A 114,949-nucleotide genomic window follows, 5' to 3' on the forward strand; every position below is an offset into this window, starting at 1 on the left:
TTTAATGGAATCATGTCCCAGTTAACTACATCCCCAAATGGCTCATTAATACGAATACCGTCAATAAAAGCAGACAACCCTTGCGGGGTGCCGATTTGAGGCCCCGCAGTGAAGCCACGATATTGGACATCCATCTGGAATGGATTGCCCTGATAGTCGTTGACGTTCACTGACTGCAATTTCGAATTCATCAAATCGGTTAGACTTAAAGCATGCGCCTCTTTAATGTCTTGAGCTGTGAGCGATTGCACGTTGCCAGGGATTTCTTCCTTGGTCAGGCCAGTACCACCTAAGGGGCCAATTTCATAAAACCGTTTTGCGCGGACTTCTACTTTATCGAGTTGAACGTCCTTTTTTGCGTCTTTTGTGGCTTTTTGAATAAAGATGTTATTGCCTTCTACCTTAGGGACAAGACCGCTTTCATTCAACATCCTCCGCAGGGCTTCCGCGCTCGTCATACGGCCACGCACTTCTGGCGCAGTTTTGCCGGAAACGATGTCGTTCGGGAATGAGATATTCATCCCGGTGGCTTTGCTCAGGTCGTGCAAAGAGTTCGCCAAAGGCTGTTTTGGAATATCCACATTCACTGGCACGCTAAAAGTCTCCTCTTGCTGTGTTGGCAATTGGGTGTTCAGTGCTTCTGCCCAAGTGGGTTGTGTTGCCATCACGCTCAATGCAGTGAGCGCTGTGTGTAATCCTCTTTTGTGTATTTTTGTATGTTTAATCACAGATTCTTCTCCTGTCCTATTGACTCATCTGTGAGCGCGACAAAACCCTGACGTTGTTAACTTAACTTTACACAATGGGTTTGGTGATGTTTTTTGAGCGTTAGAAAATCGCTTTAATAAAAGCCGATGAAAAGCCAAATATGGCGAGACTGGGGATCAGGAATTAGCGAGAAGGCTTAATCGTATGCGTATTTGCAAAGACTCATTTGCAGCGAGGAATGGCTGAAGCAACGTGATTGATTACGCCCTTACTCAGCATCCCACATCAAGTGATTAGTGCGTGCTATTGAGCAAAGTATATTGCGGCGTTTCTTGCAGTTTGACCGGGGCAATATTGGGCAGGCCGCGCAGGAAATGGTCGATATCCTGGATATTGATATCTGCAGAAATATTGCGCACCTGCTTGCCCTGTGCTTGCACGGGTTTAACGCGGTAGCGCGAAACGGTGTAGGCGATTTCGTCGATATCGGCGCGGTCAAACACCAGACGGCCTTTCATGAAGGCAAAGGCGTCCGAGGCGGGGCGATTGACCAGTGCCATGGCGTGATTGGGGTAGACCTCGAGCACCTGGCCGTTGGTGATTTCTCTGGCGATGGCGGGCTGGCCTTCAGCGGTTGAGGTGTCCAGTTCAGCTTTAGAGTCGAGATTTGGTTCGACCTTGACCCGGCCATGATCCACGCTGATACGAACCAGTTGTTGCAGCCGGTTGACGGCAAAGCGTGTGCCTAACACAGTGACTTTGGCGGTATCGGTTTCGACGATGAAGGGGCGCTCTGGGTCTTTGGTCACTTCAAAAATGGCTTCACCTTCTTTGAGCAGCACATGGCGCTCGTGGCGGTAGTAAGTGACTTGCATGTCGCTTTTGGCACTTAGAGTGACTTTACTGCCATCATCCAGCGTTTTGGTGACGATTTGACCTACCGGGTTTTGCGCGGCCATTTGCATGACGGGCTGGGCCTGCCAAACCTGGTATTGCTGATGTGAGAAATAACCCATGATACTGATCATGCCTATCATGAGCAGTTGGCCGAGCCGGCGCTGCCGGGTTTTGCGTTTGGCCTCGTTGGCTAAAAACATTCGCTGCTCGGCGGCATCGGCCAAGCTAGAGAGGCTCTCGGCTGAATCCAGTTGCCGCATGGCACGGGCAATGCTGTCGTATTCAGCTGCATGGCGCGGATCATCGGCCAGCCATGCCTCAAACGCTTGCTGCTCGCTACCACGTGCATTTTTCTCCTGCTCACGCAACCGTAAATACCAGCGCGCCGCCATCTCGCTCAAGGTGAGCGATTTGGCATTGAGTGGCTTGGACTGGGCGGGTTTTGACATGGCAGCAGTTGAGGTCAGTACGCCTTTAATGGTTCAGGCTTTGCTGAAAGGCACGGATGTCCAGCATGGCACGAATCAGATGTTTTTCAACCATGCTGGTACTGATATCCAGATGCAAGGCGATTTCGCGTTGCTTCATTTCATCGACGTGATAGAGCCAGAATACCTGGCGGCATTTTTCTGGCAATAAATCCACAATACGTTGCAAATGATGCAGTTTTTGCCGAGTTTCATACAGCTGCTCTGGCGTGCAGTCGAGGATCAGGGCGGTTTCGTCCATCTGCTCCTCATCGACAAAGCGGGTTCGGTATCTGAACTCATCGACCAGCAGATGATTCACGATGCCGTTTAAATAGGCCTGTGGCGACTCTTCACGTGCCGGATGGCTGGAGACGGCAAAAAACACCAGCGCATCATGCAAAATATCTTTGGCCCGCTGCACACAGGCTGTTCGCCGACCAATGCGACGCAACACATCCGTGTAAGCCCATTTTAAATCGATCCCGCACCATGCCAGTGTCTCGCTCATATCCTGCCACCCTACTTTTAGATTTATATTCATAGAGTGCAAAACGCATGCCACATGACACAACCACGTATAAGAGACTGATTCTCAATTATAAAAAAAATGAATAGGGAAAATTTCCTGACATAAAACAGGTTTAAAACAACCATATTTAATAAAAAATGGCTGATAAAAACCAATTTGGTTATGAAACATCCAGCGACCGCTCCGCTGGATCGTGAAGGCTGCAACGCTAACACTTGTTTATCCATCATGAATAGGCATCGAATCATGCTGGCATCACAGCGGGAAGCGCCAAACCACAAAAATATTGGCGGCACGGCCATACCCCAAGTTCACAATAAATTGCAAAAATTAGCGATAAATTGAATCCATGCTCTCCCCCTAGAAGCTCAAAGTTTTCGATAATAGCGCCAACTAACTGGCATCCATCGCCTGAACAATGGATGCGGGTTCGGACATTGCTGCTTTCATCTGAAGTAAAACGCTTAATAAAGAATAAAACAAAGCGATATTTTGATGATCAAGCCGGTTGCCTCTTGCATAAGATAAGCTATTCCTGAAACCTGTACCGATTTTAATGTCACTGCTCCAGAAACCTGATGCTAACTTATTGCGCGCCCGCTACCACAGCCTGGTAAACGACGTGCCCGTGGTCATTTTTACCGCGATTAGCGCATTGACGATCCAAATGGTGGCGTTGCAGGGTGAGATTGATTGGAAATTTGCCATTTTGCCACCCATGTTGCGCTTGGCGATAGGCGTGATTTTGCTGTGGTTCTGGTACAAGCACAGGCATGACCAGCCACCGATCGAGAATATCCGCAAACGCCTGGATACCGCCTCTACATTGCTGATACTGGCAGGCCTGTTTACCTTCTGGCGCAGTTTGTACCTGTTTCCAATCACGGGCAGTTTTTCGCATTATTTCTTAATCGTGCACAACACGCTGTATGGCTTGTGCTTTGCCTTTATCCTGAGCAAATTGGGGGCGGCGGCTTATGCCTACAATGTGTTGCTGATTGGAGCGGCGGTGACCTGCGTGTTTCGCGGCGACATTGAACATCCCTATTTGGTCGCCATGCTGATTCTGGTGTTTGAAGTGGGCATGCTGTTAACCATGCGCGCCAGCAACAAGACCTTTGACCAATGGGTGAATGCAACCTTTGAAACGCAAAGCCTGCTTAAGGAAAATCAGCGGCTGGCACAACAGGATGTGTTAACTGCGCTGCCTAACCGGCGTCAGTTCTTTCTGCAAGCGGCACAACAGCAAGCCGAATCCAGCCTGGGAGAGCATTGTTTTGTTGTTGGCATTCTGGATCTTGACCATTTCAAACCGATCAACGATCAGTACGGTCACCATATTGGCGACCTGGTATTAAGCGAGGTGGGCAAGCGGCTGGCTGCGATTCACACAGCAGACGTGCAGTTTTACCGACTGGGTGGCGATGAGTTCGCATTTCATTTATTGTCTGATTGCGAGCATCTGCGCCTCAAGCAAGTGTGTGCAGAAATCAGCCATGCACTGTCTCAAGCCATGCATATCGACGAACGGGTACTGACGGTGAGCGCGTCTATCGGCGCCTGTTCCACCTGCGACGCCAAACTCTCTGCGCAAACCATGTATGAACACGCAGACCAGGCGCTGTATCAGGTCAAGCGTGCCGGCCGCGGTCACTTGCAGATATACAGCGAGCCCCTGGACCTTAAAAAAATGGCATAACTTAATAGTAAGCCCTGCCCTTTTGTCTCAATGCACTTTCTAATCTTGCTAACGCATCATTATTGACCGATCACCGCCGCATGCGCTGGCGGTGCTAACACTTTTCCCGCCTCAAAATTTGGCTATTTATAACCAAACCAGCACATTTCCGTTTGTTTTCAGCCAAAACCATGTTCATTTTTTAAGCAAATTACATTACCATAAAACTTTACTCAGTCTAAACAGCCCAATGTGTTGAGGTTTATTCTCAGCGAACCCATTTAGTTTCACCCCTGCAACACAGCAACAACAAGAACGGCAATGAATGCCGATAAAAGGAGGTGGTGCAATGAGTACAAATACGCTATTGATTCTGGATGATGATGTCACGCTGACGACCCTGATGACTGCCGTCGCAAAAGATCTGGAATTTGAGGTCAAACACTGTGAAGATGGCAGGCAATTTATCGATGCCATCCTCGCCTGGAAGCCATCGCACCTGGCCATCGATTTGGTCATGCCGAGTATTGATGGCATTGAGATTCTGAAAACGCTGGCGCGTATGGACTGCCAAAGCAGCATTATCCTGACCAGCGGCATCGGTTCAGCGCTACTGCCGCTGGCGCAACTGACCGCCTTGGAACATCAATTGAATATCCGCGGCATTTTGCATCACCCGGTCTTACCGCATCTGCTGCAAAAACTGCTGGCGGACCATCCTTCCGTCGATTTGCATGCCACGGATCATACAGAAGTCGTCAAACCACTCAGCATAGACCACGAGAGCATAGACGAGGCGATCCGCCAGCAGCAATTCGTCGTCTATTATCAACCACAAATTGAGTTATTTACCGGCGAGGTGATAGGCTTTGAGGCCTTGCTACGCTGGCAACACCCACAGCAGGGCATCCAGTTACCCGAATTATTTATTCATGTGGCAGAAGACACTGGGCAAATAGAAGCCCTGACTGAATACGTGGTTGTGACTGGTATCCAGTTTATCCAATCCATCAGTTCAACCCTATGCTTGTCGGTCAACATTTCAGCCAAAAGCCTGCACAATGACCGTTTGATCATGATGCTGGAACAAGTCTGCCAACGGTTTGCCTTCGATCCCGCGCGCATGATTCTGGAATTGACCGAAACTGCCACCATGCTGGATACGCAACAGGCGGAAAGAATCCTGACTCACTTACGTGAACAAGGCTTTAAGCTCAGTATTGATGATTTTGGCACGGGCTATTCTTCGATGTCGCAATTAGCGGCGCTGCCATTTACCGAGCTCAAAATTGACAAATCATTTGTCACTACCATGGAGGCCTCTTCCAAATCACGCAAGGTGATCGCCTCAACGCTCAAACTGGCAGAAAGCCTGGGGCTAGAGACGATTGCCGAAGGCATAGAAAACAGTATGGCCGCCATCGGTTTACGGGAGCTGGGCTGCCGCTTCGGGCAAGGCTATTTTTTTGCCAGACCCATGGATGCGGCCGCCAGCAAAGTCTGGCTCAGCCACTGGAACGGACAACGCTGACCGCAGCAGCTGGCCCCGGCATATGGCCAAGGCATCGCCTGACCCGATGCCGGTCAGGTACGCAGGTAACTGACGATCTCGGGTTCAACCATCGGGCTGGCGTAGTAAAAGCCCTGGATAATCTTGCAACCCATGGAGGATAGCAAGTCGACTTGCTGCTGTGTCTCGGCGCCTTCCACCACGCAATCAACGCCAATGCCATGAGACAGGGCCAGAATGGAACGCACGATCATTTTGCTCTTCGGATTGGTTTCCATATCATGTACAAAGCTGCGATCCACCTTGATCTTGTTGAGCGGCAAACCTTGCACGTGACTCAGGCTGGAGTAACCGGTCCCAAAATCATCCAGCGCCAGGGAAACACCAGTTTGCCGTAACAACTCGATATTGTTTCTGCTCACAATAAAATCCTGAAGCAAGGCAGTCTCAGTCAACTCAAAGGTAATGCGTGTAGCATCGACACCACTGGCGGCGAGCATCGCCACCAGATCCTGCACCACCTTATCACTGATAATATCAAACGCCGACAGATTAAAAGACAAGCCAATCTGGGCAGACCAGGCCTGCACGGCCTGCAAGGCCTGAGAAAACAAAGTCAGCGTCAGACTGGAGATCATGCCTATACTTTCAGCCACCGGGATAAATACACACGGGCTGACCATCCCCAGTGCCGGACTGTTCCAGCGCGCCAGACATTCAAAGGCGATGGTACGACCAGAGGGGATATCCACCATCGGTTGAAAGACCAGGAAAAATTCTTGAACCAGATCCGCAGAACGTAACGCCCGTTCGATTTGCAGGCGGCTTTGCAGCCGTTCAAGATGACGGGCCGAAAACAGCTCGGTATGGCTGCGCCCCGTGTTCTTTGCATGGTAGAGCGCATAATCCGCATACTCATAAAGTTTCTCTGACGTATCATCCACCTCAGGAAACACCGCAATACCGATAGAGGCGCTCAAATTGAATAACATCCCCTCTACGGCTACCGGCTCTTCAATCAGCGCAATCAAAGACTGACCAAGCTGCTTGAGCGCCGCTTCATCGCCAACAAAATGCTTGTGAAAGGCAAATTCGTCGCCGCCCAAGCGGTAGAAGTGAATAGGATGCTGACATCGCGGGTAATGCTTGAGACGCCGACCGATTTCCACCAGCACAAGGTCACCAATGCGGTGCCCATGCGCATCATTCACCTGCTTGAACTTGTCGAGATCAATGATGCCAATCGCAAATTTTTTGCCTTCGTTTTTCAAATGCTCCAGCGATTGCGCTTTAATCGTGGCAAAAAACTGGCGGCGGTTTGGCAGTTCAGTCAGCATGTCCACATTGGCCAGGCGCGCATTTTCGGCGGCCAGATTTTGAGCGTGTAACGAACTGTAGACCAGGGAATCAAAGCTCTTGTTGCGGCGGTACATGGCAATCAACATGCCAATCTCAAAAATCAGGATCATGAATGCAAATGAATGGCTATACTCAATATCGGCATACAGCACGTAAGCAAGCGTGGTGACGATCAGCATCAGATTGTAAAGGTAGGCCGGCCGGCCAAGGCTGACCAGCAGAAACGGAAAACAGATGCCATATAGCGTCATCTGCACGACCAAAAAGTAGCGGCTGTAGCCAGATGAGTCTTGCAGCAGATGCAGGTCGCAAATCACAGTGGTGATGCCCGCCACAAGCAGCAAACTGGCGAAAAACTGCAAGCGTTTGCGAACCACATCGGTGTGCGGTTTTTCCTTGCGGTGAATAAACCAGTAGACAAACACTGCGGCCGAAACCAGCGTGAGCATGGCAGGCACGACAAAAGACCAGACAAAGGGCTCATTACGGTGAAACACCGAGATTTGTGTCAGCATCGCCACCACTGCAGCCACAATCACTACAGGCACATAAGGCAGCAACGAAAAGTATCTGGCGTAAAGGATGTTTTCGTCAAAATGACGGTAATATCGTAGGTCAATCATGGGTAACACATCAAAATCTCAAAATTCGGCCCTGCCGGAACAGCCGCAAACACGCCCTATTTGCAGCAGGTGAGTATATTGGCAAATAGGCCGGGGGTTTTGTTAAATAATGCAAAAATAGAGAGGATCAACCGCGGTTGATCTGGATGCATCCTGCGCGGCAACTGCTTTTGCCATGCTGGACACGACTTGCTATGTTTATTTACCGAAGATTTCGTATCACGAATGTCCGGTTTTTTTGAGAATCAGGCAACAAGCGATGCAACCCTGGCCATCGAAGCCGTTGCAATCAGCCCTGTTCCCTTGATGAATGACCAAACCCGAATTAACGCCTGTCATTATAAAAGCGATGCCCGCAATTACTCATAGCCCAATCGGACTATTCAAGCCAGGTGCACGTAAAATGCAGGCGTAGTGACCACGCATACGTAGTGTAACGGTTGCCGAAAGGCCATTATCCAAGTATCTTTAATCGCATCCCCAGTCAGATTCAAGGTCATGATCAAAAAAGAAAAACCTGCAAAAAGCTCTACTGTCGACGCTTTGTATAGCCAGCTCAAGCAAAAAATTATTTCTTTTGAGCTCTATCCGGGCACGCGCATTACCGAACTGGCGCTGGCAGAGATGTTTGGTGTCAGCCGCACGCCGATCCGGCAGGCGTTGCAACGGCTGGAAATAGAGGGTTTTTTGAGCATACGTCCCAAGCAGGGTTGCTTTATCCGTGAGCTGGATGTGAACGAACTGATGGAGTATTACGAGGCACGCATCGCTCTGGAGTTGCTCATCGTCGAATCTGCGGTCAACGCCATGAGTGACAAGCAAGTGGAGCAGATGATGGCACTGTGGCAGCCGGAGAAGCATGATGCGGAATTACAGATGGGTATAGACCTTGGTGAAAAAGATGAGTCTTTTCATGTCGGGCTGGCGCTAGCCAGTGACAAACCGGTGCTGGCCTCGATTTTAAAAAACATTAACCACCGCATCCGCGTCATTCGTCGCCTGGACCTAAACGCTGACAATCGCAGCCAGCGCACCTATAAAGAGCATTATGAGATACTGCAGCTCATTAAAGAGCGCGACACGACCAAGGCCAAACAAGCCATGAAGCGACATATCCAGCGCAGTCGAGAATTCGCCAAAACCCTGACGCTGACTGCCTTGGCGCGGCAAAAGTTCTTATCCACCCCCTCTGCCTGACCGCCTGAAAGCCACCCAGTACGCGGCACTGGTACGGCACTTGCTTGGGTTTTGTTGTATACAATATTGCATATCAAAAAAACCTCACCAAGGAGTTTGCTTTGTCACACGCCATGCTACAAGACACCGAAATCACACCGGCATTTGTTGCCAGCCAATTGCAATTACAGGGTATCACGCTTGACGAACAGGACCTGCTGCAAACCACGCAACATTACCGCCTGCTATTCAGCCATGCCGAACGCGTCATGAGTTGGCCGCTGGACGAGCACATTGAGCCCGCACCAGAGTTTCGCCCACAAGCAGCGAGCTAAGCGCCATGGATGGAAGTCAGAATGCAATCGAGATTGCCAACGCAATCCGCCTGGGAACCGTCTCAGCCCTGCGCGTGACCGAGGCGGCGCTGGCCGACATTGCGCGCCATGATGGCCGCTACAACAGCTTTACCACCGTAACTGCGGGGCGTGCGTTGCAAGAGGCCGCGGCCGTGGATGCGGCACGTGACCGTGGCGAGCGCTTGCCACCGTTGGCGGGTGTGCCGTATGCGGTGAAAAACCTGTTTGATATTGCCGGGTTGCCTACCCTGGCCGGGGCCAAAATCAACCAAAGTCATGCCCCCGCCAGCACCGATGCGCAGCTGGTGCAGGCCATGCAGCGAGCGGGAGCCATCTTGCTCGGCGCGCTCAATATGGATGAGTATGCCTATGGCTTCACTACTGAAAACCACCATTTTGGCCCCACCCGCAATCCGCATGATCCGACGCGTAGCGCTGGCGGCTCTTCTGGCGGTTCAGCCGCCGCCGTCGCTGCCGGGCTGGTGCCGCTTACGCTAGGCTCAGACACCAATGGCTCAGTACGGGTGCCCTCGTCCATGTGCGGCCTGTTTGGCCTCAAACCGACGTATGGCGCACTCTCATTGGACGGCATGTTTCCGTTTGTGCACAGTTTTGATCATGCCGGGATTTTTGCGCGCTCCGCGCAAGACTTGTCGCTTTGCTTTGACGTGCTGCAAGGCAACCCCAGCGCGGACTCAACGCCACGATTAGTCTCAGACACGCCACGCCTCGCCCGCCTGGGCGGCTATTTTGAGCAAGGCGATGCGCAAGCACAGGCCGCCGTCGCCACCGTGTGCAAGGCCTTGCAGGTGACGCAAGTGGTCGAGTTACCCGAAGTGGCGCGCGCCCGCTCAGCCGCCTATCTGATTACCGCCAGCGAGGGCGGCAACCGCCACCTGACCCGCTTGCGCATACAGGCTGCTGACTTTGACCCGCTGACCCGCCCCAGGCTGGCGGCAGGCACCACGCTACCAGCCGCCTGGTATCTGCAGGCACAACGTTTGCGGCGCTGGTTTTTTGAGCAGGCCATGCAAGTGTTTGCGAGCACGGATGTGCTGATTGCACCGGCCACCCCTTGCTGCGCGCAACCGCTGGGGCAAGAAGACATGGTGATCAACGGCAACCGTATGCCGTTGCGACCCAACATGGGCATGTTTACCCAGCCGATTTCGTTTATTGGCTTGCCTGTCGTCGCGGTGCCTGTGCATTTGCCCGGCCAGCTGCCGATTGCGGTACAACTGATAGGTGCGCCCGGCAAGGAGGCGCAGCTGCTACAACTGGCACACCATTTACAGTCGTTGTCAGTCTGCCAGTCTCCCGTGGTTAGAAACTGATACAGAGGTGACCCATGCTGATTAATCATCCCCCTGTCCTCGCCGAAGTCACAGCGGTATTTGCTGACTACGAACGTGCCCTGGTCAACAATGACGTACAAGCCCTGATCCATTTCTTTTGGCAAAGCCCCCTCGCCGTGCGCTATGGCGCTGCCGAAAACCTGTATGGCTGGGAGCAGATTGTCGCCTTCAGAAAACAACGCACGCCCCCGCCGCCACGCACCCTGTTTAATACGGTCATCACCACCTATGGCCTTGACTATGCCAACGCCAGCACCGAGTTTAGGCGCGACAATGGCACAGGCCGGCAAAGCCAGAGTTGGATACGCACTGAACAAGGCTGGAAAATCGCAGCGGCGCATGTGTCCCTGATGCCAGACTAATGCGCTCGCTTGGTGCGAGCCGCACTCTTTTGGCGAGCGCTGGCTGATTTTCCGCATCCACGCCGAGCAGATTAAAAAAGAATTCCCTTGTTTTAAAAGCCTTTTTTCCAACCAGGCATAGACGCAACTCAGGCATGTGATTTGCTTTGTTGTATACATTGATGCATTTTATAAAGTCCTTTCCGATGATCGCCACCCTGCAAATAGTCACCGTCCCAGCCACGCCCGAAGCTTTTGTCTTTGATCCCGCACGCACCGCGCTCATGCTCATCGATATGCAACGCGACTTCATTGAAGAAGGGGGCTTTGGCCAAAGTCTGGGCAATGATGTGCGTTTGCTCAAAGCGGCAATTGCCCCCTGCCAGGCCGTGTTGGCGGCGGCCAGGGCGCAAGGCATGTTGGTAATCCATACCCGTGAAGGCCACCGACCAGACATGTCAGATGCCTTTCCAGCCAAAGTGGACCGGGGCGCGCCAAAACTGCGCATCGGCGATCAGGGGCCCATGGGGCGTATTCTGATCCGTGGCGAACCGGGGCACGAGATTATCCCGGCGCTCTCACCCATCGCTGGCGAACCCATTATCGACAAGCCAGGCAAAGGCGCCTTTTATGCCACCGACCTCGAACTGCTATTACGCAAGCGCAACATTGAAGCGCTGATTGTCTGTGGCGTGACGACCGAAGTCTGCGTGCATACCACGGTGCGCGAAGCCAATGACCGCGGTTTCCGTTGCCTGATTCCTGGCGATTGTTGCGCCTCATACCACCCCGAGTTTCACGCCGTCAGCCTGCGCATGTTTGCCGCCCAAGGCGCGATTTTTGGCTGGGTCACCGATAGCCAGCCACTGGTCAACGCATTGCAAAAATAATCAGGCATCCCGCCATTTGAGGAGAATCCCCATCATGAAAACCGCTTCAGGCATCAAACTCTGGTCACCGGGCGACTGGAACGCGCTCTTTGGTTTTGGCACCAATATTCTGGTCAATCTGCTGGTGCTCACCGGCCTGCTCAGGTTTGTGCTCAAAATGCCGGATGAGATGGTGTTCGGCCGCATCTTGCCGGCCACCGGGCTCATGCTGTTTCTGAGCACCATGTATTACGCCTGGCTCGCCTATCAACTCGCCAGGCAGACCGGTCGCAACGATGTCTGCGCACTGCCTTCAGGGGTCAGCGTTCCGCACATGTTTGTGGTGGTGTTTGTGATCATGTTGCCCATCTCGCTGGCCAGTGGCGACCCGGTCAAAGGCTGGGAGGCCGGACTGGCCTGGGTATTTATCCAGAGCTTTGTGCTGATGCTGGGCGGCTTTATTGCGCCGGTGATCCGCAAAATCACCCCACGTGCCGCCTTATTGGGCACGCTGGCAGGCGTCTCCGTCGCGTTTATCAGTTTGCGCCCGGCGCTGGAGATGTTCATGACGCCCATGGTAGGCGTGGTCTGCTTCGCCATTATTCTGGCCAGCTGGTTTGGCGGCGTGCGCTATTTCAAAGGCATCCCGGCCGGGCTGGTGGCGATTGCCGCTGGGACGCTCATCGCCTGGGGTTCTCACCTGTTCGGGCTCGATTATGCCCACATGAGCCTGAATAACGTCAGCGCCGCCCTTGCCAACTTTGGCTTTTCCATCCCGCTACCCGCCATCAACCATGTGTTTTCCGGCTTTGAATTTTTAGGTGTGATTCTGGTGACCGCCATCCCGTTTGGCATTTATGACCTGGTTGAGGCAATGGACAACGTTGAGAGCGCCGCCGCCGGGGGCGACAGCTTTCCGACAACAAGGGTGTTGACGGCCGACGGCGTGATCAGCCTGATTGGCTGCCTGATGGGCAACCCATTTATCAATGCGGTCTACATTGGCCATCCCGGCTGGAAGGCCATGGGCGGCCGCATCGGCTACTCAGCGGCGACCGGCATCATCGTTTTGCTGCTTTCCTGGCTGGGCATCATCGCCCTCATGGCCTCCTTGATTCCAGTGGTCGCCATTTCGCCTATCTTGCTCTATATCGGCATGCTGATTGGCGCACAAGCGTTTCAAGAAACGCCCAAGAGCCACGCACCTGCCATTATTCTGGCCTTTTTGCCACATGTTGCGGCCTGGGGAAAATTGCAAATTGACAACGTCCTCGCCGTCGCTGGCACCAATGCCGCCACCTTGGGGCTGGATAAACTCGGCCAGGTGGGCGTGCTTTACCACGGGCTGGAGGTGCTGGGTGGTGGCGCCATTTTAGGCGGCTTGATGCTGGGTGCGATTGCCGCCCTGGTCATAGACCGCAAACTGACAAAAGCTGCTGGCTTTGCACTTGCAGCGGCGCTGTTTACTTTTTTCGGACTCATGCATGGCGAGGCGATCGGCATTGGCCAATCGCTGCCGATTGCCGCCAGTTACCTGGTGGTCGCGATCATGCTGTGGCTAAGCAGTAAATATGCGCGCATTGAGGCCTTGCCCACCGGCCTCAGCAGCCAGCACTAACCCCGTGCCAGCCACCCTGACCCACACCGGAGCCCTGCCCCACATGAATTTGAACATTTCGCATCTGAGCGCCGCTTATCGCGCTGGCAGCCTGAAACCCAGCCAGTTGGTCCGGCAGCTGGCAGAAAAAATCCATGCCGAGGATACGCACCATGTCTGGATTAACCGGGTCAGCCTGGAAGAGATGCTGATCTACGCCTGCCAACTGGAGGCGATGGACCCGACCAGCCTGCCTTTGTACGGCATCCCGTTTGCCATCAAAGACAATATCGACCTGGCCGGATATCCGACCACGGCCGCTTGCCCGGACTTTGCCTACACGGCCGACCAACATGCCACGGTGGTCAGAAAACTGATTGCCGCGGGCGCGATCCCGGTCGGCAAAACCAATCTGGATCAATTTGCCACCGGCCTGGTCGGCGTACGCTCGCCGTATGGCGCCTGCAAAAACAGCATTGATCCTGACTACATTTCCGGCGGCTCCAGTTCGGGTTCTGCCGTGGCAGTTGCGCTGGGCATGGCCAGTTTTAGCCTGGGCACAGACACGGCAGGTTCTGGACGGATCCCGGCCGCGTTTAACAATCTGGTTGGCATCAAACCGACCTGCGGCCTGCTTAGCACGCATGGGGTGGTGCCGGCCTGCCGTTCACTCGATTGCGTCTCTATTTTTGCCGGTACCGCCGAAGAGGCACACGCCGTGTTGCAAGTCGCGCAAGGAGAAGACCACGAGGATGCCTATTCACGGCGGGCACCCGCGCAGGCAGTGCATTCTTTTCCACCCCGCTTTCGCTTTGGCGTGCCCCGAGCTGAGCAACTGAATTTTTTTGGCAACCCCGAGACGCCCGCGTTATTTGCCCACGCCGTACAAGCACTGACTGCGATAGGCGGGCAAGCCGTCGAAATAGATTTTTCGGTGTTTCTCAACACGGCGCGCTTGCTTTATGAGGGCGCCATCGTCGCCGAGCGCTATGCCGCCATCCGGCCCTTTATTGAATCACACGCAGAGGCCATGCACCCGGTGACGCGTAGCATCATTCAGGGGGCCAGCAAATTCAGTGCGGCCGACGCCTATGCCACGCTATACCAGCTCAAAGCCAACCAGGCGCAGGCCCAGCAATGCTGGGATGAGGTTGACCTGCTGGTCACGCCGACGGCAGGCACGATTTACACCATACAAGAAGTGGAACAGGACCCGATCCAGACCAATAGCAACCTGGGCTATTACACCAACTTTATGAACCTGCTGGATTTGTCTGCTATCGCCCTCCCGGCCGGATTCCAGCACAACGGCCTGCCGTTTGGCATTACGCTCTGCGCCCCGGCTTTTCATGACCTTGCGCTGCTTGAACTGGCGCAACGGCTAGGCCGCTAACCGCGCTAAAAAAATACAAGGAAACCCGCATGTCCATGATAGAAGTTGCCGTCTGCGGCGCGCATATGCAAGGCCTGCCACTCAACCCGCAACTGCTGGCATTGCAAGCCATTTTTGTGCGCGCCACCCATACCTCGGCCGACTACAAACTCTACCACCTGGCCGGCTTTCACCCACCGCGCCCCGGCCTGATCAGAGTCAATACAGGCGGCAGCGCAATCGCCCTGGAGGTTTGGCAGCTGCCGCTGGAGAACTACGGCAAACTGGTTGCCAGCGTCCCGGCCCCGCTGGGCTTTGGCACCCTTACGCTGCAAGATGGCCAACAAGTGGCTGGCTTTTTGTGTGAAGCATACGTCAGTGCAACTGCGACTGATATCTCGGTCTTTGGCGGCTGGCGGGCTTATCTGCAAGCACAAACACTGCAAGCCTACTAAAATATGGGCTAGCGTTTCTGGTCACCAGACCACGCAAGCCTGCAATCAGGACAAATTAACCTTCAAACAGTTTTTGGCCAATATACTCCCCTGGATAAACGCCTGGAGGACAGGCAAACAATCCACTCCCAACATGCGTCGTGAATTGATTGAGCATGTCTATCTGGGCCATTTTTGCAAAGATTTTTGTAAATCCGGTGCTTGGATCGCGTTGATAGCATTGAAAAAGCAACCCTGCGTCAAAGGTGGTCAATTGTCGCCATGGTGGCCACCGTTCAGCAATCTTTGCAATGCCGTTATCGTAATTAAATGCCCGTCTCAGAATTTCCGCACCGCCATTATTCTCTGGGGCTGACATAGCCGCATGCGAATTCTCGGTGATCACAGGATTGCCCTGACGATCAACGCGCGCTAAGTCTAGAGGATCAAACTCATGTTTTTTGCCAAGCGGCGCCCCTGAATCTTTCTTCCTGCCTATCGTTTCCTCCTGAAAAGAGACCTTCATATCGTCCCAATGCTCAAGAGAAATACGGATAGGTCGAATCACCATGTACGAACCACCACGCATCCAAGCGGGGCCTTCTTCTCCGACCCAAACAAATTTATTCATGGCATTGCCATCTTTGGGATCAATATTGATCGTGCCATCTTTAAAACCCATTTGGTTTCTTGGCGTCTGATTTTTAAATTCCCCATTAAACCCCATTTGTGCCCATCGCATCTCTGCGATACCGGTAGCAAGTTTTGCCAATCTACGTACGGCATATTCGACAACCTGAGGATCATCCGCACATGCCTGGATAGACAAATCCCCCCCGGTGCGTTCTGGAATGAGTTGGTCGCCGGTAAACCTTGGCAAGTCTTGTAATGCATCTGGGCAAAATTTAGCCAGACCAAATCGGTCTACCCCTTCCTTTTCAAACAGCGTTCGTCCAAATCCGAATGTCATGGTCAGCCTAGAGGCTGGCAATCCTACCGTGGCCCCGGATTCAACATGGGGTTGATCCAAATCGGCTTGCGGATCAAAACTGGCAGATTTGGCCGTTATTATCGCCGAGTGCTCAGTCCATAACTTCAAGAGTTTGATCAAATCATCTCTTGCTGTAGACACCATATCAAAAGCAATAAAATAGGTGAATTTCTGGATGGGTGTTGCAATGCCAGCTTGATGGACACCATAAAATGGCTCTATCCCAAAGCTAGACAGACGACGCTCGTCCTTGCCAAGTTTTTTTGCCCACGTATTAAGGGGCAGCGCGGCTGTGGCAAGCAGAGAATAGCCAAGAAAACGTCTGCGATTTAAGTACTGATCAGTCATGGAGTTGCTATTCTTAAAGAGTTAATGTCATCTTCTACGTAATACAGCGCTTTACCGTCAGGACTCAGTGCCAGGCCAAATAAATTACCGTTGCCGGGTGGAGACTGTGCCTGATTGGAGTTCATCCAGTGCGCGTAAATTTGCTTTCCCTGGAGCGGGTCAATTTCTACTGATTGCCCATTTTTGCCATTGTTTACGATAAGGTGGCCTTGTTTCGTCATCACCATTGCCAACGGCCAGGATAACAAACCGTCCTTGGTGACTAACCTTCCTTTGCCTGCGCTATCAGTCCTGACACTCGCATTCGAAATGGCCGTAATTTCATTATCCAGTCCATCCGTCACATACAGGGTGTCGTCATCACCCAGGGCCAACCCAGTAGGGCCCAAGAGAAAGTTCGCGATATCGCCTCTTGCTGAAAAGCCATTTGCAATAACGGTTTCTTGCATAATCATCGGCGGTTGCCCTTCTGGAATGTCTAGCTCTAATCGCAGAAGAATTGCTTGATTCACAATGGGAGGATACTTTGTATTCGGATCAATGGTATAAGGCGAAGTCACCCCGAAACCGGCCATGCTCACAAATAAGATGACTTTATTTCCGTGGTCTATGGTAACCATGTTGCCCCATGGCGCATTGATATTCGGCCCACTCCAGGTACCTACATGTTTTCCATGAGCATCGATGACTAAAAGACACCCATCCCCTTTTGTCCGTGTTGTGCCATCCGTGCTGGGAGTACTCCCGACAATCACCCAACCACTTTTTAATACCGTCATTGCGGTCGTCAATCCCACACCACCGGGACAATCAGCAAGCTTTTGCGGCAATTGTGCAAATAGCTTCATTTCCTTGGTGCTTGATCTATAACGCACGATTGTTGTCCCAGTGCCTTGCAGATTGTTGATATTATTAAAGTTATCAACCAGAACATCATCTTTTTCCAAACTGCCGACGGTGGCAGGTACAACCACCACAGCATAAGGATTTAAATCGCCATTATCAGGAATAGTGGGAGCCAGATATCGATGCTTGCTTAAAGTCTCCAACAGTCCTTTAGGCTCCCCTGCCTGTGAATTGAGACTAACAATCGCGAGGATTGCCAACAAAAAGAAACGCATAATCACCTTTGTGAAGAAAAAATTAAATCGAAATATTTGTTCTGATGCCAATCACTAGTTCATCTTTCACTCTTGTACTAGGATGATCTGGCTGAGGGATTCCGCCACCGGGATTAATCACATACTGAATATCAGGTTGTATTTGAATCCAGGGTTTGATTTGATATTGGTAAGTCAACTCGACAAATGTTTCACTCGATCGCACAGGACCAGCCACATTATTTCCATAACTGATGTTATCTCTATCAAGCTGAGTGGCTTGATGACTCACATGCGCATAGCCCAGACCAAGGCCCAGCGTATCATAGGGTCGGTTCCTGAATGGACTGTGGAAAACCGTACCGACGTTTAAACTGTAATCAATCAGGTTACGATCTTTCAGGGGGGTGCCCATTCCGCGGAAAAACCAGTTCACTGTCCGATCAGGATAGCTATCATCACGCCACAATATCTGATCCAGAACACCATAGACGGCGCCATTTCCTTTATGTTCAGCGGCAATGCCATTGCTGGATGGATTGGCAAGTGACATGCCATTGACATCAAATCGCTGGTCAGAAAAACTGGTAGCGTCATACCAAACCCCGAGCCTAAGCTTCCAACCGAGAGGATTGGGATTATCAGGCTCTATCATGGCCCCCAAGGAAGGGTAAGTATATTGCACCTCTGCAATCGCTAAAGGACCATTGCCTAACGGGAATCCCAAACCATGGTTATTCAGCCATTGCGTATGGCTACTATCGCCCGACTTTAATGGCAAGCCATTAAAAATACCGGCATAAATATTAATACTGTTAATGGGACCCGGTCTCGCATACACACGAACGCCCAGTGCAGATAAAGGATATGCAGGCCCCCCATCCGGCATATCAGCAGAGGGAAGCATTGGCCAGCCAAACATGGTATTCACGAAATACAAGGCATTGGTACTGACCATAAACTCCTGATCGAGACTCTGCAGACCAATCTTGATATCCATACGATTTTCATCTAAAAATCTTTGCAGATACCACATCTCCCATAACCGGGTCGCCCGATTGGTTTCAATTCCGCTTGCAGTTTGCAATGTTTGTAAGTTACTAGCACTTAAGTTATTACCATGGATATTTAGAAAACTCATATTAAAGAGTCCGCCATAATGACCAAATGCACGTTGCGTATCCATCTGCATCAACACTTGGGTTAAACCATCATACTTGAACCCTTTGGCAGTCCCCCCTGAGGTATTGCCCAAATACTCGCTCGTTTCCAGAATGGCGAGCGAAATCCCTTTTTGGGAAAGCTTTTTTCTAAATCCCCATAAGTCACCTAACAAATTACCACTTCTATTAATCCCGCTCATAAACCCAAAAAAGCCTGTCGATGGGGTATTCATTTCGTCATCATCACTGGATGGAATGACAATTCTCGGAGGAACGGCATACGCATCCAGTGAAATAAAAATGTTTGCGGATAGAAGAAGAGTGACTAGCAGTCTGGAGACACGTTTAGAGGTAAGCAAACTCATATACAAACCTAAATAAGAATAATTACTATTATCGTTATTTGGTTTGAGATACTCAATAGCGTTTTCCTTACATCAAGCTTTCATCGACATTGAGATTACTGTCGAAAAAGGCAGGCAACTCCATGATTTTATTATTTATATTCTAGTTAACTATTTTGAAAAAAGGCGGCGCATGACCAGCTGTCTCGCTGAGAATCTGAGGTGCAAGATTGAGATGTCAGCCTAAGTTAATATAAAGCAGAGTCTATCCAGGTAATTTGCGCACCGCTTTTTTTTGCAACCTCATCCAGTTGCGCGATCTCCTGTGCGCACCGTTGACACCGAGTAAGCTTGAAGCCCAATCCGGCCTTCAAGATGCGGATTAACTGTGTGGTGGGCTGATGATCAAAGCGCATGGCATGGGCCTTTCATAAGCGCGTGCATAAACATAAGCAGTATCCGTCGTATCGCCAGTTGGCCGCATACGGAGACACCAACGTCAGCAATCCCGCCTAAGCGGGATTGTTGCGGTCAGCATTGCTTAAATGCCTGACTCATTTTTCATGGCAATTGCAGGCAGACTGCGTTTTCTGCTGGGCCGAGTTGCAGGCTTCCATCGCTTTTTTTGCACTTTCTTTGGCTTCTGAAACATTATTTTTATGATAGCTCTCTGATGCATTCAGATGATGTTTGGCGGCCGCTTCATGATCCGTCGCTGCTTGTTGATGTAATCCACTGGCTTGATTGGAAATTGACATGGCGTAAATCCTTTATGTGGTCGATCTGTGTCTGGCCGTTGGACATTCAACAACCAGTCTTTGCAGTCTACCGGGCACGCAAGGGGCTGTTTGTTCGCTAGCCAACACGGTCTTGCTTATTCAGTCGTGACCCCGTCAAAGGGCAGCTTAGAGACATCTGCATACACGCGCAGAGGACAGACGGAGCCCTCTTGATGACTGGGTGGCGAGTAGAGGCTGTGTAGTTTCAAGTCCAGTTTGCCCGTATTGATCAGGTGATGATGGCCCCCGGCTGGCACCATCATCGCATATCCTTGTTCCACTGCTGTGGTGGCGCCATGGATGATGATGTGTCCCACCCCTTTTTTCCACGCGTAAAAACTGGTCTTGCATCTATACTTCAAAGCCGGTTTGAGTGAGACGAGAAGCAACTGGCTACACTGTCCTGTGTATACCACCCGCCTGAAATGTGTATTCATCAAATTGGCTTGTTGAAGATTCTGGATATATCCATGCATCACGGCTTCCTAAGCGCGGCGTTATGCCACAGAGGGTGAGCAAGAGCTCGCCGAACTGGCCCACTTCAGGAGGCAGATCACGAACAGGTGGCCTTTACCAGTTGAAAGACCAGGTCATGCGGTTCAATGGTGTTTGATCTCCTGTACCGACTGGGCAAACGCATTGATTTGCTGATTGGCCTCTTGCTTGTTGATGCCGTAAATTTGCTGCAGTTTTTCTACGAGAATCTCCCGCTTGCCCGCAATGTCATAAATATTGTCCTGGGTCAGGCGCCCCCATTTGTCGAGAATCACCGTTTCCAGCGCCTTCCAGTCCGCTTGTATCTCGCTCCATTCCATACTCGCTCCTTGCTGTTTTTAGGTTGAAATGACCAGGGCATTTTCAATCTCCCGGACCCCTGCAATCTGCCTGCAAATGGCGGAAGCCTTTTCGCTCACGGCCAGGGAGCCCGCATAGCCGGTGAGCCTGACCACGCCAGCCAGCGTTTCCACATGGATCTCTACGCCCATCATAAGCGCTTCCTGGCTGAGGGCATCGTTAATACTTGCCGTAATCTGCGCATCGGAGAGTTGATTGCGCGCACCCGGCATTTCTGACGGCGCAGCATATTCAGGGACATCCAGTGGGGTCTTTGTTGACGAATGACGCTCTTCTGCCGTGGGCGCAGGTGTAGACCCAGGCGGGCTGCAAGCAGCCAGCGTCAGGCAAAGGGCGGCCAGCTGCAGGCTGCCCGGCCAAGCAATTGTGGCTGTCCACGCCAGGCGCAACAAAGCAACCTTCATGAGGAAACCAGCTTCAAGTCACAATAATCTTGCGCTGCCAGATGCATCACCGCGGCGACCATCGCCGTTTCCTGCGAAGAGTAGGTGATGACGCAGAGTTGGATAGGCTTGTTGCCGATCAATCGCCATAGCCATGCATAGATGCGTGCAGGTAACCTGACGACCGGTGTTTGCATAACTTGCGCATCGCCCATCCTGGCCCCGGCAATGGCCCCCACCAGCATGCCAATAATCACCCCAGAAGCCAGCCATCTCATGCTAGAGAGGCCTTCGTCAGCAACACGCAGAGGCTGAGCCAGGAGCATCACGCCCAGCTCTGCCAGGCTGGCTAACAAGATGCCAGCAACGGCCCCAATGCAGGCCATGACCAACACTCGTTGAGCGACCTCACTGCCATCCTCGGCCTGGTCTAGGTCAACGCTGCGGGCAAGCCGTCTGCTGATGGAAATCTGTAATGCGGGGACACCGGCGTTAATCAATGCCGCCCTGACCAAGTGTGCCTGCGAAAGCTGTTCAAAGACGCCGGAAATCTGGTGACGATAGAATGGCATGGGCCGCCTTGATCCACAAAAAAGTGAGAGGAGAGCATCATCGGCGCTTGGCAAATGTGGGTCTGTTCGCTACCGCACCCGCGCATGCCCCTGCGGCCAGGCGGCGTCCTCTCAGGCAAAAAAGGCATCGCGGCGATGCGTGCGCCATCGAACAGAGTCCGTTTTTTGTTTACGTGAAGATGTGCCCAGAGCGATGACCCTCATTGCTCTGTTACCTCACCTTTTAAGGAGCGCACCATGCAATCGAAGATGAAACACGTTTTGATCGGACTCGCATTCACCGGCACGGTTGGACAAGCTTACGCCACCCCACTGCTAGTGAATCTTCCCACGGCAGAGGTGGAGATTGTGGCCTCGGGCTTTGGCGGCACCTTGCTGGATAGTGCCACGACCTTGATTAGCAACGCCAGCTACAATGGCACGGCGCGCACGGCAGTGTATAGCACGGCGACTGGCCTCGACTTTTATTATCAGTTTACCAACAATGCCAGCTCACAAAACGGCATCGACAGACTGACGGCGTTTGACTTCCGTAGCCTGGGCGCTCAGGCCGTCAATGTGTACCAGACTGCTGTCGGTTTTGATCTATTTAGCAACGGCACGGAAGTCTCCAAGTATGCCGACCGGACCATGGCTGGCGTGATTGGCCTGAACTTTTCCCCGGTGAGTATTGCAGATATTCCACCTGGAACCACCAGCTTTATCCAGATCATTCGTACCAGCGCGACCCACTATCAGCCAGGCAATTTCGGGGTTCTGGACGGGATAGGCTCGAATGCAGCCGGCTTTAGCCCGGCCGCTGCCGTCCCCGAGGCGTCGACCTATGGCATGATGTTGCTCGGATTAGGCTTGCTCGGCATGATTGGGATAAGAAAGATGAAAGGCTAATCTCTCGCGATAAGCACTGCAGGCAAGGATGCTGCAAAAACGCCATTCAACCGGCGTTTTTTTGCATGTTAAATCTGGCAATGTACGCTATCGCACAGAGCGACCCCTGGCTGGCGAGCGACCATCATGGTTCAACCGACGAGGGAAGCCCCAGATGAAAACCGACGTGCAATTACAAGAAGATGTGATGAAAGAACTGCAATGGGAGCCTTCGGTCAATGCGGCGAACATCGGCGTGGAAGTGCAGGACGGCATCGTTACCCTGTCAGGCCATGTGGATACCTTTGCTCAGAAATGGGGCGCTGAAAACGCGGCGCAACGGGTCCCTGGCGTCAAGGCGCTGGCCATCGAGATAGCAGTCAAGTTGTCATACGGCGCCGAGCGTCCTGATGCGGATATCGCCCGGTCGGTGAATCATGTGTTGCGCTGGTCCAACGATTTGCATAATAACTCCGTGCAAGTCATGGTCGAGGGTGGCTGGATTACCCTGACCGGCTTTGTGGAATGGCCCTATCAGAAAAAGAATCTCGGCTACGCCATTTGCAATTTGATGGGCGTCACCGGGCTCAGCAATCACTTGAAGATCGAGCCCAGAGTCAAGGTGGAAGCCGTTAAAAATGACATAGAGCAGGTGTTAAAACGCCGAGCCATCGCGAGCGTCAAACATGTCTCGATTAAGGTCAACGGCGCCGAAGTGGTGCTGACTGGCCATGTGGGCAGCTGGCAAGAGCGCGAAGTCATTAACCACTCGGCCTGGAATACGCCAGGGGTTCAGAATGTGATCAATGAGATCAAGGTTGCCTAGTCGCTTTAAGGATGCCATGCCGCAGTCTATGCAACAGTTACTGCTGATCAAGCACAGCAAGCTCGCCTATCAACTGGATTTTGCGGTGTATTTTTTGCTGATAGCCGGCATCACAGCTTACCTGATTGCCTCCCCGGCAAACCTGTCCACGTTTTCGATGCTGCTTTGCATCTTGCTCGGCAGCCTGAGCTGGACGCTGATTGAGTACCTGTTGCATCGCTGGGTGCTGCATCAGTGGCCACCGTTCTCGGCTTGGCATGCCGAGCACCATCGGCAGCCAGATGCATTGATTTGCACGGCCACTGTGGTGAGTCTGGGCACGATTGCCCTCACCGTCTATTTGCCGCTGTACTGGGGTGTCTCGCCGGCAGTCGCCATCTGCTTTACCCTGGGTTTGTTAATCGGCTACCTCGCTTACGCCGTGACCCATCATGCCATTCATCACTGGCCCCATCCAGGCATGCCATGGCTCAAAACCCGGCAAAGGATACATCGGCGGCATCATCGCTTCCCTGAGCACGGTTTTGGCGTGACCACAACCGTTTGGGATCATGTGCTGGGAACAAGCGCCCCGCCCGCAGCCGGCAAACGTATCAGGCCATCCATACGTTAGTCCACGTCGCGCCCTGAACAGGCGCAACCTCCCTCACCCCTCAGGCAGGCAACATGGCAGGGAGCGAGGCGGCATTGGCGGTCATATACGCTCGGGTGAGTGGCTGCCGGGCATGATCAACGGTGCGATGCCCGACCAGTATCTGGTAAATTCCCAAATGACCGTTTTCAAACGAAAGCCGGCTTGCCGTCATATAGGCCAGCCAAATCCGAAAAGTGGCCTCACTCACATATTTGAGCGCCTGGTCGTGCTGGCTGGCCAGTTGTGAAATCCAATGCTGCAAGGTCAGGGCATAATGTCTGCGCATAGACTCCACGTCCAGAATTTCAAATTGCGCCAACTCCATTTGCCGCTGGATATTGCTGACCGTGTCTAACTGACCATCAGGAAACACATAGCGGTTGACAAAGGTATGCCCCAGATTATCCGGCCAGCCCTCAACATCGCTGGTAATGCCATGATTCAGAAATAGCCCGTCCCTGGCCAGCAAACGCTGCACAGTCTGAAAATAGGTGGCCAGATTCTTGATCCCCACATGTTCAAACATGCCGACACTGGCAATTTTGTTGTACTGCGCATGACCGGGGAGATCGCGATAGTCTTGCAGGCGCACCGAAACGCGCCCAGTCAGGCCGTAGATTTCGATCTGTTGCTGCGCATAATCATATTGCTGTTGGCTGAGGGTGATGCCCGTTGCCTTAACGCCATAATGCCTGGCCGCATGCATCACCAGCGCGCCCCAGCCGCAGCCGATGTCCAGCAACTCATCATGGGCGCTTAACTGCAGTTTCCGGCAGATCAACTCCAGCTTGGCGGTTTGCGCACTAGCCAGATCCTGTGCCTCGCTGAGAAAATAGGCGCAGGAATACACCATGGCAGGATCCAGCCACAAGGCATAAAAGCCATTCGAGACATCATAATGAAACTGGATCGACAGCCTGTTTTCATCGCGGCTATGCGTGTGCACCGCTTGTGCAGCAGGTAAGCGACTCAAGGCTAGCGGCCGTAAAGAGACCGGCTTTTTGAGTTGCCGCAGCAGATGATTGAGTAGCGCGCGGCCTTTCAGGCGCCAATGGATGTGCAATCGGCTGAACTGCTCGCGCAAAGCCAGCAAGGCGGCCAGATCGCCTTCAATATCCATCTCGCATTTGAAATATGACTCGGCAAACGTCAGGGGGTCTTTGCGTTTAAGAAACGACTCAAGAATCGCAGGCGTATGAAAAATCAGGGTAAACGGACTGCCATTGACAGGTGCAACCTGTTTGCCCAGGTGTACACGTTGGCCGTCCCATAACTGGATTTGCAAATGGCCATCAAACTGGTCAAAAATGCGCCTTAGCATATTCACCATGGCGGCAGATGGATCTTCAGACCACACCTTAAAGGTGATTAATTTTTTCAAGGTTTTCATCTGCACACTCCACGTACCAAAATCAAAGACAGTCAGTATTTGCTGCCATTGGTGGCATCACGGTCATTCACTTCGGGGTTCTCTGCAGTCGTCCCCAGTGCTTTTTGATTCATCGAGCTATTGTGTGCATCCTTATCCATTTTTTCTAAATTGATCATGCCATTTTTTTGTTTGACCTTGTCAAAACGCTGTTCATGAAACTTCAGGAATTCAGCTTTTGACACCTCGCCATCCTTGTTGTTATCCATGTCTTTGTATTGTGCATGCCCTTCACAGGACTGGGGCATTTTTGACTCTTTCATGGCAGCGAATACGCTTTGACTGGTGGCCAGCAGGAGAAGGGTAATGCAGAACATTAGTTTATTCATGAGGGATCCTTGATGAAGAGAAGACAGAGGCAAGCGCATACTCATGCAGACGTACCGCTTCAATCGAGCCTGAGTGTAGCGCCGACTAAACACCGCCTCTGTGCGTTAGCATACACAGCGCGCTTTGCCATTGCTTATGTACGCTAACGTACATAAGCGTATAGTGAGCTCTTCTATGATGTGCACGCATACTACTCAAAGAGGCCACTATGAACGCCCTGCACACCCCCAAGCAAAATCATTTGCTGGATGCACTACCCGAAGAGGACTACCTGCGCATTGAGGCCATGCTGGAGTATGTCCCCATGCCTTTGGGCCATGCCCTGTATGAGTCTGGCGGGCATTTAAAGCATGTTTACTTTCCCACCACGGCCATCGTCTCGCTGCTCTATGTGTTAGAGAGCGGCGCCTCTGCCGAGATCGCCGTGGTCGGCAATGAAGGCATACTCGGTATTGCCCTGTTCATGGGCGGTGAAACCACGCCAAGCCGAGCCGTCGTACAAAGCGCAGGGTCCGGCTACCGTATGCGTGCCAGCCTGTTAAAGCAGGAATTCAACCGCGCCGGGGTCATGATGCATTTGCTTTTGCGCTACACCCAGGCCTTGATTACCCAAATGGCGCAAACCGCGGTCTGCAATCGGCATCATTCGATTGAACAGCAATTGTGCCGATGGCTATTGCTCAGCCTGGACCGCTTGTCGACCAATGACCTGACGATGACGCAAGAGCTGATTGCCAACATGCTGGGCGTGAGACGCGAGGGGGTGACTGAAGCCGCGGGCAAGCTGCAGCGGGCAGGATTGATTGAGTACGCCAGAGGACACATTCGCGTCCTGGATCGCGCACGGCTGGAAGAAAACGTGTGCGAATGTTATCAGGTCGTCAAAACAGAGTTTGACCGGCTACTCCCGGATATTCACAGGCATCGTCAATAGTCCCCCTATCATGACCTGGGCGCTAAAAAGCCTTACTTCACCCTTTGCGCTGCGTGCGGATTCTCGCCAGTTGATACCACCTTGGCTGGATCACGTGCGCGCCCAGAATGGCCCCACCCAGTCCCATCAATCCCATTCCGGCCAGCATGGTAATCGCAATCACCGTATACCAGTGCGCCTGCATATACCACGTCGGCGAAACCGTCACCCATTGTGGAAAAAACAAGACATAGCCGCCGAGTAGCAAGCCCAGGCCACCGCCATAAAAGGCCCCATGCCAGGCCTCTACCCAAACTTGCGATGTTGCAATGACAGGGGCGGTGTCACCGGCGGAGCGTAAGGTGTGCTGCGCGCCGCCGCTACTGTCTGCAGCATTTAAATACAGCGAGGGCTCGATGTTGGGCGGCGTCGCATCCATGGTAATCAATCCGGGTCTTCTTTTCATGGCAGTCCTTTGAATGGTAGGGTTGTAAAAATCTATCTTATGACACAAGTGCATGATTCTCCTCCGCTGTCATGGCTTGACTGTCTGGCAGCACACAGAGCGCACGCCAAAGATAAAACTAGCACATGTGTGCAAACGAACAGAGGCGCCTCCGCGACACTGCTATGTTGTGGTGATGAAACACCCATCCGTTCGTAATCCACTCCGTAATCAACTGATAGACCCGCTGAATCGCCACTGCCATCATCAATTGCTCAAGCATGGCGAAGTCGTGGAGCTCAGCTCAGGACAACAGTTAAACCAGCCAGGCGAAACGGTCGCTTATGCCTACTTTCCTGCTGGAGGCGTCATCGCCCTGATCATGCAACAGCCGACCGAGAAACCGATTGCGCTCACGCTGGTCGGTGCAGAGGGGATGGTGAGTATTGCCTCGGTGTTGGGGGTGAATATTGTGCCCTATGCCTCACAGGTGCTGATCTCCTGTGAAGCCCTGCGCATCCCCGTGCAACATTTGTATGACCTCAAGCTTAAAAACACCGACTTTTGCAAGGTGCTGGATAGCTATGTGGCGGTTATGCATACCCAGTTTGCCCAAGCCATTGTTTGCCATAGCCTGCACAACGTGCAACAACGCATGGCGAGCCTGTTACTGACTTATAGTGACCGCGTGTCTGCGGCTGACTTTGCCATGACACAAGCCCTGCTGGCCAGCTTGCTGGGGGTCCGTCGCTCGGGGATCAACAAAGCGGCCAGCATGCTACAGCAATTAAGAACACTGCAATACAGTCGCGGCCATATATATATTCTTAACCGGACCGCTTTACTCAAGGTCGCCTGTCCATGTTATGCCAATGACAAACTTGCCTATCTGTCCATGATGAGCAACTAGCCATGATGCGCAGCCAGGCAATAGCGCTGGCCTGTGATGCTTGAAGCGCGGCGCATCACAGGCCAGGTGAATACAATGGGATTCAGCGCTTGACTGCCCAGCCTAACCCAAACCCAATGGCGACAGCGATGCCGGCGATTTGCCAGGGATGCAGGTGTACATACTGGTCTGTCGCCTTGATCGCTGCTTTTGATCCCTCAATCACCCGCGCTTCACTGTCCTGCAAGCTTTGCTTGGCGGTTTCCATAGACTGGCTGACTCGGCGACGAATTTCATCCAGCGCCTCTCCGCCCTGGCTCGCTGTTTCCTGCAATAAAGCCTGCACATCGGCAATGACGGCATGCACATCCTGCGACAATACGCGGGCGGCATCTTCCCCGTTGTTGATGTGAGGGGACTGTTCCAAGCGAATATTCATGTTGTGGATCTCCTGTGATATCAATGCAAGCAGGTCCATCCTGCTCGTCAGTATGGTGCTGGCGCTCAAACCACATGCGCCTGTTGAAGGTGACGCTTATTCAGCCAAGCCGCCCCAGAAGCGTTTTGCTTCCTGGGTCTCGCTGGCTTTGGTGCTTTCAGCTGCCGCCCAGCAAGCCTGTCGTTCTTCACGCAAGATGCCATTACAGGTACTGATCGCCACCGAATAATTGCCGTGAACATGCGCCATGCGTGCGTCGAGGCGACTTTTTGCCGTCGGATGGCTACTGGCTTTGAGCTCGGCAAGGTTGATGGCCCGCTGAGTCTCCGCGGTCACCCTGCAGGTCTCATATGCATGCCAGCGCAAGGTATCGCAGACCTTTAAACTCTCCCGGTATTCAAAAGCCACCGACTGCTGGCGCTTTTTAACTTCACTCGGCGATACGGCCGCCGCGCTGGCGGCGGTAAAAGTAGCCAGACAAACCATGGCTATCGATAAAACAGCATAAACACGCATATGGATTTCCTAAAATAAGCGGCTCACAACAAGACTTTTTTCAAAGTAACTAAGGCTCGGTGCCCGCAGGGCGTTGGCCGCGATTCGGCGCAAGTCCGCTGCCTGGTGCCCAATATAGCGCCATCAGCGCGCCTTGCTCTGTACGCTGGCATACAGAGGAGACCGATCACACGCCCTACACTACGCTGATCGCTCTCACCCCACCGTCCAGAAAGGATGGCAATATGCCTATCGCAAAACCCATGCTCACGATCACCCCGGCCGCCACCGCTGCGGATGCAAACACTGCCGCAATGCGTCCATCCCCTGACGCAGACCAGCCGCCAACAGCAGCCATTAAAAAATATGGGCATACCCATGCAGATATCGATCAACAGATCAGCGATTGGCTAGAAGCACAGCGCCAGCCCAAGCAGCCTTAATTCACCCCGGCGCCGCTGTGATTGCTTTATGATGGAGACTTCGCCGATCATGGGAACGGTTTGCTGAACGCACACGCATGTTGACCCTGAACACCAGTCTCGTCACGCACTTTGCAATCGCCATCGGCATCGGGCTGATCATTGGTGCTGAGCGTGAAAAGCACAGGCAAGGCGCGGCCGAGAAATCGGCACAAGGGATACGTACGTTTACGATGGCGACCCTGCTTGGGGCCGTCACCGCCTTGATTCACTTTTGGCTGTTCGCGCTGGCCATCCTCTGCGTCATGGTGTTTTCAGCGATTGCCTACGCTAGGCAAATCAATGAACATCCGGGCATGACCACAGAAATTGCACTCATGCTGTCTGTGGTGCTCGGCGGCCTTTGCCTCACCGCCCCAGAACTGGCGGCTGCGCTTGCCGTGGTCATCTCCATTTTGCTGGCGACAAAAGAGACCCTGCATGCGTTTGTGTTGGGGATGCTGTCCAAAGAAGAATTAAACGATTTTTTAATTCTGGCAGCGGCGACCGTGGTCATCCTGCCGCTGGTCCCGGACCAGTTTATTGGCCCCTACCATGCCATAAACCCGAGAAATCTCTGGTTGATTGTCATCCTGGTCATGGTGATAGGCGCGCTCAGTCACGTGGTATTAAGGGTGCTTGGATCACGTATCGGACTGCCAGTGATCGGATTGCTGTCTGGCTTCATTTCCAGCATCGCCACCATCACCACCATGGGCGAACGCGCAAAAGAAACACCGTATTTAATGCGCGGCGCCATTGCAGGCGCCCTCTTGTCCAGCCTGGCAACCATTTTACAACTCGTACTCCTGCTGTTTGTCATCAGCCCGAGCACACTGATGGTGCTTGCCTGGCCACTGCTGTTTGGCGCGCTCTCCATCACCGTATATGCGCTCATTATCGGCCTGCGTGCTGGTCATGAACGCAATGTGCCCATCGCCTATACGCCCTATCAAACCTTTAAACCCGGCACCGCCTTCACGCTCGCGGCCGTGATTGCCCTCATGCTCATCCTGGCATCCGCGCTCAAAGACTGGCTGGGCTTAAATGGCCTGTTAGCCGTTTCAGCGATTTCGGGCCTGATAGATGTACACGCGCCGACCATCGCCGTGGCCACGCTGGTCGCCACGGGCAAACTGGCGCACAGTCAGGCCGCGCTCCCTATCCTGCTCGCTTTTTCAGTCAACGCGGCGAGCAAAGTGTTTATGGCATGCATCACCGGGCCCCGGCCATTCTGGCAGGCCGTCAGCCTGGGCGTATTGGCACAGATTATCTTGACCTGGCTGGGATGGTGGTTTTTTATTGCCCATCCATAACTAAAACGCAAGCGCCCAATACAATGGTGTGCCCTTGAATGCGCCATCGCCATCGCAACCTCCCCCGATCATCCAGCCCAGCCGCGCAATTGCCCCTGTGTGGGACAACACACAGAACAACGCTTTTTTGAGTGCAATACTTGCCCTTATTCATGTTGATGGAGTCTCTCATGGCAAGTATTCCTTTATCTGGCGAAGCCGTGCTCACAAACACCCGCCCCCCGCCCTATGACAACATAGACACCTTAGCCAACGCCACCGCAGTTTCCTGGGGAGCGATTCTGGCAGGTGCCGTGGCAGCAGCGACTCTGAGCCTGATGCTGTTTCTGCTAGGCTCAGGCGTGGGCTTTGCTTCGGTCTCGCCCTGGATGCGCAAAGGGATTGATGCTTCAACGTTTGGCCTATCAGCCATTCTCTGGCTCACCGTCACACAACTGCTGGCAGCAATCCTGGGCGGATACCTGGCTGGCCGGCTTCGGGCAAAATGGTTATCTGCACATAAAGATGAAGTGTTTTTCAGGGATACCGCACACGGCTTTCTGGCTTGGGCTGTCGCCACGCTGGTCATCGCCACCCTGCTCACTTCCATCGTCGGGACAGAGGTCAACTCGGGCGTACAGGCCAACGCTCACGTGGCAAACGGTGTGGCAAATCGCGCCGCAAAGATGGGTGCAAGACAGGCCCAAGCTTCACCGACCGAAAGCGCTGACCATGGGCAGATGGCCTATCTGATCGGCTCGCTGTTTAGACCAGACACCCCTCAACCTCAACCCACCCCTGAGGCTGTCGAAGCCGGACAATACAGACCGACAACGCCGCCGCCTATGGCTGAAGCAATCCCCATTTTTAACCACGCGATGCTGGCCGATGTGCTGCCCGCTCAAGACAAAAGCTATCTTGGTTTATTGATTTCACAACAGACCGGCCTAGCCACAGCAGAGGCCGAATCACGGGTGCAGGCGCTGTTTGCCAGCATGCAGACCAGCAAAAAAGCAGCGGCCATCAAGACAAAAGAAACGGCTGAGCAAGCCCGTAAAGCCACGGTCTATATCAGCTTGTGGCTGTTTGCCTCTTTACTCATAGGCGCATTCTCAGCCAGTTTGGCTGCGGCCTGTGGTGGCCGCTACCGGGATGCATAACTCTGTGACTGTTTTGCCCCCCATACTCATTGACTCAGGAAGACATCATGCGCTCATTACTTCTATTCTTTTTAGGCATTCCCATTCCAATCATTATCTTGATTGCCCTATTCGTACATTAAGTCGCCAAACGCATCTTTCTTTGCAGCAAGCCCCCGACCACAGATCAGCATTTTACAGATCACCATTTAAGGACATACACGATGCAAACCAAGCCAGATCAATCCAGCCAGAAAGCGTCTACGTCAAAAGCCATGGAGGCCACTGCCATGCTCAAGGCTGACCATCAACTGATCAGCAAACTGTTCAAGGACTATGAAAAAGCCGAGACCAAAGCCGCCAAGAAAAAAATTGTCAGCCAGATTTGCCTGGAGCTCAGTATCCACGCCCAGATAGAAGAAGAAATCTTTTATCCTGGGGTGAAGGCGGTGCTCAAAGATAAGACCCTGATCCCAGAAGCCATTGTGGAACATGCCACCTTAAAATCGCTGATCGCCCAGGTAGAAGGCGTAGAGCCAGACGGGGAAATGTTTGACGCCAAAATCAAGGTACTGGATGAGTATGTCAGCCACCATGTCAAAGAAGAACAAGACGAGATGTTTCCCGAAGCCAAGGCCTCCAATCTGGACATGGTTGCGCTGGGGGAAAAGATGCATGCAAGAAAACAAGCGTTGCTGGCTGAGCAGGCTTAAACCGGATCACTGCGCTGCGCTGCGTGGCGCATGTGATTGGCCGATACGATTACCTTTCACGACCGGCCTGCCATAAAGACAAGGTATTTCTGAGTGGAGGATCAACCGGCCTGGCCCCATGCGCATCTGCGTATCCGAACAATCCGGTGGGGCAATGCCGATCATCATCCCAGCCAGGATAGTCAACAATGGGATACAGGCATAGCCCATCCACCGGGATGCCCACTTTTTGCGCGCTGCAGACTTCTCGACAGATGTAATCTATCCAGCCTGACCGGTCTTGACCTTCTGCGCCCGTTTCTGCAATCAACAAGGTACGCCCATATCGTAAATAGACTTCGGCAAGCATGTCGAATACCGAGCGGTAAGCAGACGCGTTGGGAGAGATCTTGCCGCCCCCCAAGAACCATTGATTGGTACTGTAATAGTTAAGCCCGACCATATCCAGATATTTGGGATCCCCTCCCAGGCCCGGCCAAGACTCGCCGATCAGCATATCCAGGGCTTCAAATTGAGAGAGGCGATAAGCTTCAGCCTGTGCTTTTTCTCCGGGACAATCTACTCTGGGCAGCACATGAATCAGCGGCTCAGCGGTGATAAACCGCGCGCGCGGGTCAACCTCGCGAATCGCCTCAATCGCCGCAATGGTGGCACGCACTAACTGATGCTTGAGCTCCAGGCCACGGCCCCTTGCAAGCGGGTTAAAAAATGCGACCTCGCCCCCCGCCCAAGACCAGAAGGAGATTTCATTGATGGGGCAGTAGATGGGGAACTGATCTGTCTCCCGCATGACAATACGGGCCACCTCTGCCGCAAACTTGGCAAAACGCTGCACAAATTCCGGTTGCCAGATATTCAATCCATCTGGAATGCCATAGTGACAGAGATCCCAAATCACTTGTACCTGAGCGCGGTGTGCAGCTTGGACCATAGGCAAAAAACTGGTCCAGTCATAGCAGCCGGATGACGCTTCGATCAAATGCCAGCGGAGTCCATCGCGTACTGACGGCAGGCCATGCACCTTCAATGCACGATAATCTGCATATGCCCATTGGTCGTGTCTGGTTGACTGAATGAGGTCTAGCCTGCGCCCATCCGCCCTGCGATGGCTTGAGCATTCAAAACCTGCCATAAAAAAACTATTGAAATTTTTAGAGGGCAGCAATGCAATGCCCTGCTATTCGTACACAGTGTCAAGGACTGCGCTAGCCTGCTCTGACGCTAACAACCGCTGATAGGTGGCCAGGGCCTGCCCGACCACCTGATCCATATTGTAGTACTTGTAAGTGGCCAGACGACCGACAAACGTGACATCGGGCGTGGCGTCTGCCAGCGCCTGGTATTGCTTGTATAACTCGGCATTTTGCGGCCGCGGGATGGGGTAATAAGGATCGCCCTCCGCTTGCGGAATCTCATACGTTAATGCTGTTTTATGATGGATTTGGCCAGTGAGGTATTTGTATTCCGTAATCCGCGTATGCTCAATAGCTTCATCCGGGTAGTTGACCACTGCGACAGACTGGAACTGTGGCTGATCCAGTGTGACATGGCGAAACTTCAGGGAGCGATAAGGTAACTTACCAAAACAATAATCAAAATATTCATCAATCGGTCCGGTAAAAATCAAATGTCCGAATTTGACTCGGCCTCTTACCTCCCGGTAGTCCACATTTAGCAGCACCTTGATATTGGCATGCGCAAGGATGTTGTTGAACATGCTGGTATATCCGTGCAAGGGCATCTGTTGATGCGCATCAAGAAAATATCGGTCGTCATGATTGGTTCTTGTCGGCACCCGCGACGTCACAGACTTATCCAGCTCAGAAGGATCCAGTCCCCATTGTTTTTTGGTATATCCGCGGAAAAACTTTTCATACAAGGCCCTTCCGATCTGATTCACGACCACATCTTCTGAGGTTTTAATCTCAGCAACGTGCTCCGCCTGCTCGGCCAGAAAGGCCTCAGCCTGCGCATCATTCAGGTCCAGATGGTAGAGTTTATTAATCGTGGTTAAATTAATGGGGATAGGCAGCAGTTGACCATCTACATCGGCCAAGACCCTATGCTCATAGGGAAGCCACTCGGTGAATCGGGATAAATAATCCAGGATCCGTTGAGAGTTAGTATGAAAAATATGCGGGCCATACTGATGAATCAGAATGCCTTCTTGATTGTAATAATCAAAAGCATTGCCAGCGATGTGCGGCCGCCGATCAATAATCAGGACCCGTTTATTCAGGTCAGCCGCCAGTCTTTCCGCCAATACACTACCGGCAAAGCCAGCGCCGACAATCAGATAATCGAACTCAAATTGGGCCATGGCCTATACACTCAGTGGGATCACGGCGGAGTCATGTACCACCCGCGAGACCGCAGTCATCGCTGCATTCGGCTGTAGTTTTTGTTCCATCAGCGTATTCATTTTTTGCCATGTTTTATCCCAGGACATGCCATACAATATCTGGTCTGCTTTGGCTGAGACGACTGAGGGCGTTTGCATCATTTTAAGCGCCGTTTCAATCGCAGCAACAAAGGTTTTGCTATCCTCGGCTATCAATACCAGCTCGCTTTTTACATACATTCTGACCACATCCCGGATCGCCGTGGACACAACCGGACGGCCACCCGCCAAATACTCAGGCGTCTTGGTCGGGCTGATATACTGCGTTGACCGATTGATGGCAAAAGGCATAAAAGCCACATCCCAACCGCTCAAGTACATCGGCAAGGCATCATATGTTTTGGGGCCCAGATAGTGGATATTGGGCAACCTGGGGAGGCTTTGCGGATCGATCTTCAACACCGGCCCAACCATGATCATCTGCCAGTCAGGACGGGCAGTCGCAATCGCCCGAATGAGATCAAGGTCTATGCGCTCATCAATCACGCCGTAAAAACCAATTTTCGGCCCGGGGAGATTGATCTGATCAGGCGGTTGCGGGTTTGCTTGCCTGGCCACGCCAAAATGGGCGATGTCCACACTACTCGGAATCGGATACACATGCGGGTGCTGTCTGGATTTAGACTCATACAGGCTATATCCGCCGGTAAAAACGATATCGACTTTCTTGAACAGCGCACGTTCATAATCTATTAATTGCGGCGGCGCTGCTGCAAACGCTGACAATTCGTCCATGCAATCATAGATGACCATGGATGCATTGATATGGCTGGTATAAGCCAGGCTCATCGGTGTGTAATACCACAGAATAGGATTGGCATCCGCGATCATTAAATACCGGTCAAGCAAGCCTCTCAGCAACGCGGTGCCTTTGGGCTTGCCGATATGCTGGGCGGGCAAATGTGGAATAAGCAGCCGAACGCCCTCCGGGGTAAGAATCACTTCCAGCCAGGTCGTTTTGCCTTCACTCGGAACGGGTTCCTCAAAAAACAATACCTGAAAGTTTTTTGCAAAGCGGCTCATTAAATGCTGTGGTCGCTGGTAAACAAAATTCCAGCGCAAGTGAGATAAACATAGTAATGTCGGCTTGTCTGGATCAGGTAAAGTGAGCATGGACTGTCTGCCTTTTTCCAAAGGAAACTTGTAGCTCGTAGTTTGAGAAGGCAGACGACTCATGGACCGCTCCTTGGTAATGTTGAGTGTTAGGATTCTGTTTACAGCTTAATCATGAAACCCGTTGAAGGGCATCAGCTGTTTCATCATTCACTCGTAGGAAAATCTGAGGGAGATAGCGGCCTGCGTTTAAGGCCAGATAACAATCAGAAGCGCTGTGGTATCGCGCTCCGATTGCCATCAAGCGCCTCTTTAAAAAACACAGAGGCCGATAGACAACACTGCGCCCAACAGAGATGACTCCGCTAGGCTAGGTAATACATCGAACTGTTAAGGCTTTTGGTTGCCGCTCTTGGACGCGTGATTTTTATTGTCCTTAGATGCAGAACCTGAATGGTTGTCCTGGTTTTTACTACTCGGATTGGCTGGCTTCTCATGCTGCTCACCTGCGCTGCGCGTTGGTGAGTCCTTTTTGCTACTTTTGTTTGTATCCATGATCAATACTCCTTAGGCTCCCAGACACACTGCACACTGCTTAGAACAGTCAAGGAAGATTTAAAATCAGTTGAAGCAATGTGCGTTGAGCTTAAGGTCAATCCCCACCTGAAAATATCCGTACTTCTCTGATTGGCTTGTGAGACTTTCATCCAGCATGAATAGGCGATACAACACGATTTGAGACTTCAGAATGGGGCGCTGAGCGATGGAGCTCGCAATAAACCGGGTTGACATACTGCGCGAGGAGATAATGCCTCTGTAGTCATCAACCACTATTCACACAACACTCAAGGCGCGCTCGATGCGCACACTTAAGCCAGGCATGTGTTATTCGATATACTGATTTTTGTCGGTACTTTGGCAGACGCTATTACGCCATTCTTTTGACAAGTGGCGTCGATTGCCAGGATAGTGATCTTCAAGGCCACTGATCTCCAGAATACGATCTACGAGAAAGATTCTAAATGCCTGATGTAACTCACACCACGCGGCAATGGACCACCGCGAATCGACGAACCCTAAAATAAGCGGCCAGATCACATACGCCAAAGTGTCACCCGTTTTGTTGATATAGGCCACTTTGAGTTTTTTTTGCTCGCGCATGGCATAACGCACTACGCCTGAATCAAAATCTACGACAAATGGTCTTTCGCCGACATAAAGCATGTCATCCTCCATGAATAGTTTCATGTCCGCAGGAATGACTGCTCCAATCTTTGCCAGTGCATTTTGAGCCCCAAGCGCGAGCGCTTGATCTGTTTGTTGACTCACCCATTGCGCGCCTGCGACCAAAGCTTGCAATTCGTCTTCATTGAATGTCATCGGTGGCAGCAAAAATCCAGGCTTTAACATGTACCCTACGCCTGCTGCGCCATCAATTTTGGCACCCATGGCCTGCAACGTTGCAATATCACGGCGAATCGTTCTCAACGAGACATTGGTTTCTTGCGCCAGCATTGCGCCGGAAACACTCCCGCGATGTCGACGCAACACTTGCATCAGTTCGTTGAGGCGATGGCTACGAGACATTGTTACTCCATGGCAATAACACCTTTGCCCCCTATTTTGAGTCCACCCTCAATTTCACTCATCAGATTTGCACCATCAATGAGCGATACGATTCTGCCAATCGGTAATTGGAGCTTTCCGAGTGCCGCCGCTTTTGCGACCTTGCCCAAAGTATACTCGCTCGGACTGCCTACCAGCACCTGATAGTTTTTAGAGAAAATCGCCCGCAGGAATTTCATTGGTTTCGGGTCAAGATCAAGAAATACACCATTTTTCTTGAGTAGCTTCATCCCTGTGCTTGCGGAAATGGTTGTTGAGGTATCGTAGACAATATCGAACTTTTGCGTCAGGGCATGCAAATCCACTTTTCGATAGTCGTAGACATGGGCTAATCCCATTTTTTGCATTTTTTCCATGTCTTCACGGCGGCAGCTGCCAGAGACGATGGCCCCCAGCATCTGCGCGATCTGAATCGTTGCTATCCCAACAGCCCCGGCACAACCGTTCACAAATACATGTTGACCAGCCCTCAGGCGGGATTTTTCTACCAACCCTCTCCACGCCATAATGCCAGGCGTCGCCAAACAGGCTGCATCCTCAAACGAGACTGTATCCGGTTTGTGTGTCACAAAGGACTCATTGGTGACTAGCATCTCGCCGAACGCGCCGGCCTGTTTCAGTCTTGCCATGCCAAACACATGGTCGCCTGGAGCAAAGCGTGTCACCCCTCTACCAGTTGAAATCACCGTCCCCGAGAAGTCCAAACCCATTGCCCGTGGGAAGGTGTTTCCGGTCAGGATTTTCATCGTGCCATTGCGTAACTTCCAGTCGATGGGGTTGATTGCAGCATATTTCACCTTCACAAGCAGCTGGCCCTTGCCGGGAGCTTCCACTTCAAACTCCTCCAGGCGCATCATACTTGCCCCGCCATATTGATGGTACTGAATGCGCTTCATGCGGACACGCTTTGTTTCTGGATAGTTATACACTTCTTCATATTCATTTCGATGGAGTATTGAAATGCTTACTATAAACAGTGCACATGCCAGATTTTGTCACCATCTTCAACATATTTAGCCAATAAATAAAGCCCATTGCTTAGGCAATGGGCTTTAAGCCTGAAAATGTAATGTCACATTTTCAGGCTGAGGTTTGACTTAATTTGCCTGCAAGTATTGGGATATGGTCTTTTTTAAATCCTCTGGATTATCCACGCTGAGGAAATGCCCAGAACCTGTGATGGTCTCAAGCGTTGCGTTTGGTACTTTCTTCCAAGTCAAATATCTTTCGGCTTGTCTTGACCAGTCATTTTCTCCGTATATCAGCATTACAGGGCTTTTGATCTTATGATATTGATCAGTGGCCTGCGCCCAACTGCGCCAGTTTTTTAATATGTTCCTGCCAAGAAAACTGTAGCCCGGCCGATGTCCTGTTTTATCAAACATTGTCATTAACCAGGTTGGGATTTTTTTGATTTTTGTGACGCCGCCATTCATCACCAGGCTCAAGAAAAATCGATTCTCAAGTGCAGCAAAAATCGCCCCATTGATGGGAATTGAGTAATTCCACATCATAAAGTTGGCAATAACGTTGCCACGCCGGATGCCATCTGCGTAACGCGTTTCATAATCGTATGTATTGACCGCAATCACCTGCTTAATCTTATCTGGGATTTGTGCAGCGACCGTGAGAGACAGTGTCGCGCCAATAGACTCACCAATTAAGGTGAGATTGGTCAAATTCAGCTGATCAATTAAATCAAGCACAGAGGCTCTCAAATAGGGCTCGTCGTAGTTGATTTTCTTATTGATGGACGATTGACCGTGGCCAGGCAAATCGATGGCATAGACGGTAAATTTGCTCGCATAAAATGGAATCATCTCGCTAAACAACTCAATTTGCGTTCTGATCGTATGCATTAAAAGCAGCGGTTCTCCACTCCCTGTTTTAATGACTCGAACCGTTTCTCCATCTTTAAGCGTGACAAAAAATTCCTCTCCGTTAAATTTAAGATCTGTTGGTGCATCACTCATTTCATTCTCCCTTATCAAATTAATTAGTACTTATCATTTCGAGTGAAGTGATATTTAAGTGATCACCCCCCAGGTTTGATCCATCATGCTCAACCGTTAAAACGTTTAAAAATGACAGATGCATTAACCCCGCCAAATCCAAACCCATTCGAAAGGGCATATTCAAGATGTCGATGAATGGGAGCTTGTGTCGTAATCGCCAGCCCAGTTGCCCGCGCATCTGGCGCGTACAAATTGATTGTGGGTGGGCAACACTGCGCTTCAATTGCTTTAATGGTAAAAATGGCTTCTAGACCGCCCGCTGCGCCCAGCAAATGTCCAGTGGAAGACTTTGTGGCACTGATCACAGGTTGGGCATGACGCTGACCAAACACAGTTCTGATGGCTGCCAGTTCACTTGCATCTCCCATGGGGGTAGACGTGGCATGCGCATTGATATGGTCAACGGCCTCGGGAGATATGTGTGCTTGATTAAGGGCAATCATCATTGCCCTGGCAGCACCGGAACCCTCCTCGGGGCTGGAGGTGATATGGTAGGCGTCAGAAGTGGTTCCATATCCCACTAATTCAGCAAGCGGTTTTGCACCTCTCGCCATGGCGTGTTCATAGGACTCAATCACCAAAATACCAGCCCCCTCTGCCATCACAAACCCATCACGATGTGTGTCAAACGGTCTTGAGGCTGACTCAGGGCTTGCAGCGTATCTTGTACTCAGTGCTTTTGCGGCTGCAAACCCACCGAGGCTGACTTTATCAATACAAGCTTCTGTCCCTCCACAGATTGCGATATCGGCTTCATTGGCATGAATCATCCTGGCCGCATCGCCAATCGCTTGTACGCCTGCTGCACAGGCGGTAACCGGAGCACCGAGTGGTCCTTGGAATTGGTGTTTAAGTGCTATCTGCGCAGCCGCCAAATTGACCAAAAATGATGGAATCGTAAATGGCGAGAGCTTACCCACACCCACTGCTTCGCCTGTGCGGACTGCATGTGCAATGGCTGGGAAACCACCCACCCCTGAAGCGACAATGGTGGCAGTGCGTTGTTTTTGAATCTCAGTCATCGGTAGCCACTGGGCTTGCTGAATGGCCTCGTTAGCGGCAATCAGAGCAAATTGAATAAATCTGTCAGAGCGTCTTAACTCTTTTGCATCGAGATATTCAGACAAATTGAGCCCCATGCTCGGATCAAGTTCTGATGGCTTAACCCAACCGGCGATGTTGACTGGACTGCCTTCTGCCAACGCATCAGGGAGCGCAGAGATCCCAGACTTTCCCTCCAACAAATGTTTCCATGCCAAGTCAACGCCTGTTCCAAGCGGACTGACTGCGCCCATCCCAGTAATCACAATACGTTTCATCATAAATTTCCCTAAAGGCCTATTGAGTTAAATTGGCAAGTTGTTTTGGGTGGGTATTGATCGGGATACATAACATGGCCGTGATGAGCGCCAATGCAATATGTATGCTGTACGTTGGGATAAAGTCACCCGGCTTGAGCAGTGCTTTACCAAGGAATAACACGGTGATGGACACACCTATCACCGTGCCAATTTGGCGGGCAGCGTGATTGATGGCAGAACCAACGGCATAGTCTTTTTGCGGCAAACCAAACATGGCGGCAGCGGATAAAGAGGGCATGACCAAGCCGACAGAGATGCCGCTTAATAGTAAACCCGGTAGCCATGTAGCCAGATAATTAGGGGTGGTATCGGGGACCATTAAAAACCACAGCCCACTGAGGGCGTAGGTCATGGTGCCTGTGATAAGCAAAGGACGATGTCCCACTTTGGAGGCTATTTTCCCTGCAACCAATGCGGTAGGCACAACCATCAGTGGCCCTGGCATGACAGACGCACCGGCTAAGGACTGGTTTAAATGCCATATATTCTTCATCCAAAAAAAGAATGAAAAAAACATGATGGAAAACGCAATCCCGAAGGTGATGCCTGCCAGGTTTGCAAATAAAAAGGTTTTGTTTTTAAACAGGCTGAGGTCAAACAATGGTTCTGGGTAAAACTTCGCCCAAGGAATATAACTTGCCAGCAACACCCAACCTAATATCAGAATGGCTGTTAACTCATAGGGATTCCAACTAGGCGACTTCATCTCAACAATCGCAAACGCAATTGCTCCCACACCGACGACCAACTGCAACATGCCGACGAGATCAAGCCGCATATGCGCTCTTGGCTGAACCGACTCATGCAATACAGCTAAGCTTTGCCATATGCAAAATAATCCAATCGGGATGTTGATAAAAAATGCCCACTGCCAGCCGCCTACATCAATAATCCAGGAACCAATCCCCGGACCTAATGCCGCGGCCAAAGCACCAACAGCGCCCCAAGCACCCATGATGACTGACCGCCTCTCGCGAGGAAACGCCTCCAATACCAGCGCCAATGCAGAGGGGGTCAGCAGACAAGCACCGATAGATTGAAAAACTCTGGCGACAATAAGCCATGAGACACTAGGGGCGGCACCGCATGCAAATGAGGCACTGATAAATAACAAGGTGCCTAATGTGAATATTTTTTTACGCCCAAATTTATCTGCAATACCACCCGCCGGGATCAGCATGGCAGCATAGACAATAGAGTAGCCGCTCATCGCCCAGGATAGATCAGCGGCAGTAGAGTCCGGAAAGCTACTGAGAATATTATTGAACCCAGCATACAGAATCGTCGTATCCAGGGAGGACATAAAAATCGCAATACTGGCGATTGCGAATACCCGCCAAGCTGCCGGGATTGCTTTATTTGCAGACACTAACTGCTGTATGTTTGAGTTCATGACATTCTCTGATTTGACTTAGGCGTATTAGTAATACTGGCCACAACGCCTTGATTCGTTGCGGCCAGTGTTCGCTTAGTGACTCAGAAAGAACTCAGCTGTGTTTACAAACGAATCATGGTACTGAAAAATCGAACCGTGATTGGAGTCTGGATATAACAGCAATTGCGCATTTTTAAGCTGCTTATATAGGGTAATCGAACCCTCGGTTGGTAACATGGTGTCATTGCTACCCGTCACCACCAAAACCGGTTGTTGAATGGCTTTTAACGTTTTGAATTCAGGATCAGGTGTGCTCGTCCATACAATTAAGGCCTTGCCATGTGCATCTGCAATCTCCTTACCACTTTCAGGGTCACGCCCTTCTTTTCTGGCATAGTCGCGAGACAAAAATGCAGCGGCGGCTTGCTTCCCTGCATCACTTTGAGAGAAGAACAGATAGTCGCGAGGATCTGGCGCATTGGCTCTGGAAAAAGCCTCACCCAATACTTTCATCAGATGATTGCCACCGCCTTGATGGGTAGTCCCGGCGAGAATCACTTTTCGAACCAGTTCTGGATGTTGCGCAGCAAGTTCTTGGGCAACAAACCCACCCATCGAAAACCCCAACACATCCACTTGCTTATAGCCCAGCGCTTGAATAAACGCATAAGCATCTGTGGTCATTTGTGCGATGTTGTCGGCAACCACTCCATTCGTAGCACCAACGCCTCTGTTATTGAATACAACCACTGGACGATTCTTGGCCAAGGCATTCACTACCGCCGGATCCCAGGCATCCATATTGCCAGTGAAGTGCTGAAGGAGCACTAATGGAGTACCTGATTGAGAGCCTAAAGTGCGGTAAGAGAATTTAATGCCATTGGCCTCTACAAATTTTGTGGCCGCTGTCTCCAGTTTATCTGCAGCCAAGGCCGTGCCTGACTCTATGATGGATAAGGTAGTGGCGATGAGTAACAATGATCTTAAAATTTTATTCACGAATATCTCCTGTTCAGTCAAATGGATGATTGGGTTCTTAGGTGGTGATTAGCTCAGGTAACGATTCGCTGGTTTAGCTAATGACAAATGCGGCCCCAATGCTTTTCTTGCCGCATCAAATGCTTGCCAATCCTCAATATTTGGCAAAGATGGAATAGTGATCACCTCGCCCAAATCAAATCCTCTTAGCGCGGCATCTACCAAATCATCAGTTTTCATCACCATTTCAGGCGGCAAGTGACTTGCTGGCATATTCACTTTGTCCAGGAACGGCGTATCGGTCGCACCTGGCAACACCACCTGAATGCGCACCCCTTTGTCACCAAGTTCATGCTGCATGGATTGGCTAAACATCACCACATAAGACTTAGTTGCGTTGTAAACGCCATTGAACATTTCAGGAATATAGGCAAGCACTGAGGCAACATTGATGATGGCACCTTTGCCTTCAGCAAAAAATCGTTTGGCTGCTGCGCCGGAGAGTCGTGTGAGCGCGGTGATGTTCAATTGAATCATGGTCTCCATCGCATCCATATTAGACTCAACCAACGTCGTAGACGCACCACCGCCTGCGTTATTCACCAGCAGGGTAATACTGCTATCTTCCCGTAAGCGTGTTTCGACTTTTAATAAATCAGCCTTGAGGGTCAGGTCGGCCGGCATGATTTCTACCTGACTTCCAGATGCACTCTTAATACCATCTGCTACTTTTTGCAGCTTTGCTTGATCACGTGCCACCAAAATCAAGTCATACCCTCGCTTTGCTAGTCGGTCTGCATACACAGCCCCAATCCCAGTTGATGCACCTGTGATCAATGCTGTCCCAAGTTTATTCACTGCATTCATTCTTTCACCTCTTTACGGTTTAACAGTTATGTATATATAAATACCAATCGGTACATAAATACTATGCAACAAAATTTGCTCTGTCAACATTTTTTTGTAACAATTGGTATAAATTACTTAAGTGAAGAAAATTGAGATGACTGAAGAGTTAAAAAAGACACGAGGTCGCCCCAAAATGTTTGATAACGAGGTGATCCTGGACAAGGCTTTGAAAGTGTTTTGGGAAAGGGGCTATGAAGGCGCCTCAATGGCCGAGTTAACCTCCACGCTCGGTGTGAATAAGCCAAGTTTGTATGCTGCGTTTGGCAATAAGGAAGAATTGTTTAGGCAAGCGCTTTCTAAGTATGTCTCCGGTCCAGCTTCATTTGTGAGGATGGTGATGAAAGAGCCAACAGCGCGCAAAGTCGCAGAAAAGTTTTTATTAAGTAGCGCAGAGTTTCTAACTAGTGAAGCACATCCCAAGGGATGCATGATCGTGCAAGGTGCCCTTTCATGCGGTGAAGGCGCACAGATCATCAAAGAGCAGCTTATTCAGTATAGAAAACATTATGAAGGCTTGTTAACTGAGCGATTTGAGTTGGCAAAACTGGAAGGTGATTTATCGCCTGACTTAAATGCCGTTGATTTATCTAAATATTTAGCTACTCTACATCAAGGAATGTCAGTGCAAGCAGTCAATGGCGCCACTCAAGAAGAACTCAAAAGGATGGTTAATGTAGCGATGTTGAATTGGCCGAGCAAATAAGGGGGTATCTATAACTGTGGTGTCGTCTGCAATTTAACCAAAGATCAAATAAATATAAATCAAATACTTATAAAATTTATTGCAAACAGAATTTCCAAATTATTTGTAACATAAGTTGAGATTTAACCCTAACAAACTAGCCCACACATCAGCAAACACAGCCAAATTTAATACACTGCCTACTTATCAAGTCTTAAGTAAGTCAAAAAATAAAGGCCGCATATGCGGCCTTTATTTTTTATATCAGTGATAAACGTTAGTTAATTTTCCTCGCCCTAAAACCGAGTATGACTATAAACCCCATCATCAATAAAGCATAGTTATGAGGCTCTGGAACAGGTGTTGTCACAGCTACAGAAGAAAATTTGCTATTTCCTAATGTGAGAGAGTTATTCCAATTATTAGCCACTACAGTTCCGGTCACATTTCCGCTGCTACCGTGAATTGTCGCATCCGTGGCTAGTATGCTTGCACTGAAGTTGATGTTGTTAAGAGTCAAGGATGTGGCATCGTAAAAGTTAAACAATACATTATAAGCACTGAATGCAGACCACCCACCGGTAAGATTCACCGAGCTTCCAGAGACATTCAGGATCAATGTTGAACCTGATGCAATGTTAGAGAAACTCCAGTTGTTGATATTGGATAAATCAGAACCCGAAAGCGTGAAATATTCGACACTGCCCCCTGTACCTGACAGATATCCATTGGTTCCATAGTTGTAACTTACGGAACCGGTCGAAGCTGTTGCCGCAAGATTGTCAGAGAGAGAGTTTAATTGAGTCTTAGCTGATACAAAATCAATTGGAGAAGTTGCGGCAGTTGAATAGCTATTGTAGTAATCGTACTGGGGCTTAGTAACACTACCGCCGACCCACGTCGTACCAGTAACATTGCCATATGATTTGGTTAGATTTCCACCAACAACAAGGCCATAACTATTATTTGCTGAATTAGAAATGGTAGAAGTACTGATGTTTGCATTCCCACCAACTGCCACGGCTCCAGAAATTGAGTTCCAGTTATTGCTTTCATAGTTGCCAAAAACAAATACGTTATAGTCACGTGCTACACCTAAATCAATAGTGTTAGCGAAGGACTGGTTCGCGAAAAAGGCTGCGGTAAGTATCAAACCATTAATTAATTTCATCTGTACTCCAAAAGCTCAATTCAATCTTAGATTGTCGTTGTTGCATTTAACATTAAAATGCAGTGATGTGCATTAGCCCAAACGGGTATTTTACCTCATCCCATCTTCAAGGGATTAATGAATCGCCACTACTGATGATAATTAGATATCGAAAACAATAGCTATAAAATAAGAAAGCCTGTAGTACAGGCTTTCTTAGTGTAAATGTTGCTTGGTATTACCCTTGACTGTTGTTGTAACTCTCTGATTTTACTGAAATCAAACTCTCGACTTGAATTGCAAAAATCTCAAGTTGAATTACAAACGACAAAAAACCATAAAATTTTTATGTGTTAGCCCTTGAAATCAAAAAATCCCGCCCCAAATTAGCAATCAAGGTGCGCGAGTGCTAAAATGCGTACCGCTTTGATTGTTTTAGTTTTAACGTTATCCCTATAACACTTTAGGAAAACTCCAAGGAGAATCTCATGAACATTCGTCCGTTGCACGACCGTGTAATTGTTAAACGCGCTGCTGAAGAGCGCACTACTGCTTCTGGCATTGTGATCCCTGACAGTGCAACAGAGAAACCAGACCAAGGTGTGGTTCAGGCAGTTGGCAATGGCAAAAAAGATGACAACGGCAAGGCTATCGCTTTGGACGTGAAAGTCGGCGACAAAGTATTGTTCGGCAAATACTCCGGCCAAACAGTGAAAGTCAACGGCGAAGAGCTGTTGGTCATGCGCGAAGAAGACATTATGGCGATTGTTGAGTAATTTGACGGCTTGCAACGGGCGATTGCTGCGTTGCATAAAGCCGTTTTGGCTCGCCGTACTTTATGTACTGTCTTCGCCAAAGCCGTTTTATGCGCCTTGCACTCATCCCGTTTCAGCACGTCATGGTTTTAAACAATTTCTAGTAAAACTGATTGAAGTATTTAGGAGAATTTAAATGGCAGCTAAAGACGTAAGATTTGGTGATGACGTTCGCCAAAAAATGGTAAATGGCGTTAACGTATTGGCTAACGCTGTTCGTGTAACTTTGGGCCCTAAAGGCCGTAACGTGGTATTGGAGCGTTCTTTTGGCGCGCCAACCATCACTAAAGATGGTGTGTCTGTGGCTAAAGAAATCGAACTGAAAGACAAGTTCGAAAACATGGGCGCACAGATGGTGAAAGAAGTTGCTTCTAAAACCAATGATATCGCTGGTGACGGTACAACGACTGCGACTGTGTTGGCACAAGCCATCATCCGTGAAGGCATGAAGTCTGTGGCTGCGGGCATGAACCCAATGGACCTGAAGCGCGGTATCGACAAAGCGGTTGAAGCTGCTGTAGCTGACCTGAAAGCACAATCCAAACCCTGTACTACCAGCAAAGAAATCGCCCAAGTTGGCGCGATCTCTGCTAACTCTGACGCCTCTGTTGGCCAGATCATTGCGGATGCAATGGACAAAGTGGGTAAAGAAGGCGTGATCACTGTTGAAGACGGTTCAGGCCTGAGCAACGAGCTGGATGTGGTTGAAGGTATGCAGTTTGACCGTGGTTACCTGTCTCCATACTTCATCAACAACCCAGAGCGTCAAATCGCGTTGCTGGACAACCCATTCGTGTTGTTGCACGACAAAAAAATCTCCAACATCCGTGACTTGCTGCCAACCTTGGAACAAGTGGCAAAAGCTGGCCGTCCATTGCTGATCATCGCTGAAGATGTTGATGGCGAAGCGCTGGCAACCCTGGTAGTGAACAACATCCGCGGTATCCTGAAAACGACTGCAGTTAAAGCCCCAGGCTTTGGTGACCGTCGTAAAGCCATGTTGGAAGACATTGCGATTCTGACTGGCGGTACTGTGATCTCTGAAGAAGTGGGCCTGAAACTGGAAGCCGTACAACTGCACGATCTGGGTCAAGCCAAACGCATCGAAGTGGGCAAAGAAAACACCATCATCATTGACGGTGCTGGCAACGAAGAAGCGATCAAGGCCCGTATCACTCAAATCAAAACACAAATCGAAGAAGCTTCTAGCGACTACGACCGTGAAAAACTGCAAGAGCGCGTGGCCAAACTGGCTGGCGGTGTTGCCGTGATCAAGGTTGGCGCGACGACTGAAATCGAAATGAAAGAGAAAAAAGCCCGCGTGGAAGATGCATTGCACGCGACACGTGCTGCGGTTGAAGAAGGCATTGTGGCTGGCGGTGGCGTGGCATTGATTCGTGCCCGCGAAGCGATTGCCAAAGTGAAAGGTGACAACCTGGATCAAGAAGCCGGTATCAAGATCGTTCTGCGTGCGGTTGAAGAGCCACTGCGTCAGATCACCCAGAACGCTGGCGTTGAACCATCAGTCGTGGTGAACAACGTGGCTGCCGGTAAAGGCAACTACGGTTACAACGCAGCCAACGAAACCTATGGCGACATGGTTGAGATGGGCGTACTGGATCCAACTAAAGTGACCCGCTCTGCCTTGCAACACGCGGCTTCTGTGGCTGGCCTGATGCTGACCACTGACTGCATGGTGGCTGAGCTGCCTAAAGAAGATGCACCAGCAATGGGTGGTGATATGGGCGGTATGGGTGGCATGGGCGGCATGATGTAGCCTTTGCTTGGATGACATCATTGCCGACCATACAAAACAGTGGCGCGGCATGATGTCATTTCAATCTTCCCTGCATCGGTGATGCGTCGTTAGTTTTGACATTTAGTCCTTGCCGTACTTCATGTACTGTCTGCGTCGAAAATGTTTCAACACCAAGCTTCACCTTGGCATTGAAGTTGAAATGCCCTAATAAGCATTCACACAAACAAAACCCGCTTCTGCGGGTTTTGTTTTATCTGTCATTCTCCGCCATAATGGCGAATGGCGCGGCGCAAATGCGCGGCATACTCATCTCACGAAAGAATTCATATGACTACTCTAAACACCCTCACTCAACGCCTGAGCTATATCGTCGGCGAAAATATGGCTCACCAATTGCAAAATGACGGCCTGGAGCTGGATGCTGCGGCCGTGGCGCTGGCAGTGAGCGATGTGATGGCCGGCAATGCTTCACGCATGACCGACGACGAAAAACGCAGTACAGTGGAACAAGTACAACAAGAGAGCCAGGCCAGACAGATGGCTGCCCACGCGAAAAACAAGGCGGCGGGCGAAGCCTATCTGGCAGACAATGCGAAAAAAGAAGGCGTAACCACGACAGCAAGTGGCTTGCAGTATAAACAACTGGTCGCAGGCAATGGCGCGAAGCCTACCACCAGCGACCGTGTCAAAGTCCACTACCACGGCACACTGACCGACGGCACGGTGTTTGATAGCTCTTATCAGCGCGGCGAACCGATTGTGTTTCCGGTGACTGGTGTGATTGCAGGCTGGGTAGAAGGCTTGCAGTTGATGAACGTAGGTAGCAAGTTTGAGCTGACTATCCCATCGCACCTGGCATATGGCGCAAACGGCAGCGGCCCGGTGATTGGCCCGGATGCGACGCTGGTGTTTCAGGTTGAGTTGTTGGCTATCGAATAAGCCGGTCCTAGTAGTACAAATTCAAGGCAATACAGATTCAGGGCACCCGTCGGGTGCCCTTTTTCATGGGGCCGCCCATTCCCGGCTTGCCTCCCTGCCTGCGCTATTGTTAGACTTTGTGAATCTTTCACATTGTCGAGCGCCACAGATGCAAGATCCTCAATTAAACTTAACCGGTGAAATCGTGACTGTGCGCCCTGAACACAGCATAGATACCATTCAGCACCTGCCCAATTATGTGGGCATCTCTCAAATGACAGCGGGGGCTAGTGGCATTTCGATGAATATCGTGGTGATCCCTCCAGCGGCCAAAGCGCAACCGCATTACCATCAAGGCTTTGAAACGGCGATTTACCTGCTGAAGGGTGAAGTGCAAACGTTTTATGGTGAAAATTTGAGCAAGTCCTGCACCAATCAAGCGGGCGACTTTATTTTCATCCCGGCAGGGGTGCCGCATCAGCCAGTCAATTTGAGCCCTGACACAGAAGCGATTGCGCTCGTGGCACGTAACGATGCCAATGAGCAGGAAAGTGTGCGGGTCTATGCGGCTCAGGCCACTGTGCTTGGCTGATAAAGCCGCTGGTAAAAAACTTAGACGGACTCTTGTCGCTGACCGCGACCCAACAAGGCGCTGACGGCTGCTTGCGCCGTTTTCTGGTTAGTGAGTAGTTGATTGACTTCAAAAGTGATGGGCATTTCGACGTCTATGGTTTCGGCACGACGCATGACTTCACGCGCAGTGTTGACGCCTTCTGCCACGTGGCCTAATCCCGCCAGAATGCTCTCTAATGATTTGCCAGAAGCCAGTTGCAAACCGACTTCACGGTTACGCGAATATTGGCCGGTACAGGTCAGAATCAAGTCGCCCGCCCCCGCCAAGCCCATAAAGGTCTCGGCCTTGGCACCCAGCGCCATGCCAAAGCGGGTGATTTCGGCTAAGCCCCGCGTGATCATGGCAGCGCGTGCATTGTTACCAAAGCCCATGCCGTCAGAGATACCGGCGGCAATCGCCATCACGTTTTTAACCGCCCCACCCACCGAAGCGCCGACCACGTCGACGCTATCGTAGACGCGCAAGCAGCCGCCATGAATCAGCTGTGCCGATTGCTGCGCCAGCTCGCGGTGATTGGCAGCCAGAGTAATTGCCGTTGGCAGGCCTCGCACCAGTTCGGCGGCAAAGCTGGGGCCGCTTAACACGCCCCACGGATACTCTGCGCCCAACTCCTCTTGCGCCACTTCAAAAGGCAGTTTTGCCGTTTGCGGCTCCAGGCCTTTGTTGGCCCAGATCAAGGGCTGTTGTATGCCCAAACTTTTGAGTTGCTGCAAAATCGGCCGGAAACCCGCCGTAGGCACCACTGATAAAATCAAATCGGCACCGTCAATCGCTGCAGCCAGATCATCCTCTACCGAGAGTTTTTCAGGAAAAGCAAAGTCACCCAGATACAGCGGATTGGCACGCGCCTTGCGCATGCCAGAAACGTGCCCGCTATTACGCGCCCACAACACCACATCGTGCTGCAAGGCAATATGCATGGCAAGTGCAGTACCCCAGGCACCTGCACCAAGAACGGCAACTTTACTCATTTGGATGGATCCTGATCAGTCACCGCGAGCTATCTGCGGTGACTGACAAAGTGAGACGAAATTAGTTAGGAGCGCCAGCCGCTTGCGCAGCTTGTTGCTGCTGCTGCAGGTACAAGGCTTCGAAGTTGATCGGGTTCAACAACACGGGCATGAAGCCAGCGCGGGTAACCATATCGGAGATGGCTTCGCGTGCATAAGGGAACAAGATGTTAGGGCAAGCCACCGCCAGGATAGGCTCCATGTTTTCTTGTGGCACGTTGCGGATGGCAAAAATACCGGATTGGTTCACTTCTACCAGGAATGCGGTTTTATCTTCGATTTTCGCGGTCACAGTCACTTTGATGGAGACGTTGAAAATACCGTCTTCAACCTGTTGTGCCGTATTGCCCAGCTCTACATTGATCTGTGGCGTCGTGCGCTCGGTGAAAATCGCTGGAGCATTAGGCACTTCGATAGAAGCATCATGCACGTACAATTTTTCGATGCTGAAAATCGGTGCTGCGTTTTGGTCCGCTTGGTTTTGTGGTTCCTGAGCCATGAATCGTCCTTAAAATTATCAATACACAAAGGCGCTATTCTAACCGGACATCCCTGGCCTGACTATGGGTTTTTTATGACAGCGGACAGGTCACTTCAAGCGGCCAGCAACGGGTCCAGACCGCCCTGCACATCCAGGGCATGCAAGTCATCAAAGCCGCCAACATGGTGCTCGCCAATAAAAATCTGTGGCACCGTACGGCGGCCGGTTTTTTCCATCATTTCGGCCCGTAACTCTGGCTGCAAATCGACACGAATTTTTTCAATTTCGGTCACACCCTTGTTTTTCAATAACCGTTCGGCATTGATGCAATAAGGGCAGACTGCCGAGGTATACATCACTACTTTTGCCATCATGATTCCTTTCAAGTGGATGACTTGGTGGCTGGCATCTTGGCCTCCACCCAGGCGGCCATGCCACCTTTGAGCACATTCAACGTGGTAAAGCCCTGTGCCTTGAGCAATTTGGCGGCGGCGTTGGCGCGGCTGCCGCGCTGGCAAACCAGCAACACCGGCTTTTCCTTGAATTTTTGAATTTCATTTATGCGGTCAGCCAGTTGCGCAAGCGGAATATGGCGCGCACCCTGCAAATGCCCCTGGGCAAATTCGTCCGCCTCGCGCACATCCAGTACCAAGGCAGATTTTCTATTCATCAGCACCACGGCTTCAGTGACCGAGAGCACAGTAGCCCCCGCCGCAGAACGGCTCAGCATGGGCAGGATCAGCGCCAGGCCAGAGCCCACCGCCAGTCCGATTAACAACACATTATGTTTTAAAAATTCCACAGCGTTACTCACTTTGTTGGGTTATGACGACCGGTGTGCGGTCTTCAGGAGACTGGCCGCTTGGGTAGGCGTGACCAGCGGTTGCGATTATAATAGACGAATTCATCAATCCGACATTTCGTCACCACTTTTAAAGATTGTTAGCCATGTCTATCAAACCTGTCATATTGCTGATCCTCGATGGTTTTGGCCACAGCGAGACCCGCGAACACAATGCTGTTTTACAGGCAAACACGCCCAACCTCGACCGGCTCAAAGCCACTTACCCCCACAGCCTGATCAACGCCTCCGAACACTATGTCGGCCTGCCAGACGGCCAAATGGGCAATTCTGAAGTGGGTCACCTGAATATTGGGGCGGGACGCATTGTCTTTCAAGACTTTGAGCGTATTAATAACAGCATCAGCAGTGGTGAGTTTTTCAAGTTACCCGCCCTGGTCAATGCCATGCAGGCCCTCAAAGCCAGTGACAAAGCGCTGCATATCCTGGGCCTGCTGTCTGATGGCGGCGTGCATAGCTACCAGCCGCATATTCACGCCCTGCTCGAAATGGCCAAGCAACAGGGCCTGAGCAAGGTGTATGTGCATGCCTTTCTCGATGGCCGCGACACCCCGCCCAAAAGCGCGCAGCCTTACCTGCAAGCGCTCGAAAACCATCTCCAGCAGCTGGGCGTTGGCAGGGTGGCCTCTGTGGGCGGCCGCTTTTATGGCATGGACCGCGACAAGCGCTGGGAGCGGGTCGCGGTGGCTTATGAGTTGCTGGTCAATGGTACAGCCGAATATGTGGCGGCAGACAGCCTGACGGCCTTGCAGCAAGCGTATGCCCGCGATGAAAGCGACGAGTTTGTGAAGTGCACGGCAATTCGCGCGGCTGACGAAGCCCCCGTGCGTATGGAAGACGGTGACTGCCTGGTGTTCATGAACTTCAGGAGTGACCGCGCCCGCCAACTGACCGATGCCCTGCTCAACCAGCAGTTTGCAGGCTTTGAGCGCAGCCGGGTGCCACGCTTTAGCCACTATTTTACGCTGACCCAGTACGACAAAAACCAGACGCTGGCAGAACCGATTTTCGCGCCCTACACCGTGCCCAATACCTTTGGCGAATACGTCTCCAAACTCGGGCTCAAGCAATTGCGCATTGCCGAAACCGAAAAGTATCCGCACGTGACGTTCTTCTTCAACGGCGGTGAAGAAACCGTTTTTGCTGGTGAAGACCGCATTCTGGTGCCTTCACCCAAAGTTGCGACCTATGACTTGCAACCAGAAATGAGTGCGCCAGAAGTCACCGACAAACTGGTCGCCGCCATTGAATCGCAGCAATATCAGGCCGTGATCTGCAACTATGCCAATGGCGATATGGTGGGCCATACCGGCAACTTGCAAGCGGCCATTAAAGCGGTAGAAACGCTGGACACCTGTGTCGGCCGGATTGTGGCGGCTGCCCAAAAAACCGGCGCTGAAGTGATTATTACCGCCGACCATGGCAATGCCGAGAGCATGTTTGACCACACCAGTGCGCAGGCACACACCCAGCACACCACCAATCTGGTGCCCTTTATTTACGTTGGGCGCCAGGCGGTGATTCGTAGCGGCGGCGCACTGTCAGACATTGCACCGACCTTGTTATCGCTGATGGGGGTCGCACAACCTGCAGAAATGACCGGCCAGTCGCTGATCCAATTGAATGCAGCGGCCTGAGTGGCCGCTCAGGTGCATGACTCCGATCATCGTTAAGCAGCTGGCAAAGCCAGCGATCAAGTGTTTTAGCCTGTTGGCAGGCCTCTGGCTCTGTGGCGCCGTGAGCCTGCCAGCGCAGGCCGCGCCTGCGGACAAAACAGAAACAACCAAAGGCGATCTCGAACAGGTCAAAGAGAAAATCCAGCAACTGGCCAATGCGCTCAAAGCTTCGCGCGTGGCCAAACAGGATGCACATGAAGCGCTCAAGGCTTCGGAAACGGCCATCAGCGCATCCCGCAAAAAATTGCGCGAGATTCAGGATGCGCAGCTGGAAAACCGCAGCAAATTACAAGACTTGCAAAAACAACTCAACGGCCTGCAACGTCAGGTCAACCAGCAAAAACAATCGCTCAACGAGCAGCTAAACCAGCAATATCGGCATGGCAACCATAGCCCGCTGCAAATGTTGTTGCAACAACAGGACCCCAACAACACGGCACGCAATCTCAAATACCTGGGCTATCTGACGGCGGCGCACCAGCAGCAGATTCAGTCGCTGCAAACCAACCAGGAAGCCATAGACCGCGTCCGCACGCAAACCACCGAACAATTGCACGAAACCGAACGTCTGGCCAGCCAATACAGCGACACCACGCAAAAACTGGAAAACGAAAAATCACTGCGTAGCGAGGCGTTAAAAGAGCTGTCCAAACAGATCGAAACGCAAGAACAGCAGATGGTCCGGCTGAAAAAAGACGAAGAAGCGCTGTCACAGTTGTTCCAGCGCTTGCTGGCCGAGGCCAAGAAACGTGAGCAGGAAGCGCTGGCGAAAGCCAAGCGCGAGAAAGAAGCGGCGGCTAAAAAAGCCGCTGAACTGGCGGCGCGTAAAAAGAAATCCGGCGGCCGCACGTTTGAGCATACGCCGCAAGCAACAGTCGATGACTCAGGCAGCGACACGCAAAGCAGCACCGTGATTGCCAAAAACGAAACGCTACCTGAATACAATGCCAACAAGGAAAACTTTGCCCAGTTACGGGGACGCTTGCGCCTGCCGGTACGCGGCGATGTGATCAACCGTTTTGGCACGGCCCGGGCAGAGACCGGGGTAAGCTGGAAAGGCATCTTCATCCGCGCCAGGGAGGGCAGCGAGGTGAAATCGGTCGCGGGCGGGCAAGTGGTGTTTGCCGACTGGATGCGTGGCTTTGGCAACCTGATTGTGATTGACCACGGCAACGGCTACATGAGCCTGTACGGTAACAACGAGGCCTTGTACAAATCGTCAGGGCAAAGTGTTAAAGCGGGCGATACGATTGCCGCGGTGGGCAATAGCGGTGGCAATGCTGAAAATGGGGTTTATTACGAACTGCGCCGCAACAGTGTGCCGTTTGATCCGCTGCAATGGAGTAGTGTGCGTTAGGCGTTGGCCCGCCTTGCGCACCCCGGTGTCCTGGTCGGCGCGCGGTCCTAGTACCGTTCTTCTGTTGAAGAATCCACGGCCTCGCGCACATGCTGCCTGGCTTCCAGATACAACTTGTCCAGCTCTGCTTGCGACATGGTAAGCGTAGTGTTAGAGACCTGCATGAGTTGCACGGAGCGCGTGCCCCCCGCTGCTGGCATGGCATCCGCTGGCGGCGCCAGATCATTGGACGACACATCACTGGGTGGCAGGGGAAGCGCTGTAGACGCTTGGCTGGGCGCATCTTCGCTACAAGCCACCACCAAGAAACTACAGGTCAGAGATAAAAACAGTTCAGAATAACGCACGGCAATACGACACTTCTATCAAATACTCAAAAATCTTATTCACCCATCACATGCATGAGGACGCGTCTGCGGGCAGGCAGGTGTCGATGCTCAAACAAAAAAATGCCTTGCCACTGGCCCAGGGCAACCCTGCCTTGTAGCACAGGAATCGACAAGCTGGTTTGTGTCAGCGCGGTACGCACATGTGCAGGCATGTCATCCGGGCCCTCCACGGTATGAATGAACAGGTCATCGCCATCCGGTACCAGCCGGTTAAAAAAGGCTTCCAGGTCCACCAGCACATCGCGGTCATAATTTTCATTGATCAGCAGGCTGGCTGAAGTGTGCTGGATATACAGCGTCAACAAGCCGGACTGAATGCCGGATTGCTGCACCCATTGCAATACCTGCGGCGTGATGTCATACAAACGCCGACCTTGGGCATTAATAGAGAGGGTTTCGTGCTGTTGTCGCATCCATCAATCTATCCGTAAATCAGCGTCAGTTTACCAGTAACGCCAGCCGCCGCCCCAATAGGGCCTGGGTCCCCAAGGGCCACCATAAAAACCGGGGCCGCCGTAAAAACCTGGCCCGTAAAACCAGGGATCCATGCTGCGCAACCGGGCATAATCCCGTTCACGCTTTAACTTGGCTTCTGCCTCGGCGCGCGCTTTTTCACGCTTGTTAATCTCATCGGCGATGGCGTTTTGCTGCGCCAGCGCATTCGCCTGCTGCATATAATCAAGCACGCCTTTGGAAATACCTTTTTGATGCCATGACAGCACCTCTGAAGGGGTCAATGCATAACGCGATTGCGACTGCTTGATTGCATCAATAATCTCGGCATCCGTCTTGCCCTGCTTGCTCATGGTCACAATCTCATCCAAACTCAACGTCGACTGCGGCGGTGGCACCAGCGCAGCGAGTTGCTCGGGAGAAATACGGTCAATCTGCACCGGTTGCGGTGGTTGTGTCGCGCATCCGCTCATCAAACCGAGCAAAAAAATGATCAAGGACAAACGCCAAGCTTGTGAGTCTCGCATAGTTGCTCCATTTTACACCCGCACAATAAAAAAGGGTCATACGAATATGACCCTTTGCTTGCACCACAGGTTCAGCCTGCATGCAGATGACCACGCTGCGCCCAAGATGTGCGCGCTGACACTCAGGCTTTGCGGAACTGCATTTTCCCACCCTGAAAATCCACCTGTACCGTGTCTTTGGCCGCAAACTGCCCAGCCAGGATTTCACGTGCCAGCGGATTCTCAATTTCACTTTGAATGGCGCGTTTGAGCGGACGTGCGCCATAAACGGGATCAAAGCCTGCATTGGCAATTTCGGCCAGCGCTGCGTCGGTGACGTCGAGTTGCATCTCCATGGCTGCCAGCCGTTTGGCCAGCAATTGCAACTGGATATTGGCAATCGACTTCACATGCGCTTCTCCCAGTGAATGGAACACGACCACCTCATCAATCCGGTTGATGAACTCTGGCCTGAAGTGCGTTTTCACCTCACCCATCACCGCCAGTTTAACCACCTGATAATCCTGGTCACTCATGCTCTGGATCATCTGGCTACCCAGGTTAGAGGTCATGATAATGACGGTATTCTTAAAGTCTACCGTCCGCCCCTGGCCATCGGTCAGGCGACCATCGTCCAGCACTTGCAGCAACACGTTAAACACATCCGGATGCGCTTTTTCCACCTCGTCCAGCAATACGACTGAATAAGGCTTGCGGCGCACGGCTTCGGTCAGCGTGCCGCCTTCTTCATAGCCGACATAGCCGGGGGGCGCACCAATCAACCGCGAGACCGAGTGTTTTTCCATAAACTCACTCATGTCTATGCGCACCAGATGGTCTTCACTGTCGAACAGAAAGTTGGCCAGCGCCTTGCACAACTCGGTTTTACCCACGCCAGTCGGCCCCAGGAACAAAAAGCTGCCATACGGACGGTTAGGGTCACTCAAGCCACTGCGTGAACGACGGATCGCATCCGAGACCAGCCGTACCGCTTCGTCCTGCCCCACCACCCGCGCATGCAGGCTGTTTTCCATATTGAGCAGCTTTTCGCGCTCGCCGGTCATCATTTTGCTGACCGGGATGCCGGTAGCCCGGCTGACCACTTCAGCAATTTCATCGGCACCGACTTCGGTACGCAACATTTTATGTTTGACCGTGCCACTCGCTTCAGCGCTTGACGCGTGCTTCAACTGGGCTTCGAGTTGCGGCAATTTGCCATACTGCAACTCTGAGACTTTTTGCCAGTCGCCTTTGCGTTTGGCGGCTTCCATCTCCAGTTTAATTTTTTCAATCGCCTCTTTCACGCCTGCCGAGCCTTGTACGGCAGCCTTCTCCGCTTTCCAGATTTCCTCGAGGTCGGCATACTCTTTTTCAAGCTTGCTGATTTCTTCTTCAATCAGGCCAAAGCGTTTCTGGCTGGCTTCATCTTTCTCGCGGCGCACGGCTTCACGCTCAATCTTAAGCTGAATCAATCGGCGATCCAGTTTATCCATGACTTCCGGCTTGGAGTCGATCTCCATCTTGATGCGCGAGGCTGCCTCGTCGATCAGGTCGATGGCCTTATCCGGCAAAAAACGGTCCGTAATATAGCGGTTAGACAGTTCTGCCGCCGCGACAATGGCCGGGTCGGTAATTTCCACACCATGGTGTAATTCGTACTTTTCCTGCAAACCGCGCAAGATGGCAATGGTCGCCTCGACGCTAGGTTCGTCCACCAGCACCTTCTGGAAGCGACGCTCCAAGGCCGCATCTTTTTCGATATATTTACGGTATTCATCGAGCGTGGTCGCGCCCACGCAATGCAGCTCACCCCGGGCCAATGCAGGCTTGAGCATATTGCCGGCATCCATCGCGCCTTCAGATTTACCGGCACCGACCATGGTATGAATCTCGTCAATAAAGACGATGGTCTGGCCTTCGTCTTGCGCCAGCTCCTTGAGCACCGCTTTCAAACGTTCTTCAAATTCGCCGCGGTATTTGGCCCCGGCCAATAGGGCGGCCATGTCCAGGCTCAATACTTTTTTGTTTTTAAGCGAATCAGGCACTTCGCCATTGACAATACGCTGCGCCAGTCCTTCTACAATCGCGGTTTTACCCACGCCGGGCTCACCGATCAATACCGGATTATTTTTGGTGCGGCGCTGCAAGACCTGAATGGCGCGCCGAATCTCGTCATCGCGGCCAATCACCGGATCCAGCTTGCCAGCACGGGCGCGCTCGGTCAGGTCCAGCGTGTATTTTTTCAACGCTTCACGCTGACCTTCGGCTTCCTGGCTGTTGACGGAATCATTGCCGCGCACGGCTTTAATCGCCTGTTCAAGTGCGGTTTTACTCAAGCCATGTTGCTTGAGCAGCTGCCCGGTGGGGCCTTTATCTTCGGCCAGCGCCAGCAAGAACATTTCGCTGGCAATATAGGTGTCGCCGCTCTTTTGCGCGAGCTTGTCGGTGACATTGAGCAGATTATTGAGGTCGCGCGACACGCTGACATCGCCGCTGTTTTCGCTGACTTTGGGCAGGTTATCTATGGCTTGTTGCAACCCGGTTTTAAGTGCACTGACTTGCGCACCTGCGCGTGACAACAGCGCCGCTACCCCACTGTCGTCCTGGTTGAGCATGGCCAGCAACAAGTGAGGCGCTTCTATGGTGGGATGATCCGCCCCGACGGCCATGCTCTGCGCATCGGCCAGGGCCTGTTGAAATTTAGTCGTGAGTTTATCAAAACGCATGGCAAACCCTTTCTTGATTAAAGTATCGCCGCACGCTTGCGGCTGGATACCCATATAATGCGGCGGGTTTTTGCGTTTTCAATAGCGCCAGATCAAATGACAGCGTTTTTGAGCTGGCTATTTTGCGAATGGCAGGACTTTCAAGCCTTGATCACTGGTATTCACGGCCAGCGACACTTGGCCTTGTAAATTGAGCCATTGCGGGTAATCCAACTTGGTCGTGCTATGCAGCATGACACTGGGCGCGCCCCAGGTACGGCCACCATCCACAGAGACCATGGCCACGATATCAAAACCGCTGCTATCCCGCTCTTGCCAGGCCAGCCAGACTTTATCGGCCACACTCAACAAGGCCGGGTGGCTGGCATTGCGTTTGAGGTCACCAATCCGTTTCGGCGGTGAGCTCACCCAGGCCTGGCCATCCATGCGCGCCAGCCGCAAGCCAGGCTTGTCCCCTGCCCCATCAAAATAGGCCAGGTGATAGCCAAAGCCTTCACCAACCGCAATCGCAGCACCATGATGCGGACAACCATCCAGTTTCCAGTGACCATAACTGGCACGCACCAGCACCGGTTTGCCGGTGCCACCAATTTCGGCCATGGCGTGGTCGCGCTCACTGCCCTCAAAGACATGCCGCCACAAGACTGCCACCGTGCCATCCGGCTTGCTAGTCATGGCAATCCGGCAACACTCGCAGCTGCTATCCGCCAATTTTTGTTCTGGGGCAAAACTTTTGCCATGATCGCTTGAAACCGCGTAGTAAATGGCAGCACCATCATAAGGTTTGCCCGCAGCCTTGGCGGCCAGCAAACCGCGTTTATCTACCCAGGCCACGGTGATGGTGCCATTGGCGGCCACATGCAAACTGTCAAAACGGTGGGTGATTTCATCGCGGTGCTGGTGCACGATATAAGGGGCCTCAAAGCTTTTGCCGCCATCGGTAGAGCGTGCAAACCAGATATAGCCGGCATAAGGCTTTTTCAGCGATTCGGTCCAGGTGACATACAGATGGCCATTGGGGCCAACCGCAATCTTGGGCCTGGCTTCGCCATCGGCGGCCACTTTCATCGGCAACGAATTGACCGCGGTTTCCCGACCAAGGGGTTTGCCCGTGGCATCCAGCAAAGACACCCAGACCTGACCCTGCCTGGCCTGAGCCAGCCAGATGCGGCCGGCACCCTCGGGCGTGACACTGACGGCCAGGGCGTTGGGTGCCTGCTCGGCATGGCCCTCATGACCTTCGTGCGCTTGCGCAAAATCCACCCAGCTTGTCATCAGGACAAACAGCCCTAAAACCACGCTTAACCCATGCCTGAGCAGATTGATTTTATGTATAAAATTGACGTTCATTAACACAAGTGAAACTCGCTAAAGTTTAGCGCCAACTGCGCCGTTAACCCACTTAATCGTCCCAGATAGACGCCTGGAATCAAGCAGACTGAATTATGTTACCCACCGTTTTTGATCATCATAGCACAGCATGGTTGCAGCCATTTGCCGTCACCATGCCCGATATGGCTATGCTGGCCATCAATCGCCGTGCAGTGAGCCTGGCGGCAAACGAACAGGCATTGTCTCTGCTCGCACCAATAGGCAAGGAATTGCCCAAAGAGACACGTCAGGTGCTCATCGAAGCCATGCGCGAAAGCAAAACCGAGCTAAACATCACGCTTACCCTCAAAGGCCTCAAGCGCGATTTCAAATGCAGACTATTCTATCCGCAACACACCCGTCGCGCCGTGGGACTCATGCTGGAGGAAGAAGAAAAGACCTTGACCGACCAGTTGCTGCATATGCAATCCATCGTGCATTCACTGATCGAAATGAGCCCTGACCTGATTTGCATTAAGGATAGCGACAACCGCTGGATGATGGCCAACGAGCAAATGCTCAACACCTTCCAGATCAACCATTTTGACTTTGAGTTTTTGAATAACCGTCAAATTGCGCAAACCTTGCACCCGGTATTCCGCAACAGTTTTGAACATCACGAAAAATCAGACCAACAAGTCTGGCAAACGCGCCAGCCCTACCACAATGAAGAGTTGGTGCATTTGCCACAAGGCGGTCATAAAACGCTAGAAGTGCATAAAGTCGCTTACTACGACCGCGAAGACCTTCCAAGCCACCTGATCACGGTCGCTCGCGATGTGAGCGAGCAAAAGTTTATTCAAACCCAACTCAACAACCGCAGTGCCGTGCTGGATACCCTGATCTCATGCGACTGGATGCTGCACTCGACTGAACGCTGGCAAACGGTGGCAGAAAACGTGCTGCAACAATGCTGCCTGTCCTTTAGATTCAGTCGCGCCACCCTGCTGCAGCATGAGAATATCCATACGCGCAACAAGACAGAAATGCGCTCCAAGGCCCTGTTTCATTGGGCCATGAACGGCTTTCATGCCACGTATGAGCACTGGGAAAAAGTGTCTTTCCTCACGCCAGAACTACAACGCTGGCATGCCCTGCTGGCGCAGGGCCAGCCGGTTATGTGTGATGCCCTGAGCCTGCCAGAGGCCGAGCGCGCCCTGCTCAAGTCGCACGACACGGTCAACCTGGTCATTGTGCCGCTGATGCTGGACGATGACTGGTGGGGCTCCATGGTCATTGAACGCTGTTTTGATGCAGAGCCGACCAGTTCACAAGAACTGGGCTCACTGATGGCCATCGGCCGCACCTTGAGCGTGGCCATCAACCGCGAACAAACCGGAAAACATCTCAAACTGGCAAAAATCGCCTTTGACAGTACCACCGAAGGCATCATGATTGTGAACCCGGCCGGGGAGCTGGTGGGGATCAACCAGGGTTACACCTTGATTACCGGCTATGCAGAAGAAGAGGTACTGGGCAGCAAACCGCAAATCTTCAAACAGCGTCCGCGCGGCTTGTTTGGTGCGCTCAAACGTCATGGCAAATGGTCTGGGGAAATTGAGAATGTCCGCAAAAACGGCGAGAGCTACACCGAGTGGATGACTATCACAGCGGTGCGTAACCACGCCAATGCCATCACCAATTATGTGGGCGTGTTTGCGGATATTTCGGAAATGAAACGTTCGCAACGCCAGTTGAACTCTCTGGTCAATCACGATCCGCTGACCGGCCTGCCTAACCGCCGCCTGATTAATCACCTGTTCGCGCATGCGATTCAGCGCTCCGGCCGCAATGAGCAGCAAGCGGCCATTCTGTTTATCGACCTCGACCGCTTTAAAAATATCAACGACAGCCTGGGGCATTATGCCGGCGACCAGTTATTGTTGAGCGTAACCGAACGTCTGCGTCAGGCCGTCCGTGAGTCTGACATCGTTGGCCGCCTTGGTGGTGACGAATTCATCATCATGCTGGAAAACCTGCGCAGCAAGGCCGATGCGTCACAAAAAGCGCATGATATTCTGGAAGCCCTGCGTGTTGAATTCAATATTGACCACCACCAGATTTTTGTCAGTGGCAGCATAGGCATCTCGATGTACCCGCAGGATGGGCAGGATGTCGAGAGCCTGATCAAAGCCGCCGACCTCGCCATGTATCAGGTCAAAAACAACGGTAAAAACCATGTCGCGTTTTACGACGCTGCACTGAGCCGCGACGCCGTTGAGCACTTCCAGCTGGAAACCGAGTTGCGGCAGGCGCTCAATAAAAACCAGCTGAATATGTTCTATCAGGCCCAGATTGACCTCAAGACAGGCATGATTATTGGCGCGGAAGCGCTCATCCGCTGGATGCATCCGACTCAGGGCATTATCTCGCCCGCCAAATTCATCCCGCTGGCAGAAGAAACCGGCCTGATTCTGAGCATAGGGGAATGGGCCCTCGCTCAGTCGGTCCGGCAAGCGCATGCCTGGCATCAACAGCATCCGGAATTCAAGAAAATTGCGATTAATGTCTCTGCTGTGCAGATCATGAAAAGCAAGTTTGCCGACACGGTCTACGGCATCCTGATGGAAAGCGAATGTGACCCATCCATCATTGAGCTTGAAATCACCGAAAGCACCTTGATGCAGCATACGCAACATGTGGTCGACACCTTCAATCAACTCAAGCTGTTGGGAATCAGCATTGCGATTGATGATTTTGGCACCGGCTACTCTTCACTCTCACACTTGAAACGGTTGCCGCTGGACCAGATCAAGATAGACCGCAGCTTTGTCAAAGACCTGCCAAACGACAAGGACGATGCTGCGATTACCAGTGCGATTTACGCCATGGCAACTCAGCTGGGATTTACCGTGGTGGCTGAAGGCGTAGAGACAGAAGAGCAGGAAAAATTTTTACAGCGACTGGGATGCCAGACAGCCCAAGGCTATCTGTACGCCTATCCGGTCAATGCGGACGATTTTGTAAAACTGTTAACATTAAACAATCAAAGAAAAATAAAACGCCATGCATAATCAAGCCTCCGACACTTATTACATTAGCCCAGACCAACTGCAAGTGGGGTTATATATCCACCTTGATCTCGGTTGGATGGATCATCCATTCTCGGTCAGCAACTTCAAGATCACTGAAGATGCGCAAATTGACACGATCAAATCGCTTGGACTCAAGCAGCTACGCTATGACCCGCGACGAAGCACCAGTCACCCACTGAAAAAAAATGCCAATGTCGTGGAGTTTCTGGTGAAAAAAGCGTTGTTCCCAGAGCCGGAACCCGCCAAGGAAACAACGCCGCTCAATGCTGCACAGCAGAAACGACAGGTGCTCAAGCAAGTCATCAACGAGAGTGAGCAAAAGTTTATGCGCACCAGTGCCGAGGTCAAAAACATTCAGAAGCTCTCAACTGAGCATCCTGACCAGGCCTATGGACTGGCTCAGACACTGGTACAAGACCTGGTCAGCAGCACACTGACTGAAGGTGACATTGCGATCCACGCCATGAGCGGACACCGTGTCGGCGATCAGCATTACCAGCATGAGCTGAATACCCTGGTGGCCAGCCTGATCCTGGCCAAGAACCTGAATATCAGTGATGAAGATGCGGTGATACTGGGCATGGCGGCCATTTTGCATGATATTGGCAAGCGGCAGATTAGTGACAAAATCCTGTTGAAAAAGGACCCCCTTAACCTGCGCGAAGTCGCGATTTATCAAACCCACGTCGCCTTAGGCCTGAATATGCTCAAAGAGGTGGCCGTACCCAAAAAAATCATGACACTGATTGCCCAGCATCATGAATTTGCGGATGGCAGCGGTTACCCGCAAGGCCTGCGTGCAGAACAGATTGACCCGTTGTCGCATATCCTGATCATCGCCAATGTGTATGACAACTTATGCAACCCCTCTAACCCGGCGTTGGCAAAAACGCCCTACGAAGCGCTCAGCATGATGTTTGCGCAGCAACGTCACCAGTTTGACCAAACCATTTTGCGCCGCTTTATCAAATGCCTGGGCATTTATCCGCCAGGCAGTGTAGTGCGCCTATCTGATCAGCAACTGGCGACGGTGATCTCCACCAACCCGCAGCAACCCTTAAGGCCTTTCGTGCAGATACTCAACGATGATCCTGAGGAAGAAGGCGAGACCTTTGACCTCAGGGAAGCGCTGGACATCAACATCATCCAGTGCCTGAAACCAGAGCAGCTACCCGATATCCTGCAAAAACGCATGCGGCTCAAACAGCGCACCAGCTACTTTTTGGATAAGTCACTGGCATTGATGTAACCCCATAAGCATAGGCATAACCCAGGGATCAGAACTGGGCTCTGACCCCTGCCAGCAATGTAAACGGCATGGCCAACCCTTGCGACCAAGGTTGGCCATAGCTGTAAGTACTGTCCTGATAGGTTCTATCAAACACATTCATCACATTGGCATAGATTTGCCAGTTTTTGTTAATGGTATAACTGGCGCTCAGGTTCACAATGGTGTTAGACCCTTGTTTTTGAGCTTCCCCCGATGCAGAAAAGGCAGTCGTCATCGGGCCAACATAATAGGCTTGAATATAGGTATGCCAGCGCGCATCCGGTTTCCAAGCGAGGCCCAATGCAGCGATATTTTTGGCAAAACCTGCTAGCTGGGTCTCCAATGGAGTCGTCACACTCCCAGACTTGCTGGTCAAATAAGTACTGGTATAGGTATACATTCCATCCAGTTGCCAGGTATCGGTCAATACATATTTTCCAGATAACTCAACACCATAGGCGCGCCCGGTCTGGTCGTTTGTGTAATACGTAATATTGCCCGTACAGTTGGTGAATGTGCTGCCTCCAGTCCATCCACAAAGATTTTTCACAGGTTGAGGCGCAGACGCATTTTTAGCAACATTGTATGTCGCGATCATATCGCTAATATCATTAAAGAAATACGTCACACCAAGCGTCAGTTTGTCCCCACGAAAATCCGTTCCTACTTCAAATCCTTTCACTTTTTCTGGCATCAAGTTTGGATTAGCCACGGTAAAGGCGGTTGAGTTGCCAAAACTTCTGAGCAGGTTATTAAATCCTGGCGCACGAAATGCCGTGTACGCTGAAGCGCGTAAGGCCACATTGTCATTCCAGTCATAATGAACACCAGCACTCGGGTTGAACGCATAATATGAAGTATCTGCATTCCCCCCTCCCGAAGCGGTCCCGCCCGCTCTGGTCAGCTGGCTAGACATGTTATTTGTAAACCACTCATCATAACGGCCGCTCAAAGTCAGCTGTAAGGCTTCTGTAGGCGAGTATTTCCCCTGCATGAATACACCTTGGAATGTTTGTTCGCCTGAGCCTATCGCCGTTGCAAAAAGATTTTGCGTACTCTTGATCGAAGCCGGTGTACCGAAGTACTGCTCCGCATCACTGGCCGTCAGCTTTCTGAAGTCTGCACCGACTTGGACACCATCACCAGCGACATTAAACGTTTTGGAATATACCGCTGACAGTCCTTTTTCACGATACGCCTGATTGCCATATTGTGTGTAATAAAGGCTATAGGGATTATTCACAGTTTGCGGATTGGCGAGTAAAGATGTACCTGCTGTTCGACAGGTACCGGTTCCATTCGCATTGGACCAGAGACAAGAAGCACCATTGTACTTATCAAAGCTCAAATACTGGTACCAGGCACGCGTACTGACTTTACTGTCGTCAGACAATGCTGCGGTAAAGCCACCCGCCACATCTGTACTGCTCTGCAGGTTGTTACCATAGGCTGAGCTGTAATTGATGTCCTGATCCTGGCGCGCATAGCCCATTTTCAAGAAAGCCTCGAATTGATCTGAGGGATGATAAATCCCACTAAGCCGAATCACATTGTTTTCATCATGCGTAGCCCTTCGTCCCGGATACATCCACAGGTATTCGTGTGGCACTGTAAGATACCCATTGGTCTGCGTACGGTTATAAGTGAGATTAAAGTGCAAATGATCAGACATCGAAAAGTTTTTGCTGATGTACTCATTATTGGTCCCCTGTGTCCCGCCTGAAATCACGGCCTCTCCGGCATTGTCTTTGGGTGTTTTGGTAATGATATTGATCACACCGGACGCGGCCATGCTGCCCCATAGGCTAGATGAACCTCCTCGCATAATTTCGATATGATCAATGTTATTCAATGGCACCTTGAACCATTGCGTCGTCAAGTAGAAAGGATCAATCACAGGAATGCCATCCACCATCACCAGCACCTTGCTGTTACCAGTCCCGCGCAGCTTGGTCTGATTCCCTGTGGGATCACTGATCAATGCCGGGGTGCCAGAAAAATTAAACCCGGGAATCATACGCAACACCTGATCCAGTGATTGTGCCGCCGTTCGCCGAATATCCTCCTGCGTAATCAATGTAGTATTCACCGGCATCTGACTCAATTTAGCCTGCGCACGGCTAGACGTAATCACCACGTCTTCCAATTGCTCGGAATACTGGTCATGGTCTGCATAGGCATGGGAAACCACCCCGCCCCACACCAACATCATCATCCACACCTTATTATTCAAAACGCTCCCCTTTTACACATGGTCAAACAGATGCAGACCACTTTTAATAAAACAAATTGAAGGCCACATTTACCGACCGCCCCATGCCGGGCAAGTTGATGCCCCATGGAATTGTGCCGAGGCTCATCGGGTCTCCTTGACCAAGATAGGCCCCGCCTAGTGGCGAGTAATAAAGCTTATTCAGGGCATTTTCCACGGCGAAATCCACCCTGAAATGTTTACGACTGTAACTGGTACGCAGATTGAGCAAGCCATACCCATCGGTCTGAGTTTCATTGCGGACCGCTGACACATGCGTCTTTGCACTCACAAGCTGTAGCTCTGCGGTCGACAACCAGCCGCCGACGGCATGCTCTAGCGAGAATCGTCCATTGAGGGGCATGATGTGATAAAGATCATTGCCGCTGGTGGTGTTTTCACCTCGGGTATAACTGATCAGGTATTTTGCCCTGAACTCACCCCAAGACTTCTGCTCAGGATTCAGGACACGATAGGCGGAGAAATCAAGCCCATGCAGCCTGGCGCTTTGATTGGCATACTGCAAAATAACGTAGGCATTATTGTTGGTCCGATTGGCTGGCGAACACCTGCCGCTGTTGCAGCGTTTGGCATCGACATAATCACTGATGTAGGTCAGGTAGGCATTTATTTTGGCTGCCCACACAGACTGTGCTTCATCATGCCAATCCATTGCGAGATTCAGGGTGTGCGCGACTTCAGGTTGCAAATTGACGTCGCCCACATAACCATTGCCGTCGCCGACAAAATTGTTCATGAGCGCAGCCATCGAGAAGGTTGCCCATGGATAGCGCTCATACAGGTTAGGCGATCTGGACTTTCGGGCCAAGCCAAGTTCGTAAGTGGCCTGCTGGGTTGGCATATAACGGGCTAGTGCGGTCCAGTCCCAATTATGGTCCCGACGATCATGACTCAGCGCATTGAAGCTTCTAACATCATTTCGGTAGGAAGCTGTATTACTGTAGCCCTGTACATCTGACGCATCCGTACTCACAATATCCGAGCGTAAGCCCAGAGAGGTCTGCCATGCAGTTCCCCAGTGTGAGTCCATTTCAGCAAACAGGCCAATACGATCGCGGCGCCCGTTACGGATATTTTGAAAATCATTACAGCACATAGAGCCGACTGCCGATCCAACCGGTGGCCACCAGTCATCCAGACGATAGGAAACGAACTCACTCCCGAGTTTGAAAATATGGTCCGTCAAAAACGGGATGCTTAACTTTAACCCACCACCAACGGTTGTCGCTTTGGATAACATGGGCATCAGTTGATCTGCACGTTCTGCACCAATATCCATCGCATGTTTGACCCGTTGACGGTATAGCCTGGCCTGAATATCCCCCCAGTCGAACTCACCGTTGTAGCGAAAGTTGATGTTGGTGTTTTGATTATCCGTCATGTCCATGCGTTGATTCGGAAAGCCCTCAAAACCAACGGTCTGCTGGCTGATACCCAGTTGCAGCAAATGCGAGTCCTGTTTGAAGGCGAGATCAAGCGCTCGGTTAATGGCGCCGGAAATGGCACTGGAGGCAACTACATCGAGATCAGTCGCCTTGATCCAGTCCGCAGAGGGCCACCGACTGAGATCCTTGAAGTCTTTAGCTGCACGATAATTGGAGGCGTCCAATCTGGACTCTGAATACTGGAGATTGAACTGCCTGCTTGCAAAGCCAGCAGCTGCATTCCAGCCATGGGCATAGCCATTACTTCGGTAAAAACTCCCTAAATTGCCGGTGACCAGGGGTTGCTCACCCGTAGCAAACACTGGAGAGGCGGCACTGACTTGAATGGTCCCGCCTAGGCTATCGCCGCCTTCACTCACTGGCACGACCCCGCTGAACACTTTAATCTTGCCCACTCGACTAGGGTGAATATATGAGAGTATGGAGTTCATGTGATTGGGGCATGCGGAGGATAAATCCATGCCATCCACCTGTGTGCGCAAACGTTCATCGGCTAAGCCATGAATCGCAGGTAATCCAGAAATCGTACCTGCCGAATACACACTCAATCCAGGCACCTCTTCCAGCATTCTGCTGGTGTCCATTTCCATAGCATGGGATCGGAGGCTTTCAGCCTCCAGCTCTGTCGCCGACAAGGGAATTGCACGCAGTTTCTTTTCTACCACTTCAATCTCAGGCAAACCGAGTGTCTGATCCGATTTCGGCAGAGATGGCTCAGCGTCCGCGGCCACAGCCAGCGGTGAGACGGCATAAAGCGCGATGAATACCAGCGGCCAGTACTGTCGGAATCGCAACGATAGTCTTTGTTCGAATATGTACATATATGTCTTTAAACGTGGCGAGCATGCCTGCTCGCCACATGTTGCTTACATCGAACGACGCTGTTGACGTTGAGCCCAAGCCAACAGGCCAAGTCCTAATACCATCATTGCAGAGCGATCAGCCTCAGGCACAGGCACCGTCACAGACAGCAAGCTAACGCTTTGCGAAACGGGATAACCACTCATGGTCCCAACACGCCCATAGCCAGCCACTGTAGTCCCCGTCATACAGGTCGGCCCCATCATGCCGCCCGCTGTGCAATCGGCATAGGCCAGCTTGTTGATTTGCGCAGAAGTCAGCGCGGCCAATGGATCAGTCGTGTTCACAAACACTCTGGCATAAGCATTGTTGCTACCATTATTTCTGGTCATTCCCACGCCAGGAGTCCATCCATCGCCGCTGGTAAACGTGCTGGTGGTTGAGTTAAGAAAGGTGGTAACAAGAAACCCGCCCAGCGCAGCGTCATAAGTCGCATCCAGCTGGTGAGTCAAATGCACCCAACTCATGTCGTCTGAGCCATTGATGCCCGTGGCGGGGTTGTAATCCACCATGCCGGTCATGGATTCACTGAGCCAGCCCTGCAAACCAGAAACCGTCTTGCTGACAGTATCAAAAGTGAATGTCCCCACAAACCAGGTATTGGCCGGGTCAGTATCTGGCTCGATAAACTTGGTGGTCACGTTATAGGTTGCAAGCGCCGCAAATGCTGGGCTGGTTGCCAAGGTCATGGCAGCGATTGCCAATGTTTTTTTCAATACGTTCATTATCTTCTCCTATCATGTTGGTGAGGGCGTTAAGCACGCTCACCAACGATTCATGTTGTGGGGTTATTTGCTACGACGGCGCACCTGCCAGCCAACCAAGGCCAGACCTGCCAGCAACAGGGCCATGTTTTCCGGCTCTGGGACTGCGCTGACATTCAGTGAGGCGGTGTAGCCAAAACTAGTCGCCAGCTGGTTTGCGGCGTTGTTACCGCCAATCATGATGGTGTAATCCCCTGCCCCCAGCAGAAACTTGCCGGTGACCACATCGGTCGCTGTGGTCGCAGAGCCCTTGTAGATAAAGCTGCTCAGTTCGCTGTCGATGCCAATCGCATCGCCGTCACCGCCCATTTTCCAGTTGCCCAATGCATTCCAGCTGCCATCGGTGTCGGTATACGACTTGTTGGAGCCCAGGTTGGCTTGCGCCCAGCTGTAGCGCCAGACGATAGAAGCGTTGGCACTATCGTAATCGGCACTGGTTTGCGTGCCTGGAAAAGCGCCACCGGTTCTGACTGCCGCCAGTCCACCGTATATAGAGAAAGCAGGTAACAGATCGGCAGAGGTTGCATCGACGCTGAAATCCACCCAGGCATTGTTTTGGAGGGTGAAGCGGAAAGCGCGGCCGATATGGCTATCGCCCAGATTGCCGTCAGCGGCGCCGGCCCAGCCATAGTTGGTATTGACCGTGGTGGTAATGCTATTGCTGGCATTCACCAGGCCAGAGAATGTGCCAAAGTCACGCCCGGTATAACTTAAATGCGCCCAGGCAGGTTGAGTGAGTCCCAGCAAGGCCAGGGCCAAGAAGGTTTTTTTCATAGACTTTTCCTCAGAAATATTTTTTGTAAACGGCATGCCCCCTACTGGTCAGCTACCAGCAGGGTGAGCATCACACATCAGGCGGCGAAGACTTGCCTGGCATCCCGATCGGGTTGCCAGCGGATAAGCGCGCTGATGTCACAAGCGAAATAAGAGCAAAGTTTGCCCAGATGCTCGGTGCATGCGTTGTAAGAAGGATTTTTGACCATGCGATGCAAGGTCATGCGGCTGATGCCGGTAGACTCAGCGATTTCTTTGAGGGTGATGTGGCGTTTCCACTCCACCTGTTTGGCAAATATCATTGCCTGAAGGTTGATGACGATCATGTCATGACTCCATATGTGCCTGCATCACAGGCATACCCATAAACCGTCTACACAACAGACGGCACTAGATTGAGTAAGGTGGAGTCAGTGGGGGTGCGCGCGTGGGGTGCGCGGTGGAGTAAACACTTGCGACAACAGGGGCCTGATAGCTGCTTAAAGCAATCTCGGCCTGGGCTTGTTGAAACAGAATGTAAGCCGGATTGGGCTGGGGCAATACCACATCATCCATCGCCATATGGCAGAACGGACAATGATTGAGATGATGCCCCAGTGAAACCGGTTTTTGTGAAGGCTGATAGTCAATCAGGGTAGCGCGCAATTTTCCTTGCGTGGTGATCACCTGAATGACCAGTTTACTGCCCTGCGAGGAACACACCTCCTGAATAAAGCTTTTGCCTGCTTGCATGGGAAACGCGAGGCTCAACGTCGGCACGAGCGCAGCCAGCATGATTGCCATCAAGGCCATGCGTGCCATCCAACGTTGAAATTTGCGCGTCACCATGCCGCCATTTTAACGGCAATCCTTTAAAATAAACAATAGCCTCTTCATTGACACAGGACAAACCATGGCCACTCCCAGCCTGCTGGCACTACTGGATGACATTACCACCATGCTGGATGACGTTTCCGTCATGAGCCAGCTCGCGGCCAAAAAAACAGCGGGGGTACTGGGCGATGACCTTGCGCTCAATGCCCAGCAAGTCACAGGGATTGCCGCCAAGAGAGAGCTGCCAGTGGTGTGGGCAGTGGCGCGCGGATCGCTGCTGAACAAACTGATTCTGGTGCCCGCAGCGCTGTTGATCAGTGCGTTTTTACCTTGGCTGATTACGCCCTTGTTGATGCTGGGAGGGGTCTTTCTGTGCTTTGAAGGGTTTGAGAAAGTCTGGCACAAGCTGCACCATGACAAGCACTCGGACACCAGTGACCAAGCGATCCACGCCGCCATGCAGCAACCTGAGACAGACCTGGTCGCTCTGGAGCAGGAAAAAATCAAAGGCGCCGTACGGACGGACTTCATTCTGTCCGCCGAAATTATTGTGATTGCCTTGGGCGTTGTCGCCGATGCAGCCATCACGCAGCGTATTCTGGTGCTCTCCCTCATTGCCGTCGTCATGACACTGGGGGTGTATGGCCTGGTCGCTTTGATCGTCAAAATGGATGATATCGGCTTATGGCTGATGCAACGAAGCGGTCATCATCTTCTGGCCTCTGCCGCACGCAAAACAGGTTGGGGCATGGTGCAAACGGTCCCCTACCTGATGCGCTTGCTCAGCATCGTCGGCACCGCGGCCATGTTTCTGGTCGGCGGCGGCATTCTCGCCCATGGCATCCCGCCCTTGCATGCGCTAATTGAGCAATCTCCACAGTGGGCGCTGTTGTGGAACGCCTTGATCGGCATATTGGCGGGCGCTATCTGCTACGTCTTAATCCATATCGCGATGATATTTAGAAAGAAACACTAGTTTTTTTCTAAGCCCTTGTTAGAATTACCTAAAAAGGGGGCTTCATGATACTTTCGCGCAAAGTAATAGTGGTTGCTTTATCGGTTTCCGTTGCTTGCTTGCTCGGTTCTTTGCAAGCAACACCCGCTCAAATGTTATGGCTGGATAATGTGCACTGGTTTATCACCAATGCGGCCTGCCTGATTCTGGCGCTACTGGGTTATTACCGCAGCCATCTCTCACACCGCCCCTGTAAACGCTGGTTTGTATTTGGTACCTTGGCCTATTTTACCGGCGGCGTGCTATGGATATTTGAAGTCCTCACAAAACAAACCAATTTCCCCGCCCAGTCCGATATTTTTTACCCCCTCATGGGCGTATGCCTGATCATCGGCTTTATCACCGCCTTACGTAGCCAGCTTTCTGCGGCCAAAACCTGGGCATTCTCGATTGACACCATTTCATTCAGCATTGCTGTTCTCAGCTACATCCTAATTTTATATTTGCCACAATCGTCCGAAGTCAGCCCGCTACAGCTGGCCGTGCTCAGTGCCTACCCTGCCAGTTTACTCAGTGCTGCGCTGGTTTCCCTGCTATTGATCCCATACCTGCGACCGGCATGGATGATGCCCTGGCTTATGCTCAGCGCGGGGTTGACCTTGCTGGGCGCATGCTGGATGCAATGGAACCTGAACGCACTCAACCACGTGCCTCAAACTAGCCTGTGGACCAATTACGGTTTTTCAGCGGCAGACCTGTTGATCGGCAGCGGGCTGTATGGCTGGCAAGTCCGCATTGCCAAGCGCGTGTCTTATCACAGGCAATGCAGACGCGTTCGCGGCTTGATTCCTGCCATTACCTTTATTTTTAGCATGTGTACACTGGCACTCATCTGGTGGCAAAGCGGCCCGCACCCCTATGCCTATTACATTGCTATCGGCTCAGTCATGATGATCCTGGTGTTCTCGGCCCTGCGGCAAAGTATCTTGCTGCGTGAGAGTGAAAAACTGCTACTCGCCGAAAATCTGCTGGCCGAAAAAGAACGCCAGTTCCAGCAGTTGTCGCGCAACGACCCGCTCACGCGGCTTCCCAACCGGCTGGCCATACACACGCTGCTCGAGCATGCCATCATCACGGCAGCCGATGCCAGCGACACCGTCGCCCTGCTCATGATTGATTTAAAGCACTTTCAAAGCATTAACGACAGCTTCGGCCACCATACCGGCGACTTGTACTTACTGGAGATCGCCCAGCGCCTGCAATATATCACGCATGAATCCGGCGAGTTAGGCCGTGTGCATGGCGACAAATTTGCCCTGATTACCTCGCGGAAAACCGATGCCGAACTGGTTCATCTGGCAAATAATTTATGCAGAATTGTGCATAAGCCCGTGCTGATTGAAGGACATGAATTGATTCTGGATGCCTATATCGGCATCAGCCTGTTTCCGCGTGATGCAGAAGATGCAGAGCAGCTGGCACGCAATGCCAACACCGCACTTGCGCATGCAAAGCACGGCACCCAACATCCGTATTTATTCTATTGCAAAGAACATACCCGGCTGGCTCAAAACCGCTTCAAGCTCGACGTGCAACTGCGCAAAGCCATCAAAAAACAAGAATTCTTTTTGCAGTTTCAACCGATTTTCAGCCTGGGCAAACAACAACCGGTCATCTGCAATATTGAGGCGCTCATCCGCTGGAAAACCAACAAGGGAGAGGTGGTCTCCCCGGCTGAATTTATCCCCTACGCCGAACAGTCTGGCCTGATTTTACCCATGGGCGAATGGATTATTGCAGAAGCATTCAAGCATTGGGCCAAGCTGGTTAAAGACAGTGGTCATGAGGTGGGCCTTTCAATTAACATTTCCCCGCGGCAATTCCGTGACCATAGCTTGCCACTCCGCATTGCCGGGCAACTACAACGCTATCACCTGCCGGCCCGCTTGCTGACCCTGGAAATCACCGAAAGTGCCGTCTTTGAACATGAAGAACAGGCGCTGGAAACCTTAAAACAATTCAAGGCTATTGGCGTGCGCCTGTCGCTCGATGATTTTGGTGTAGGCAACTCATCGCTGTTTAAACTCAAACACCTGCCCCTGGATGAACTCAAAATTGACCGTGCCTTTATGATTGATGTGCCAGAAAGCAGCGCCGACAGCGAAATTGTCAGCACCATTATCAAAACAGCCGGCATTCTGGGCTTGTCCGTTGTGGTAGAAGGCATTGAAACCGAAGCGCAGCTTGAGTTTCTGCGCAAGATCGGCTGCGATTGCATCCAGGGCTTTCTGCTGGGCCGTCCGATGGATATCCAAGGCATTCCGCCCCTGTTAGTTGCTGCCAAGACACAAACGCTGAGCGCTTAATCTTTGACGCTGCCAGCCTAAGGCTTAAAACTGCAGTTTGAGCTGTATAGTCACGGCATCGCCTTCCCGCACACTCGCCTGCTTGCGAATTTCTGCCTTTAAAAACAAGGCATAGCGCTTGTGATCAAATGCCGGAAAAATCGAGGTTTGCCACGTCAAGGCTGAGGCTGGAATAGATGGGGCGCGGTTGGAAGTGATACTCGCAGTGACCTTGACCGCCCCCCAGCCGCGGCGTTTGGTTTGATGGTATTGGCTAAGGGTATGAATTTCGTCAGAGATGTCTGGCGGCAAGCTGACGTAATGCCAGGTGCTTTTGCTGCCTTGCCAAAGCCTGATCACATCAGTAAACGTATATTCCAGTCCATCCATCACCACCTCACTCATCGCAAGTCACCAGAACCCGCGTTCACTAGACTGCAGAACGCGGTTTCAGGAGGCCGTGGGTTGTTTAAAACTATCCAGCATCAACATGCCCACACCGACGCAAATGGCACTGTCTGCCACATTAAACGCAGGCCAGGCCCATTGCTGATAATAAAACAGCAAAAAGTCCACCACATAGCCGAGCGTGAGGCGATCATAGAGATTGCCCAAGGCGCCGCCCAACACCAGCGCCAGCCCCAAACAGAATAACTTTTTCTGCGGATGTTTGACCAGCAAATACACCATCACGGCAGAAGCTAGCGTCGAGACCGCCGTAAAAAAGCCATGCTGCCAGCCACCGGCATTGGCCAAAAAGCTAAAGGCTGCGCCGGTGTTGTGGTAACGCACCAGATCAAAAAAACCGGTGACGGGCAAATGCTCGCCATAGACAAACATGCGCTGAATCAGATGCTTGGTGTAGAGATCAAGCGCGATGACAATGGCGCTTAACACCAGCCATGGCAGAGCCGAGCGAACATTAGGCATAGTTGCGCACTTCACCTTTGCCAAACAGGTTGCTTACACAACGGCCGCAGAGGGTCGGGTGTGCGAGATCAATGCCGACATCCGCACGGTAATGCCAGCAGCGGTCGCACTTCTGGTGTGCGCTCGGCTTTACCAGGATTTTCTGCGCTGACGCATCGGCCACTTTATAGGTGGTCGCACTGGAGGTGATCATGACAAAGCGCAAGTCATCCTGCAGGCTGCTCAGGGCTTCAAATGCCTCGCTGGCAACATGAAACTCGAGCTCGGCTTGCAATGAAGAACCCACCTTGCCTTCGCCACGCAACACTTCAATCTCCTTGGCAGCTTGTGCACGCAAGGCAATAACAGTTTGCCAGTGCTGTAATTGCGTGTCACTCAAGCCATGGGCTGGCAATGCATACCAGTCTTCTTCAAATACGGTTGCCACAGCATCCAGCCCTAAGGTCTGCCAAATTTCATCAGCAGTAAAGCTCAAGATTGGCGCCATCAAGCGCATCATGGCATGCGTGATGTGATGCAAGGCACTTTGTGCTGCGCGGCGCGCATGCGAAGTTTCACCGCTGGTGTACAAACGGTCTTTGAGGATATCGAGGTAGAAACCGCCCAAGTCTTCAGAACAGAAACTCACAAATTTCTGTACCGCCAGGTGGAATTCGTATTTATCGTAATCGGCCAGAATACCCGTTTGCAATTGATGGGTCAGATGCAGTGCGTAACGGTCAATTTCCAGCCACTGATCAACGGGCAACAAGTTTTTGCTGGCATCAAAGTCAGCCAGGTTAGAGAGCAAGAAGCGCAAGGTATTACGGATACGGCGATAGCCATCGGCCACGCGCTTGAGGATCTCGTCACTGATGGTCAACTCACCAGAATAGTCTGTCGAGGCCACCCACAAGCGCAGAATATCTGCGCCATAGGTGTCCATGACCTTTTGCGGCGCCACCACGTTGCCTTTGGATTTACTCATTTTGTGGCCTGCACCATCCACCACAAAACCATGCGTGAGCAGAGCCTTGTAAGGCGCGTTGCCATCAATGGCGCACCCAGTCAGCAAGCTGGACTGGAACCAGCCGCGGTGTTGGTCAGAGCCTTCCAGATACAAGTCAGCCACGGGCTGGTGTTCAACTTCACGCAGGTTAGCTGCCGCTGACAGGCTAGCATGATGTGCCGAGCGAACCACCGCATAATGCGTGGCACCAGAATCAAACCACACGTCCAGCGTATCCGTGACTTTTTTGTATTGCTCGGCATTTTCAGGCGCATGCTGCGCGAGGAAAGTATCGCCATCCAGGCTGAACCAGGCTTCAATGCCCTGCTGCTCAACCTGTTTGCACACTGTTTCCAGCAATTGCATGGTCTGTGGGTGTGGCTCACCGCTTTCTTTATGCACAAAGAACGGCATAGGCACGCCCCAGTTACGCTGGCGTGACACACACCAGTCAGGGCGATTTTTAATCATCGCTTCCAGACGGGCACGGCCCCAGCTCGGGAAGAATTGGGTCGCATCTACGGCCCGCTTTGCAACTGCCTTTAAACCCACCTCGCCTGAAGCAAGGTTGAATCCATATTGCTCTTGATCGAGCCGCTCAGGCTCCCCAACTAAATTCATACCGATAAACCACTGATGCGTTGCCAATTGCATCAGTGGCGTTTTATGACGCCAGCAATGTGGAAAGCTGTGGTTCAAACGGGCAGAGGCAAACAGCACGCCGTTTTCCTGCAATTTAGCCAGAATCACTTTATTCGCATCCTGGCGGCTTAAGCCACGGATCTCGGCCAACTCAACCAGTTCGCTGCTAAAGAATTTGCCATCGCCACCAATGAGTACACGTGGTTTCTCGTTAGGGAAATTAGCACGCATGACCAGCCAGTCATCGTTACCGTGTGCAGCTGCCGTGTGGACCAAACCGGTACCTGCATCAGTCGTCACGTGGTCACCGGTGATCACCGGCACCTGGCGGTTGTCGAATGGATGCTGTAGCAACAACCCACGCAAAGCTTCACCTTTGCAACTGGCTAACACAGAACTATTTTCCTCTGCATACCTAGCCAAGGTCTTTTCAGCCAATTCACGAACCAGGATCAACAATCCTTTGCTGGTGTGGATTAAATCGTACTCGAGTTCAGCATTGACACTCACCGCCTGGTTGGCAGGTAAGGTCCATGGCGTCGTGGTCCAGATCACGGCATAAGCATGACCATTCACTGTTGTACCAAATGCTTTACTTAACGCAGCGTTGTCCACCACTTTGAAACCCACATCAATCGCAGGTGAGTTAACGTCCTCATACTCCACCTCGGCTTCAGCCAGCGCAGAACCGCAGTCCACGCACCAGTGCACGGGCTTGGAGCCTTGATACAAATAGCCATTCTGGTAGATTTCACCCAAGGCACGCATGATATCGGCCTCGGTATTAAATGCCATGGTCAGGTATGGGTGGTCCCAATCACCCAGCACCCCCAGGCGAATAAAGTCTTTCTTCTGTTTTTCAACCTGCTCGGCGGCATAGGCGCGGCACAGTTCACGGAACTTGGCCGGGTCTATATTCTTGCCGTGGTTTTTCTCGACAACGAGTTCAATCGGCAGGCCGTGGCAATCCCAGCCTGGCACATAAGGCGCGTCAAAACCACTCATGGTCTTGGCCTTGATAATGATGTCTTTCAAGATTTTATTAACGGCGTGACCAATATGAATATCACCGTTAGCATAGGGCGGGCCATCATGCAGGATAAAAGCTGGCGCACCTTTGCGCTTGGCACGGATACGCTCGTAGACCTTGCGCTCTTGCCAGCTTTTTAACCAGGCGGGTTCGCGCTTGGACAAATCGCCACGCATGGGAAAGCTGGTTTCAGGTAAATTCAGTTTATATTTTGAATCTTTGCTTTGGTCGGTCATTTAAAAATCCATGAGTTAACCGCCGATCAACACAGATGCACGCCGATAAAACCCTCTATCAAAATATAGAAGGCTATCGGCGTTTATCCGCGTTCATCGGCGGTAAAATATTGCTTTGCCTGCAAGGCATCCAGCGCAATCTGCGCTTTTAACGCATCTAGTCCGGCAAACTTTTGTTCGTCACGCAGTTTATGGAAAAACTGCACATGCACATGCTGATCATAAAGATCACCATTAAAATCAAACACATGCACTTCGAGTTTAAGCTTGGGGATGCCTTCCAGCGTCGGGCGATTGCCCAAATTGGCCACAGCCGGTAAATTGTTCAATTTTACCGCATAAACCCCTGTCAGTGCAGGCCGTTCGTGGCGCATATGGACATTGGCAGTGGGGAACCCCAGTTGCCGGCCCAGCTTGGCGCCATGGACGACCTTGCCACTGATGCTGTAAGGCCGTCCCAGCAAGGCCTGCGCTTTGAGCAACTCGCCAGCCGCCAGCGCATCGCGCACCAAGGTGCTCGACACACGCTCACCTTGCAGCTGCACTTCTGGTAAGGGAATCACATTAAACCCGTGCTCAATCAGGGTTTGCACACTGCCCGCCCGCCTGGATCCAAAACAGAAGTCCTCGCCCACCATCACCACATTGGCATTGAGTTGCTCACGCAACACTTGCATAAAAGCGGTTGGACTCTGCCCTGCAAACGCCTGATTAAAGCGCTGCACATAGACATGCTGCACACCACACTCGGCAAAATACTCCAGCTTTTCACGCATGGAGGCCAAACGCGCGGGGGCGTTTTGTGGTGTAAAAAATTCACGTGGATGCGGCTCAAAAGTCATGACTGCTGGCGTAATCTTGTAGGTTTGCGTGTAGGCAATCAGCTGCCTGAGCAAGGCCTGATGCCCTAAATGCATGCCATCAAAATTACCGATGGCAATCGCCTGCGGCGTTTGAGCCGCTGGAAAATGACGAAATATTTGCATTATTTGGTCACCCGCTTCATAAAATGTTGAGGCCTAAAGCCAAGCAAACCTAAGGCTGAAAAATAAACCGCCATACCCAAGACCACCACGCCCGCGAGATGCAGCATGCGCGTCAAAGCTGGCATGGCTAACCAATCCCCCACCCAACGATCTGTTGCGTGCAATGCCAAGGCCATCAGGGTGACCGCAACGAGCAGCTTAAACAGAAAGCGGCCCCACCCTGGCTGCGGCTCGAACGCACCACTTTTTTGCAACATAACCCACAGCATGGTTGCATTCAGGCAAGCGCCCAAGCCCACGGCCAGCGCCAGCCCGGCATGCTGCAATGAAGTAAACAGCAAAAAGCCCACATTGAGAATTTGGGTCATCACCAAGGTAAAAACCGCAATTTTGACCGGTGTTTTGATATTTTGGCGTGCATAAAAGCCAGGGGCCAGTACCTTGACCATAATCAGGCCCAGCAGGCTCAGGCTATACGCAATCAGGGCACGCTCGGTTTGCGCCACATCGACCGGTGTGAATTTGCCGTAATAAAATAGACTCGCCACCAATGGTTTGGACAGCACGGCCATCGCCACAGCCGCCGGAATGGCCAGCATAAAGGTGAGGCGCAGGCCCCAGTCCAGCAATTGCGAAAACTCGGCGCTGGATTTATCCACATGCGCCTTGGATAAGCTGGGCAACAAAATCGTGCCCAATGCCACGCCCAGCACCCCGGTCGGGAACTCCATGAGGCGGTCAGCGTAATACAGCCAGGACACACTGCCTGTGGGCATGAATGAGGCAAAAATGTTATTCAACACAATCGAAATTTGCGCGACAGAAACGCCAAAAATCGCGGGCCCCATGAGCTTAAGAATGCGGCGTACGCCTTCATCTTGCAAATTCAGTTCGTAGCGCGGCAACATGCCTATCTGTTGCAAGTAAGGCAGTTGATACAGCAACTGAATAATCCCGCCGACAAACACGGCCCAAGCCAGTACATACACCGAGTTATGAAAATGCGGGGCAATAAAAATCGCAGCGGTGATAAAACTCAAATTGAGCCAGACGGGCGTAAATGCGGGCACCTGAAACTTGCTGAAGGCATTCAACACGCCCCCCGCCATCGAAACCAGCGAGATAAACAAGATATAAGGAAAGGTAATGCGCAACAGCTCCGTGGTGAGTGCGAATTTGGCCGGGTCGCTCACAAACCCAGGCGAGGTCAGCCGCACGATCAGCGGTGCTGCCAGCATGCCCACAATGGTGATCCCGACCAGAAACAGGCCAAGCAAACTGGCAACATGGTTGATCAAGGCCCGGGTCGCTTCTGGCGTGCGTTGCTTACGATATTCGGAAAGGATAGGCACGAAGGCCTGGCTAAACGCCCCTTCGCCCGAGATCCGGCGTAATAGATTAGGAATCTTGAAAGCGACAAAAAAAGCATCGGTGGCCATCCCCGCGCCAAAAATACGGGCAATCAAGGTGTCACGCACAAATCCCAGCAGGCGCGAAATAAAGGTCATGCCACCCACGGTGGCCAATGCTTTGAGCAAGTTCATAAATGGTGGAAAATAAAGGCCCTGGTTTTATTTTTTGATCGTGAGCCGTTCCCAACGAACGGCTGACTGATTAAAAATTTGGCCGATTTTACCATGCAGGCATCCGCAGTCGAGGAAAATGCGTTTTTATCTTGCAAAAACAAAGCGAAAACAGTATGATGCACGGTTTCGTATCACACCCCTTTTGAAAGTTACAGGATAAAACGAATATGGCAAATACCGCACAAGCTCGCAAACGCGCGCGCCAATCCGTCAAAGTTAACGCGCACAACGCTGCGTTACGTTCAACTTTGCGTACTGCGATCAAAAAAGTAATCAAAGCGATTCAATCTGGTGACAAAGCTGCTGCTGTGGCTTCTTACCAAGAAAATGTCAGCGTGATCGACCGTATCGCTGACAAAAAAATCATTCACAAAAACAAAGCTGCTCGTCACAAGAGCCGTTTGACTGCAGCAATCAAAGCATTGTCCGGTGACGCACCTGCAACTTTGGTTTCTGTGAAAAAAGCAGCAGCCCCTAAAGCCGAAGCTGCACCAGCTAAAAAAGCTGCCAAGCCTCGCGCGAAAAAAGCCGCTGAATAATTTCAGTAGGGGTGCATACTAGAAAAGCCGGACTGATGTCCGGCTTTTTTATTGCCTTGATCTATTGATTACGATGATCTAGCGCATTATCGAAACCGCTGTTGCTGTTATGATCACAGCTGAAAATGCAATCTTTGCCCAGGAGAGCCCCTTGAGTTTTATTGATAAAAACTTGCTTGAGAATGAAGTGGTGATTTACCGCGCGCAGATGCACTGGATTATTTTCCTGAATACCTTCATCTACTTATTGTTGAGCGTGTTGGCGTGCGCATTTAATCTGCGCTTGGCACAATCCAACCAGCTATTATGGGCGATCAGCCTGCTCGGCTTGTTGCTGGCCTTGATCAGTGGCATCAGCAGCTATATCCGCTACAAGACCTCTGAATTTGCCATTACCAACAAACGCGTGCTGATCAAGATTGGCTTTATCAGACGCCACTCGCTGGAAGTATTGCTCCATAAGGTGGAAGGCATAGGCGTCAATCAAAGCATCCTCGGCAGAGTATTCGGCTTTGGGACGATTACCGTCACAGGCACAGGCGGCACCAAAGAAACGTTTGACCAAATTGCTGCACCGCTTGAATTTAGAAAACAGGTACAGGCAAACCTCTCCTAGCCTGCCTGCTTCAGAGCGAAAAAAAGCCCGGATAACCGGGCTTTTTGATGGCGTTGGCAAACACTTATTCACCAATATGTAACTCGCTACGCGCCACTTTAGCGGCATTCAACACAGCCTGCGCATCATCGCCAATCACCGTGAAATGGCCCATTTTGCGGCCTTTGCGCGGCTCATGCTTGCCATACAAATGCATTTTGAGGTTGCCGTGGGCAAAGGCTTTATCCCAAGCGGGCTCTACCTGTTTACCACTGTACAGCCAGCTATCGCCCAGGATATTCACCATGACCGCATCGCTATGCAAGCGCGGACTGCCCAAGGCTTGGCCGGTGATCACGCGCACTTGCTGTTCAAACTGATTGGTGACACAGGCATCGATAGTGTAATGGCCGGAGTTATGAGGGCGTGGCGCAATCTCATTCACCAGCAACTGGTTGCCCACCACAAAAAACTCAACGCCCATCACGCCGACATAGTTGAGTTTGGTCGCCAGTTTTTTGGCGAGCTCTTGCGCATTGGCTTTGATCACTTCAGAACAACGCGCGGGCGCAATACTGACATCCAGAATGCCATTCAAATGGCTGTTTTCTGCCGTGGGGAAAGCGGCAATATGGCCGTGCGCATCGCGCGCCAGCACCACAGACACTTCCAGGTCCAAAGGCAGCATTTTCTCCAGCACGCAGACTTCTTGCTTAAAGCCCTGAAAGGCAGCGACCGCTTGCTCACGGTTGGCAACACGCGCCTGACCTTTGCCATCGTAACCGAAGCGCGCCACTTTGAGCACGGCAGGATACATCTCACCATCGGCGGGCAAGTCGCTCTCCGCCATCACCGGCACAAACGGACCCACCGGCAAGCCAGCTTCTTTAAAGAAGGTTTTTTCTTTCACACGATGCTGGGCAATCGCCACCGCATCCGCGCTCGGATGCACGACGGTAGACTTAGCCAAGGTAGCCAGCGTCTCGGCCGGCACATTTTCAAATTCGGTAGAGATGGCCTGGCAGGTTTCCGCCATGGTTTTAAGCGCGGCCGCATCGTCATAGGCTGCACATAAATGCACATCGGCAATCATGCCTGCCGGACTGTTCTGGTCCGGGTCCAGCACGGTGACTTTATAGCCCATCTCGTGCGCTGCGATCACAAAAAAGCGACCCAGCTGGCCGCCGCCTAACATACCCAACATGGCAGGAGGTTGAATCACGGATGATGTCATGGTTTTTCGCTCAACTCCATTGCATGCACTTTTTCAGCTTGTTTTTTGCGGAAGGTAGTTAATTTTTCTGCTAACGCCGGATCTTGATTGGCAAGCATCGCCACCGCAAACAAACCGGCATTGGCCGCACCGGCATCGCCAATGGCAAATGTCGCTACCGGGATGCCTTTGGGCATTTGCACGATGGACAACAGGGAGTCTTGCCCTTGCAGGTGCTTGGAAGGCACAGGCACACCCAACACTGGCAAGGTGGTTTTTGCTGCAACCATGCCAGGCAAATGTGCGGCGCCCCCCGCCCCGGCAATAATCACCTGAAAGCCATTGCCTGAGGCAGACTCAGCAAACTCGAACATCAGGTCTGGCGTACGATGGGCAGAGACCACACGCGCTTCATAAGCGACACCAAAATCTGCCAGCATTTGTGCGGCATTTTTCATCACCGGCCAGTCACTGTCCGACCCCATAATAATGGCTACCAAAGGTTTACTCATCCCGTTACCTTTTAATCAATGTGTTCACTTGTCATGCGTAGCTGGCTTCTGCAGCCAGCTACGTTTGCTTATAACAACACCAGATTGTCCCGGTGTATCAATTCTTTTTCTTCCACATACCCCAGCACGCTTTCTATTTCGCTACTGGGCTTACGTTTAATCCGTCGTACTTCATTGGCATTGTAATTGACAATGCCGCGTGCCCATTCCTTACCCGTGGCATCGACGCAAGCCACCACATCGCCGCGCTCAAACTGGCCCAGCACATCCACCACGCCAATCGGCAGCAAGCTTTTACCCTCTTTGGTCAGGACATTCACCGCGCCGTCATCCAGCACCAATTTACCACCCACGCGCAGATGATCCGCCAGCCATTGCTTTTTAGCCAGCGTTTTCATTCTCACGGCTTGCAGGTGCGTCCCAATCGCCTCGCCCTGACTCAAACGTACCAGCACTTCCGGCTCGCGCCCTGATGCAATCACGGTATGTGCGCCACTGTTGGCGGCGCGCTTGGCGGCCAATATCTTGGTTAACATGCCGCCAGTACCCACTGAGCTGCCTGCGCCGCCTGCCATGCTTTCGAGCGCAGGATTGCCTGCAGTTTCAAAATTGATAAACACGGCATTCGGGTCTTTACGCGGATCGGCGGAATACAGGCCTTTTTGATCAGTCAGGATGATCAGCGCATCTGCTTCAATCAGATTCGCCACCAGCGCACCCAGGGTGTCGTTATCGCCGAAACGGATTTCTTCAGTCACCACCGTATCGTTTTCATTGATAATCGGGATGACATTGAGGTCTAGCAGTGTGCGCAAGGTGGAGCGCGCATTGAGGTAGCGCTTGCGGTCGGCCAGATCTTCGTGGGTGAGCAGCAATTGCGCCGTGTGCAACCCGTGTTGCGCAAAGCATTGTTCATACATCTGCACCAGGCCCATTTGACCAACGGCCGCAGCGGCCTGCAGCTCATTGACCTCTACCGGGCGTTTTTTCCAGCCCAGTCGCTGCATGCCTTCGGCAACCGCACCACTGGAGACCAGCACAACTTGTTTGCCCTGCTTGACCAAGGCACTGATTTGCTGTGCCCAAGCGGCAATCGCCGTCTTATCCAGGCCCTGACCATTGTTAGTCACCAGGCTGGAACCCACCTTGACGATCAGGGTTTTACTGTCTTGTATGAGTGAAACGCTCATAAAACTATTCTGTGATCGGTTGGACGGGAGTCTCTTCAAGGTCACGTTGCGCACGCGTCTGGTCTATATGATCCATGATGGCGTAGGTCAAGGCCTGGCAACCAACACCGCTAATGGCGGAGATAGGAAATACCGGACCATCCCAGCCATAGGCTTTAATAAAGTCAGCCACTTTTTGCGCACTGTCTTCCAGCATATCGATTTTATTCAGCACCAGCCAGCGAGGTTTGTCGTAAAGTTCCTGATCGTATTTTTTCAGCTCGTTGACGATGGCCTTGGCTTCCTGCACCGGATCGACGCTCTCATCAAACGGCGCAATGTCAACCAAGTGCAACAGCAAGGAGGTGCGTTGCAAATGACGCAGGAACTGATGTCCCAGTCCTGCCCCCTCCGCCGCGCCCTCAATCAGGCCAGGTACATCGGCAATCACAAAGCTGCGATTGCTATCGACCCGCACCACGCCGAGGTTAGGGTGCAATGTGGTAAAAGGATAATCGGCGACCTTGGGCTTGGCGGCAGACACCGAGCGAATAAACGTCGACTTACCGGCATTAGGCATCCCCAGCAAGCCCACATCGGCCAATACTTTCAGCTCGAAATATAACTCAAAAGCTTCACCAGGCTCACCCTTGGTACATTGACGTGGAGAACGGTTGGTACTGGTTTTAAAATGGATATTCCCCAGACCGCCATTGCCGCCTTTGGCAATCAGCACTTTCTGGCCATCAGTATTCAAGTCCACCATCATCTGGCCGGTGGCCTTATCGCTGATGGTCGTACCGACAGGCACACGCAGTATCATGTCGTCGCCCCCCTTGCCATAGCAATCGGAACCGCTGCCGTTTTCGCCACGCTCGGCCTTGAACGTCCGCGTATAACGGTAATCGACCAGGGTATTGATATTGCGGTCTGCAATGACAAAGATGGAACCACCACGGCCACCGTCACCGCCATTCGGACCGCCCATAGGCTCGTATTTCTCACGGCGGAACGTGGCAACACCGTTGCCGCCGTCACCGGCGTAGACTTTGATGGTCGCTTCGTCAATAAACTTCATGATTCAATTTGCCTTTAAGCGCATTACTGCGTAACTCGGTGCTCAAAACCTGTGTGTATTGCAAGCTTGGGCCTACCGTGCGCCTTGCACTGCATCTTAAAATTTCTCACTGCGCGCGGACAATCCAGCGCACAACCATACAAGGCTACAATCTGATAACTATAAAGTAAAAAGCCCCGTCAAGCGACAGGGCTTTTTTCATAAAAGTGCGATTAGACCGCTTCAATGCTCACGGTATGACGCTTCAACGCGCCTTTTACAGCAAATTTAACTTTGCCTTCTACCAGTGCATACAGGGTGTGATCTTTGCCCATGCCAACGTTTTCACCAGCGTGCATTTTAGTCCCGCGCTGACGCACGATGATGCTACCAGCGTTGACAACTGTTTCACCGAAGGCTTTAACGCCCAGGCGTTTGGCTTGTGAGTCGCGACCGTTACGTGAACTACCGCCTGCTTTTTTGTGTGCCATGTTTGATTCCTTATTCTAGCAATCTGCTCTACTCAAGCAGAACGTGCTTATTTTGCTGAAATAGTGTCGATTTGAATTTCTGTGTAGCTCTGACGATGACCTTGCGTCTTGCGGTAGTGCTTACGACGACGCATTTTGAAGATCATCACTTTGTCACCACGGCCATGTGAAACCACTGTGGCATTCACTTTTGCACCAGCTACCAACGGTGCACCAATCGTAGTTGTCTCGCCGTCTGCAATCAACAACACTTTGTCGATCACTACTGTGGAGCCAACGTCGCCAGTCAATTTCTCAACTTTTACTTTGTCACCAGCGGCTACTTTGTACTGTTTGCCACCTGTTTTAATCACTGCGTACATAATAATGCCTTAAACATCGCCTTTTAAAGAACCCGCAATTATACGCAATTTATTCGGGAATGCAAATATATTTATGCATCATTTCAATCGCGTGCAGGAACGGTGGATGGCAGCCAGCGCTGGCACCAAAGGGGACTAGTTTACCCTAGATCGCCAGGGACGAATACTGCCACGTGTGTAATAGCGGTAGACTGCAAACACGCACATGAGCAACTCCTCTTCCAGCACGGGATTTATCTGCTTGTCCATTTGCATGTCCGCCACCCGATACACCGGTTGTATTTCCAGATTATTCAGCGAGCTCAAAGGCTGAAATCGCACATTGAGCAGAACCCGGCTGTGTTGCATTAATTGCACGGTAAACATATCTTGCACGGCAAGCTGTAACGACTGACCATCTCTCAATGTGACGCCGTACAGCTTTTTGTTGTGCTGAGTCATTTGCTCAACCCCCGTATTAATTTTCCCTGTGTCAGTCATTCGTCCTGCCGCCTGCTGAAAAGGCCAAGCTTAACGCCTACGCTGGTTGCATCACAGAGGCAGTTTGCTTTAAATTGACCATATCAGATAACCTCCCTGTCAGGACCATGGCTTGAAAAAATACGAAATGATTGCCGAAGAGATCGCCAGTGCGATTCAGCAAGGCTTGCTCAAGCGGGGAGACAAACTGCCTTCTATCCGGCACATCCAGGCCAGCAAACAGGTGAATGCTTCGACCGTGTTTCAGGCATATTATCTGCTGGAGGCCCGTGGCCTGATTGTGACGCGCCCGCGCTCTGGTTACTATGTGGCGGGGCCGTTACGCAGCGAGCGCCTGCTGCCACAAGCAGCTCACAATGCCAGCCACCCGACCAAACTGCAAGTCAGTGACCTGGTGTTCACGTTGCTGGAGCGTATCAAAGACCCGCAACAAATCCCGTTTGGCTCGGCGTTCCCCAGCCCGTCCCTGTTCCCGCTCGCCAGACTGGCCGATCATATGGCCAGCACAGTGCGCCGCATGCAGCCACAACTGACCGTCAGTGATATCGGCCAAGGCGATGTCGAGCTGCGGCGGCAGATTGCATTACGCTACCAGCTGGACGGCAAACCGACGGATCCGCATGAGATCGTGGTGACCAATGGCGCCATGGAAGCACTGAACTTATGCCTGGCCGCGGTCACGCAACCGGGCGATAGCGTGATCATCGAATCGCCCAGTTTTTATGCCGCGTTGCAAGCCATCGAGCGCATGGGGCTGAAAGCCATCGAGGTGCCTAGTGACCCTGAGCTGGGCATAGACCTGGTGGCACTTGAGCAAGCAATCCTTCAGCATCACCCCAAAGCGTGCTGGCTCATGACCAATTTTCAGAACCCGACCGGCAGCCTGATGCCGGAGCCGAAAAAACAGGCGCTGGTGGCCCTGATTACCCGCCACCAGTTACCGCTGATTGAGGATGACGTCTACCGCGAATTGTATTTTGGCAAACAGCGGCCTTTACCGGCCAAGACTTGGGACAACGACGGCTGGGTCATGCATTGCAGTTCATTTTCAAAATCGCTCGCGCCCGGATACCGCGTCGGCTGGGTTTCCGCGGGGCGCTTCAGCGAAACCATCACGCGCCTCAAACTCTCCACAACCCTGGCAACCTCGATTCCGGCACAGCTGGCCCTGGCCAGCTATCTGGCGAAAGGCGGTTACGACAAACACTTGCGCCAACTGCGTCACCAGCTTATGTTGCAACAACTGCAGTTTACCCAAGCCATTCATCAATCCTTTCCTGCTGAGGTGCGCTACACCCTGCCGCAAGGCGGCTATTTCTTATGGCTGCAACTGCCCGGCCATCAGGATAGCCTCGGGTTGTTTCAGCAAGCCATCCAGCACAATATCAGCCTCGCCCCTGGACACTTGTTTTCCTCGCAACAGCAATATGCCGGATATGTGCGCCTGAACTATGGCCACCCACTCAATGCAGAGCACAGGCAGGCGATAGAGACTCTAGGGCAGTGGATGCAATAGCCAACGAACAAGCCAGCCCTTCTGATATGGTTTTTTATTTAAAAACTGAATCTGTTTAAAATAACCTGCAGCCTCTACACTGCACACGTCTTCATCAAGATAGAGTGCCTGCATGACCGCTTCCCGTAGCAAACCCGTAATCCCGATTGTGGCCGTCCCTGCCAACGAACAAACGATTTCGCTTTATCAGAAAACCAGCAAAGTCTACCCGCGCAGTGTCAGCGGCTATTTTAAAAACTGGCGCTGGTTCATGATCTGGGCCACACAACTGGTGTTTTACGGTTTGCCCTGGCTGCAATATGGCGGCCGCCAGGCGTTCTTGCTCGATATTGATACGCATCGCTTTTATCTGTTTGGCCTGGTGATCTTTCCACAGGACCTGTTTTATCTGGCCATGCTACTGATCATTTGTGCGGTCGGATTATTTTTGTTTACGGCGGTGGCAGGCCGGCTCTGGTGTGGCTTCTCTTGCCCGCAGTCGGTGTATACCGAAATTTTCTTATGGATGGAACGCCGCATAGAAGGCGACCGCCTGGCCAGGCAAAAGCTGGATGCCCAACCCTGGGGGCTACGCAAAACTGGCCTCAAATTAAGTAAACACTCGGTCTGGCTCGGCTTTTCACTCATCACCGGCTTGAGTTTTGTCGGCTACTTTACGCCCATCCGCGAGCTTGTCACTGACCTCACGCAATGGCAGTTGGGTGGCTGGTCCTGCTTCTGGCTTGGCTTTTACAGCCTGGCGACCTATGGCAACGCAGGCTTCTTGCGCGAACAGGTATGCAAACATATGTGCCCCTATGCGCGCTTTCAGAGTGCGATGTTTGATAACCACACCCTGATCGTCGCCTATGACAGTGCGCGTGGCGAACCGCGCGGTCACCGCGCCAAGGGTCAGGACTACCAGTCACAGGGACTGGGCGCTTGCATCGATTGCAGTATCTGCGTACAGGTGTGCCCGGTAGGCATTGATATCCGCAATGGACTGCAATATGAATGTATCAGTTGCGGCTTGTGTATTGATGCCTGCAATGACGTGATGGACAAAATGCACTATCCGCGTGACCTGATTCGTTTTTCTGCGGCTGGCGCCACAGACCAGCACGCGCTCAGTTCCCATTTATTGCGTCCGCGCGTACTGATTTACAGCAGTTTATTTGTCTTGATGATCGCCTGGCTGGGATACGGCTTGCTACACAAACCGGATTTCAAGGTCGATATCATGCGTGACCGCAACATCCTATACCGAGAAACCAGCCAGGGCATCGAAAACGCTTACCAGCTGCACCTGACCAATGCCACCGAGCACCGCGAAAGCTATCAATTACGTGCAATTGGTCTGGATGGCTTGCAGATCGAAAGTGAGCAAACACTGACTGCGCAACCGACGGAGGAAGTCCTGGTGCCGCTGAGCCTGCTGGCCCCTGCCGGCAACCAACGTGGCAGCCAGCGCATCCAGATAGAAGTGACTGCCTTATCCAGCGGCGAAAAAGTCAGCACGGAAAGCACCTTCTACCAGCCCTGACCGGACAGCGCCCCTTGCCCGCGTACCATGGCTGACCTACCCTCTTTAGTCAGCCAAATCGAGTACGCGGGTCTTTTTATGCGCCAGCATTTTCAGTAGCAGTTTGTAACTATCCAGATCAAACTTGAGCGCTGTGGTTTGCGCACGCAAGGCATTTAAACTTTCATCGTCTTCTGCCACGCCCAGATAGACCCAGTGCTCAAACACATGAATCTGACGCAGATCATGCTCCAGGTCATATTCCTCAATGCCAATCTTGCCACGATAGGGCCAGACTTTCAGCTTGTGTGCCATGAGCGCCTGTTGTACGCGCAGAGCATGCATTTCTGGCGATTCCTGACCACAACATACGCCTTTGCAGCGCCTGAGCTGAAAGGCAAAACAAGGCCCGCTGCGGCCGGGTTCCAGCCCCAGGGCCTTGACACATAAATGACTGAGTTCAGCAATCTTGCGCAAGGTTTCCACAGCCTGGCGCTTGCTTCTAAAGGTGCCAAACAACTGGGACATCTGGCTAGGATCAATCTCATCCTCATGCACCAGCCTGACTAAAGGTTGCGCGGCCGGATCAATCTGCCAGCTGCATAAAGAGCGTTCGCGGCGAAGCTGACGGTTATAAATGGGCTGTCGCTCCTTGACCAGCCGCGACTCCAGCAACAAGGCACTGAACTCACCGGCGGTCGCGATCCATTCAAAACGCTTCATCTCCTGCGTCATGCGCATCTCCTTGGTGGAGGCATGATCGCTGCTAAAATGCGACAGCACGCGTGCGCGCAGATTGACACTTTTACCGATATACAGGGGCAAGTCATTCTCGCCATAAAACAGGTAGACACCCGGCGCCTCAGGCAACTCGCCGACCAAGCTGGCATCAATATGCGGTGGCAGGGTTGGGGCTGACATGAGTTTAAGCGCGGCAGCTTCCACAGCGTCTTCGCCAAGCTCTCGACGCGCATCGTTGAGCATGAACAGTATCGCCTCCACATCGCCCATGGCGCGGTGTCTGGCCAGGCCAGTGATCTGGTGGCGTGCCACAATCGCATCTATGCCATGACTATAATGTTGCGGATAAAGCAATCGTGACAGCTTGACCGTACACAATATTCTTTGCCGCAAGGTGATGCCAATGCGCTTGAATTCGGTCTTTAAGAACCCATGATCAAAGCGTACATTATGTGCCGCCAACACCGTGCCCTCAAGAAAAGCGAGCAAGGTATCTGCGACCTCGGCAAACGTTGGCGCCTCGGCCACCATGCCGTCATTGATGCCTGTCAGCGATTGAATAAACGGCGGGATAGGCTGTTGCGGGTTGACCAGTGTTTGCCAACGTGCCGTTTCAACGCCGTGGTCAAAACGCACCAGCGCAATTTCGATAATCCGGTCTTTGAGTGGTGTGGCCCCGGTGGTTTCGAGGTCAAGAAAAGTGACAGAGGGCAACATCAGGCAGGCAAGCGATCACAAATGCAACATAAGAAATTTCATGGCTTTTATTTTAGCCCAGAAAGAGTGTTTTAGCGGGTTTCAATTGAGACGCATTGCAAGGCTGCTGTAAGCTCACTACGATAAGATTTAACGATTATTATGTAACATTAGTTACATACTCCTACACGACAACTATGGACACCCTCGATAAATGGTGCTGTAATTGTCTTTATACATATTAATGACAATATAATTTTAACTATGCCAAATTTATACTTAGAAAATCAATTATGTTTTTCGTTGTATTCCGCTACTCATGCCTTATTGCGGTCTTATAAGCCTGACCTTGATAAGTTAAATCTGACTTATCCGCAATATTTGGTTCTGGTCGCCTTGTGGCAATACAAACAGCTCTCGATTAAAGAAATTGCAGAGAAGCTATTACTGGAGCCTGCCACGATTACGCCTGTGGTCAAACGACTAGAAGTCAAAAAACTGACCAAGCGTACCCGCCAGAAAGATGATGAGCGCGTAGTGATTGTCAGCCTGACTGAAGAAGGTCAAGCCTTGCGTAGCAAACTGTCAACCGTGCAAAAGCGCGTGGCCTGCGATACCGGCCTGTCTAATGATGACTTTGATGGGCTTAACAAAACATTGAGCAATTTGACTAAAAACGTTTCTGCCAAAATCCCAGGCTAAGCGCAGACCGGGCCCTCGCCCAAACAAAAAAAGCTGTGATGACATTCATCACAGCTTTTTTATTGCCGCCAGGGATAGCCGCCTAGTCAGGCATATTAAGTTGGCGCATAAAGGCGCGAAATGATCCTTGAGACGCTTGTAACGCCTGTAGTTTACTGAGTGACTCAGAGAGCGCATCACTCATCACCGCCAGCGCGTCTTCATCAAGCCGCAAACTCATGGCACCTATTTCCAGTTCAACCGTACGGTGGGTTTCACAATAGTGCACGCGAAACCCGCTTTGGCCGGACAATAATATTCTTTTACACATCATGTTTTCTTTCTACCATTCGTCGATCAGAATTCATCCATCAGCACCAAAAGCGTGCGCTTAGCTGGTCGCCAGTGCAGGGCTGGCCTGCTCATGTTCATTGACTAGCAGGGTCCAGTGCACGCACATGCGGCGCGACACGTGACATATCAGATCGGAATCCGCGTATTCTGGCGCAGCCAATGTTTCAGCTAGCCGCAACGCCTGTTTGGCCAGGTCATAGGTGGGTTTTTTGATATATAACGTCGCCACATATAGCAGCGAGGCCATCACAGACTCGGCATCGGGCAAGCTGGGGTCATAACGCATGGCAGGCATAGTCATGGTTTGCATGGTGTGTTCTCCTCTCTAAACCGTCATCGCAATCTCGGTCTGCATCACAATCCGTGCCGCCGCCTTGCGCAACATTTCATTAATCACAATAAAGCTGTCTGCTTCAAACTTGAGCGTAGTCCCGCCCACTTCGAGCTCCACCATGTCTGATGACTGGTGATAAAGTACTTTGCATGCGGTGTTGCCGGCCAGCATGGTTTTACCCACAACAGTTTGACGTTTCATCACAAGCCTCCTTTAGCTGATTGAGATTAAATGATAATGATTATCATTTATAAAGTCAACCAAAAAGACGGCATGCGTGATAGCGGTGGTAAATAAGGGCCAGAGATCGTGCGATTAGTGACGGTGCGGATAGGCCAGCAAGAATGCAGTGGCATCCTCGACTTGCATGGGTTTGCTTAACAGGTAGCCTTGCATTTCATCACAGCCTTGCGCCTGCAAAAAGGCTTGTTGTTCAGGCGTTTCCACCCCTTCGGCAATGGTTTTCAGGCCCAGGCTGCGCGCCAGTTGAATGATGGCAATGACAATGGCCTTGTCTTCATCATCGGTGGTGATATCGCGCACAAAGGACTGATCGACCTTGAGCTTGTAGACCTTGAATTTTTTGAGATAGCTTAAAGACGAATAGCCGGTCCCAAAGTCGTCAATCGACAGCCGCACGCCTAGCGCGTTGAGCGCATCCATCATGGTCACCGCCCCCATGGGGTTCTCGAGGGCTACACCTTCGGTCAGTTCAAGCTCCAGACAATCTGGTGCCACGTCATAGCGCTCAAGCGTGCTTTTCACCAGCGCAGGTAATTTTGGATCACGGAACTGAATACTGGAGAGATTGACCGAGACCGTCATCTTGTCTAATCCCAGCTGCTGCCAACGCTGAATTTGCTGAGTCGCCTGTTCCAGTACCCAGCTACCAATGGCAATAATCAGCCCGTTAGACTCCGCCAGTGGAATAAACTCTGCAGGCGAGATAAAGCCCAACTGTGGATGCTGCCAGCGCAACAATGCCTCCACGCCGACCAATTGCCCATTCTCCAGTGCAATTTGTGGCTGGTAATACACTGCCAATTGCCCCAGGGCAATGGCGTGACGCAGGCCATTCACCAATTGCAAATTGCGCGCCGTTTGCAATTGCATATGATTACTAAAAAAACGGAAACTGTTACGACTCTCCTGCTTGGCGCGGTACATGGCAACATCCGCATTGCGTTGCAGGCTTTCCATATCCAGCCCGTCATCAGGATAAATCGCCACGCCAATTGAGGCCGTGATCGTTAACTCATACTGGTCAATAATCACAGGCAGCTCAACCACCTTGAGCAGGCGCTCGACCATGTCCTTGGCCATCGCCTGATCGGCCTCAGTGAGCAGAAAGACAAACTCGTCACCGCCCAGGCGGCAAATCGTATCTTGCGGGCGCACCATGGCCTGAAAGCGCTTGGTCAGTGCCACCAGCAGATTATCGCCGTAGCGATGGCCCAGACTATCATTCACGTCCTTAAAGTGGTCTAGGTCGAGAAACATCAACGCAAACTGCCCATCCTGATCCCAGGCTTTTTCGATTTCAGCCATCACGCGCTCGGTGAGCAGGTTGCGATTCGGCAGCCCGGTCAAGGCGTCATAATTAGCCAGAAATCGAATGCGCTCCTCAGCCTGTTTTCGCGTGGTAATGTCGCGGATAAACGCGCTGTAATAACGATCATCGTCGCGCTCGATTTCAACAATCGTCAGCTCGATCGGAAACTCCTGACCATCGCGCCGGATCGCCGTGATCTCAATCAACTTGCCCAGTAGTGTAGATTGGCCGGTTTGCTGCAAGCGCAGCATGCCCTGATGATGCGCCTCCCTGTAAGCGGAAGGGACAATGACCTCGCCCAGATCGCGTCCCATGACATCAGCCCGCGCATAGCCAAACAGTTGGCTGGCCGCCCGATTCCACTCTACAATCCGCCCGGCCTGATCAATATTCACAATCGCATCCAGCGCGTTCTCAAGCACAAGCTGCGCGCGCTGCTCACTGATCTGCAAATCCCGCCTAAAAGCCGTGCGCTGCGCCTCTACTGCAAAGCGGTCCAGCGCAAAATCAATATTGGCCGCCATGTCCTTGAGCAAATGCTGGATATTTTCATGAAACGCCTGCGGCTGCTGGGCATACAATGCCAGGCAACCTATCACCCGGCCTTCTGTATGCAACGGTAAAAAAGCGGCTGAATGCCAATTGAATTCCTTGGCTTTGTCATGCCAGGGGGCGGTGACCGGATGCGTTTGGAAATGCTGTACCCAGTAAGGATGGTCTGACACAATCGCCAACCCACAAGGTCCTCTGCCACTGACCTGTGAAGGATCTGCTGTAATGGTCAGCTGATCGAGATACTCAAGCCCTGAACCATAAGCACTCGCCATCCGAACCTGCTTGGTATCATGATCCAGCTCACCGACCCAGACCAGATTCGCGTGGCCCAGATGTACAATAATGCGACAAACCTGGTCAAACAAAGCTTGCTGATTTTGGCTTTGAATAATTAACTGATTACACTGGCTTAAAGCCATGTAGAGCTGACTCAGCTGCAGATGCTGCGCGCTGGCTTCAGCCTGCTGTGCCTCTACACGTCGCTTGAAGAGTACTTGCTGGCGCCAAGCCAACCAGCCGCCCACACTCCACACCACCAGGCCGATTACCAGAAGCAAACTCACAGCGCCTGCCTCGGCAGAAAAATCATCGCCCGTCGCCAAATATAGGCAACAGAATAGAACACACAAGCCTATCAGCCATATCATTCTGATAAGCGCGCCCTGCCCTGCGAATATGTTTTTTTGTGCAGTCATGGATGTCCAGCCTAACCTCCCGCACATTAATTTAAGGGAAGTGATTAAAATCAATTCGCCAATTACATAGATAAACATCCGACAAATTGACTGATACGGATAAATCAGTGATACAGACCGGCCGGTCATCAACAAGACCAGAAAGCTTAAGACAGGGGTATGGCTAGAAATACAAATATCACCAGACCAACAACCGCCCAGCAACGATGCTAATACAAGCGTTTAAAAATAACCAGCCCATCCCCTGCATGCAAAATATGTCACCAGTAGACCTCAAGCGCGGGAATCATCCCCAAACCGCATTAAACCAGATATATTTATAATCATAAAAACAACTCGGGGGCACAAAATGGACTTTAAAGTATTCTCGGCATTCTATTTAGTACCACTCATTATCTCCGCCATCGGCTCGCTGATTGAATTCAGAAACTGCGAATTCAACACCCCCAGACATGCCCTGGGCAAAGCCTTCTTCCTTGCCTTCAGGAGCATGGTGCCCGTCCTCAACATCTTCTCCGCCATCCTCTACGTGATGACCTGCAGCACCTACACCTGGAAAAAGTGCACGATTAGCAAAAAGGAGTGAGCCAAAAACAAAAAGACCCAAGGCACACACCCTGGGTCTTTGCATCTGTCATGGCGATCATCCGCCCACACGGCTTATCTGGACATCACCGACTGAATCAAGTGTTTATTTTCTGACGGCACATCCAGAAACTCCAAATTGGTCCTGAATCCGCGCATCCCGCACAAGGATGAAAAAACCACCCGGCAGTTAAACCTGTATTTGCGCAAGCCAGACTCAGCCGCCACCGGAATTTCCACATCACACACCTGCCCTGGCTTGTAATATTTATCCGCAAACAGGCTCATGCCGCTCATGGAAATATCGTGGGTAACTGCAGTATAGGCGCGTCCAGTACTATCAATTAACTGAGACCTTTTGCGCCACAAACGACGGTTTACGTCAGATGAATTGTTGTACAAACTACTGATAGACATGATGCGAAAAACGTCAAAAACATTTACTAAATTGACCAATATTTTATTAAGGATTTTTGATCTGAGCAAGAGAAGCCACTCAAATCAAATCCTATTCATTTGGCTTTGAAATTACATCAAAAAAACCCCTTGAGACGCTGCTTACTTATTACATTAACTCGCCAAGTTTTTATTCCACGCCTCTAACCAACGCAAAGTCTCAACCTCATCCATTGGATCGGCAAAATAATGTCCTTGACCAATTTTACAACCTAGCTCTCGCAAACCAATCGCTGCAATATCACTTTCTATGCCTTCTGCAATAGTCACTACACCCAAACTTTCAGCTAACTGAATAGTGGAAATAATCGATTTTCTCGATTTAGAAGAAGCCTCCATAGTTGTGACTAAGGATTTATCGATTTTGACTTCTGAGAAGTGTAGTTTATCTAGATGTGTAATTTTGGAATCATTACGCCCAGCATTTTCCATCGCTATACGAAAACCATTCATCCTCAACTGAGCCAAAAATTCTAGTAATAAAGCATTTTCTAACAAAGCTGCTTTTTCCAGCTCTAAGGCAATTCGATGTGGATTTATATGAAACTTATGGCAACAACTATTAAGCATTTCCAGTAATTGATGATCCTTCATACAAGGACAGGGAACATGAAAAGAAAACGATAGGCTTGAATTTAGTTGTTCAATAAACTCCAATCCCGTATCAATAACTAAATGAGTAATCTGCGAAAGCGTATTTGTTTTTTCAGCGGCCTGTATAAAGGCTTCTGGAAGCTTTAATCCATATTCTGGATGTCTCCACCGTAACAGACCTTCAAACCCGACGACTTCACCTGAAATTAAATTAATTTGAGGTTGATAATGCAAAACGAAATGTTTATTACTAATAGCATTTCTTAACTCGGACTCGTCCAAATTGAAAGTGGAAATACCACTACTTTTTTTACTTTCACAATTTATAAAATGACTATCAATTTTCATGATTTGTAGTCCTTTTTTAAATTAATACCGAAGACTATTAAGATACGTTTTACTAATCCTTTGCCCACTTCACTTAAGCAAGCCACCTTTAGTGACCTCTATCAGAGCTAACGCAATTCATCCTATAGAGAAGCGACTTATTAATCATTACTAAAAAACCCGATTTTTTTGTCGGATTAATCTCACAAGTTGACTACGCACGGTTTTGTAGCAACCTAGTCCAGTCATGGACTAATAGTCATACTATTTTTTGAAGATTCTTTTCAACTTTTCGTTTCCTCACCACAAAACAAAAAAGACCCAAGGCATTAACCTTGAGTCACTCCCGCCTGCACAAATCCAACTACCATGCCAAGCCAACATAACGGCAAACGATTACCATCGGGACGTCGATATCGGCGCCAGCCCCCATTTACCAGCCTATGGCTCAAGACGTGCGACTATGGGCAGGACTTGTAGACGAGGGTCGGTGAGTTTTGAAGTCGGAGTGCGGGCAACTGGCTAAAATTCTGAAACGCCGGAATTCTGAAAAACTGCGCCCGTTGGAAAATAGTGAAAAACTGAAAGCCGAAACTCTGAGTCCCCGTTCGGCATTGAGAAAAGAAAAACGGCTTACATTTCTGCAAGCCGTCTTTTATATTTTGGTAGGGTGTGCGGGGATCGAACCCACGACAAACGGATTAAAAGTCGGCTGATAATTCATTAAATCATTGATTATTATTGAAAACCAATATTATTCAACCGTAACCAAGATTAATTTAAAATCAGTAATTTAGCGTAAATTTCATTAACTGTGAAAAACTAATTAGTGTACTGAAATTGTACCTTTAGGTTGGTTCAATGGGTGTTAATGAGACTATAATTCAATAAACCTAATTCCAAGACCTTGTATGATTGAGTCTGTTGCGAGTCATTTATCAAACCATGCCTTGTCTCATTCATTATCGGATGAAAGAGATTGTTTTGGGAGATTTGCCTTTAATAGATACTATTATGCTTCCTTCTTAATTGTCAAAGACGAGCTTCTAAAAATCCGAAAAGAATGGAAGCAGTTGCCACATGCGTCAATACCTGAAATTTTGATGGGTCAAATTACAACAGAGTTAAAAAGAGGGCTGCACACCGCAAAAAAAAACTCTGATGTAGATTTAATAGCACATTGTTCTCAAGCAATCACAGCAGCAAAGAACCTAGCAGACCTATTGAATAAAGGAAAGGCTGTTAGAGTCACTGCAGACTATTTTCCAGAGGTACCGGTAGATTTTTTTGACGCCTACGGATTTAAACTCAATTCAGTCACAATCGAAGAGGCTAAAGCCTGGCCATTCAAAAGTAAAAGTTACATAGACAAGATACACTTTGCTTGGAAACAGATAAATGTCTGAAGAAATTATTCTTACAACCCTTCAAAGACTTGAGATTCCTGTAGCTGGGGCAATCATTAGAGATTCAGATGCAGGTGAATTGTACTTTGTCTTCATCTCAATTACTCGAGACCACAGGAATCATCAGATTCCATCAAATAGACACTTAGATATCGCAAAAAATGAGATCCAATCCCATGGTGTGAGGGTTGAGTTTTTACTGACTGAACCATCAACAAGAGACATCGAGTCTGGACTAAGAGCAACTTTAATACATGAGTACGGTGAGTTTCTTAGAAATTCATTTATGTCTGTTGAAAAAATGCAAGCAGTTGTTTGGATTGACCCTAAGATGGCCCTTCCTGATGGAACTTTATCTAATATTAATAAAAAGATAAAAGTATATTTATCGCAATTTAATATAGATTTAACTTCGGTCACCCTAACGGTGGGTGAGAACTTTCCGAGTATTACGGTCTGTATAAGTGCTATTAGGAAATTAGCGCCGGTCAACATAGAAACTTTAAATAATTATTTAATCTTGAAGGGGTTTACCGTCCCCTCATTGGACTGGCTTAAAAGAAGACTGGATACCATTCGAAAAAGCGGTAAGATTGTTTGGTTGGAACAAAATGAATATGTCTTATCCATCTCCACGATAAGACAACTTGGCACCTTAAAAAACAGAAACAGTCCGGATATCTCAAGACTTCTTGCCCTAGCAAAAGGCATACGATAATATTGGAAGGCGAGAGTCTCGGCGAAGGTGTGTATCATGCCTAATTGCCAAGATTACGGATAGAAGGATTCCGGTGAAAAGGCTGTGAATCCTTCGAATCCCCAGCCTTTTCACCGGCCTCAAAACGAAAGATAACTTTCTAAAAGATAGCTTTGCTTAATGAGACTCTCGCACTTATATTTTGAGTCCCCACTCTTCCAATATAAAAACTTGAATGATTTCTTCAAGATTCTTTCCAATGAATTACCGGCGGAAGAGCTTGCAGAAATTCAAAGATTGGTGGACTTAGGCCTACCCCCCATCACTTCCAGAATAACTCTTGCAGCTTTATTTGGGATCAACCCAGGCATTATTTGGTCTTTTGAGAAAAGAACGGATAGGTTTTACAGGAACTTCTTCATACCCAAAGGCAACTCCAAAAGACTTATTAACGCGCCAAGAGTTGGCTTAAAACTTATTCAAAAATGGATATCAGTACAATTGCAAATTGCACTTTCTTTTCCAGATCATGTATACGGTTTCATTAATAATCGATCACATATCGATGCTGCTAAACAACATTGCAATGCGAGATGGGTCTTCTCCGTCGATATCAAAGACTTCTTTTCAACTACGCCCAGAATACTTGTAGCAGAGTCACTAGTTAGAATTGGCTACACTCCCGAATGTGCAGAACTAATTTCGAAACTATGTTGCTACAGAGACCACTTGGCTCAAGGTGCACCTACCAGTCCTGTTTTATCAAACCTGTGCTTCAGAGCGCTTGATGAAAAATTGCAGTTGATCGCAAAGAACCATGAAGTAAGGATGACAAGATATGCTGACGACATTGTATTTTCTGGAGAAAATGATTTCCCAGAAAAACTAGAAGAGGAGGTTGTATCTCTTTTTACGCAAACACCTTGGAAATTATCTGATCGAAAAATTGAATTATCAAGGCTCCCGAACAGATTAAAAGTTCATGGATTATTGGTTCACGGCGAAAAGGTGAGGCTTACCAAAGGTTACAGAAAAAAATTAAGAGCTTATGCTCATTTGTATTCCAAAGGGGCTATTAATTCGAATGATTTAGCTACTATTAGAGGGCATTTAGATTACGGCAGATTTGTCGAAAAAACTGCTTAATATTTGCATAAATTCTTTGATTAGACTCAAATGCATATACTCACCACTCAAAAATCACTAGGTCTTTTCGCGATTAATGTAATAGCTGACGCATTCTGAGAACTCAACCCTCATCTACCCAACAGAAAAATCGTCACTGATAGAGCAAGTATCGATAATTATTTTGATCTCAGAAATTTGCGCAGTACCGGATTAAGCACTTCGCAAGCTTCATCCATGCGGCTCTCCGCTTCGTCTTGCTGCTCTTTGGCAGTCATTGCCACCCATTCATAGCCGCAAGACTGACAACGTAAAATAAAATCTCCGGTAATTGAATCTGTTTTCCCTTGATGCCTATCGATCACACCACATTCAGTGCATGCTGTTTTCATACAGAACCTTCTAAATTACAGATATCAATTACAACGCCAGAACAAACTAAACAGCGATCCCGTGGTCAGTCTTAACGAGTTGCTAGCCATGATCATCACCATTTCTGCGTAAAAGAAACTCTGTTAACAAGTTCACACCCAAGGCTATAGTCGCTCCAGGAAATACATAGGCCCAAACTTTCAAATGAAGAGATGCCTCGTTACCGGCAGCAATTAACTCCGCTTTCTTCTGCTGGGTCAGCCACACTTCAGTGTTTGCAAGCATCTCCGTACCGATTCCAATGACTAGACCTCCAAGGGCAATAAGCAGTAGACCGAATATCCAAAGACCGTGATACTTTGGTTTTGAACTCTTAAACATAACAAGTAATAGAATAGCTGGCGCGATTCCGATAATGGCAAATGTTATGCTGATGGTTACGGATGGGCTCAGATAATTCTCCTATGGACGCAATTGGTAGCGCTCCGCTTTAGTGATAGGTTAAGAGAAAAACTCATAGCTCAATTATTGCATCATCCTCGAAGATCCTCGGATGTAGACGTTCAACATGAGATTTTCCTTTGGGTGGGTAGTGCCCCATTTGTTTTGCTACGAGCATGGCTTCATCAGCCGTTTGACATGACTTTGATACATCCAGACGATACCCTGTTTTTTGTTCAATTACTGCACAAGTTACATAGTAGTAATTACACGACAATCTAAGAATATCGCCAACCTCGATCGACTCCTTAGCACAACACTTTTTCCAGTTTGCATCATCCATATCTGCAAGGTAGTGAATTCTATATTGGAACATTCAATCTCATCCTAACGTCTGAACTCATCAGAGCGCCGCCAATAGGCGGAGCGTCCAGTGGAGTGGGTTGAACCTAAATTTCACGGTAAGACAAACTACTCAATTTACTGTAACCAAACTTTTCATTTACTGCTGTTATTTAGATACGGCCAGACAACTAGTCCACAAAACCATGGTAACGGCCAACCGTGACTACTGCATCAACAAATCTCTCTGCAGTCGCACGATCCATGATTACAGTTTTTCCATCTACTACTAAATAAATACTATCCTCAGGATAAAAAGAGGAACGCCCAAACTCAATATTTAGTGACTCTTTACCACCTTGATCGTGTATGGTTTCCTCAAAATACATTGTCGTAGCCATTGGCAAGCCCTTTTAATTTTTCTGGTTTAGCGGATGATTTTTGAAACAGATCTGTCTTACATTTGTTTAATAGCAACCTCTTTAAGTAATATTTGAAAACCTTAGAGAGAACCCTAGTATTATCATCAATTCTCCCATCTTGACAAGAACTTCAACGCCTGCATAAGACTTAGAAACTAACTTCTCGTATAATGAGCCCATAACCAAGAACTAAAGAGGGAATACCCTCTTGACTTTTTGAAAAAAGAATTGCACTGATCAAATAAAAGGCATACAATCTGCTTTAACAACTAACCCAATTTATTTAATGGCTTGACTATTAGATGTTTGGGAGAGAAAGCCAGCGAAAGCTGGTTTTTTCATTTCGAGGGGGCGAAATGGAACAACAAGAAAAAACTACACTCCGGACGCGTATATATATCGACGGCTATAATTTCTATTATGGCTGCCTGAAAAACACAAATTTCAAATGGCTAGATATACAGCAATTATTTGAGAAACACATTCTTCCTACAATTCTTTTCAGACTCGACGGTAAAACTGTTAATTTTGAACTTCTTCCCTTATCTACAAAATATTTCACAGCTAAAATTCTGCAGATAGCTGCAAGCGCCGATGACTCGTGCTCTTCGCAAGACAAATATCATAAGGCGTTAAAGTTTCTGCACAACGGTAAATTAGAAATTATCGAAGGCTATTACTCTTGTACTCAAACAAAAGCTAAAAAGGTTGATCCCTCTAACCCTAGCTTAAATCCCAAGGACTGTTTACCCATTACTGTATGGAAAATAGAAGAAAAACAGTCAGATGTAAATTTAGCTTTGCAGGCATATCACGATGCAATAACAGGTCAAGTTGATCATGTAGTTATCGTGACTAACGATACTGATATTGCCCCAGCTCTTAAAATGATTAGAGAAACCACCAATGTCAGCATTGGGTTAGTAATCCCAACTAAACCAAGTGTTCGTCAAGCAAACGTTGACTTAAAGAAATACGCTCATTGGACTAGAGTCCACATCACTGATAAAGAGCTATCTCTATCTCAGCTCCCTAGAGTGATTCATGGACCAAAGAAACCTATATCTAAACCCGATACCTGGTACCCAAATCAACAAATCTTTCAACAAATCTTAGCTCGCGCTTCAGCAGTAACAGGTAGTAAGGGAGCTGCTTATAAATGGCTCCAAACAAGCAATCCTTTATTTGGAAATCGAATTCCTATAGAAATGATTGAAACAGAAGTAGGTGCTAATGAGGTACTTCAGTATTGTATTGATTACGATACCCAGCAAGCAGCAATCGAAGCTAATCAAAATCAGACCCCTGAGTAAAGCCAAGTCACAATATGCCATCCCATATTCAAAAACTTAGATCTGCTATTGAAGAGTGGCTAATTAGAAATGAGATGGACACGGACACGAGATTTTACTCCATTGAGGAATGGAATACTCGAGGAGAAGAATATCATACTGATTCAGAGCTGGTTCTTATATTTGAAGGTGGTTTATATTCTTTATTAAACCATGGCTGTGATACGCTAGAGTTCGATGATTATATTGAATCGTTTGGCTATTACTACGAAATGGGCCACGCCTGGAACATGGGGTTTTACCGAATACCTGACTATGACTTCTCACCAGTACAAGGAAATTACTCCCAAAAGCTTTTAGATCCAAGATGGAAGAAAAAAGCCAAGCTTGTCAAAAAACAAGCTGATAATAAATGTCAGGATTGCGGATCCTCTGAAAGACTGGAAGCACATCATTGTTATTACACTCCACTTAGAAGTGGTCATGAACCATGGGAATACCCTTTAAGTGCGTTTCGATGTCTTTGCCGCAATTGTCATGAGTTGCGAGAGAAATCAGAAAGTCGAATGCGAGCCTATCTTGCACGCTTAACGTCAGATCAACTGGACACCCTTCGCAAGAATTTAGATCACGCGTTTTACTGGTTTGAGAAGGATGCTGTTCTTTCACATCTCGCGAATTTAGGACATAACAACGAAGAAATATTAACCTCCCTTGAGAGGCTCTTTCAAAAAAGAAATGAGACTGAATAAAATCTTACCAACTCACCCGATTCGTTCTGTCCTAGCTTACTTGCAACAACGTTTAAACTTCTTACCGCTTCCACATGGACAAGGCTGATTAACCCCAATCTTTCCTGTCGTATTTTTTGCACTTTCAATTCTCTTTAGTTTTAAGTGATTAGCACTATCTACCAAGATTGACATCTCTTTAGCACTTAAGCTATTTAAGGTCACAAAAGTCCAGTTGACCTCTCGCAGCTTTCGGTCCTTTGTGTAATCAAGCTCTAGAGCCAAGCGTTTAGTCTCATTATTTCCAACCATAACAGTTTGGGTGAAATGTAAGACCTTCTGATAGTTTCGAGGCGCAAAAGGGGAGTGGACAAATTGAGTGAGTAACACGCCACCGTAGGAAGTATATGGCCTAGTTCGGCCATTAGCTTCAGCAAATGCCAGCTCCCCTTCAATTACATCGGCTAAACTCTGTCGAAAGTCACCAGACAGGTCTAACAAGAAGCTAACTATCTCTGACCTACCAGGTAGATTAGTTTTAGATAGAAATTCAATAATTTCTGTTATTTTCTCGGGCATCTCCTGCGCGGGTGGAGTAGCGACATCGCCCTGAGTTACTGCATGATAGTAGTTATCAAGAGACTCTCGAAATCCATTGAAATGCAAATCAAGAATACCCTGCTGAACAAACTCCTCTGCGTACATCACATAATTATTTTGTGCTACATATAATCCAAAATGATCCATCTCATCATTGAGGTCAATATATTGCGACTGAGTGGCTTGTATTCTTTGTTCCACATAATGCAGAAATTGAAGTGGGTTCTTAAACAAATCTGCATAGACTCTCAAGTCATCTATTGAAAGTGCCCAAACAGGCTTCCCCCCCACATCCACCCCAACATGCTTTAAATGCTGTACTCTGGCGGCCAATTCGGTAAATGAATCAAGCGTTATTGCACATACTGAGACATGCCTAAATTTTGAAAAATTTAAACTTGCAATTCGTTTATGACTTACATCAAACAGATCTACTGTTTCAGAGCTCTTCAAATAACTCAAGAGGCGATGACCTTGATTTCCAGGACTTAGAATAAGACTTTTGAGCGATTCGATATGTGATGACAAATCTGTTGCTGGTGATGTGTAAGTGAATGCTCCTGCCTTCACTTCTATAATAAATAAATGATCATCGTAAATGACAACTCCATCGGCCTCATGCCACTGTGCCCCTCCTTTTCCAGCATTAAATCGGTAATAGATTTGACGATGAGTTACTGCCCCTGGAAGCAGCAACTCTAAATACTTAAATGGCAAAGACTCTGAGACCTCTTTCTGCCTTTCATTCCAGGTTGCTATATAGTCAGGAGCTAATTTAAAGATTACTCTCTGTAGAACTCTATATATCTTATCGAACAAAACAAATACATCGAAACAGCATATCTGTCCATTTAACCTAATAAATGGCCTTTTCATAGTTGGCCAGAGTCTCAGCGGCCACCCAGCATAATCTCCTGAAGCAAAAAAATCCTCTTCTTCACCGGCAGACCACGTCAACTCATCTAACAACTTTGATGGAAGTTTTGTAATTTTCTGCAGATCAAAAAAATCTAAATCTTGAATCTCAGCCCGCAATCTACCAACTCTTGCAGAGAGTTCTGGGTATCTTTCACTAAGAACTTGCCTTAGGACTAAGATGTCTGTTTCTCTGCTCTCATGAGCAATCTCCTCCATTCGAGTACTAAACTCTTTTTCAACAGCAATAAACTCCTCAAATAAAGGCCCTAATCCTTTGGTCAGCTTGTCTAATATTTTCAATAGTTCATTTATGAGTGTGTCGGCATCAATATCAAATAGCTTTTGTAAAATATCAGAGTGCGGCAAGAGCACATCTTTTAAAGCCTGTCCCTCATGAACCTGATATCGCTCCCCTCTGACATTTGCCCATATCAATTGAGCAGAATGCTTAAACTCAGCCAACTTGAAATCAAAGTTGGGATCCTTTGACTTCTCGTAGGACAATTGACAAAAACTGAACTCATAATTCAGTTTTTTAAATAGACTCTGAATATCATTTACGAGGGCTAACCAATCGTCCTCCGAGACACCCTCCTTCTGCTGCTGAAGGCTGGGTGCTGTAGAAGCAATCACGCTTTGGACATAATCAATCATTCGCATCGACAACGAAAGATCTCGATCATTTGATTTCTTTTCATAAAAACCAATTGAAAGCCCAGCAAACTCCCACCAAGCCCTATGAAGCAATCGATCATAAGGTAACTGTTGAATTCGTTTCCTAATATTGCTAATTAAAAAGTCAATTTCTTTAACTACATCAGGAAACTGGCTTGCTAAGCGACTCTGGAACTGGAGGAACTGCTCTTCGCTAAAATTTGATTGAGAAACTATGTGATTTCCATATCGAGCATACGTGACCGGCCCTCTTGAAAAGACCTCGTCAGGTTGAAGCTTCAATTTCTTTTTTTTCTTTTTGGCCAAGGGATAGTCCCTCTACTTAAAAATAAGGAGTAAGTTCATGAAACTCGTTTTTAGGTGCACTATCTGGCTCAGAATAAACTATATCTATTCAGAGAAAAATCTATGAGCTCAGTTAAATATATTATAAATACCGGCGACAGCCTATCCTGCACTAGGTCAGGAACTTGGAAAAGTGTTGATAATATCAACGATTTGTCATTCAGTTACGGTAACTATATTGATTTAAATCTGACAATTCACGTGACTGTAAAAGTGCCTTGATCTTGAATAGTTACTGTAACTAATCGACAGTCCCTGGAACCAGGTGAGGTATAAACGTTGATAATATCAACGACACTGCATGGTTTATAACGGTGGTTCGTGAATGGGCATACACCTTGTATGCCCCAAATCAGACCATGTGAACAAAGCCTAGGAAATCGTATTTAATAAAAATCGATTATGCCCTGCATAAAAATCGTTGATATTATCAACGATTAGTCATTAGTTACTGTAACTAATAGATAGACTCCGGCAAATGTTGGTCCATTTTTATCTCACTACTTTCAACGGTTTTCGCCTGTGAAGATAAAGAACGGACCCAACGTAGCAATGCTGATAGTTCTGCTTCATCAGTCAAAAACTTCAGGCTATTGATAGTAGATTTATGGAGCCCCTGGATTGAGTTTGTGTAACTCAGAGACATATACCCATCAAACCTATTGCAACTTACTTCGCAAGAGTTTCCAAAAGCCATAAAACTGGCACGCCAACTACCTTGGTTAGATGGATAATCCTCGAATGAAAGTATCTTGCATCCCATATTACTAAGTGTTGAGTACAGGCTGCTCTGATTCATATTTCAGACCTTTAAGTATTGTTGTTATGCGTTTCTAGCACCAACCCAAAAGATAACATATGTTAACATTTTCATTTACTAATCGGCAATCTTAGTATTAGTAGCAATGAAACCTTCATATAGGGAGTCCAGCGTAAAATTTATACACCCCGCCAAACAGTCTCTGAATCATATAGTTATAGATTTTACCAATACCTCATCCACTGCCTTATCCACAGATTTTGTGGAAACCAATAGGCATTAAGTTAGCGTATAAAAATATAACGTTATTTCTGTAACAATAATAACTTGATTATTGTTACAATAATTACATGGCGCATGATGATTATGAAAACTTAGATAAACGACCAGGATCTGGACGAAGAGTCTACGCCTGTCCCGTACTGTCTCATTAGAGGTTTGGCTCATTAAAATGATGAACAAGCCTACTCCTGTTAGCCAGAATCCCTCGGTAATCCGTATCCCATTTTACGAGGGGAAAGTTCGAGCCGGACAGTCCCGCTTTGCCTCAGCAGCGCAGGATTATGAGATGAAGGAGCTCGATTTGAATGAGCTTCTTGTCACTGACCCGCCAGCAACCTTCATTGTACAAGTTGCTCAAGATTGCGACTCAATGGTGGATGCCGGCATTCTCCCTGGTTCTAAACTAGTGGTGAACAGAGCACTTGGACCTAAAGCTAAGTCATCGAATATTGTGATTGCCATTGTTGATGGTGAGTTCGTCGTTAAACGGTTATACAAAAGATACAAAATCGTCCGTCTCCTCTCTGAGAACAAGACAAAAGCGTACCCGCCAATTGAGTTTACAGAAGGACAAGAGCTCGTAATTTGGGGTGTCGTGCTACATGTCATCAATTCATTCACGTAATCGCGTTTTTGCTCTCGCTGACGTTAACTCTATGTATGCCTCCTGCGAGGAGGCATTCCGTCCCGATATCAAGGGTAAACCGGTTGTCGTCCTATCCAATAATGATGGATGTGTGATTGCCCAAAATAAACTCGCCAAAGAAACCTTGGATATTTATATGGCACGTCCCTGGTTTGAGATTAAGGAAGTTGCCGAGAAGCTGGGGACAGTCGTGTTTTCTTCTAACTATGAGCTTTACGCCAATATGAGCAATCGCTTTACGGCAGTCCTATCCAGGTATTCACCTCGCATGGAAAAGTACTCAATTGATGAGGTGTTCTTGGAAATGACGGGCATCAAAGTCAACTACACCGATTATGGCCAGGAAATTAAGCGAGATGTATGCGATTCAACTGGCTTGCCCATTTGCGTAGGTTTTGGCCATAGTAAAACCCTAGCAAAACTGGCCAATCATTGCGCCAAGAAGCAATCACATTGGAATGGGGTATGTGACTTTACCGCTCTATCTGAAACTGAGGTTGATGCCATCCTGGCCGACTTACCAGTATCCAAAGTCTGGGGCGTAGGAAATAGGCTTGAAGCTAAATTAAATGAGGTTGGTGTATTTAACGTACTGCGTTTAAAAAATGCAGACCCTAAACGAATCAGAGACAAGTTTGGTGTGTTGCTGGAGCGTACAGCCCGAGAGTTGAGAGGTGAAGTCTGGATAGAAATGGAAGATGAGCTTCCTGAGGCCAAACAGGTCATGAGTTCACGTTCATTTGGCGTGCGAGCCTCTACGATGGAAGATCTCAGCCAGGCGATTGCTTATCACGCTGGTATCGCTGCAGAACGAATGCGTAGTAAAGGTTTATATGCCAACGGTGTCTATGTATTTGCACAGAACAGTCCTCATGATCAGGCTGAATTTTATCAGGGGCAACTTTCAGTAGGCTTTCCAGCGCCAACTAACTCGACGACAAAAATAACCAAAACAGCCTTATGGCTTTTGAGGAAGATATATAGACCTGGTGTTTATTTTCAGAAATGCGGCGTAATGTTGCTGGCCACTGTTTCAAGTGGTGGCTTGCAAAGCGATATGTTCGGCTTTACTGAGAGCGATTCAAAATCCCAAGCGTTAATGGAGGTAATGGATAGAATTAATCAGAAGTATTCCAAAGGCACACTGAAAACTGCTGCTGAAGGTCAGGTTCAGGCTTGGAAGATGCAACGCAACTATCTAAGCCCGAATTACACGGGAGATTGGAATGAGCTCTTAACAGTAAAATGAGTTATGCCTGACCTGCATCTAACTTCCTGATGAATTCTCCTTTTAACTCCATGACTCTTTGAACCTCATCCATTCTCAGGACAACTTCATTACATGAAGGACAATAGTCACCTTGTACGTGATTAATAATTGTTACCTCTTCCTTGTAGGTGAAAGGTAAATCTCGCTCATCAGAAATCAACTCTGCGCCACCGCAAGCCGGACAAATCATTCTAAAAGCCCCAATTTTAATTCTGATCTATGGTTTTATAACATCGCATAAAATCAGTTACAGTAACCATACAAAAAAGCTACGCAATTTGCGCCCTGCGCATGAAAACAAAAAGCCCCAGATGGGCCTGAGGGCGAAAAAAGCTACCAAGGTTTGGTTGTATTTTCTGCCATTGATCCGCTCTCAATCGCATCACCGATCTTCTTCAGAATTCTGAATGCCTAGGATTCAATCTGCGCTTTTTAGATACTGACGCGACTGTTATCAAGAAAGTAATATTAGACAAAAATGTACTAAGCGCACTAATTGGATCAGATGGTGCCGGAATACAGAGTATCAAAGTCACAAGACTAAGCCCAAGAATTTTCAATGCATGAACGTCATCATCCAAGCCATAAGTATTAATAATGTGCTTATTCCAAGCCACTAAAGCGTTGCGGCTTCCCTGGGGTGAAACTAAATATTTAATAATGACCATCCAGAGTACTGCTGGCACAACACTAAAAATGACCACATACCCAGTCAACGTTAATAACCAGTATCCAACTTCTGTGACTTCATGCGACATTCAAGACTCTTCACTCATTGCATTCTGTTTAAAACAGAATATAAATCTTAAAGAATAGCTCAAATTTGGAGTGCATCAACTTTTCTTTTAAAGGCCAACATTAACTCCATAGTTCGACTACACTCATCGACATTTAAAATACTCTCGTTACACGCAGAGCAGAAATCACCACTAACATTAGGAATAATGGTTGTCTGGCCTTTGTACGTGAATTGCTGGTCTCGAATATCTGCAGTCAACTCTGCACCACCGCAAACGGGACAAATCATTTTAAAAAATCCACTTTAAGAGCGTTGCTTCAATAAGGCTGCGATCACCCTTCTAACCGCTTGAGCAGTGACTTCATCATGGATTCCCTCTGCTCTCAAGAAATCTTCAAAATCAGTTCCCAGGTAAGGATTAGCTGTATTCTCTGCCAGTGATCCACTTTCGATCACATCACAAATCTGCTGCAGGGTATCAGGATGCTCCCCGGCGCGCTCCTGCACATCCCATACCTGGCTAACATTCATATTTAACGCATCAGCAACTGCACTAGCTCCCAAAGCCATGAATACGGTATTCAAGGCCTCACCGAGTGCAACAGGATCGCCCTCTTCCTTTACTACGCGAATATAAGCTTTTATATCTTCGTAATCTGCCATGAAATGAGCGGCATTAAAATCAGGGAGTGACGCCACATCTATCTTTTTTGTCATATACATCCAATGCAACTACTTAAAAAGCGTTGATATTATCAACGACTATGAGTTGTAGCGTTCTCCAGGATCACTTCGATAGCGCTAGCCTTAAGCATTGGCCAATGCTTACGCCTCTCCGCTACGAGGGTAGCCATCAGCAAAAACAACACAGCAGACACAAGCGTGTACAAGCTGGTTAATAGGTCATATGCAGTAGGAATACAAAACATCAATGAGAGTGAGCCCAACCCAAGTATACCTATGGAGTTCTTTGCATCGTTGAAACCAAGCCTTATGTTGTTATGGTGCCATCTAACCAAGCCAACTACGCCTCCCCTACGGTAAACATAATAATTGGAAACAATAAGCCACAAAATGCAAGGAATGATCATAAAAATTGGTACGTATCCCGTCAGATTCATCAAAAAATAACCTAATTCCCGTAGTTCTTGCAACATTCGAAACTCCTATTCTTCGGATTATTATTCGCGGCATATAGCCACAGTGAGTGTTTTAGTTTTGAGGGGCTTAAGATTGAGTTCTTAAGCGTAATCACCTCTAGAAATATTTTTTAAGATTAAAGGTTGTGCCAGGCGTACGATGGGCATCAGCCATTGCTTGCTCACGCTGTTGCTGTTTCAACAGGTTTTCTTCTGCTCGATTCAACTCAGAGAACATTTGCAACTTGATTTGCTCATTCTGGATCAAGGCATTTTCTGCTTGAAGCCTGGCATTTAACTCAGCGATTGATTTGGCGTCAGTTGTCTGATTAATCTGCTTCATGAGAGACTCAATTTGATCCATACGCTTGGTTGATTGATCATAAGCATTTAGGCCAAAGGATTTTTGAGCCGCTGATAGGCCTGCACTTCGGTTACACAACAATTGATCTTGTGCGTTTTGCACTTTTGAGCAATCAAAAATCTGATTCGCTTTTCTGATTTGGGCTGCAGTGCCTGTAAGTCCAGTTACATCCCCTTTGTTGAGGGTGTCGTAAACCTGTCTCCAGTCATCAGGCAAGTAATTACGTAAGGCTGGATTATTCAAAAGAGTACCCATCCCACGATTGCCATTCAGCGCACTATAAAGCTGCTTCTGCTGTTCAACCTGGTTCTTAAGTTCTTGAACCGATGCAATTGCCTGAGCCACGGATGAAGCATCAAACACAGGTATGCCACCGGCAAATGCGCCTGACACTTGCGCGGCTAATAAAAGACTTACAAATATTTTTTTCATGATTTACCTTTCGCTGATATCAACGGTCAACTCATTGACCGGCATTTTGTTATGTGCCAACGCACAAGCTGCCTAACCCTTTGATTTTTCTTCACGGCGCCTATGCATTTCCATCAATTTCTGAGTGGGCGTTTTTGAAGGCCCTGAGGACTTGGCACTTCCCCCAGGTGCCCAACCCCAACCACTTCGATTATTGGCCCTTGCTTTTGACCAGTAAGCTGGGTTTGCTAGCGTGTTACCCCTCGCAATATGAGATGCACGGCTGGCATACTCCTTTTCCCCAGTTCTGGCATTTGTTCGAGATACCTCGCGCCCCAGATAATTTTTAGCTGAGGCTATTGGTTGGGTAGCAAGCTTCGCAGCTGCACTGATAGGATTTGAAACGGCCAAGGCTACGCCTCCAGCTAGTTCTGATGCTAGGGTAGAGGCTCCTTTCATAAGTCCAACACAAACAAATACAGCGATTAACAATGAAAATGAAAAAGATAATGGTTCACTTTTTTCCATTTCAAAACCCGCGGAAACGCCTGTAAAGATTGATAGGGCGAATGAGAGCACTATGGTCAGAAAAGTGATCGTTAACACTCTATTTAAGACAGTGGATATAAAAGAGTCGAAGATTTTGCGCGTAGGTGGAAATATGGCAGCAGCAATTGCTACCTGGCCAAATGCCAACACTAGTGCAAGACTGGCTTTCGCCACCATGATGCTACCCGCCGCGCTCCAGGAAATTAATGCTGAGCCGGCATAGACGATTATTGCTCCCAGCGCCCATCCGATAGATCCTTCTGAATAAAATGAGGCTTTCTTAAGGAGCTCTGAT

At 50.1% G+C, this 114,949-nt stretch carries 116 protein-coding genes (1 of these 116 cut by a window edge); 42 read left to right on the forward strand and 74 right to left on the reverse strand.

The window, feature by feature from the left end:
• The 3 genes from ACT53C_RS00005 to ACT53C_RS00015 form a co-directional block, all read right to left on the reverse strand.
• Positions 1-665 (reverse strand): TonB-dependent receptor plug domain-containing protein (locus tag ACT53C_RS00005; RefSeq protein WP_476144923.1); only part of this gene is annotated, 665 nt, incomplete at its 3' end.
• A gap of 336 nt (positions 666-1,001) precedes the next feature.
• The gene (locus tag ACT53C_RS00010; protein WP_476144217.1) at positions 1,002-2,054 is read right to left on the reverse strand and encodes a FecR family protein; all 1,053 of its coding nucleotides are present in this window, start codon (positions 2,052-2,054) and stop codon (positions 1,002-1,004) included.
• A 25-nt stretch (positions 2,055-2,079) separates the two neighbouring features.
• Entirely contained in the window at positions 2,080-2,583 is a 504-nt protein-coding gene (locus ACT53C_RS00015; RefSeq protein WP_194748541.1) for an RNA polymerase sigma factor, read from the reverse strand.
• Positions 2,584-3,160: 577 nt separating this feature from the next.
• Between ACT53C_RS00015 and ACT53C_RS00020 the strand changes: the two genes are divergently transcribed.
• Positions 3,161-4,303 (forward strand): GGDEF domain-containing protein, encoded by a 1,143-nt coding sequence (locus ACT53C_RS00020; RefSeq protein WP_194748542.1) that lies wholly within the window; start codon positions 3,161-3,163, stop codon positions 4,301-4,303.
• A gap of 328 nt (positions 4,304-4,631) precedes the next feature.
• On the forward strand, positions 4,632-5,813 hold the full coding sequence (locus ACT53C_RS00025; RefSeq protein ID WP_476144220.1) for an EAL domain-containing response regulator: 1,182 nt from the start codon (positions 4,632-4,634) through the stop codon (positions 5,811-5,813).
• 53 nt (positions 5,814-5,866) lie between these two features.
• Here ACT53C_RS00025 and ACT53C_RS00030 read toward each other — a convergent pair whose 3' ends face one another.
• Positions 5,867-7,774, reverse strand: a complete 1,908-nt coding sequence (locus tag ACT53C_RS00030) for a putative bifunctional diguanylate cyclase/phosphodiesterase (protein WP_476144221.1) — start codon at positions 7,772-7,774, stop codon at positions 5,867-5,869.
• A 498-nt stretch (positions 7,775-8,272) separates the two neighbouring features.
• On the opposite strand from ACT53C_RS00030, the gene ACT53C_RS00035 reads away from it, so the two are divergent.
• The 8 genes from ACT53C_RS00035 to ACT53C_RS00070 all read left to right on the forward strand — a co-directional run bounded on the left by ACT53C_RS00035 (position 8,273) and on the right by ACT53C_RS00070 (position 15,295).
• Positions 8,273-8,971 carry a GntR family transcriptional regulator gene (locus tag ACT53C_RS00035; RefSeq protein ID WP_313986852.1) on the forward strand — a complete coding sequence of 233 codons (699 nt, stop codon included), beginning with the start codon at positions 8,273-8,275 and terminating at the stop codon, positions 8,969-8,971.
• A 101-nt stretch (positions 8,972-9,072) separates the two neighbouring features.
• On the forward strand, positions 9,073-9,285 hold the full coding sequence (locus ACT53C_RS00040) for a DUF4089 domain-containing protein (RefSeq protein ID WP_194748546.1): 213 nt from the start codon (positions 9,073-9,075) through the stop codon (positions 9,283-9,285).
• A gap of 5 nt (positions 9,286-9,290) precedes the next feature.
• The gene (locus ACT53C_RS00045) at positions 9,291-10,640 is read left to right on the forward strand and encodes an AtzE family amidohydrolase (RefSeq protein WP_476144222.1); all 1,350 of its coding nucleotides are present in this window, start codon (positions 9,291-9,293) and stop codon (positions 10,638-10,640) included.
• A gap of 14 nt (positions 10,641-10,654) precedes the next feature.
• On the forward strand, positions 10,655-11,023 hold the full coding sequence (hpxZ, locus tag ACT53C_RS00050; protein ID WP_194748548.1) for an oxalurate catabolism protein HpxZ: 369 nt from the start codon (positions 10,655-10,657) through the stop codon (positions 11,021-11,023).
• A 185-nt stretch (positions 11,024-11,208) separates the two neighbouring features.
• Positions 11,209-11,892, forward strand: coding sequence for a cysteine hydrolase family protein (locus ACT53C_RS00055; RefSeq protein ID WP_476144223.1), 684 nt, complete (start codon positions 11,209-11,211; stop codon positions 11,890-11,892).
• A gap of 34 nt (positions 11,893-11,926) precedes the next feature.
• On the forward strand, positions 11,927-13,489 hold the full coding sequence (locus ACT53C_RS00060) for a hypothetical protein (protein WP_476144224.1): 1,563 nt from the start codon (positions 11,927-11,929) through the stop codon (positions 13,487-13,489).
• 43 nt (positions 13,490-13,532) lie between these two features.
• Positions 13,533-14,861: an allophanate hydrolase gene (atzF, locus tag ACT53C_RS00065; protein ID WP_476144225.1), complete on the forward strand. Its 1,329-nt coding sequence runs from the start codon at positions 13,533-13,535 to the stop codon at positions 14,859-14,861.
• Positions 14,862-14,890: 29 nt separating this feature from the next.
• Entirely contained in the window at positions 14,891-15,295 is a 405-nt protein-coding gene (locus tag ACT53C_RS00070; RefSeq protein ID WP_476144226.1) for an allophanate hydrolase-related protein, read from the forward strand.
• Between the two features lie 55 nt (positions 15,296-15,350).
• Here ACT53C_RS00070 and ACT53C_RS00075 read toward each other — a convergent pair whose 3' ends face one another.
• From ACT53C_RS00075 to ACT53C_RS00110, 8 genes are all read right to left on the reverse strand, one after another.
• Positions 15,351-16,613: a Dyp-type peroxidase gene (locus ACT53C_RS00075; RefSeq protein WP_476144227.1), complete on the reverse strand. Its 1,263-nt coding sequence runs from the start codon at positions 16,611-16,613 to the stop codon at positions 15,351-15,353.
• Positions 16,610-17,785 (reverse strand): NHL repeat-containing protein, encoded by a 1,176-nt coding sequence (locus ACT53C_RS00080; protein WP_476144228.1) that lies wholly within the window; start codon positions 17,783-17,785, stop codon positions 16,610-16,612. The genes ACT53C_RS00075 and ACT53C_RS00080 overlap by 4 nt, the downstream gene beginning before the upstream one ends.
• Positions 17,757-19,241, reverse strand: coding sequence for a carbohydrate porin (locus ACT53C_RS00085; protein ID WP_476144229.1), 1,485 nt, complete (start codon positions 19,239-19,241; stop codon positions 17,757-17,759). The genes ACT53C_RS00080 and ACT53C_RS00085 overlap by 29 nt, the downstream gene beginning before the upstream one ends.
• Positions 19,242-19,774: 533 nt before the next feature.
• Positions 19,775-19,978: a hypothetical protein gene (locus ACT53C_RS00090; protein WP_194748552.1), complete on the reverse strand. Its 204-nt coding sequence runs from the start codon at positions 19,976-19,978 to the stop codon at positions 19,775-19,777.
• Between the two features lie 116 nt (positions 19,979-20,094).
• Positions 20,095-20,475, reverse strand: coding sequence for a cupin domain-containing protein (locus ACT53C_RS00095; RefSeq protein WP_476144230.1), 381 nt, complete (start codon positions 20,473-20,475; stop codon positions 20,095-20,097).
• Between the two features lie 123 nt (positions 20,476-20,598).
• Positions 20,599-20,814, reverse strand: coding sequence for a CsbD family protein (locus tag ACT53C_RS00100; RefSeq protein WP_313986874.1), 216 nt, complete (start codon positions 20,812-20,814; stop codon positions 20,599-20,601).
• Positions 20,815-20,832: 18 nt separating this feature from the next.
• Positions 20,833-21,258 (reverse strand): BON domain-containing protein, encoded by a 426-nt coding sequence (locus tag ACT53C_RS00105; RefSeq protein WP_476144231.1) that lies wholly within the window; start codon positions 21,256-21,258, stop codon positions 20,833-20,835.
• Positions 21,255-21,809, reverse strand: a complete 555-nt coding sequence (locus ACT53C_RS00110; RefSeq protein WP_313986880.1) for a hypothetical protein — start codon at positions 21,807-21,809, stop codon at positions 21,255-21,257. The genes ACT53C_RS00105 and ACT53C_RS00110 overlap by 4 nt, the downstream gene beginning before the upstream one ends.
• Before the next feature lie 237 nt (positions 21,810-22,046).
• Here ACT53C_RS00110 and ACT53C_RS00115 point away from each other — a divergent pair, with 237 nt between their 5' ends.
• From ACT53C_RS00115 to ACT53C_RS00125, 3 genes are all read left to right on the forward strand, one after another.
• A complete protein-coding gene (locus ACT53C_RS00115; RefSeq protein WP_476144232.1) occupies positions 22,047-22,697 on the forward strand; it encodes a PEP-CTERM sorting domain-containing protein in 651 nt (216 codons plus the stop codon).
• 154 nt (positions 22,698-22,851) lie between these two features.
• Complete coding sequence (locus tag ACT53C_RS00120) at positions 22,852-23,502, forward strand: BON domain-containing protein (protein WP_313986886.1); 651 nt, start codon at positions 22,852-22,854, stop codon at positions 23,500-23,502.
• 28 nt (positions 23,503-23,530) lie between these two features.
• A complete protein-coding gene (locus ACT53C_RS00125; protein ID WP_476144233.1) occupies positions 23,531-24,115 on the forward strand; it encodes a sterol desaturase family protein in 585 nt (194 codons plus the stop codon).
• Positions 24,116-24,155: 40 nt separating this feature from the next.
• On the opposite strand, the gene ACT53C_RS00130 is transcribed toward ACT53C_RS00125, so the two are convergent.
• Positions 24,156-25,526, reverse strand: coding sequence for a class I SAM-dependent methyltransferase (locus ACT53C_RS00130; protein WP_476144234.1), 1,371 nt, complete (start codon positions 25,524-25,526; stop codon positions 24,156-24,158).
• 32 nt (positions 25,527-25,558) lie between these two features.
• Positions 25,559-25,894, reverse strand: coding sequence for a hypothetical protein (locus tag ACT53C_RS00135; RefSeq protein WP_476144235.1), 336 nt, complete (start codon positions 25,892-25,894; stop codon positions 25,559-25,561).
• A gap of 209 nt (positions 25,895-26,103) precedes the next feature.
• On the opposite strand from ACT53C_RS00135, the gene ACT53C_RS00140 reads away from it, so the two are divergent.
• Positions 26,104-26,829 (forward strand): Crp/Fnr family transcriptional regulator, encoded by a 726-nt coding sequence (locus ACT53C_RS00140; protein ID WP_476144236.1) that lies wholly within the window; start codon positions 26,104-26,106, stop codon positions 26,827-26,829.
• Between the two features lie 37 nt (positions 26,830-26,866).
• On the opposite strand, the gene ACT53C_RS00145 is transcribed toward ACT53C_RS00140, so the two are convergent.
• Positions 26,867-27,274, reverse strand: a complete 408-nt coding sequence (locus ACT53C_RS00145) for a hypothetical protein (RefSeq protein ID WP_476144237.1) — start codon at positions 27,272-27,274, stop codon at positions 26,867-26,869.
• A gap of 175 nt (positions 27,275-27,449) precedes the next feature.
• Between ACT53C_RS00145 and ACT53C_RS00150 the strand changes: the two genes are divergently transcribed.
• Positions 27,450-28,163, forward strand: coding sequence for a Crp/Fnr family transcriptional regulator (locus ACT53C_RS00150; protein ID WP_476144238.1), 714 nt, complete (start codon positions 27,450-27,452; stop codon positions 28,161-28,163).
• Positions 28,164-28,245: 82 nt separating this feature from the next.
• Here ACT53C_RS00150 and ACT53C_RS00155 read toward each other — a convergent pair whose 3' ends face one another.
• On the reverse strand, positions 28,246-28,581 hold the full coding sequence (locus ACT53C_RS00155) for an ElaB/YgaM/YqjD family protein (protein ID WP_313986906.1): 336 nt from the start codon (positions 28,579-28,581) through the stop codon (positions 28,246-28,248).
• Between the two features lie 96 nt (positions 28,582-28,677).
• Positions 28,678-29,097, reverse strand: a complete 420-nt coding sequence (locus ACT53C_RS00160; RefSeq protein WP_476144239.1) for a hypothetical protein — start codon at positions 29,095-29,097, stop codon at positions 28,678-28,680.
• A gap of 224 nt (positions 29,098-29,321) precedes the next feature.
• Between ACT53C_RS00160 and ACT53C_RS00165 the strand changes: the two genes are divergently transcribed.
• The 4 genes from ACT53C_RS00165 to ACT53C_RS00180 all read left to right on the forward strand — a co-directional run bounded on the left by ACT53C_RS00165 (position 29,322) and on the right by ACT53C_RS00180 (position 32,684).
• Positions 29,322-29,519, forward strand: coding sequence for a hypothetical protein (locus tag ACT53C_RS00165; RefSeq protein WP_476144240.1), 198 nt, complete (start codon positions 29,322-29,324; stop codon positions 29,517-29,519).
• Positions 29,520-29,596: 77 nt separating this feature from the next.
• The gene (locus ACT53C_RS00170; protein WP_476144242.1) at positions 29,597-30,853 is read left to right on the forward strand and encodes an MgtC/SapB family protein; all 1,257 of its coding nucleotides are present in this window, start codon (positions 29,597-29,599) and stop codon (positions 30,851-30,853) included.
• Between the two features lie 170 nt (positions 30,854-31,023).
• Entirely contained in the window at positions 31,024-31,992 is a 969-nt protein-coding gene (locus ACT53C_RS00175) for a hypothetical protein (protein WP_476144243.1), read from the forward strand.
• Between the two features lie 203 nt (positions 31,993-32,195).
• Complete coding sequence (locus ACT53C_RS00180; protein WP_476144244.1) at positions 32,196-32,684, forward strand: hemerythrin domain-containing protein; 489 nt, start codon at positions 32,196-32,198, stop codon at positions 32,682-32,684.
• 49 nt (positions 32,685-32,733) lie between these two features.
• Here the strand turns inward: ACT53C_RS00180 and ACT53C_RS00185 are convergent, their stop codons facing one another.
• From ACT53C_RS00185 to ACT53C_RS00235, 11 genes are all read right to left on the reverse strand, one after another.
• On the reverse strand, positions 32,734-33,816 hold the full coding sequence (locus tag ACT53C_RS00185; RefSeq protein ID WP_476144245.1) for a glycoside hydrolase family 1 protein: 1,083 nt from the start codon (positions 33,814-33,816) through the stop codon (positions 32,734-32,736).
• A gap of 45 nt (positions 33,817-33,861) precedes the next feature.
• A complete protein-coding gene (glf, locus tag ACT53C_RS00190; RefSeq protein ID WP_476144246.1) occupies positions 33,862-35,004 on the reverse strand; it encodes a UDP-galactopyranose mutase in 1,143 nt (380 codons plus the stop codon).
• A gap of 3 nt (positions 35,005-35,007) precedes the next feature.
• Entirely contained in the window at positions 35,008-36,261 is a 1,254-nt protein-coding gene (locus tag ACT53C_RS00195; RefSeq protein ID WP_476144247.1) for a glycosyltransferase family 1 protein, read from the reverse strand.
• Between the two features lie 267 nt (positions 36,262-36,528).
• On the reverse strand, positions 36,529-36,693 hold the full coding sequence (locus ACT53C_RS00200; protein ID WP_313986928.1) for a hypothetical protein: 165 nt from the start codon (positions 36,691-36,693) through the stop codon (positions 36,529-36,531).
• A gap of 330 nt (positions 36,694-37,023) precedes the next feature.
• Positions 37,024-37,725 carry a helix-turn-helix transcriptional regulator gene (locus ACT53C_RS00205; protein WP_476144248.1) on the reverse strand — a complete coding sequence of 234 codons (702 nt, stop codon included), beginning with the start codon at positions 37,723-37,725 and terminating at the stop codon, positions 37,024-37,026.
• 2 nt (positions 37,726-37,727) lie between these two features.
• Entirely contained in the window at positions 37,728-38,660 is a 933-nt protein-coding gene (locus tag ACT53C_RS00210; protein ID WP_476144249.1) for an NAD(P)-dependent alcohol dehydrogenase, read from the reverse strand.
• A 201-nt stretch (positions 38,661-38,861) separates the two neighbouring features.
• Positions 38,862-39,737, reverse strand: coding sequence for an alpha/beta fold hydrolase (locus ACT53C_RS00215; protein WP_476144250.1), 876 nt, complete (start codon positions 39,735-39,737; stop codon positions 38,862-38,864).
• A gap of 89 nt (positions 39,738-39,826) precedes the next feature.
• Positions 39,827-41,101: a beta-ketoacyl-ACP synthase II gene (fabF, locus tag ACT53C_RS00220; RefSeq protein ID WP_476144251.1), complete on the reverse strand. Its 1,275-nt coding sequence runs from the start codon at positions 41,099-41,101 to the stop codon at positions 39,827-39,829.
• 16 nt (positions 41,102-41,117) lie between these two features.
• Positions 41,118-42,509, reverse strand: coding sequence for a DHA2 family efflux MFS transporter permease subunit (locus ACT53C_RS00225; RefSeq protein WP_476144252.1), 1,392 nt, complete (start codon positions 42,507-42,509; stop codon positions 41,118-41,120).
• A 99-nt stretch (positions 42,510-42,608) separates the two neighbouring features.
• The gene (locus ACT53C_RS00230) at positions 42,609-43,514 is read right to left on the reverse strand and encodes an alpha/beta fold hydrolase (RefSeq protein WP_476144253.1); all 906 of its coding nucleotides are present in this window, start codon (positions 43,512-43,514) and stop codon (positions 42,609-42,611) included.
• Between the two features lie 48 nt (positions 43,515-43,562).
• Entirely contained in the window at positions 43,563-44,360 is a 798-nt protein-coding gene (locus tag ACT53C_RS00235) for an SDR family NAD(P)-dependent oxidoreductase (protein WP_476144254.1), read from the reverse strand.
• 136 nt (positions 44,361-44,496) lie between these two features.
• On the opposite strand from ACT53C_RS00235, the gene ACT53C_RS00240 reads away from it, so the two are divergent.
• Positions 44,497-45,105 carry a TetR/AcrR family transcriptional regulator gene (locus ACT53C_RS00240; RefSeq protein ID WP_313986947.1) on the forward strand — a complete coding sequence of 203 codons (609 nt, stop codon included), beginning with the start codon at positions 44,497-44,499 and terminating at the stop codon, positions 45,103-45,105.
• A 256-nt stretch (positions 45,106-45,361) separates the two neighbouring features.
• Here the strand turns inward: ACT53C_RS00240 and ACT53C_RS00245 are convergent, their stop codons facing one another.
• Positions 45,362-46,255, reverse strand: a complete 894-nt coding sequence (locus ACT53C_RS00245) for a choice-of-anchor A family protein (RefSeq protein ID WP_476144255.1) — start codon at positions 46,253-46,255, stop codon at positions 45,362-45,364.
• 467 nt (positions 46,256-46,722) lie between these two features.
• Here ACT53C_RS00245 and ACT53C_RS00250 point away from each other — a divergent pair, with 467 nt between their 5' ends.
• The 4 genes from ACT53C_RS00250 to ACT53C_RS00265 all read left to right on the forward strand — a co-directional run bounded on the left by ACT53C_RS00250 (position 46,723) and on the right by ACT53C_RS00265 (position 50,318).
• Positions 46,723-47,010 (forward strand): co-chaperone GroES, encoded by a 288-nt coding sequence (locus tag ACT53C_RS00250; RefSeq protein ID WP_194748562.1) that lies wholly within the window; start codon positions 46,723-46,725, stop codon positions 47,008-47,010.
• Positions 47,011-47,185: 175 nt separating this feature from the next.
• Positions 47,186-48,826, forward strand: a complete 1,641-nt coding sequence (groL, locus tag ACT53C_RS00255) for a chaperonin GroEL (protein ID WP_194748563.1) — start codon at positions 47,186-47,188, stop codon at positions 48,824-48,826.
• Positions 48,827-49,135: 309 nt separating this feature from the next.
• Entirely contained in the window at positions 49,136-49,747 is a 612-nt protein-coding gene (locus ACT53C_RS00260) for an FKBP-type peptidyl-prolyl cis-trans isomerase (RefSeq protein WP_275356176.1), read from the forward strand.
• Positions 49,748-49,895: 148 nt separating this feature from the next.
• Positions 49,896-50,318 (forward strand): cupin domain-containing protein, encoded by a 423-nt coding sequence (locus ACT53C_RS00265; RefSeq protein ID WP_476144257.1) that lies wholly within the window; start codon positions 49,896-49,898, stop codon positions 50,316-50,318.
• A 20-nt stretch (positions 50,319-50,338) separates the two neighbouring features.
• On the opposite strand, the gene ACT53C_RS00270 is transcribed toward ACT53C_RS00265, so the two are convergent.
• The 4 genes from ACT53C_RS00270 to ACT53C_RS00285 all read right to left on the reverse strand — a co-directional run bounded on the left by ACT53C_RS00270 (position 50,339) and on the right by ACT53C_RS00285 (position 52,653).
• Complete coding sequence (locus ACT53C_RS00270; protein WP_338655133.1) at positions 50,339-51,331, reverse strand: NAD(P)H-dependent glycerol-3-phosphate dehydrogenase; 993 nt, start codon at positions 51,329-51,331, stop codon at positions 50,339-50,341.
• Between the two features lie 61 nt (positions 51,332-51,392).
• Entirely contained in the window at positions 51,393-51,869 is a 477-nt protein-coding gene (secB, locus tag ACT53C_RS00275) for a protein-export chaperone SecB (RefSeq protein WP_194748568.1), read from the reverse strand.
• 95 nt (positions 51,870-51,964) lie between these two features.
• Entirely contained in the window at positions 51,965-52,222 is a 258-nt protein-coding gene (gene grxC, locus ACT53C_RS00280; protein ID WP_194748569.1) for a glutaredoxin 3, read from the reverse strand.
• 11 nt (positions 52,223-52,233) lie between these two features.
• Positions 52,234-52,653 carry a rhodanese-like domain-containing protein gene (locus ACT53C_RS00285; protein ID WP_476144258.1) on the reverse strand — a complete coding sequence of 140 codons (420 nt, stop codon included), beginning with the start codon at positions 52,651-52,653 and terminating at the stop codon, positions 52,234-52,236.
• 146 nt (positions 52,654-52,799) lie between these two features.
• On the opposite strand from ACT53C_RS00285, the gene gpmI reads away from it, so the two are divergent.
• Positions 52,800-54,350 carry a 2,3-bisphosphoglycerate-independent phosphoglycerate mutase gene (gene gpmI, locus ACT53C_RS00290; RefSeq protein ID WP_476144260.1) on the forward strand — a complete coding sequence of 517 codons (1,551 nt, stop codon included), beginning with the start codon at positions 52,800-52,802 and terminating at the stop codon, positions 54,348-54,350.
• 16 nt (positions 54,351-54,366) lie between these two features.
• Positions 54,367-55,746 (forward strand): murein hydrolase activator EnvC family protein, encoded by a 1,380-nt coding sequence (locus ACT53C_RS00295; protein ID WP_275356181.1) that lies wholly within the window; start codon positions 54,367-54,369, stop codon positions 55,744-55,746.
• A gap of 47 nt (positions 55,747-55,793) precedes the next feature.
• Here the strand turns inward: ACT53C_RS00295 and ACT53C_RS00300 are convergent, their stop codons facing one another.
• The 5 genes from ACT53C_RS00300 to ACT53C_RS00320 all read right to left on the reverse strand — a co-directional run bounded on the left by ACT53C_RS00300 (position 55,794) and on the right by ACT53C_RS00320 (position 61,095).
• Positions 55,794-56,093, reverse strand: coding sequence for a hypothetical protein (locus ACT53C_RS00300; protein WP_313987334.1), 300 nt, complete (start codon positions 56,091-56,093; stop codon positions 55,794-55,796).
• A gap of 35 nt (positions 56,094-56,128) precedes the next feature.
• Positions 56,129-56,548, reverse strand: coding sequence for a secondary thiamine-phosphate synthase enzyme YjbQ (locus ACT53C_RS00305; RefSeq protein ID WP_194740530.1), 420 nt, complete (start codon positions 56,546-56,548; stop codon positions 56,129-56,131).
• Between the two features lie 30 nt (positions 56,549-56,578).
• The gene (locus ACT53C_RS00310) at positions 56,579-57,115 is read right to left on the reverse strand and encodes a hypothetical protein (RefSeq protein ID WP_194748574.1); all 537 of its coding nucleotides are present in this window, start codon (positions 57,113-57,115) and stop codon (positions 56,579-56,581) included.
• A gap of 122 nt (positions 57,116-57,237) precedes the next feature.
• On the reverse strand, positions 57,238-59,820 hold the full coding sequence (gene clpB / locus ACT53C_RS00315; protein ID WP_476144263.1) for an ATP-dependent chaperone ClpB: 2,583 nt from the start codon (positions 59,818-59,820) through the stop codon (positions 57,238-57,240).
• Positions 59,821-59,937: 117 nt separating this feature from the next.
• Positions 59,938-61,095, reverse strand: a complete 1,158-nt coding sequence (locus ACT53C_RS00320; RefSeq protein ID WP_476144265.1) for a sialidase family protein — start codon at positions 61,093-61,095, stop codon at positions 59,938-59,940.
• 170 nt (positions 61,096-61,265) lie between these two features.
• On the opposite strand from ACT53C_RS00320, the gene ACT53C_RS00325 reads away from it, so the two are divergent.
• Complete coding sequence (locus tag ACT53C_RS00325; protein WP_476144267.1) at positions 61,266-64,205, forward strand: EAL domain-containing protein; 2,940 nt, start codon at positions 61,266-61,268, stop codon at positions 64,203-64,205.
• Positions 64,198-65,475 carry an HD-GYP domain-containing protein gene (locus tag ACT53C_RS00330; protein ID WP_476144269.1) on the forward strand — a complete coding sequence of 426 codons (1,278 nt, stop codon included), beginning with the start codon at positions 64,198-64,200 and terminating at the stop codon, positions 65,473-65,475. Before ACT53C_RS00325 ends, ACT53C_RS00330 begins: the two co-directional genes overlap by 8 nt.
• A 28-nt stretch (positions 65,476-65,503) precedes the next feature.
• On the opposite strand, the gene ACT53C_RS00335 is transcribed toward ACT53C_RS00330, so the two are convergent.
• The 6 genes from ACT53C_RS00335 to ACT53C_RS00360 form a co-directional block, all read right to left on the reverse strand.
• Positions 65,504-67,729, reverse strand: coding sequence for a TonB-dependent receptor (locus tag ACT53C_RS00335; RefSeq protein WP_476144271.1), 2,226 nt, complete (start codon positions 67,727-67,729; stop codon positions 65,504-65,506).
• Between the two features lie 43 nt (positions 67,730-67,772).
• The gene (locus ACT53C_RS00340) at positions 67,773-70,007 is read right to left on the reverse strand and encodes a TonB-dependent receptor plug domain-containing protein (protein WP_476144273.1); all 2,235 of its coding nucleotides are present in this window, start codon (positions 70,005-70,007) and stop codon (positions 67,773-67,775) included.
• 72 nt (positions 70,008-70,079) lie between these two features.
• A complete protein-coding gene (locus ACT53C_RS00345; protein WP_476144274.1) occupies positions 70,080-70,799 on the reverse strand; it encodes a PEP-CTERM sorting domain-containing protein in 720 nt (239 codons plus the stop codon).
• A gap of 63 nt (positions 70,800-70,862) precedes the next feature.
• Complete coding sequence (locus ACT53C_RS00350; protein WP_476144276.1) at positions 70,863-71,612, reverse strand: FxDxF family PEP-CTERM protein; 750 nt, start codon at positions 71,610-71,612, stop codon at positions 70,863-70,865.
• Between the two features lie 77 nt (positions 71,613-71,689).
• Entirely contained in the window at positions 71,690-71,938 is a 249-nt protein-coding gene (locus ACT53C_RS00355) for a helix-turn-helix domain-containing protein (protein WP_194748582.1), read from the reverse strand.
• A 64-nt stretch (positions 71,939-72,002) separates the two neighbouring features.
• Positions 72,003-72,440 carry a DUF2946 domain-containing protein gene (locus ACT53C_RS00360; protein WP_275356191.1) on the reverse strand — a complete coding sequence of 146 codons (438 nt, stop codon included), beginning with the start codon at positions 72,438-72,440 and terminating at the stop codon, positions 72,003-72,005.
• 64 nt (positions 72,441-72,504) lie between these two features.
• Between ACT53C_RS00360 and ACT53C_RS00365 the strand changes: the two genes are divergently transcribed.
• Together ACT53C_RS00365 and ACT53C_RS00370 are read left to right on the forward strand one after the other, a co-directional pair.
• Entirely contained in the window at positions 72,505-73,401 is an 897-nt protein-coding gene (locus tag ACT53C_RS00365; protein WP_476144278.1) for a DUF808 domain-containing protein, read from the forward strand.
• Positions 73,402-73,532: 131 nt separating this feature from the next.
• Positions 73,533-75,746, forward strand: coding sequence for a putative bifunctional diguanylate cyclase/phosphodiesterase (locus ACT53C_RS00370; protein ID WP_476144280.1), 2,214 nt, complete (start codon positions 73,533-73,535; stop codon positions 75,744-75,746).
• Positions 75,747-75,770: 24 nt separating this feature from the next.
• Here the strand turns inward: ACT53C_RS00370 and ACT53C_RS00375 are convergent, their stop codons facing one another.
• From ACT53C_RS00375 to murJ, 5 genes are all read right to left on the reverse strand, one after another.
• On the reverse strand, positions 75,771-76,130 hold the full coding sequence (locus ACT53C_RS00375) for a DUF1905 domain-containing protein (protein WP_476144282.1): 360 nt from the start codon (positions 76,128-76,130) through the stop codon (positions 75,771-75,773).
• A gap of 45 nt (positions 76,131-76,175) precedes the next feature.
• Positions 76,176-76,655, reverse strand: coding sequence for a signal peptidase II (gene lspA, locus ACT53C_RS00380; protein ID WP_194748585.1), 480 nt, complete (start codon positions 76,653-76,655; stop codon positions 76,176-76,178).
• The gene (ileS, locus tag ACT53C_RS00385; protein WP_476144284.1) at positions 76,648-79,551 is read right to left on the reverse strand and encodes an isoleucine--tRNA ligase; all 2,904 of its coding nucleotides are present in this window, start codon (positions 79,549-79,551) and stop codon (positions 76,648-76,650) included. The genes lspA and ileS overlap by 8 nt, the downstream gene beginning before the upstream one ends.
• Before the next feature lie 83 nt (positions 79,552-79,634).
• Complete coding sequence (locus ACT53C_RS00390; RefSeq protein WP_476144286.1) at positions 79,635-80,537, reverse strand: bifunctional riboflavin kinase/FAD synthetase; 903 nt, start codon at positions 80,535-80,537, stop codon at positions 79,635-79,637.
• A complete protein-coding gene (gene murJ / locus ACT53C_RS00395; protein WP_476144288.1) occupies positions 80,537-82,081 on the reverse strand; it encodes a murein biosynthesis integral membrane protein MurJ in 1,545 nt (514 codons plus the stop codon). Before murJ ends, ACT53C_RS00390 begins: the two co-directional genes overlap by 1 nt.
• A 209-nt stretch (positions 82,082-82,290) precedes the next feature.
• On the opposite strand from murJ, the gene rpsT reads away from it, so the two are divergent.
• A complete protein-coding gene (gene rpsT, locus ACT53C_RS00400; protein ID WP_194748589.1) occupies positions 82,291-82,662 on the forward strand; it encodes a 30S ribosomal protein S20 in 372 nt (123 codons plus the stop codon).
• Positions 82,663-82,813: 151 nt separating this feature from the next.
• Complete coding sequence (locus ACT53C_RS00405) at positions 82,814-83,278, forward strand: PH domain-containing protein (protein WP_194748590.1); 465 nt, start codon at positions 82,814-82,816, stop codon at positions 83,276-83,278.
• 64 nt (positions 83,279-83,342) lie between these two features.
• Here the strand turns inward: ACT53C_RS00405 and ACT53C_RS00410 are convergent, their stop codons facing one another.
• The 7 genes from ACT53C_RS00410 to ACT53C_RS00440 all read right to left on the reverse strand — a co-directional run bounded on the left by ACT53C_RS00410 (position 83,343) and on the right by ACT53C_RS00440 (position 88,541).
• Positions 83,343-84,491 carry a 5-(carboxyamino)imidazole ribonucleotide synthase gene (locus tag ACT53C_RS00410; protein WP_476144289.1) on the reverse strand — a complete coding sequence of 383 codons (1,149 nt, stop codon included), beginning with the start codon at positions 84,489-84,491 and terminating at the stop codon, positions 83,343-83,345.
• A complete protein-coding gene (purE, locus tag ACT53C_RS00415; protein ID WP_194748592.1) occupies positions 84,488-84,982 on the reverse strand; it encodes a 5-(carboxyamino)imidazole ribonucleotide mutase in 495 nt (164 codons plus the stop codon). The genes ACT53C_RS00410 and purE overlap by 4 nt, the downstream gene beginning before the upstream one ends.
• A 68-nt stretch (positions 84,983-85,050) precedes the next feature.
• The gene (gene proB / locus ACT53C_RS00420; protein ID WP_338655188.1) at positions 85,051-86,172 is read right to left on the reverse strand and encodes a glutamate 5-kinase; all 1,122 of its coding nucleotides are present in this window, start codon (positions 86,170-86,172) and stop codon (positions 85,051-85,053) included.
• A gap of 4 nt (positions 86,173-86,176) precedes the next feature.
• Positions 86,177-87,229 (reverse strand): Obg family GTPase CgtA, encoded by a 1,053-nt coding sequence (gene cgtA / locus ACT53C_RS00425; protein ID WP_275356202.1) that lies wholly within the window; start codon positions 87,227-87,229, stop codon positions 86,177-86,179.
• A gap of 212 nt (positions 87,230-87,441) precedes the next feature.
• Positions 87,442-87,699, reverse strand: coding sequence for a 50S ribosomal protein L27 (gene rpmA / locus ACT53C_RS00430; protein WP_049637894.1), 258 nt, complete (start codon positions 87,697-87,699; stop codon positions 87,442-87,444).
• Positions 87,700-87,746: 47 nt separating this feature from the next.
• Positions 87,747-88,061 carry a 50S ribosomal protein L21 gene (rplU, locus tag ACT53C_RS00435; protein WP_018986099.1) on the reverse strand — a complete coding sequence of 105 codons (315 nt, stop codon included), beginning with the start codon at positions 88,059-88,061 and terminating at the stop codon, positions 87,747-87,749.
• Positions 88,062-88,196: 135 nt separating this feature from the next.
• The gene (locus ACT53C_RS00440; protein ID WP_275356203.1) at positions 88,197-88,541 is read right to left on the reverse strand and encodes a hypothetical protein; all 345 of its coding nucleotides are present in this window, start codon (positions 88,539-88,541) and stop codon (positions 88,197-88,199) included.
• Between the two features lie 112 nt (positions 88,542-88,653).
• Here ACT53C_RS00440 and ACT53C_RS00445 point away from each other — a divergent pair, with 112 nt between their 5' ends.
• Both ACT53C_RS00445 and ccoG read left to right on the forward strand, forming a co-directional pair.
• Complete coding sequence (locus tag ACT53C_RS00445) at positions 88,654-90,057, forward strand: aminotransferase-like domain-containing protein (RefSeq protein WP_476144293.1); 1,404 nt, start codon at positions 88,654-88,656, stop codon at positions 90,055-90,057.
• A gap of 112 nt (positions 90,058-90,169) precedes the next feature.
• Positions 90,170-91,579, forward strand: a complete 1,410-nt coding sequence (gene ccoG / locus ACT53C_RS00450) for a cytochrome c oxidase accessory protein CcoG (protein WP_476144295.1) — start codon at positions 90,170-90,172, stop codon at positions 91,577-91,579.
• Positions 91,580-91,624: 45 nt separating this feature from the next.
• On the opposite strand, the gene ACT53C_RS00455 is transcribed toward ccoG, so the two are convergent.
• On the reverse strand, positions 91,625-93,016 hold the full coding sequence (locus ACT53C_RS00455) for an exonuclease domain-containing protein (RefSeq protein ID WP_476144297.1): 1,392 nt from the start codon (positions 93,014-93,016) through the stop codon (positions 91,625-91,627).
• 306 nt (positions 93,017-93,322) lie between these two features.
• Here ACT53C_RS00455 and ACT53C_RS00460 point away from each other — a divergent pair, with 306 nt between their 5' ends.
• The gene (locus tag ACT53C_RS00460) at positions 93,323-93,697 is read left to right on the forward strand and encodes a MarR family winged helix-turn-helix transcriptional regulator (RefSeq protein ID WP_228518828.1); all 375 of its coding nucleotides are present in this window, start codon (positions 93,323-93,325) and stop codon (positions 93,695-93,697) included.
• An 82-nt stretch (positions 93,698-93,779) separates the two neighbouring features.
• Here the strand turns inward: ACT53C_RS00460 and ACT53C_RS00465 are convergent, their stop codons facing one another.
• The 7 genes from ACT53C_RS00465 to ACT53C_RS00495 all read right to left on the reverse strand — a co-directional run bounded on the left by ACT53C_RS00465 (position 93,780) and on the right by ACT53C_RS00495 (position 99,149).
• The gene (locus ACT53C_RS00465) at positions 93,780-94,007 is read right to left on the reverse strand and encodes a hypothetical protein (RefSeq protein ID WP_194748600.1); all 228 of its coding nucleotides are present in this window, start codon (positions 94,005-94,007) and stop codon (positions 93,780-93,782) included.
• 60 nt (positions 94,008-94,067) lie between these two features.
• Positions 94,068-94,340, reverse strand: a complete 273-nt coding sequence (locus tag ACT53C_RS00470; protein WP_275356208.1) for a hypothetical protein — start codon at positions 94,338-94,340, stop codon at positions 94,068-94,070.
• Positions 94,341-94,355: 15 nt separating this feature from the next.
• Positions 94,356-94,565, reverse strand: coding sequence for a hypothetical protein (locus ACT53C_RS00475; RefSeq protein ID WP_194748602.1), 210 nt, complete (start codon positions 94,563-94,565; stop codon positions 94,356-94,358).
• A gap of 114 nt (positions 94,566-94,679) precedes the next feature.
• Positions 94,680-97,034 carry a putative bifunctional diguanylate cyclase/phosphodiesterase gene (locus ACT53C_RS00480; protein WP_476144300.1) on the reverse strand — a complete coding sequence of 785 codons (2,355 nt, stop codon included), beginning with the start codon at positions 97,032-97,034 and terminating at the stop codon, positions 94,680-94,682.
• A gap of 511 nt (positions 97,035-97,545) precedes the next feature.
• Entirely contained in the window at positions 97,546-97,773 is a 228-nt protein-coding gene (locus tag ACT53C_RS00485) for a hypothetical protein (RefSeq protein WP_476144302.1), read from the reverse strand.
• A 53-nt stretch (positions 97,774-97,826) separates the two neighbouring features.
• Positions 97,827-98,168 (reverse strand): PilZ domain-containing protein, encoded by a 342-nt coding sequence (locus ACT53C_RS00490; protein ID WP_476144924.1) that lies wholly within the window; start codon positions 98,166-98,168, stop codon positions 97,827-97,829.
• Between the two features lie 153 nt (positions 98,169-98,321).
• On the reverse strand, positions 98,322-99,149 hold the full coding sequence (locus tag ACT53C_RS00495; protein WP_476144304.1) for an EAL domain-containing protein: 828 nt from the start codon (positions 99,147-99,149) through the stop codon (positions 98,322-98,324).
• Between the two features lie 890 nt (positions 99,150-100,039).
• On the opposite strand from ACT53C_RS00495, the gene ACT53C_RS00500 reads away from it, so the two are divergent.
• The 3 genes from ACT53C_RS00500 to ACT53C_RS00510 all read left to right on the forward strand — a co-directional run bounded on the left by ACT53C_RS00500 (position 100,040) and on the right by ACT53C_RS00510 (position 102,377).
• Positions 100,040-100,534, forward strand: a complete 495-nt coding sequence (locus ACT53C_RS00500) for a hypothetical protein (RefSeq protein WP_476144306.1) — start codon at positions 100,040-100,042, stop codon at positions 100,532-100,534.
• Complete coding sequence (locus ACT53C_RS00505; protein WP_476144308.1) at positions 100,527-101,252, forward strand: hypothetical protein; 726 nt, start codon at positions 100,527-100,529, stop codon at positions 101,250-101,252. Before ACT53C_RS00500 ends, ACT53C_RS00505 begins: the two co-directional genes overlap by 8 nt.
• 210 nt (positions 101,253-101,462) lie before the next feature.
• Positions 101,463-102,377, forward strand: coding sequence for a reverse transcriptase family protein (locus ACT53C_RS00510; protein WP_476144310.1), 915 nt, complete (start codon positions 101,463-101,465; stop codon positions 102,375-102,377).
• Between the two features lie 158 nt (positions 102,378-102,535).
• On the opposite strand, the gene ACT53C_RS00515 is transcribed toward ACT53C_RS00510, so the two are convergent.
• The 3 genes from ACT53C_RS00515 to ACT53C_RS00525 form a co-directional block, all read right to left on the reverse strand.
• Positions 102,536-102,748 carry a hypothetical protein gene (locus ACT53C_RS00515; RefSeq protein WP_476144312.1) on the reverse strand — a complete coding sequence of 71 codons (213 nt, stop codon included), beginning with the start codon at positions 102,746-102,748 and terminating at the stop codon, positions 102,536-102,538.
• Positions 102,749-102,830: 82 nt separating this feature from the next.
• On the reverse strand, positions 102,831-103,109 hold the full coding sequence (locus ACT53C_RS00520) for a hypothetical protein (RefSeq protein WP_476144314.1): 279 nt from the start codon (positions 103,107-103,109) through the stop codon (positions 102,831-102,833).
• A 593-nt stretch (positions 103,110-103,702) separates the two neighbouring features.
• Complete coding sequence (locus ACT53C_RS00525) at positions 103,703-103,912, reverse strand: hypothetical protein (protein ID WP_476144316.1); 210 nt, start codon at positions 103,910-103,912, stop codon at positions 103,703-103,705.
• A 377-nt stretch (positions 103,913-104,289) separates the two neighbouring features.
• Here ACT53C_RS00525 and ACT53C_RS00530 point away from each other — a divergent pair, with 377 nt between their 5' ends.
• Positions 104,290-105,246, forward strand: coding sequence for an antitoxin Xre/MbcA/ParS toxin-binding domain-containing protein (locus ACT53C_RS00530; protein ID WP_476144318.1), 957 nt, complete (start codon positions 104,290-104,292; stop codon positions 105,244-105,246).
• Positions 105,247-105,260: 14 nt separating this feature from the next.
• Entirely contained in the window at positions 105,261-105,977 is a 717-nt protein-coding gene (locus tag ACT53C_RS00535; RefSeq protein WP_476144320.1) for a hypothetical protein, read from the forward strand.
• 36 nt (positions 105,978-106,013) lie between these two features.
• On the opposite strand, the gene ACT53C_RS00540 is transcribed toward ACT53C_RS00535, so the two are convergent.
• Entirely contained in the window at positions 106,014-108,455 is a 2,442-nt protein-coding gene (locus tag ACT53C_RS00540) for a YecA family protein (RefSeq protein WP_476144321.1), read from the reverse strand.
• A 1,250-nt stretch (positions 108,456-109,705) separates the two neighbouring features.
• Between ACT53C_RS00540 and ACT53C_RS00545 the strand changes: the two genes are divergently transcribed.
• Both ACT53C_RS00545 and ACT53C_RS00550 read left to right on the forward strand, forming a co-directional pair.
• A complete protein-coding gene (locus tag ACT53C_RS00545) occupies positions 109,706-110,161 on the forward strand; it encodes a LexA family protein (RefSeq protein ID WP_476144323.1) in 456 nt (151 codons plus the stop codon).
• Positions 110,139-111,431, forward strand: a complete 1,293-nt coding sequence (locus tag ACT53C_RS00550) for a Y-family DNA polymerase (protein WP_476144325.1) — start codon at positions 110,139-110,141, stop codon at positions 111,429-111,431. The genes ACT53C_RS00545 and ACT53C_RS00550 overlap by 23 nt, the downstream gene beginning before the upstream one ends.
• 1 nt (position 111,432) lies before the next feature.
• Here ACT53C_RS00550 and ACT53C_RS00555 read toward each other — a convergent pair whose 3' ends face one another.
• From ACT53C_RS00555 to ACT53C_RS00580, 6 genes are all read right to left on the reverse strand, one after another.
• Entirely contained in the window at positions 111,433-111,642 is a 210-nt protein-coding gene (locus ACT53C_RS00555; protein ID WP_476144327.1) for a type II toxin-antitoxin system MqsA family antitoxin, read from the reverse strand.
• Positions 111,643-111,847: 205 nt separating this feature from the next.
• Positions 111,848-112,210 carry a hypothetical protein gene (locus tag ACT53C_RS00560; RefSeq protein WP_476144328.1) on the reverse strand — a complete coding sequence of 121 codons (363 nt, stop codon included), beginning with the start codon at positions 112,208-112,210 and terminating at the stop codon, positions 111,848-111,850.
• A 59-nt stretch (positions 112,211-112,269) separates the two neighbouring features.
• Positions 112,270-112,479, reverse strand: a complete 210-nt coding sequence (locus ACT53C_RS00565; protein ID WP_476144330.1) for a type II toxin-antitoxin system MqsA family antitoxin — start codon at positions 112,477-112,479, stop codon at positions 112,270-112,272.
• A 15-nt stretch (positions 112,480-112,494) separates the two neighbouring features.
• On the reverse strand, positions 112,495-112,914 hold the full coding sequence (locus ACT53C_RS00570; RefSeq protein ID WP_476144332.1) for a hypothetical protein: 420 nt from the start codon (positions 112,912-112,914) through the stop codon (positions 112,495-112,497).
• A gap of 534 nt (positions 112,915-113,448) precedes the next feature.
• Entirely contained in the window at positions 113,449-114,126 is a 678-nt protein-coding gene (virB5, locus tag ACT53C_RS00575; RefSeq protein ID WP_476144334.1) for a P-type DNA transfer protein VirB5, read from the reverse strand.
• Positions 114,127-114,198: 72 nt separating this feature from the next.
• On the reverse strand, positions 114,199-114,949 hold the 3' portion of the coding sequence (locus ACT53C_RS00580; RefSeq protein WP_476144336.1) for a TrbL/VirB6 family protein. Its footprint extends 371 nt past the window's final position; the window shows 751 of its 1,122 coding nt (coding positions 372-1,122); its start codon lies off the right edge, out of view — the gene reads right to left on this strand; its stop codon occupies positions 114,199-114,201.

This window comes from Methylophilus sp. DMC14 (genome assembly GCF_056314085.1).

What these genes read in the sequence shown, in the direction of transcription:
- ACT53C_RS00010 (WP_476144217.1), bottom strand. Translation starts at nt 2,054, where the DNA reads ATGTCAAAACCCGCCCAGTCCAAGCCACTCAATGCCAAATCGCTCACC.
- ACT53C_RS00015 (WP_194748541.1), bottom strand. Translation starts at nt 2,583, where the DNA reads ATGAGCGAGACACTGGCATGGTGCGGGATCGATTTAAAATGGGCTTAC.
- ACT53C_RS00020 (WP_194748542.1), top strand. Translation starts at nt 3,161, where the DNA reads ATGTCACTGCTCCAGAAACCTGATGCTAACTTATTGCGCGCCCGCTAC.
- ACT53C_RS00025 (WP_476144220.1), top strand. Translation starts at nt 4,632, where the DNA reads ATGAGTACAAATACGCTATTGATTCTGGATGATGATGTCACGCTGACG.
- ACT53C_RS00030 (WP_476144221.1), bottom strand. Translation starts at nt 7,774, where the DNA reads ATGATTGACCTACGATATTACCGTCATTTTGACGAAAACATCCTTTAC.
- ACT53C_RS00035 (WP_313986852.1), top strand. Translation starts at nt 8,273, where the DNA reads ATGATCAAAAAAGAAAAACCTGCAAAAAGCTCTACTGTCGACGCTTTG.
- ACT53C_RS00045 (WP_476144222.1), top strand. Translation starts at nt 9,291, where the DNA reads ATGGATGGAAGTCAGAATGCAATCGAGATTGCCAACGCAATCCGCCTG.
- hpxZ (WP_194748548.1), top strand. Translation starts at nt 10,655, where the DNA reads ATGCTGATTAATCATCCCCCTGTCCTCGCCGAAGTCACAGCGGTATTT.
- ACT53C_RS00055 (WP_476144223.1), top strand. Translation starts at nt 11,209, where the DNA reads ATGATCGCCACCCTGCAAATAGTCACCGTCCCAGCCACGCCCGAAGCT.
- ACT53C_RS00060 (WP_476144224.1), top strand. Translation starts at nt 11,927, where the DNA reads ATGAAAACCGCTTCAGGCATCAAACTCTGGTCACCGGGCGACTGGAAC.
- atzF (WP_476144225.1), top strand. Translation starts at nt 13,533, where the DNA reads ATGAATTTGAACATTTCGCATCTGAGCGCCGCTTATCGCGCTGGCAGC.
- ACT53C_RS00070 (WP_476144226.1), top strand. Translation starts at nt 14,891, where the DNA reads ATGTCCATGATAGAAGTTGCCGTCTGCGGCGCGCATATGCAAGGCCTG.
- ACT53C_RS00075 (WP_476144227.1), bottom strand. Translation starts at nt 16,613, where the DNA reads ATGACTGATCAGTACTTAAATCGCAGACGTTTTCTTGGCTATTCTCTG.
- ACT53C_RS00085 (WP_476144229.1), bottom strand. Translation starts at nt 19,241, where the DNA reads ATGAGTTTGCTTACCTCTAAACGTGTCTCCAGACTGCTAGTCACTCTT.
- ACT53C_RS00090 (WP_194748552.1), bottom strand. Translation starts at nt 19,978, where the DNA reads ATGTCAATTTCCAATCAAGCCAGTGGATTACATCAACAAGCAGCGACG.
- ACT53C_RS00095 (WP_476144230.1), bottom strand. Translation starts at nt 20,475, where the DNA reads ATGCATGGATATATCCAGAATCTTCAACAAGCCAATTTGATGAATACA.
- ACT53C_RS00100 (WP_313986874.1), bottom strand. Translation starts at nt 20,814, where the DNA reads ATGGAATGGAGCGAGATACAAGCGGACTGGAAGGCGCTGGAAACGGTG.
- ACT53C_RS00105 (WP_476144231.1), bottom strand. Translation starts at nt 21,258, where the DNA reads ATGAAGGTTGCTTTGTTGCGCCTGGCGTGGACAGCCACAATTGCTTGG.
- ACT53C_RS00110 (WP_313986880.1), bottom strand. Translation starts at nt 21,809, where the DNA reads ATGCCATTCTATCGTCACCAGATTTCCGGCGTCTTTGAACAGCTTTCG.
- ACT53C_RS00115 (WP_476144232.1), top strand. Translation starts at nt 22,047, where the DNA reads ATGCAATCGAAGATGAAACACGTTTTGATCGGACTCGCATTCACCGGC.
- ACT53C_RS00120 (WP_313986886.1), top strand. Translation starts at nt 22,852, where the DNA reads ATGAAAACCGACGTGCAATTACAAGAAGATGTGATGAAAGAACTGCAA.
- ACT53C_RS00125 (WP_476144233.1), top strand. Translation starts at nt 23,531, where the DNA reads ATGCAACAGTTACTGCTGATCAAGCACAGCAAGCTCGCCTATCAACTG.
- ACT53C_RS00130 (WP_476144234.1), bottom strand. Translation starts at nt 25,526, where the DNA reads ATGAAAACCTTGAAAAAATTAATCACCTTTAAGGTGTGGTCTGAAGAT.
- ACT53C_RS00135 (WP_476144235.1), bottom strand. Translation starts at nt 25,894, where the DNA reads ATGAATAAACTAATGTTCTGCATTACCCTTCTCCTGCTGGCCACCAGT.
- ACT53C_RS00140 (WP_476144236.1), top strand. Translation starts at nt 26,104, where the DNA reads ATGAACGCCCTGCACACCCCCAAGCAAAATCATTTGCTGGATGCACTA.
- ACT53C_RS00145 (WP_476144237.1), bottom strand. Translation starts at nt 27,274, where the DNA reads ATGAAAAGAAGACCCGGATTGATTACCATGGATGCGACGCCGCCCAAC.
- ACT53C_RS00150 (WP_476144238.1), top strand. Translation starts at nt 27,450, where the DNA reads ATGAAACACCCATCCGTTCGTAATCCACTCCGTAATCAACTGATAGAC.
- ACT53C_RS00155 (WP_313986906.1), bottom strand. Translation starts at nt 28,581, where the DNA reads ATGAATATTCGCTTGGAACAGTCCCCTCACATCAACAACGGGGAAGAT.
- ACT53C_RS00160 (WP_476144239.1), bottom strand. Translation starts at nt 29,097, where the DNA reads ATGCGTGTTTATGCTGTTTTATCGATAGCCATGGTTTGTCTGGCTACT.
- ACT53C_RS00165 (WP_476144240.1), top strand. Translation starts at nt 29,322, where the DNA reads ATGCCTATCGCAAAACCCATGCTCACGATCACCCCGGCCGCCACCGCT.
- ACT53C_RS00170 (WP_476144242.1), top strand. Translation starts at nt 29,597, where the DNA reads ATGTTGACCCTGAACACCAGTCTCGTCACGCACTTTGCAATCGCCATC.
- ACT53C_RS00175 (WP_476144243.1), top strand. Translation starts at nt 31,024, where the DNA reads ATGGCAAGTATTCCTTTATCTGGCGAAGCCGTGCTCACAAACACCCGC.
- ACT53C_RS00180 (WP_476144244.1), top strand. Translation starts at nt 32,196, where the DNA reads ATGCAAACCAAGCCAGATCAATCCAGCCAGAAAGCGTCTACGTCAAAA.
- ACT53C_RS00185 (WP_476144245.1), bottom strand. Translation starts at nt 33,816, where the DNA reads ATGGCAGGTTTTGAATGCTCAAGCCATCGCAGGGCGGATGGGCGCAGG.
- glf (WP_476144246.1), bottom strand. Translation starts at nt 35,004, where the DNA reads ATGGCCCAATTTGAGTTCGATTATCTGATTGTCGGCGCTGGCTTTGCC.
- ACT53C_RS00195 (WP_476144247.1), bottom strand. Translation starts at nt 36,261, where the DNA reads ATGAGTCGTCTGCCTTCTCAAACTACGAGCTACAAGTTTCCTTTGGAA.
- ACT53C_RS00200 (WP_313986928.1), bottom strand. Translation starts at nt 36,693, where the DNA reads ATGGATACAAACAAAAGTAGCAAAAAGGACTCACCAACGCGCAGCGCA.
- ACT53C_RS00205 (WP_476144248.1), bottom strand. Translation starts at nt 37,725, where the DNA reads ATGTCTCGTAGCCATCGCCTCAACGAACTGATGCAAGTGTTGCGTCGA.
- ACT53C_RS00210 (WP_476144249.1), bottom strand. Translation starts at nt 38,660, where the DNA reads ATGAAGCGCATTCAGTACCATCAATATGGCGGGGCAAGTATGATGCGC.
- ACT53C_RS00215 (WP_476144250.1), bottom strand. Translation starts at nt 39,737, where the DNA reads ATGAGTGATGCACCAACAGATCTTAAATTTAACGGAGAGGAATTTTTT.
- fabF (WP_476144251.1), bottom strand. Translation starts at nt 41,101, where the DNA reads ATGATGAAACGTATTGTGATTACTGGGATGGGCGCAGTCAGTCCGCTT.
- ACT53C_RS00235 (WP_476144254.1), bottom strand. Translation starts at nt 44,360, where the DNA reads ATGAATGCAGTGAATAAACTTGGGACAGCATTGATCACAGGTGCATCA.
- ACT53C_RS00240 (WP_313986947.1), top strand. Translation starts at nt 44,497, where the DNA reads ATGACTGAAGAGTTAAAAAAGACACGAGGTCGCCCCAAAATGTTTGAT.
- ACT53C_RS00245 (WP_476144255.1), bottom strand. Translation starts at nt 46,255, where the DNA reads ATGAAATTAATTAATGGTTTGATACTTACCGCAGCCTTTTTCGCGAAC.
- ACT53C_RS00250 (WP_194748562.1), top strand. Translation starts at nt 46,723, where the DNA reads ATGAACATTCGTCCGTTGCACGACCGTGTAATTGTTAAACGCGCTGCT.
- groL (WP_194748563.1), top strand. Translation starts at nt 47,186, where the DNA reads ATGGCAGCTAAAGACGTAAGATTTGGTGATGACGTTCGCCAAAAAATG.
- ACT53C_RS00260 (WP_275356176.1), top strand. Translation starts at nt 49,136, where the DNA reads ATGACTACTCTAAACACCCTCACTCAACGCCTGAGCTATATCGTCGGC.
- ACT53C_RS00265 (WP_476144257.1), top strand. Translation starts at nt 49,896, where the DNA reads ATGCAAGATCCTCAATTAAACTTAACCGGTGAAATCGTGACTGTGCGC.
- ACT53C_RS00270 (WP_338655133.1), bottom strand. Translation starts at nt 51,331, where the DNA reads ATGAGTAAAGTTGCCGTTCTTGGTGCAGGTGCCTGGGGTACTGCACTT.
- secB (WP_194748568.1), bottom strand. Translation starts at nt 51,869, where the DNA reads ATGGCTCAGGAACCACAAAACCAAGCGGACCAAAACGCAGCACCGATT.
- grxC (WP_194748569.1), bottom strand. Translation starts at nt 52,222, where the DNA reads ATGGCAAAAGTAGTGATGTATACCTCGGCAGTCTGCCCTTATTGCATC.
- gpmI (WP_476144260.1), top strand. Translation starts at nt 52,800, where the DNA reads ATGTCTATCAAACCTGTCATATTGCTGATCCTCGATGGTTTTGGCCAC.
- ACT53C_RS00295 (WP_275356181.1), top strand. Translation starts at nt 54,367, where the DNA reads ATGACTCCGATCATCGTTAAGCAGCTGGCAAAGCCAGCGATCAAGTGT.
- ACT53C_RS00305 (WP_194740530.1), bottom strand. Translation starts at nt 56,548, where the DNA reads ATGCGACAACAGCACGAAACCCTCTCTATTAATGCCCAAGGTCGGCGT.
- ACT53C_RS00310 (WP_194748574.1), bottom strand. Translation starts at nt 57,115, where the DNA reads ATGCGAGACTCACAAGCTTGGCGTTTGTCCTTGATCATTTTTTTGCTC.
- clpB (WP_476144263.1), bottom strand. Translation starts at nt 59,820, where the DNA reads ATGCGTTTTGATAAACTCACGACTAAATTTCAACAGGCCCTGGCCGAT.
- ACT53C_RS00320 (WP_476144265.1), bottom strand. Translation starts at nt 61,095, where the DNA reads ATGACAAGCTGGGTGGATTTTGCGCAAGCGCACGAAGGTCATGAGGGC.
- ACT53C_RS00325 (WP_476144267.1), top strand. Translation starts at nt 61,266, where the DNA reads ATGTTACCCACCGTTTTTGATCATCATAGCACAGCATGGTTGCAGCCA.
- ACT53C_RS00330 (WP_476144269.1), top strand. Translation starts at nt 64,198, where the DNA reads ATGCATAATCAAGCCTCCGACACTTATTACATTAGCCCAGACCAACTG.
- ACT53C_RS00345 (WP_476144274.1), bottom strand. Translation starts at nt 70,799, where the DNA reads ATGAACGTATTGAAAAAAACATTGGCAATCGCTGCCATGACCTTGGCA.
- ACT53C_RS00350 (WP_476144276.1), bottom strand. Translation starts at nt 71,612, where the DNA reads ATGAAAAAAACCTTCTTGGCCCTGGCCTTGCTGGGACTCACTCAACCT.
- ACT53C_RS00355 (WP_194748582.1), bottom strand. Translation starts at nt 71,938, where the DNA reads ATGATCGTCATCAACCTTCAGGCAATGATATTTGCCAAACAGGTGGAG.
- ACT53C_RS00360 (WP_275356191.1), bottom strand. Translation starts at nt 72,440, where the DNA reads ATGGTGACGCGCAAATTTCAACGTTGGATGGCACGCATGGCCTTGATG.
- ACT53C_RS00365 (WP_476144278.1), top strand. Translation starts at nt 72,505, where the DNA reads ATGGCCACTCCCAGCCTGCTGGCACTACTGGATGACATTACCACCATG.
- ACT53C_RS00370 (WP_476144280.1), top strand. Translation starts at nt 73,533, where the DNA reads ATGTTATGGCTGGATAATGTGCACTGGTTTATCACCAATGCGGCCTGC.
- ACT53C_RS00375 (WP_476144282.1), bottom strand. Translation starts at nt 76,130, where the DNA reads ATGAGTGAGGTGGTGATGGATGGACTGGAATATACGTTTACTGATGTG.
- lspA (WP_194748585.1), bottom strand. Translation starts at nt 76,655, where the DNA reads ATGCCTAATGTTCGCTCGGCTCTGCCATGGCTGGTGTTAAGCGCCATT.
- ileS (WP_476144284.1), bottom strand. Translation starts at nt 79,551, where the DNA reads ATGACCGACCAAAGCAAAGATTCAAAATATAAACTGAATTTACCTGAA.
- ACT53C_RS00390 (WP_476144286.1), bottom strand. Translation starts at nt 80,537, where the DNA reads ATGCAAATATTTCGTCATTTTCCAGCGGCTCAAACGCCGCAGGCGATT.
- murJ (WP_476144288.1), bottom strand. Translation starts at nt 82,081, where the DNA reads ATGAACTTGCTCAAAGCATTGGCCACCGTGGGTGGCATGACCTTTATT.
- rpsT (WP_194748589.1), top strand. Translation starts at nt 82,291, where the DNA reads ATGGCAAATACCGCACAAGCTCGCAAACGCGCGCGCCAATCCGTCAAA.
- ACT53C_RS00410 (WP_476144289.1), bottom strand. Translation starts at nt 84,491, where the DNA reads ATGACATCATCCGTGATTCAACCTCCTGCCATGTTGGGTATGTTAGGC.
- purE (WP_194748592.1), bottom strand. Translation starts at nt 84,982, where the DNA reads ATGAGTAAACCTTTGGTAGCCATTATTATGGGGTCGGACAGTGACTGG.
- proB (WP_338655188.1), bottom strand. Translation starts at nt 86,172, where the DNA reads ATGAGCGTTTCACTCATACAAGACAGTAAAACCCTGATCGTCAAGGTG.
- cgtA (WP_275356202.1), bottom strand. Translation starts at nt 87,229, where the DNA reads ATGAAGTTTATTGACGAAGCGACCATCAAAGTCTACGCCGGTGACGGC.
- rpmA (WP_049637894.1), bottom strand. Translation starts at nt 87,699, where the DNA reads ATGGCACACAAAAAAGCAGGCGGTAGTTCACGTAACGGTCGCGACTCA.
- rplU (WP_018986099.1), bottom strand. Translation starts at nt 88,061, where the DNA reads ATGTACGCAGTGATTAAAACAGGTGGCAAACAGTACAAAGTAGCCGCT.
- ACT53C_RS00440 (WP_275356203.1), bottom strand. Translation starts at nt 88,541, where the DNA reads ATGACTGACACAGGGAAAATTAATACGGGGGTTGAGCAAATGACTCAG.
- ccoG (WP_476144295.1), top strand. Translation starts at nt 90,170, where the DNA reads ATGACCGCTTCCCGTAGCAAACCCGTAATCCCGATTGTGGCCGTCCCT.
- ACT53C_RS00455 (WP_476144297.1), bottom strand. Translation starts at nt 93,016, where the DNA reads ATGTTGCCCTCTGTCACTTTTCTTGACCTCGAAACCACCGGGGCCACA.
- ACT53C_RS00465 (WP_194748600.1), bottom strand. Translation starts at nt 94,007, where the DNA reads ATGTGTAAAAGAATATTATTGTCCGGCCAAAGCGGGTTTCGCGTGCAC.
- ACT53C_RS00470 (WP_275356208.1), bottom strand. Translation starts at nt 94,340, where the DNA reads ATGCAAACCATGACTATGCCTGCCATGCGTTATGACCCCAGCTTGCCC.
- ACT53C_RS00475 (WP_194748602.1), bottom strand. Translation starts at nt 94,565, where the DNA reads ATGAAACGTCAAACTGTTGTGGGTAAAACCATGCTGGCCGGCAACACC.
- ACT53C_RS00490 (WP_476144924.1), bottom strand. Translation starts at nt 98,168, where the DNA reads ATGTCTATCAGTAGTTTGTACAACAATTCATCTGACGTAAACCGTCGT.
- ACT53C_RS00495 (WP_476144304.1), bottom strand. Translation starts at nt 99,149, where the DNA reads ATGAAAATTGATAGTCATTTTATAAATTGTGAAAGTAAAAAAAGTAGT.
- ACT53C_RS00500 (WP_476144306.1), top strand. Translation starts at nt 100,040, where the DNA reads ATGATTGAGTCTGTTGCGAGTCATTTATCAAACCATGCCTTGTCTCAT.
- ACT53C_RS00505 (WP_476144308.1), top strand. Translation starts at nt 100,527, where the DNA reads ATGTCTGAAGAAATTATTCTTACAACCCTTCAAAGACTTGAGATTCCT.
- ACT53C_RS00515 (WP_476144312.1), bottom strand. Translation starts at nt 102,748, where the DNA reads ATGAAAACAGCATGCACTGAATGTGGTGTGATCGATAGGCATCAAGGG.
- ACT53C_RS00520 (WP_476144314.1), bottom strand. Translation starts at nt 103,109, where the DNA reads ATGTTTAAGAGTTCAAAACCAAAGTATCACGGTCTTTGGATATTCGGT.
- ACT53C_RS00525 (WP_476144316.1), bottom strand. Translation starts at nt 103,912, where the DNA reads ATGGCTACGACAATGTATTTTGAGGAAACCATACACGATCAAGGTGGT.
- ACT53C_RS00530 (WP_476144318.1), top strand. Translation starts at nt 104,290, where the DNA reads ATGGAACAACAAGAAAAAACTACACTCCGGACGCGTATATATATCGAC.
- ACT53C_RS00535 (WP_476144320.1), top strand. Translation starts at nt 105,261, where the DNA reads ATGCCATCCCATATTCAAAAACTTAGATCTGCTATTGAAGAGTGGCTA.
- ACT53C_RS00545 (WP_476144323.1), top strand. Translation starts at nt 109,706, where the DNA reads ATGATGAACAAGCCTACTCCTGTTAGCCAGAATCCCTCGGTAATCCGT.
- ACT53C_RS00550 (WP_476144325.1), top strand. Translation starts at nt 110,139, where the DNA reads ATGTCATCAATTCATTCACGTAATCGCGTTTTTGCTCTCGCTGACGTT.
- ACT53C_RS00555 (WP_476144327.1), bottom strand. Translation starts at nt 111,642, where the DNA reads ATGATTTGTCCGGCTTGCGGTGGCGCAGAGTTGATTTCTGATGAGCGA.
- ACT53C_RS00560 (WP_476144328.1), bottom strand. Translation starts at nt 112,210, where the DNA reads ATGTCGCATGAAGTCACAGAAGTTGGATACTGGTTATTAACGTTGACT.
- ACT53C_RS00565 (WP_476144330.1), bottom strand. Translation starts at nt 112,479, where the DNA reads ATGATTTGTCCCGTTTGCGGTGGTGCAGAGTTGACTGCAGATATTCGA.
- ACT53C_RS00570 (WP_476144332.1), bottom strand. Translation starts at nt 112,914, where the DNA reads ATGTATATGACAAAAAAGATAGATGTGGCGTCACTCCCTGATTTTAAT.
- virB5 (WP_476144334.1), bottom strand. Translation starts at nt 114,126, where the DNA reads ATGAAAAAAATATTTGTAAGTCTTTTATTAGCCGCGCAAGTGTCAGGC.